Below are 112,607 nucleotides of genomic sequence, written 5' to 3' on the forward strand. Positions count from 1 at the left end.
GCTGCCCGAGCTGACGGACCGCGAGGCGGAGATCCTCGGCCTGGTCGCCGCCGGCCTCAACAACCGGGCCATCGCCGAGCGGCTGGTGCTGAGCGAGAAGACCGTGCGCAACCACGTGTCGAACATCTTCGCCAAGCTGAACGTCTCCGACCGGTCGGCGGCGGTGGCCCGTGCCCGCGACGCCGGGCTCGGCGCCCGCCGGCCCTGGTGAGGCGGGGGAGGCGTCCTCAGGCCGGGGAGGCGTTCTCAGGCCGACGCGTACTCAGGCTAGGGCGCGGAAGAACGCCCGGAGATCCTCGATCATCAGGTCGGGGGTCTCCAGGGCCGCGAAGTGGCCGCCGCGCTCGAACTCCGACCAGCGCACCACGTTGTGCGCCAGGTCGGCCAGCGGGCGGACCGAGAAGTCCGTGGGGAACACCGCCACCGCGGTCGGCACCGTCCCGCGCTCCTTGGGCGCCCACATGGTGACGTCGTTGAACCGCTCGTAGTAGGTGTGCGCCGCCGAGCCCGCCGTGCCGGTGAACCACCAGATGCTCACGTCGGTGAGGATCCGGTCCCGGTCCACCGCGTCCTCGGGCAGCTCGGCGGCCGGGTCCGTCCAGTCCTTGAACTTCTCCACGATCCAGGCGAGCTGACCGGCGGGCGAGTCGTGCAGCGCGGCCGCGACCGTCTGCGGGCGCGTGCCCTGGACCTGCATGTACGCGCCCAGCTTCTCCTGCCACTCCTTCATTCCGGCCAGCCGCCCGCGCTCGGCCTCGGTCAGCGACCCCATGACCGCCGGATCGCCGTTCGGGAACGTGAGCAGGCCGTTGACGTGCACGCCGATGACGTGGTCCGGCGCGGCGCGGCCCACCAGCGGCGCGATGAACGCGCCGACGTCGCCGCCCTGCACGCCGTACCGGTCGTGGCCGAGCCGGGACATCAGCTCCGCCAGCGCCGCGGCGGTGCGGCCGTCCGTCCAGCCGGTGCCGGGCAGCGGCCCGGAGAAGCCGTACCCCGGCAGCGACGGGATCACCAGGTGGAAGGCGTCGGCGGCCGCGCCGCCGTGGGCCACGGGGTCGGTGAGCGGGCCGATGAGGTCGAGGAACTCGACGACCGAGCCGGGCCAGCCGTGCAGGAGCAGGAGCGGGGTGGCCTCGGGCTCGGGGGAGCGGACGTGCAGGAAGTGCAGCCGCGCGCCGTCCACCGTGGTGGTGAACTGCGGGTACGCGTTGAGCGCCGTCTCCTGGGCGCGCCAGTCGAAGCCGTCGGCCCAGTGGGCGGCGAGCTCCCGCAGGTATCCGGTGGGGACGCCGCGCTCCCAGCCGGTGCCCGGCACCTCGGGGGCCCAGCGGGTACGGCGCAGCCGCTCCCGGAGGTCGTCGAGGTCGGCCTGCGGGATCTCGACGCGGTACGGGTGGATCTCGGTGTTCGTCATGTGCGTCACGGTATGAGCCATTGGTGTCAGGTTCGGGCACCAATGGCGGCGACAATGGCGGGCATGGTGGAGACTTCCGCGCGGCTGCTGCGCCTGCTGTCGCTCCTGCAGGCGCGTACGGACTGGACCGGCGCCGAACTCGCCGACCGGCTGGGGGTCGGCCTGCGCACCGTGCGGCGCGACGTCGAACGGCTCCGCGAGCTCGGCTATCCGGTGGACGCCACCCCGGGTGCGGCGGGCGGGTACCGGCTCGGGGTGGGGGCCGCGCTGCCGCCGCTGCTGCTCGACGACGAGGAGGCCGTGGCCGTGGCGATCAGTCTGCGCACGGCCGCCACGGGCAGCGTCGCCGGCCTGGAGGAGGGGGCGGTGCGGGCGCTGGCCAAGCTCCAGCAGCTCCTGCCGTCACGGTTGAGGCACCGGGTGGAGGCGTTCCGCGCGGCGACCGTGGCGCTGCCCGGCGCCGCCGGTCCGGAGGTGGGCGCCGACCTGCTGGCCGCGATCGCCGCCGCGTGCCGCGACCGGCGGCGGCTGCGGCTGCGCTACCGGGGGCGGGACGGCGTGACCCCGCGCGAGGTCGAGCCGCACCGGCTGGTGCACACGCCGCGCCGGTGGTACCTGGTGGCCTGGGACGTGGCCAAGGACGACTGGCGCACCTTCCGGGTGGACCGGATCGAGGAGCCGCTCGGGCCGCCGGGGGCGCGCTTCACGCCGCGGATGCCGTCCGGGGAGGACGCCGCCGCCCGCGTCTCGCACGCCATCACCTCGGCGCCGTACAGGTACCAGGCCCGGGTCCTCTTCCACGCCCCGCTGGAGGCGGTGGCGCCGAGCACGTCGCCCGCCGCGGGACGGCTGGAGGCCGTGGACGCGCGTACCTGCCTGTTCACGGCCGGCTCCGACTCGCTGCGCGAGCTGGCGGCGCACGTGGCGGTGAAGGGGTTCGACTTCGAGGTGCTGGACCCGCCGGAGCTGGTCCCGGTCCTGCGGGAGGTCCGCGACCGTCTCGACCGCGCCGCGACCGCGTCTGACCGGGATTCCGGCTGACCTACGTGCGCGGCAGGACGAGCGCGGCGGCGGCCATCACGCCCGCGGCGGCGAACAGGGACGCCCGCGCGCCGGCCCACGTCGCGACCAGCCCGCCGAGGAGGATGAACAGCGGCTGGGTGACCGTCGTGGCGAACGACCACAGGGCGGCCACCCGGGCCATCAGGTGGTCGGGGGTCTGCGACTGGCGATAGCTCGTCATGGTCGAGTTCGCCGCCCCGGCGAACAGGAGCACCATGCCGAACCCGAACCCGCACATCAGCAGGCCGAGCGGCCCCGGCACGGCAGCGGGGATCAGGAAGTACCAGGGGCCGCGCAGCATGCTCGCCCACCACAGGGCGCGCACCGCGCCCAGCCGGGCCACCAGCCGCGGCGCCAGCCTGGCGCCGGCGAAGCCTCCCAGCGAGGGCACTCCCATGAGCAGCCCGTACTGCCAGGCCTCGAAGCGCAGGTCGCGCAGGTAGAACACGGCGGAGACGGACGCCCCCATCGAGCTGGCGCCCGCGAAGGCCACCCAGCTCACCAGGATCAGCCGGATGACCGGATGCTCCCGGGCGAACCGCCAGCCCGCTGTGCCGTAGCCGGAATCACCGGCAAGTCGGACGATCCAGGACGTTGACACCGTATCCCCCGCACCAGGAAACTCTCCTGCAACAGTCGACGCCCAAGCTGTAAACGTTTACGGGAGATGCCCATGCCCAGGTGGAGCGGCGCCGGGATCCTGGCCGCCCTCGCGTTGGTCGTCCTGCTGGCCGTGCCCGGCGAGGCCGATGTGAGGGCGCCGAAGGGCGGGACCCTCACCACGGGGTCCGCGCCGTCCAAGGCCCTGGGCGAGGACATCGCCTTCAACCTCTACCTGCCGTACGGCTACGACACCGGCCACGAGCGCCACCCCGTCCTCTACCTGCTCCACGGCCGGGGCGACACCATGCAGGCGTGGACCCGGGTCAAGGACACCCTCGACCAGATGATCCGGACCAGGCGGATACCACCCGTCATCGCCGTCATGCCCGACGCGCCGTGGAGCGAGCGCGGAAGCTGGTACGTCGACAGCCAGTACACCGGCTCCGACCTGCCGGGACGCCCGGTGGAGACGGCCCTGGCGCGCGACCTGGTCGCGTACGTGGACGCGACCTACCGCACGGCGCCCATCCGCGAGGCCCGCCTGGTCGGCGGCTACTCGATGGGCGGCGCCGGGGCGCTGCGCCTCGCCCTGGCCCACCAGGACGTGTTCGGCTCGGCCATGGTGCTCAGCCCCGCCGTCTACACGCCGCTGCCGCCGTCCGACTCCTCCGCGCGTGACTACGGCGCGTTCGGGAGGGGTGGCGAGAAGTTCGCCGACGAGGTGTACCAGGGCCTCAACTACCCGGCCCTGCTGCCCAAGCTCGACCCCGACCGGCCCGTACGGCTCTTCGTTGCCGTCGGCGACGACGAGTACGCCAACCCGGCGGCGGCCGACGCGCACCACGACCTGGACTTCGAGTCGGCCGCCCTCTACAACGCCGCCCGCAGGTCACCGGCGGTCTCCGCGCAGTTGCGCGTCCTCGACGGCGGCCACGACTGGACCGTCTGGTCACCCGCCTTCGAGCAGGCCATGGCCGAGCTGGGCCCGGCGTTGAGCGTCACGCCCCCGGCCGGGCTCCCCGGCCCGCTGCTCGGCACGGCCGCCGCCGACTGGGCCGGCGGCGTCGCGGCCCACGCCGACGGCACGGTCACCACCGGGTTCGCGGCCGGCGGGCCGGTGGCCGGTCAGCCGTACGGCGGCCGGCTCGACGCGGTGATCACCAGCACGGGGGCGCGGAGCTGGACGCGGCAGCTCGGGACCGCCGCCGACGAGCGCCTGTACGGCGTGGCGGCGCTGCCCGACGGCGGCGTGCTCGCCGCCGGGTACACCAAGGGCGACCTGGACGGCCGCCACCCCGGCAACGCCGCCGACGACGCGTTCGTGGCCCGGCTCGGCGCGGACGGGACCGTCCGGTGGATCACCCAGTTCGGCGACCCGGCCGTGGCCGACCGGCTCTACGGCCTGACCGCCGCGCCCGACGGCGGCGCGTACGTGGCCGGCTACACCAAGGGCGCGCTCGACGGCCCGAACAGCGGCGACAAGGACGCCCTGCTCGCCCGCCTCGCCGCCGACGGCCGGCTCTCCTGGGTCCACCAGTACGGCGGCGCGGGCGAGGACAAGGCGTACGGCGTGGCCGCGGACGTCTCCGGCGTCTACGTCACCGGCAGCACCACCGCCGCCCTGCCCGGCACGAGCGCGCTGGGCGGCCTCGACGGCTGGATCGCCGGGTACGCGCCCGACGGCGCCAGGCGGTGGGCCACGAGCGCGGGCGGCCCAGGCGACGACCGGCTGAACGCCGTGGCCGTCACGACCGCGGGCCTCGCGGTCGCCACCGGCGCCAGCGGCGGCGACCTGGTCGCCATCGCCTACACCGGCACGGGCCGGCAGCGCTGGACCGCCGCCGTCGCCACCCCCGCCGCCGACGAGGGGGCCGCCGTGGCGCCCCTGCCGGGCGGCGAGGTCGAGGTCGTCGGCCACACCAGGGGCCGGGTGGGCGTGATGGCGGGCGGCGCCGACGTCCTGACCGTCCGCCTGGACGGCAGGGGGCAGCGGAAGGCCGCCGCGCAGTTCGGCACCGCGCGGGACGACGCCGTCGACCCGTTCTCCGAGCCCAACCTGTACGCCGCGGCCACCCCCTCGGGGAAGGTGGCCGTCTCGGGCCTGACCTACGGCGCCCCGGCCGACGGCGCCGCGCCGGGCAACGGCGACGTCTTCGTGGCCGTGGTCGAGCCGTCCACCGGCCTGCCCGCCTCCTGACCCGGGGTCAGATCCGGGCGCCTTCGGTGGGGGGACCGCCGAAGGCGCCCTCGCGGCGGATGGTGTGCCAGCGCAGCCGTACGCCCAGGACCGCCGTCGCCACCGACTGGATCACCACCAGGTACATGAGCTGCCGGTAGACGAACTGCTGCAACGGCAGCACCCACAGCGCGGAGACCCGCTCGCCGTCGAGACGCAGCGCGTACCAGCCGGTCAGCGCCTGCGCCACCACGAACGCCGCCCACACCGCCACCACCGGCAGCGGGTCGCCCAGAACGGTCTGGTAGACCGCCATGAGGTCGACGACGGGGGCCAGCAGCGGCAGCACCACCTGGAACATCGTCAGGTAGCCGAGGCAGCGCCGGCCGAACGGCCCGCGCTCCAGCACCGCGCGCCGGTGCTTCCACATGGCCTGGAGCGTTCCGTAGCACCAGCGGTAGCGCTGCTTCCAGAGCTGGCCGAGCGACGTGGGCGCCTCGGTCCAGGCCAGCGCCCGCTCCTCGTAGACCACGCGCCACCCGAACCGGCACAGCGCCATGGTCAGGTCGGTGTCCTCGGCCAGCGTGTCGGTGCTGACGCCGCCGAGCGCCACCAGCGCCGAACGGCGGAACGCGCCGATCGCGCCGGGCACCGTCGCCATGCAGTCGAGCAGCTCGAAGGCCCGCCGGTCGAGGTTGAACCCGATGACGTACTCCATGTGCTGCCAGCGCCCGATCATGCCGCGCCGGTTGCCCACCTTGGTGTTGCCGCTGACCGCGCCGACCGACGGGTCGGCGAGCTGGCGGATCAGCCGGCCGATGGTGGCGGGCTCGAAGACGGTGTCGCCGTCCACCATGATGATCAGCTCGTGCCGGGCCTGCGTGATGCCGGTGTTGAGCGCGGCCGGCTTGCCGCCGTTGGGCCGCCGGATGACCCGCACGTCGGCGTACCCGGGCGCGGCGGCCAGGGCGGCGGTGTCGTCGGTGGAGCCGTCGTCGACGACCAGCACCTCCACCTCGCCCTCGTAGTCGGTCTCCACCAGCGAGCGCACCGTCGCCTGGATGCCGGCCGCCTCGTTGTAGGCGGGCACGATCACGGTGACGGGCGGCGGCGCGGACCAGATGGGGGCGCGTCCCTTCCGCCGCTTGCCGCCGCGCGTGCGGCGGGCGTGCAACTACGCCAGGACGGCGAAGAACGTCAGCCGCGCCAGCGTCAGCGCGCCGGCGGCGAACAGCACCCACGACAGCGCCCCGGTGAAGGCCGCGGCGGCGCGCTGGGCGGCGTTGAGCACGGTGCCGGCGAACCGGTCCATGCCGTCGGCCCGCCGGTGGGCGGACGGCATGCCGAGCGCGCCCGTCACCGTGACCGCCCGGTAGCCCTTGCCGGACAGCTCGGTCAGGACCCGGTCGAGGCCCTCGACGGTCTGCCGCCGGTCACCGCCCGAGTCGTGCATCATGACGATCGCCCCGCGTCCCCGTGAGGGCAGCGCCGATGCGGCGATCCGGTCCGTTCCCGGCCGGGCCCAGTCGCGGGTGTCGAGGTCGGTCAGCGCGACGAGGTACCCCTCGGCGGCCAGCGACCGCATGCCCTCCCACTGCGGGACGGTGATCGCGGCGGGCGTCGAGGAGTACGGCGGGCGGGCCAGCGTCGTGTGCAGGCCGGTGGCGCCCGCGAGCGCTTTCTGCGTCAGCGACAGCTCCAGCCTGAGCCGCCAGCCGGGCACGGAGGCGAGGTCGGCGTGGGTGTAGGTGTGGTTGCCCAGCTCGTGGCCCTCGGCGACGATGCGCCGGGCCAGCTCCGGGTACTGGGCGACCTTCGAGCCGACGGTGAAGAACGTCGCCTTGGCGCCGTGCTTCTTGAGCACGTCCAGGACGCGCGGGGTCCAGGCGGGGTCGGGGCCGTCGTCGAAGGTGAGCGCGATCGTCCGGCCGGCCGGGTGGGCGCTGGAGGGGGCGCCGGCGGTCAGGTTCAGCACGGGGCCGCCGCGCCGGGCCCTGGCCAGCTCGGCGGAGGGATGGTCGGCGGCGGGCGGCGCGGCGTGGGTCTCGCCGGTGACGCCGGTCACGTACCCGTCGAGGGTGAGCGCGGCGGCGACGAGCAGCAGGCCGACGGCGAGCATGAACCAGTGGCCGCGCGGGTCCGCGGGACGCCTGGCGGCGGGTTCGGGGAGGACGGCGGGCTGGGGGAGGGTGGCGGCCGGTGGTTCGGGACGCCGGCCCGCGGCGGGGTCCTGCCAGGCGGGGACGGGCGGAGGGGGCCGGACGCGGACGTCCTGGGCTGTCACTTCTTGGGGCCCTTGGTCCGGTCCGGGTCGAGACCCGGCGGGATCCGCCTGGTGGGCGTCGGGTCGGCCGTCGTCTCGCCGGGCGTGGGCGCCGGCTCGGCGGTGGGCTCCTCGGACGGCTCCGGCCGCTCGGTCGGCTCCTGCCGGGGTGTGGGCCGCCGCGTCGCGCTCTGCTTGGGCGTGGGCCGCCGGGACGGCGTGGCGGTCCTCGTGGGGGTGGGGGTGGGCCGCGCCTGGACGGGGGAGGGCGTCGGGCGCCTGGTCGAGCTGGTGCGGGGAGTCGGCGAGCGGTGGGGCGAGGCGGCGACGCCTTCCGGCTGGTCGCCCGGCCATCCGCTGACCGACAGTGTCGTACGGGAGAACGCGCCGCCGATCACGACGGCCAGCACCCCGATGGCCAGCACGCTCGACACGATCCCGACCACCATGACCAGCCGTCGGCGACGGCCGCTCTGGTCGACGAAGACGGCTGTGGTGGAGTGCTGCTCAGGTGACACGCTGAGTGATGGTAGTGGTCGCTGACAACTTGTGGGGAAATTTGGGCTTTAACGACGAGCGATCGTCATCTGACGGAGAGCCGCCGACGGCGCCCGATCTTGTCCTGTTGGACGGGTGGATGTCCTGCTATGCGGCTCTATGGCGGTTATGACGCTCCGTGTCGTCGCCCGCCCCGAACCGACGGCCCGCGTCCGGCCGTGCGCGGAGAAGTGTCGGTGGGGTCTGCCACGATGCCGTCGAGACTCCCGAACCAGGGCGCTGGTGGCCGCGCCGCTCGGCATGGCCATGTCCGGGCCGTTGGCGGCGGCGTGGGGCGGTGACACGGTGCTCGCGCTGAGCGCGGGGCTGGACGTCGTCTTCACGGTCGCGACGCTGCTGGTCCCGGCAGTGTGGCGGGTACGCGACGATCTCCCGGACGCGACGCCGCCCGAGCTTGCCGATGGCCCCGAGGAGGCGGAACGCGACGGGGCCGGGACCGCGGTCTCCCGTTGAGCTGTCATTCCTCGGTATGTCAGCCCACGGTCTGATGCGCGCCCCGGCGAAATGCGCGAGAGTGTCACCGCCGTACCTGAGGCGACTTGAGCCGCATGTCCAGTCGCGGGAGTCGAAGTGGAGGAGACCGGAGTGCACGCCCCACGCAAGAGGTCGCGCGAGAGATCGCGCAGGATGTGGGCACGGGCCGCCGCCGCCCTGGCGACGCTGCTCGCCGCCGCCGTGGCCGGAGTCGCCGCGGCCTACCCCTCCGTCGCGGCGACCACCTGTCCCGGCTGCTACGGCCTCACCGAGCTGGAACCCGGCGTGTACGCGGAGAAGAGCCTGTCCGGCGAGCAGCGGCAGCGGATCCACCGCACCGTGGCGGCCGCCCGCGACCGGATCGAGGGCTTCTACGGCACACCGGTCAGCTCGCCCCGCCTGCTGGTCTGCGTGACCGACGCCTGCTATGCCCGCATCGGCGGCAAGAAGGAGCGCGGCATCGCGATCCTCAACCGGTCCGTCATGCTGTCGCCCCGAGGGCTGGACACGGTGATCGCGTCCCACGAGATGTCCCACGTCGAGCTGCACGCCCGCCTCGCCGGCGGTGTGGAGGTGCCGCAGTGGTTCGACGAAGGACTGGCGGTGGTGGTCTCCGACGACCCTCGCTACCTGCGTCCCGAGGCCGCGGGTGACCGCTGCACGACTCCGCCGACCGGTCCGCTGCCCGTGACGCTGGAGCAATGGCTGGCGGCGGCCGGCAAGGACGCCACCACGTACGCCAAGTCGGCGTGCCAGGTGCACCGCTGGCTGCGGTCCCACGACGACCGCCAGGGCCTCTTGACCTTGATCCAACGACTGAACGCGGGCGGGTCCTTCGCGTCGGAGGTGAGCACGGCCCCCATCCCTCCGACCGAGTGACCCGTGCCAGGCCACGGCACTGTCGAAACAGCCCAGCGGTGATCGGCCAGCCCAGCGGTGATCGACCAGCCCAGCGGTGATCGACCAGCCCAGCGGTGATCGAGCGGCCGGCGCCGCCCGCGCCCAACCGCGGCTGGCCGGCTCAGCCGTGGCTGACGAGTCGTGGCATGGCCGCCAGTTCCGGCGTGACTGACGACGCCTCCCGGGAAAACCGGTCGACAGACTGGTTCCCGACGCCATGTGATGGCCCCGACTGCCCGTCGCACGCTGATCACAGGAGCTGCTCATGGCCACCGCGAGAACCACGGACACCAGTCCCTCGATCAGCGACGAGCTGGCCAGGCGCCTGGTAGATGAGCAGTTCCCGCAGTGGGCCGGGTTGCCCCTCAAGCTGGTCGACCCCGCCGGCTCCGACCATGTGATCTACCGGCTGGGCGAGGAGCTGTCCGTCCGGTTGCCGCGTCATCCAGGCGCCATCCGACAGGCCAGGAAGGAGGCCGAGTGGCTGCCTCGGCTCGCCCCGCGGTTGCCCTTGGCCGTCCCGGCGCCCGTGGCAGTGGGTGAGCCCGGCTGCGGCTATCCGTGGCAGTGGGCGGTGAACCGGTGGCTGGAGGGCGAGGTGGCGACCGTCGAGGCGCTGTCCGGCTCATCCGCGGCCGCCGTCCAACTGGCGGAGTTCCTGACCGCCCTCCGGCGATGCGCGTCGGAGGACGTCTCACCCGGGAATCTCGACGACGCGCTCATGGCCCGGCCGTTGGCCGACCGGGACCGCGCGACACGGGCCGCCATCGCGCGGGTCGACGGCGCGTTCGACGGTGCCGCCCTGACCGAGTTGTGGGACGCCGCGCTGAACGCGCCCGGATGGGACGGCGCTCCGGTCTGGGTCCACGGCGATCTCCATACCGGCAACCTGCTGACCGTCGACGGCCGCCTCAGCGCGGTCATCGACTTCGGCGAGCTCGGCATCGGCGATCCGGCCTGCGACCTGACCATCGCGTTCACCCTGATGTCGGCCGGGAGCCGGGCCGCCTTCCGTGCCGCGCTCGGCGTGGACGAGGCCACCTGGACCCGAGGCCGCGGATGGGCTCTGGCGACCGGCCTGAACGCCTACACCTTCTACGCCGCCGCCAACCTCCGCGTCGCCGCGCAGACCACCCGTCAGATCACCGAGGCCCTCATCGGCTAGGTGCACGGCTCCCCGGCTCAGCGTTGCAGGGGTGGGCGATCGAGGGCCGGCCGCCCAGCACCGCGAACGCACCCGTGTCCGCGGCTGGAGAGTCGCTCGTGTCCGTGCCAGGAGATCCGTCCGCACCCGTGGCCGTGACCCACCCGCACCCGTGGCCGGTGATCCAGCCGCTTCGAACGTCGGCTGATCTTGACCGCCACGGCCTGACGGCCGCACCAGCCGCCGCCGCCCGTGATGCGCCACCAAGCGCTCGTGGTTGCGACCTCTCACAGCTCGCGACGCCCCTGCGGGAGGGACGCCCCTGTGGGAGGGACGCTCCCTGAGGGTGGGACGCTCCCTGAGGGTGGGACGCCCCCTGAGGGAGGGACGCCCCTAAGGGAGGATCGCGTCGACGTAGCCGCCGTCGACGCGGATCGCTCCCCCCGTCGTGGCCGAGGCGTACGGCGAGCTGAGGTACACGACCATGTTGGCGATCTCCTCGGGCTCGATCAGCCGCTGGAGCAGCGACTGCGGCCGGTGCAGCCGCATGAACTCGCGCTGGGCCTCCGGCCAGGGCAGGTCACGGTCCACGAGTTCGTACACGAAGTCCTCCACGCCGCCGGTGTGGGTGGGACCGGCGATGACGGAGTTGACGGTGACGCCGCTACCGGCAGCCTCCTTCGCGAAGCCGCGCGACACGGCCAGCAGCGCGGTCTTCGTCATGCCGTAGTGGATCATCTCGACCGGGGTGACGATCGCGGAGTCGCTGGCGACGTACTGCACGCGCCCCCACGACCGGGCCTTCATCCCCGGCAGGTAGGCGCGGGTGAGACGGACGGCGGCCAGCACGTTGACCTCGAAGTAGCGCCGCCACTCCGCATCGGTGATCTCCAGCGCCGGCCGGGATCCGAAGACGCCGAGGTTGTTGACCAGGATGTCCAGGTCGGGAAGGACCTCGGTGACGTGGGCGGCGCCGTCCTCGGTGGCCACGTCGGCCGCCAGCGGCACCACGTCGGCCTGCGGCGCTTCGCTCCGGATCCGCTCGGCGGCCTCCTCGACGGTCGAGGCCGTCCGGCCGTTGACGGCCACCCGGGCGCCGGCCCTGGCCAGGCCGGTCGCGATGGCCGCTCCGATGCCCTGGGTCGAGCCGGTGACCAGCGCTGTCTTGCCGGTGAGATCGATGAGCATGAAGGGCTCCTGCCCGTTACCGGGGGGAGCATCCGTGCAGGACCACTAGCGGCTGTGGCCACGCTCGTCAGGAGCCCGCGATTCCTGGCCGACGACTCACGGGCGCGTCCCCGAAGCGCCCCTCTACAAAGTCGTGGTCACTGCCCGCCATGACGTCGCGGGCGCGATCAGCGTCAGGTGCCGCTCACCGAGGCCCCGCTACCAGGGCAGGGCGGCCGCGAGGTCGGCCGGTGCGCGGAAGTGGACGCCGGTCATGCCGAGCGACCTGGCGCCCTCCACGTTCTCCAGCCGGTCGTCCACGAACAGGCATCGTTCGGGCGCGGCCCCGGCCAGTTCCGCCGCGAGCTCGTAGATGCGGCGGTCCGGCTTGGCCACCCCGACCCGCGCGCTGCTGATCACGGCGTCGGCGAAGTAGGTCAGCCCCAGCCGGTCGAGGTGCTCCTCCACGGTGTCCATGGCGTTCGTGACCAGCACCACCGGCACGTGCTCCTGCGCCTTCGCCAGCAGCGCCCTGACCTCCTCGTCCACCCAGAACGGCACCTCCATGAACTCGGCCACCGCCTGCCGGGCACGCTCGTCGTCGCCCAGCGCCACGGCGATCGCGTCGGCCCACTCCTGTTCGGTCGTCTCGCCGAGGATGGCCGGCTTGATGAGGGCGGGGTCGAAGGCCGTGCGCATCAGGGGCAGGCCGTAACGGGCCTCGATGTCGGCCTGCACGGCGTGGTCGAACTGGCGAAGCACGCCGTCGAGATCACAGAGCACTGCGTCGAAGGGGGTCACAGCGGCCATTGTGCCGTGCGCGATCCGTTGGCATCGCCGCGCCCGTGCGTGTCAGCGCTTGGGTTCGAGGTGGAGCATCGCGATGCCGCAGTCGAACGGCTGCGCGTCCACCAGGCGCAGCCGCCGGTACGCCCCGCCGGGGAAGACGGGCATGCCGGAGCCGATCGCGGTCGGGTTGACGAACAGGTGCAGGTCGTCGAGCAGATCGGCGGCGATCAGGCTCGACACGAGCGTGCCGCCCCCGTAGACGATCATGTCGCCGCCCGGCTGGGCCTTGAGCTTGGCGACGGTCTCGACGAGGTCGCCGCCCGCGACGACGGTGTTCTCCCAGGGCGACTCGGCGAGGCTGTCGGAGATCACGACCTTGGGCGTGTCGTTCATCCAGTCGATGGCCTCCTGGCTCTCGCCCGCCGGTTGCGAGGCCCAGTGCGGGATGAAGCCCTCGGCGAGCCTGCGGCCCAGAACGATGCAGTCGACCGGCCGGGTGAGGCCGGTGATGTAGGTCTGGATGTCGTCGGTCCAGGGGAAGGTCAGCCAGTCCATCTCGCCGTCCGGGCCGGCCATGTAGCCGTCGGCGGTGGTCTGGACCTGGAGGATGAGCCTGCGCATGGGGTGTTTCCTTCCGGTTTCGGGTGTCGGCGGTGTTCGCTTCCGATGGCTCCACAGTGGCGGAGGGCTCTTACGGTTTCCTTCCTCGGTGCTTACGGCGTCTGGTCGCGTTGACTTTGTCGCAAGTTATGACGCATGATATTGAGACAATAGTTGCGACATAAGGAGGAGGGCATGGCAAGTGCATCGTCGCCGGGCGCCAGCCCGGCCGAGCTGCGGCGGGCCGGCAGTTGGCTGACCAGTCACGGTCTGCCCGACGCCGCGCCGACGCCGCTGCTGGCCATGCGGCTGGCGGTACGACGGCGGGCACGGCTGGCCGATCAGGTCGCCGTCGCCGCGCTCATCATGGGGGCCGCGCTCGCGCAGGCGTACGGCCGGCTCACCACCGGCGCTTCCGGCGGGTTCCCGGCGCACCGGTCCGCGTCGTTGCTGATCCTGGCGGCGGCGATGGCGGGGCTGCTCCTCGTCCGGTCGCTGCTCGACTGGTGGGTGCGGCGCGTCGACCGGCGTGCCGGAGCGGCACTGTCGCGCCGGGCGGCCCACCCCGTCCAGCCCGGCTGGCGTGCCGTGCTCGGCCGGCCCTTCGCGGCCTTCGCGCTCGCCACCTTCGCCGGCGCGCTGGTGCTGGCGGTGAGCGCCCTGACGGTCCAGGACGAGACCGTGCGCCACGCGGCCCTCGTCCTGCTGATCGGCCTGGCCGGGGTGGGCGCCGGCGTCGTCCTGCACCTGCGTGACCTGCTGGCGCGTCCGGTCGTGGCCGAGGACGAGGTCTCGCTGACGGCAGACGTCATCATGCGGGTCGAGGACGCGCGCGAGATCGCCGCCCCGACCGTGCTGTGGGCGCTGCCCGTGGTGCTGTTGTTCGGGGCCGCGCCCGGATGGTGGAACGTCGCCTCGCTCCTGTTCATGTTCGTGGGCCTGGCCGCGTGCGTCGCGATCCGGGCCAGAACGCCGTCGAGCACGACGGTGGCCCGGAGGGTGATGGGCGTCCGATGATCGTCATCGACTCGGGCTCGCCCGTTCCGCCGTTCGAGCAGCTCCGGGCCCAGCTCGCCCGGCAGATCCAGGCCGGCGCGCTGCCCGTGGGGTCCCGGCTGCCGACGATCCGGCACCTGGCGGCCGATCTCGGCCTGGCCGTCAACACGGTCGGCCGGGCGTACCGGGAGCTGGAGGAGGCGGGGCTGATCGAGACGCGCGGACGGGCGGGCTCGTTCGTGTCGGCGGCGGGGGAGGAGGGCCGCGAACGGGCCCGGCGGGCCGCCGCCGAGTACGCGGCCGTGATCGCCAGCGTCGGCATCGACGCGAGCGAGGCGGTCCGCATCGTGCAGGCGGCGCTGGGGTTCTCACCGGCCACGCGGTCGCCCGCGCCGACCGCCGGACCCGGATGAGCCGCCGGTCGGACCCGGATGAGCCGCCGGCCGAGCCCGGATGAGCCGCCGGCCGGACCCGGATGAGCCGTCGGCCCGCGGCCCGCATCGGGGTTCCGTAGCGGCCGATCCGCGCCTCGTCCGCTACGGAACCGCGGTCATGCGCCCTCGTCCGGCGCCTGGAAGCCGCCGATCCTCTCCTCCAGCAGTTCGGCCAGCCGCAGCGGGGTGCGGTCCTCGAACATCGGACCGATGATCTGCACTCCGACCGGCAGGCCCTCGGGGGAGCGGCCCGCGGGTACGGCGGTGGCGGGCAGGCCGGGCATGGTGGCCAGGCCGGCCCAGACGAGCTGGTCGAAGTACGGGTACTCGACGCCGTCGATGTCGATGCGCCGTTCCAACGGATTGGGATTGTGGTCGTGCGGGAACGCGGGCGTCGGCGTGATCGGGCACACCACGGCGTCGAACTCGGCGAACAGCTGCCGCCAGCCGTGACGGTGGAGCTCGCGGCGGAAGTCCGCCTCCAGCCAGTCGCGGTGGCTGAACATCATGGCGCGCAGCCGCGTCGCGCTGAGACTCTGGTCGTCCGCGCTGAGCCCGGCGACGCGGGTCCGCAGCTCCTCGTACGAGTCCATGGGAAAACGCGCGACGGAGCCAGAGATCAGCAACTGCGTGTAGAGGATCCCGGATTCCGCCAGATCGGGCAGCAGCGGACTGTGCCGTTCGACGCGGGCGCCGCCGTCGAGGAGCGCGTCGGCCACCCGGTTCACGCTCGCCCGCACGGCGGACCCGGTCGGGATGAGCGGATGCTCGTCCAGGACCAGGACCCGGAAGTCGCGGAGCCGATCGTGGCGGGCGGGCGGCAGCCTCAGGTCGTAGGCCACGCCGTACGTCAGCGGGTCGGGTCCGGCCATGACGTCGAGCAGGAGCATGAGGTCGCGGGCGGTGCGCGCCATCGGGCCGGCCACGGCGAGGTCGAGGTCGACCGGCAACGCCGGCCCGGGCGGCGGGACCATGCCGCGGTTCGCCACCAGCCCGAGTGTCGGCTTGTGTCCGTAGACACCGCAGAAGTGCGCGGGGGTGCGCAGCGAGCCGGCGATGTCGGAGCCGATGGACAGCGCGCCGAACCCGCACGCCAGGGCCGCCGCCGACCCGCCGGAGGAGCCACCCGACGTGCGCGTGCGATCCCACGGGTTGTTGGTGGTGCCGTAGATGTCGTTGAAGCTCTGGATGTCCTGGAGCCCCAACGGCACATTGGTCTTGCCGAGCACCACCGCGCCCGCGGCCTTGAGTCGCGACACCTGTACCGCGTCCTCGGCCGGCACGTGGTTCCGGTGCGGCGGCATGCCCCAGGTCGTGGGCAGCCCGGCCATGTCGTAGGACTCCTTGACCGTCACCGGGATGCCGAGCAGGGGCCGGTCCTCGCCGCGGGCGCGGGCCTGGTCGGCGTCGCGCGCGGCGGCCCGCGCCCGGTCGAAGTCCGGCACGCAGATCGCGTTGATCGCCTTGTCGTCCCGCTCGATCCGGGCGATCGCCTCGTCGGTCAGTTCCACCGAGGTGACTTCACCGGCACGCAACGCGGCCATGAGTTCTTCTGCCGTTCGATAACTCCATTCCATTCGTCCGACTCTAACGGCCTTTCTTGGGGACTCGCTTCCACGCGGGTGGCCCGTAATAACCAAAGATGGAAACGATCATCTTCGATCGGCTGAGCCACACATTCTTTCTGTTGTCAAAAAGTTGCTTCATGCCAGTTCAGCGGGGCTTTGGCGGGTGAATGCCGCTTGTGCGGGGCATGGTTTTCCGCTTCGCGCAACGAGATGGATGTCTCAATGCGTTCAGCGCGTTTCTCGTCGGACGCCGCTATTCGCCCGACCGTAGGCCATAACGCGCGGGGATTGTCCAGTGGACCGGCCGAAGTATTTCGCACCCGTTCTACGCGGGCGCGGGCCGCCGTCTCCGGCCTGGCCCGCCTGGACCAGGGCCGGCTGCGGCAGGCCATGGGGCGCCTCGCGGACGACCTGGCCGCCGGCCGCCGGCACGAGCGCCATCGGGACCTGCTGGACGCCGACGCCCTCGACGTGGGCTACCGCCTCGTGGCGGCCGGGTGAGCCCGGGCCCGGCACTCGCGAGGGCAATCCTGGATGTGTACTATCCAGGATATGCAGATGGGTGAGGGCGTGGAGTGGGCGCTGCACAGCTGCCTCAACCTGGCCTGGGCCGAGCCCGGCGAGGCGGTGCCGGCGGCCAGGCTGGCGGCCTTCTACGACCTTCCCGCGGCGTACCTGAACAAGCAGTTGCAGGCGCTGGCGCGGGCCGGGATCGTGACGTCGGTCTCGGGGCCGCGCGGCGGGTTCCGGCTGGCACGGGCTCCGGAGGAGGTCACGGTCCTGGACGTGGTGACGGCCATCGAGGGGCCGCAGGAGGCGTTCCGGTGCCAGGAGATCCTGCGGCGCGGGCCGGGCGGCAGCGAGACGATCGACTACCGCAAGGCGTGTGTGGTGTCGCAGACGATGCGCGGCGCGGAGCTGGCCTGGCGCAAGGAGCTGGCGGGTCAGACGCTGGCCGATCTCCAGGCGCGGGTGGAGAGCAGGGTGCCGCGCACTCCGGCCGTGACCCGGCAGCGGCTCCGCGAGCTGTAGGGCGGTAGGGAACGTCGTGCGCGAGGGCCGCGCCTACGTGTGAGCGAATTCTGGTTATTGCATATCCAAGTAGAGGAGAAGAGAGAGATGCAGGCTCGGATGCCGAACGTGTACAAGCTCGCCTCCGGCGGTTACCAGGCCCTGAAGGCGCTGGAGGCGTCCCTGGCGGAAAGCGGCGTCCCGCGCGAGACGCTGGACCTGGTCCGGCTGTGGGTCAGCCAGATCAACGGCTGCGCCCTGTGCGTCGACATGCACGCGCGCGAGGGCCGCGAGGCCGGGATCACGGACGAGCGGCTGTGGGCGGTCGCCGCCTGGAGGGAGGCCCCGTTCTACACGGACGCCGAACGCGCGGCGCTCGCCCTGGCCGAGGCGGTCACCCGCATCGCCGACCGGCCGGAGGGCGTGGAGGACGCGGTGTGGGAGGAGGCGGCGGCGCAGTTCGACGACGCGGCGCTGGCGGCGCTGGTGATGGCCATCGCCTCGATCAACGCCTGGAACCGGATCAACGTCGCCACCCGCCAGATCGCCGGCTCCTTCCGGTGATCCCGCTCTTCAGGCCCGCTCTTCAGGTGACCCCGCCGTCCGGTGACCCCGCCGTCCGGTGACTCCGGCCGTCTGGTGACTCCGGCCGTCTGGTGACTCCGGCCGTCTGGTGACTCCGGCCTTCCGGCGACCCGCCTTCTGGTGATCCCGCCTTGTGGTGATCCCCGCCTCCGGCTCGCCTTCTTGGGCTCGCGCCTTCCGCGGTGTGTCGGCGGCTCCTTCTGGGGGTCCGCGTCCTGGAGGGCCGGCGACGCTCCTCGGCTCGCCCTCTCCGCCTGAGAGGCGAACGAGTCCCAGGCGGCAGTCCGGATGTTCGGTGGAATATCCGGGTCGGAGGCGCGGCTGCCCTGTGGCATGAGCGAGATTCTCGTGATCGGCGCGACCGGCAACGTCGGCCGCCATGTCGTCGCCCGGCTCCTGGACGCCGGGGCTTCAGTACGGGCCCTGGTGCGGGACCCGGGCGGGGCCCGGCTTCCCGAAGGCGTCGAGGCGGCTCGGGGCGACCTGGCCGAGCCGGGCACGCTGGAGCCGGCGCTGGCCGGGGTGGACGTGGTGTTCCTGATCTGGCCGTTCCTCACCGCCGAGGGCGCCCCGCCCGTCCTCGACGTGCTGGCACGGCACGTCCGGCGGGTCGTCTACCTCTCGTCGTCCGGCGTGGACGACCAGGCCGAGCGGCAGACGGACCCGATCAACCAGCTCCACGCCGACATGGAGGCCCTGATCGCCGGGTCCGGCCTGGAGTGGACCGTGTTGCGGGCCGACACGATCGCCTCCAACGCGCGCGGCTGGGCCGCCCAGGTCCGGGCCGCGGGTGTCGTGCGCGGTCCCGAGTTCGCCTCCACGGCGGTGGTGGACCCGCGTGACGTCGCGGACGTGGCGGCGCGGGTCCTCGCCGGGGACGGGCACGCGGGTGCGGCGTACGTGCTGACCGGGCCCGAGGTGATCGGCCGGGCCGATCAGGTGCGGGCCATCGGGGAGGCGATCGGGCGGCCGGTGCGTTTCGAGAGCGTGCCCGTGGAGGAGGCGCGGGCCCGCATGCTCGCCGACGGCCGCCCGCCCGCGCTGGTGGAGGCGCTGCTGGCCGCCGCCGGGACCCGTCCGCGCTCCGGCCTGGTGACCTCCACGATCCAGGAGCTCACGGGCGCCCCGGCGCGCACCTTCGGTCAGTGGGCCGCCGACCACGCCGACGACTTCCGGTGAAGCGTCAGCCGGGTGGGGAGGCGTGGCGGCGCGGCCGGTGGGCCGGTCAGCTCTGTGCGGTCGTGACCCGGACGTCGTGGGCCCGGCCCGCCGCGGCGAAGCGCAGGAGGCGCTCCCCCTCCTCCACCAGCTCCGCCGCCGTCGCCCCGTCCGTCACCGGCTCGAACAGCTCCACCGCCAGCACCGCCGTGTCCCGGTCCTTCGCGATCTTCCAGGTGCCGCGGACGAAACCGTCCACGAGCACCGTGGGGGCGACCATGGAGCCGACGCAGACCCGCCTGCGGTGCTCGTCCGTCATGATCCGCGTACGGTCGGCATAGGCGACCACGAGGTTGTCGAACGCGGGCAGGAACCGCACCGGGACCGGCGTCCCCGGGTCGGGCAGCTCGGCCTCCGGCAGGTCGAACAGCTCGGCGCCCGTCTCGTCGCGGTAGACCCGCAGCCGGGGCCGCAGCCGCTCCAGGTCGGCCTCCAGCCCGCGCAGTCCCGACCACATCTGGAGATCCCGCACGCCGGCCGGCCCGAACGCCGCCAGGTAACGCGGCACCAGGTCGTCCACGCGCGGTTCGGCGGCCATCGCGACGCCGAGCCACTCCTCGGCCAGCGTGAACGGCGTCGCCCCGCCCTTGCCCCACGTGCCGCTGGGCGGCCGGTGGATCACCGGTACGAGCGTCTGCACCGACCAGGCCAGCGCCTCGGCGTCGCGGTCCGGCCAGCGCTCGGCCAGCAGGTCGCGCAGCCGGGGCCGGGTGAGCGTGCGGCCCCGGAGCAGGTCGCGTCCGGCGGCGGCCAGCTCGTCGAGGTCCATGCCGGCCGTGGCCCGCCCGAACGCGGCCTGCCGGGCCCGGCCCAGCGGGCCCCGCATGAGCGGGCGCAGCCAGGGGAAGTCGGCCGCGGTGACGATGTGCTGGGTGCCGCGCAGCACCGACGACCGCACGACGCTCCTGTCGTACAGCAGCCCGGTCAGGTCGTCGTGGGTGAAGCCGGACAGCCGCGTCCAGAGGCCGAGGTACGGCGGGTCGGCGGCCTGCGCCTGTAACCCGACGAGGTGCCTGACCATGTCGAGGGCGGGCAGGTCCGCCCGCGCCGTCAATGACTGCCGCGCCAGCGCGGCCCGGTTGAGCGTCCGCCGACTCACTCTGTCGTCCATGCCGCGAGCATGGCAGCTATAGCGGAAAGGTTCGTTCCGTGATGGCGACGCGACTGGTGAGGTCTGAAAGCCGCCGGTGCCCGTCCCGGCGCCACTGCTTGGCTGAACACCCAAGCCAAGCCCTCGAACGGAAATCCATGTCCACGACACTCCAGCCCCGCACGCGCCCGCCGGTCACCGCCTGGCTCGCGGTCGCCTCGATCACCCTCGGCATCTTCGCGATCGTGACCAGCGAGATCCTGCCCATCGGCCTGCTGACCACCATCGGCGCGGACTTCCGCGTGTCCGACGGCACCGCGGGCCTGACCATGACGCTGCCCGGCGCCGTCGCCGCCGTCGCCGCCCCCGTCGTCACCCTGGCCACCGCGCGCCTGGACCGCCGGGTGATGCTGGGCGTCCTCATGGGGGTCCTCGCGCTGGCCGACGTGCTCGCGGCGGTCGCCACCGCCTACGAGGTCATGCTGGTCTCGCGGGTGCTGGTGGGGCTCACGATCGGCGGGTTCTGGTCGATCGGGGCCGGGCTCGCCGCCCGCCTGGTGCCGCCGGCGGCGGTCGGCACGGCCACGGCCCTGATCTTCTCGGCGGTGCCGCTCGGATCGGTGCTCGGCGTGCCGGCCGGCACGTTCGTCGGCGACGTCGCGGGGTGGCGGACGGCCTTCGTGGCGCTGGCCGTCCTGTCGGCGGTCGTGCTGGCCGCGCTGCTCGCGGTGGTGCCGCCGCTGCCCGCCCGGCAGGTCACCAGTGCCCGGGTGCTGCGCGACCTGCTGCGCGGCCGGGACACGAAGGTGGCGCTGCTGGCCACGGCCCTCATCGTGCTGGCCCACTTCGGCACCTACACCTACGTGACGCCGTTCCTGCGGCACGTCACGGGGCTCGGCCCCGCGGCCGTCAGCGCCGCGCTCCTCGCGTACGGGGTGGCGGGCATCGCGGGCAACTTCCTGGCCGGCCGGACCGTCGCGGCGGCCCCGCGCGCGACGTTCGCCGCCGCCGGCTGCCTGATCGCCGCCGCGACGCTGCTGCTGCCCGTGCTCGGCACGGGGGCCGGTGGGGCGTTCGCCCTGCTCGTGGTGTGGGGGCTGGCGTACGGGGCCGTGCCGGTCTGCTCCCAGGCGTGGTTCGCCCGGGCGGCGCCGCACGCGCCGGAGGCGGCCACGGTGGTGTTCACCTCGTCGTTCCAGGCCACCTTCGCGCTCGGGGCGCTGCTCGGCGGGGTCGTCGTGGACGCGGTCTCCGTCTCGGCGGTCATGGTCTGCGGAGGGATCGCCGCGCTGCTCATGGCGGCGTCGCTGGCCCGCCTCGGCCGCTCCCCGTCGAGCCCATGACGTCCCGCCGACTGGTCCGGGAGCTGCAGCCGTCGAAGTGGACGGCCATCACCTCCCGGTGCTCAACCGCGGATCAGTGACACCGCCCGGACAGGAGAGACGCGCGATGTCCCAGCCGGCGCGCCGGGCTCCGGCCTGGTAGGCGCTGTCGTAGAAGGCGAGGACGGCGGCGCGCGGGTCGGGCTCGGCTCGGGCGTCAGCGTGGCGCAGCACGGCCAGATGGCTGTCTCGTTGCGTGATCCACCGCGCGGCCTCGGGTTTCAGGGGTTCGCTGTCGAGCCCGTCGGGCTCGGGAGCGGTGTAGGAGTAGAAGGCCGGCTCGGGAAAGGCGTCGTCGCCGAACCAGAAGCCCGAGCTGATCACCTCGTGGGAGTAGGCTTCCCGCGTCACGGGGTCGGCCTCGGGCGGCTGCTCGATCAGGCGGTCGGAGAAGCGGGTGCAGGCGATGTCGAAGGTGTGCCAGAAGTGGTGCACCGGGCTGACCTTGCCCGAGTAGTCCGCCGCGAACTCCTCCAGCAGCAGGTTCACCTGGCTGAGGACCTGCCAGTAGCGGGTGACCGCGACGGGGTCGTAGGCGGCGTGCTCGGTGTCGTCAGCGAACGGCCGGTCGGAGTCGGGCAGGTCGAACGGCCGCGGTACGGTCATGTCCACTCGCACGTCCAGGGCCGCCAGGGCTTCCATGGTGCTGTTGTAGAAGGACGCCACCGACTGGCCGTAGAGCGTGAAAGAGACCGCCCGGCCGTCCACCGTGGTGACGACCAGCCGATGGCTGACGAAGTCGAAGTCGATCGTGAAGATCGGGTTGCCGTCGGACTGTCCCATCGGACGGGTGGTGATCCCCCGCCCGGTGACATGGAACGGTACGTTCCACCAGTGGTTGCGCCGGACCGCCGAGGCGAGCCGAATCTTGCCCACCACCTGGCAGAACCGGTGCACCGTTGCTTTGGTGTCCCGCCACTCGGCCAGTGGCGGAACGGCGAGCAGCTCCATGACACCACCGTTCCCTCACAGATCCGGCGCTACCCACACGAGGCGGGAACTCGACTCAGAAGGCCGGCTGCACGATGAGCATGGGGACCGTCTGGCCACCGGGTTCGTCGGCCCGGAGCTGATCGAGCGGGGGAGATCAAAGCACAACAGATCATACTGTTAGCCGCTCCAAGTGACTGTGGCTGTGATCGGCCAGGCCCCGCGGTCCAGCAGGTCGAGGACGAGTGCCGCGATGTTCCACGCGTCGTCCTCGCCGCGGTGATGGCGTCCTTCGAGCGGAAGTCCGGCGATCTGTAGAGCCTGGTGCATTCCGGGTTTCTTCCGCAGCCCGTACGCCGCGGTGAACACGGCCTTGGCGTTGGTGTGGGTGCGTTCCGTGGGATGGCCGAACGGGTAGGCCACCCCGTCGGCTCGGCTCTGCCGGGCGAACTGCCGACGGTCGTACTCGCCCCAGCTCGCCCAGGGGCGTTCCCCGGCCTCGAATTCCTCGACGAGGAGCCGGCAGGCCTCGGCGAAGGTGACGCCCCGATCCACCTCGGCCTGCGTCAGCCCGGTCAGTTCCGTGCAGAAGCCGCTCACCGCCGATCGGACCGGGCGGACCAGGACACGGTGCCGGGACACGCGGCGCCGTGCCGATACGTCCACGACGGTGAGTCCGATCTCGATGATCTCGCTGACCGAGCCGGGCGGCGGCTGTCCGTCCCAGCAGGTGGCTTCCACATCGATGACGTTCAGCAAGCGCATGGGCCCAAGGTAAGGCACGAGATCAGGACGTCCCGGCCGCTCCCGCCGCGGCCGGGACGCGCTCGGCGCGTACGCGCAGCAGGCGGAGCATCGCGAAGATGCCCGCCAGCGGCCCCACCGCGAGCACCGCGAACGCCCAGGTCCACCCCACGGCCTGCTCGGCGGCGGGCACCAGCCAGATCGTCGCCCCGGTCAGCAGGAACCCGAACGCCATCTGCAGGGTCAGCGCCGTGCCCACGTAGCTCTGGTCGGCCAGCTCCGTGACCAGCGCCGAGAACTGCACCGAGTCGCCCACGACCGCGTACCCCCACACCAGGCTGACCAGTATGAGCAGCCAGAGGGGCGCCCCCATGAGCAGCCCGATGAACGCGGCGCAGGCGGCCGAGGCGCCCATCATGACGATCGCGGTGCGCTCGCGTCCGAAGCGGTCGCCGAGCACCCCGCCGGTGTAGTTGGCCACGCCGCCGATGACGAAGACGGCGAAGGTGACGTACACCCCGAGCAGCGAGCCCTCCATGCCGTGGAGGCGCAGCGCCGCCGAGAAGAACAGCAGGAACCACGTCCACATGGCGTACAGCTCCCACATGTGGCACAGGTAGCCGATCATGGCCAGCCGGGTGCCGCGGTCGCGCAGGATGCGCCGGGCCTGGCGCGGGTCGAGCACCGCGGCGGGGAACGGGTACGGCCCCTCCTTGACCACGGTCAGCGTGACCAGCCCGCCGGCCAGGGTGAGCACCGAGGTGGCCACGATGACGGTGCGCCAGTTCAGCCCGCCGAGCCCGTTGATCAGGTGCGGGACGCCGGAGCTCACGGTCAGCGCCCCGACCAGCAGCCCCATGGCCGCCCCGCGGCCGTCGCGGTACCAGGTGGAGATGAGCTTCAGCGACGGCGGGTAGACGCCGGCGATGAACAGGCCGGTGGCGAAGCGGGCCAGGCTGCCGGTGAGCGCGTCGTGGGTCAGCAGCAGCGCCAGGTTGGCGACGGCGGCGCCGATCGAGCTCAGGAAGATCAGCCGGATCGGCGACAGCGCGTCGGACACGACGAACACCGCCGACAGCACGGCCCCCGCCACGAACCCCCACTGCACGGAGATGGTGAGCCAGGCCGCGAGGTCGGGCGTGAGGTGCCACTCCTGCCGCACCTGCGGGATCACCGCGGTCGCGGAGAACCAGGTCGACTTCAGCAGCAGCAGTGTCCCCGCGAGGATGAGCAGGTTGCGGCGGGCGTCCGGACGGGTCACGGGACCGGTCCCTTCTACGGCGAGGCGTCCTGCGTGGACGGCGGCGTTTGCGGGTCAGGCGGGGGCCGACGCCCGGCGTGCCCGGTAGGCGGCGACCGTGTTGCGGTTGAGGCAGGTCTTGGAGCAGTAGCGGCGGCGCGGGCCGCGCGAGACGTCGGCGTAGACGCGCTCGCACGCGGCGTCGAGGCAGACGCCGAGCCGGGAGGCGCCGTGGTCGCAGATGACGAACGCCAGCCCGACCGCGGTGTTGGCCCGGACACGGTCGACGAGCACGGCGCCGGGCGGGCCGTAGTGCAGGTGGGGGCCCTCGCCGTGGTCGGAGACGTGCGGGTGCATGGGCACCTCGGCCATCACGCCGTTGAGCAGGTCGATGGCCCGCGCCTCGTCGGTCTCGGCGAAGACGGGCCGCAGCCGCCGCGCCCACCGGCGCAGGGCCTCGGCCTCGTCGTCGCTCACGGGGCCGTCGACCTTGAAGTTGTACGAGGCCAGCAGCGCGCCCAGGGCCTCGGGGGAGGGGTCACCGGCGTCGGCCGTGACCGCGTTGACCAGGGCCACGGCCGTGCCCACGCCGTCGTTGCGGTAGCCGGTCACCTCGGTGGGGCTGGTTCTCGCCATGAATCCATCGTAATCTAAATACAGCGGGAATGACATTACGCCCTTCTGCGAAGGTGGGGTCATGGACCTGAAGGCGTGCGAAGTCTGCGGCTCGGCGGCGGAGCAGGAGATCCTGTCCGGCCATTCGACCTCGCTCGGACGGGTCATCTACGTCCGGTGCGGGTGCGGCGGCATGGGCGTGCAGTTGATCACGTACGACGCCGCGGCGGCCATCGTGGAGCTGGCCGGGCCGGCGGGTCAGGGCTGACCCGCCGGCCCGGTGGGCGACCGGGTGTCAGGGGAGGGGGAGCGTGACGGTCTTCGTCACGCTCATCTCCCTGATGGCGTAGCGGACGCCCTCCCGGCCGAGCCCGCTCGCCTTGACGCCGCCGAACGGGATATGCGGCGAGTCGAACTGCGGCCCCGCGTTCAGGTTGACGGCCCCGACGCGCAGGCCCGCCGCGATCCGCATGAAGGCCGTCACGTCCGAGGTCACCACGCCGGACTGCAGCCCGTACGCGGTGCCGTTGGCCACCGCGATCGCCTCGTCCACGTCGCCGACCCGGATCACCGGGGCGACGGGGCCGAAGGTCTCCTCCACCACCAGCTCCACGCCGGGCGGCACGTGGTCGAGGACGGCCGGCGTGAGCAGCGCGCCCTTCCGCTCACCGCCGCACAGCGGCTTGGCGCCCGCGGCGACCGCGTCGTGGAGGCGCCGCTCGACCTCGGCCGCCGCCTCCTCGCTGATGAGCGGCCCGACCTGGGTGGCCGGGTCGAGCGGGTCGCCGGTCCGCCGGTCCCGGGCGGCCTGCGCCAGCCGCGACACCAGCGGGTCGGCGATCTCGCCGACCGCGATCACCCGTTTGACGCCGCGGCACGACTGGCCGGCCGTGGCGAAGGCGCCGTCGGCCGCGAGCCGCGCCGCCAGGTCGAGGTCGGCGTCCGGCAGCACGATCAGCGGGTCGTTGCCGCCCAGCTCCAGCAGCAGCTTCCGGCCCGCCGCGGCCGCCGCCACGGCCCGCCCCGTGCGCACCGAGCCGGTGAACGTCACCATGTCCACCTCGGGGTGACCGGCCAGCGCCGGGCCGATCTCGCCCGGCGCCCCCGTCGTCACCACCAGCAGCTCGGGCGGCAGCCCGGCCTCGACCAGCAGGGCGGCGAAGGCCAGGGCCGTCAGCGGCGTCCGCTCCGACGGCTTGAGCACGACCGCGCAGCCGGCCGCCACGGCCGGCGCCACCTTGACGACGACCTGGTTCAGCGGCCGGTTGAACGGGGTGAGCGCCGCGACGATCCCGGCGGGTTCGAGCAGGGTCACCGCCAGCCGGTCCCGCGCGGGCAGGGGGATGCTCTCCCCGCGCAGCCGCTCCGCCTCCTCGGCCGCCACGGTCAGGTTGGCGGCGGCCCGTTCGACCTCCTTGCGGGTCTCGGCCACGCACACGCCCGACTCGCGGGTGATCAGCGTGGCGGTCTCGGCGGCGCGGTCCGCGAGCAGCGCGGCGGCGCGGCGCAGCACCGCCGACCGGTCCCCTGGCGGCATCGGCCGCCAGGCCGCCCGGACGCGGCGGATCGCGTCGTCCAGCTCCCGGGGCGTGTCGGCGGGCACGGTGCCGACCGTCTCGCCGTCCCAGGGGCTGCGCACCTCGATCCGCCGGTCCGCGGGCCGGAGGGCGCCGTCACGAAACACGGCCGTCGTCCTCCTTGACCACGAAGCGCGCCTCCAGCTCGGAGATCTTGGAGTAGCCGAACACCTCGAACAGCTCGTCGAAGGTCATCTGGAGGTCGGCCCGCTTCCAGAAGTCCTGGGTGGTGCCCTCGTCGCGGAGCGCGGCGAAGACCTTGCGCAGGATCGCGGTGGCGGCGTACCAGCCGGACAGCGGGTAGATGGCGAGGTTGTAGCCGAGGGCCTCCAGCTCCTGCGTGGTCATCCACGGGGTCTTGCCGCCCTCGACCATGTTGGCCAGCAGCGGCGCGTCGATCTCGTCCCGGACCCGCTTCATCTCGTCGGCGTTGAGCATGGCCTCCAGGAAGATGCAGTCGGCGCCGGCCTGGACGTACTCCTTCGACCTGCGGATCGCCTCGTCCAGACCGAGCTTCTCGCGGGCGTCGGTCCGCGCGATGAGCACCCAGTCGGGGTCGGTGCGCGCCTCGACGGCCGCCTCGATCTTGCCGACCATCTCGCGGGTCGAGATGAGCCGCTTGCCCTCCAGGTGCCCGCAGCGCTTGGGCACGACCTGGTCCTCCAGGTGTCCGCCGACGATGCCGGCCCGCTCGAACTCGCGCACGCACCGCCAGGTGTTCATCGCGTTGCCGTACCCGGCGTCGATGTCCATGATCACCGGCAGGTCGACCGCCAGGCAGATGTTCTTGGCGTTCCACGCCATCTCGGTGATGGTGGTGAACCCGAGGTCGGGCATGCCCAGCATGGAGGCGGAGGTGCCCGAGCCGGTCATGTGGACGGCGGGGAAGCCGGCCTGCTCGATCACCTTGGCGCTCAGGGCGTCGTAGGCGCTGGGCACGACCAGGATCTCGGGGGCGAGCATCAGGTCCTTGAACTGCTTGGCGCGTGACATGCCGCTGCTCCTTCGTGGGTGGTTTCCTGAACGGGATCGGTGGCTTCCTGAACGGGATCGGTGGCTTCCTGAACGGGATCGTCCGTGAGGGTCTCGGCCAGCCGGATGAGCTGGTTGTACTTGGCGATGCGGTCACCCCTGCGGGGGCCGCCGATCTTGATCCACTCCGCGCCGACCGCCACCGCGAGGTCGCACATGGCGGTGTCCTCGGTCTCGCCGGAGCGGTGCGACACGACCAGGCGCAGGCCGAGCGCGCGGGCGGCCGCGGCGGCCTCCAGCGTGGCGGTGACCGTCCCGGCCTGGCTCGGCTTGAGCAGGACCGCGTCGGCCAGCCCGGGCACGACCCGGCCGGCGTCGGAGGCGAACAGGTCGTCGCCGACCACGGTCACCCCCGCCTCCCGCGCCGCGGGCAGGAACGCCCGCCAGGTCCCGGTGTCGGCGGGGTCGAACGGGTCCTCCAGGTACGCGATGCCGTGGGTGACGGCCAGGTCGAGCAGGAGCGCCGCGAAGGCGGCCGAGGCGTGCTCGCGGCCCTCGTACCGGTATCGGCCGGGGCCCGCGAGCAGGTGCTCGGCCGCCACGTCCGCGCCCAGGCCGGCCCGGTGCCCCTCGCACGCCGCGCGCAGCTCCTCCAGCCGACGCGCGCAGCTCCAGCCGGGGGCCAGCAGGCCGCTGGAGGCCGAGATCGCCACCGCGCCGCCGCCGGAACGCCGCCGCCCGTCCGCGCCGGAAGGTCCCGCGTCGGACAGCCGCCGCTCCAGCGCGCCGTAGATCTCCAGGGCGGCCCGCACGTCGCCGGTCAGGGTCCCGGTGTCCGGGACGGCCATGATCTGCTGGAACGAGTCGGGCGCCCCGTCGTGGTGGATGCCGCCGGAGAAGGCGTTCACCAGCAGCCGCGGCATGCGCGGCGGGTGCGGGAACAGCCCGGACATCCACCCGCGCAGCGACACCCCGGACCCGGCGGCCAGCGCCCTGGCGTGGGCCAGCGACACCGCCAGCGTGACGTCGGCGCCGAGCCCGTGCCGGTCGTCCAGCTCGCGCAGCCGCCGGTCGAGGTCGCCCTGCCCGGTCAGCGGGACGCCGGTCAGCCCGTCGCGGAGCAGGCGGACGACCGGCCCGTCCCCGAGGTCGCCCAGCTCGCCGGTGCGCAGCCCCCGGCGGCGTTCCAGGCGACCCGGCGCGATGGCCACCGGGCAGGAGCCGCGCCCCCACGCGTCCCCGGCGCGCACGTCGGCCTCCACGGTGGGCCGGCCGCGCGAGTCGAGGATGCCGCGCAGCCGCAGCCCGGTCACGGCGCTCATGGCTCGGGTCATGCCGGGCCCCGCAGGCTCCGCAGCCACGGCATCAGCTCGCTGGCGCGCTTGATCGGCAGGTCGCCGCGGGCCGCCGCGGCCTCGCCGAACGACGTGACCCCGTCGGGCGTGATCCCGGGCCCGGCCACCGCGAGCGGCACCTTGTCGTCGGTGTGGATGCCGGCCTCGCACGGGGTGGCGTGGTCGCAGGTGACGACGAGGGTGTCGGACGGCCCGATCGCCGCCCGCAGCGGCCCCGCGAGGTGGGCGTCGATGTCGGCGACGGCGCGGGTCTTCTCCTCGGGCTGGTTGTCGTGGCCCGGCTCGTCCGGCCCCTTGATGTGCGCGAACACCACGTCGGCCGGGTCGGCGAGCAGCCTGGGCAGCAGCCGGGCGTAGAAGTCGGGCTCGGGCTGGCCGGGCGCGGGCTTGGCCGTGGTGAACTCGGCCCCGATGAGCCGGGCCAGGCCCCGCTCGGCCGGCACCTGGCCGTACATGGAGACCCGGCCCCTGACCGGCGGCAGGTCGGGCAGCCGGTGCCCGCCGTCGCGGACCAGCAGCACGTTGGCCGGCTTGCGGCCGGCCGCGGCGCGCCGCCGGTTGACCTCGCTGGCCCGCAGGACCCGCGCGCTCGCCGCGACGAAGGAGTTGACCAGCTCGGCGACCAGGTGCGCGGCCGGGTCGTCCACCAGCGCCCGGGCGGGCAGCGGCCGGTCGGGATGGTCGGCGACCGGCACGCCGAACGCCCCCTCCTTGACGAACCCGGGGTCGGTGTTGGACACCTCGCCCGACAGCCGCCTGTTCCTGCTGCTGAAGGCGAGGATGCCGCGGTGCCGGCCCCACCCGGTGAGGTGCACGCCGATGTCCGGGGCGGGCCGCACCTGCTCCAGGATCTCCGCGACGAGCAGCTCCATCTCCTCGTCGGTCAGGTCGCGGGACGTGCGCCGGTCGAGGCGGCCCGTCTCCTCGTTCAGGCTGGCGAAGTTGATGCGGAACGCCACGGAGTGCCCGTCGGGGTCCCAGTAGCGGTTGCCGTATCCCTCCAGCGGGCCGCGCCCGGTGTAGTAGACGGCCGGGTCGTACCCGAGCAGCGCCATCGCGCCGGAGTCGGACTCCGGCGGCACGCCGTCGGCGATGACCTCCAGCAGCCCGTTGCGGCCCTCGGTGGCCAGCCGGTCCAGGTGGGGGGTGGGCGCGGCCTCGAACGGCGTGCGCCCGCCCAGCGCCTCGCTCGGCCGGTCAGCTCCCCCGCACAGCGCGATCAGATAGAGCTTCCCGGATGCGCTCATCGAGCCTCCTCTCCTCGATCACCGCGGCGACCGCGGGCGGCACCAGGGAGCGCCAGTCGCCGCCGTCCGCGATGGCCCGCCTGACCCGGCTCCCGCTGATCGGCTTGTCCGCGCGCCGCCACATGACCTCGGTCCGCAGCCCGAGGGCGCCGAACCTGGCCACCTTGGTCTCGCCCCACTCGTCGTAGACGGTCAGGTAGTACGTGGCCTCGACCGGCGCGTAGTGGCGCAGCCGCTCGGGGAAGCCGTGCGGGAACGGCACGATCCGCAGCCGCTCCGCGGCGACGCCCGCCTCGCGCAGCGCCCCCTCGACCATCAGGTACCGGTCGTAGAAGGTGCACGGGTTGGCCTCGGGCGAGCCCCGCTCCGGGTCGGTGGCCTCGAAGGCGGTCTGCTCGGGGTCGGGGTTGGTGATGCCGACGACGAGCACGTCGCAGCGCTCCGCCCCGGCCAGCAGATACTCCAGGTGGCCGAGGTGCAGCGGCTGGAACCGGCCGTGGATCACGCCGACGGGGGCGCGGGTTCTCTCGCTCACTGGTCGCCTCCCGTGACGAAGGCGCGGAAGCGCCGCGCCACCTCCGACGGGTGGACGCGCGGCCGGCCGAGCCGGGCCGGGGAGCCCGGCCTGATCCGCAGCCGGACGAACGCGGGACCGTCACCGGCCTGCGCGTCCTTGAGCGCGTCCACGAACCCGGGCAGGTCGCCGCAGTCGTGCACGCGGGCGTACCCGCAGGCGGCGGCGACGCCGGGGAAGTCCACCTGGGCGGCGAGACTGCGCTGGCCGCCCGTGGAGTCGTGCACGCCGTTGTCCAGCAGCACGTGGACCAGCCGCCGAGCGGGATGGGCGGCGACCGTGGCGAGGGTGCCGAGCCGCATGAGCGCGGCGCCGTCCCCGTCCACGACCACCACCGGCCGGTCGGTGTGCCGGGCCACGCCCAGCCCCACCGCGGGGGCCGAGCCCATCGCGCCGACGAGGTAGAAGTGCTGCGGCCGGTCGGCGAGCGTGTACAGCTCGCGGCTCGTCTTGCCGGTCGTCGAGACCACCGCGGCCGCGCCGGGCAGGACGCCGAGCAGGTGCTCCAGCGCCTCGGTCCGCGTCGGGGGCCGCCCGCCCGCGCCGTGCCGGACGACCTCCGGGATCGCGGGGGCGTCCGGCTCGCGCTCCTCCAGCGGCTCGGGCGAGACGACGCCCTCGCGCAGCACGAAGGCGTACGGCAGCGACTCCCGCTCCATCGCGGCCCAGCCCGCGTCCAGGCAGGCGCCGAGCGCGCCCGGCTCGGACGGCAGCACGGCGTGCCCGACCCGCATGACCTCCAGCAGCGTCGGCGTGATGGCGCCCATCAGCTCGTGCTGCGGCTCGTCCGGCCGGCCCGGCTCGCCCCGCCAGGTGACGATCACCGGGACCGGGATGCGGCTCGGGTGGTTGAGCGAGGTGAGCGGGTTGACCATGTTGCCCAGGCCGGAGTTCTGGGCGATGACGGCCGCCGGCGCCCCCGCCAGCCAGCAGCCCGCCGCCACGGCGACGGCCTCGCCCTCGTGGGTGGCGCGCACGTACCCCACGCCCGGGTCCGAGGCCACCCGGTTGATCAGCGGCGTGAGGTACGAGCACGGCACCCCCGTGACGTCGGCGACGCCACGGGAGGCCAGCTCGTCCAGCAGGGCGCGAGCCTCGATCATGCCCGGCTCTCCGGGGGAGCGGCGTACCGCTTCTCGTCGTCGGCGAGGTCCTGGTAGCGCATCAGGCTGAACACCTCGTCGAGCGAGGCGATGGTCGGCTCCAGCGAGACCGGCCCCTCCTCGCGCAGCGACTCGCAGGCGTGCTTCATCGCGGCGACCGCGGCGCGCATGCTCTGGTTCGCCCAGATCACCCCGGACAGCCCCAGGCGGGCGAACTCCTCCAGCGGCGTCGCGTGGTACGTGGTCGGCGCGATGAGCAGCGGCAGCCGCCCGTCCCACGCGCGGGCGAACTCGGCGATCTCGGCGACGGTCGGCTTGCGCGAGTGGATGAAGATGGCGTCGGCCCCGGCCGCGCAGTACGCCTCGGCCCGGTGCAGCGCCTCGTGCAGCCCGGCGCCCGCGATCAGCGCCTCGGTGCGCGCCACGATCACGAAGCCTGGGTCGCGCAGCGCGTCCCGGCAGGCGGCGATCTTCCCGCAGAACTCGTCCACCGGCGCGAGCACGTGCCCGTCGCCCACGAACGAGTTCATCTTCGGGAAGACCTTGTCCTCCAGGCAGACGCCCGCGGCGCCGATCCGCTCGGCCTGGGTGGCGAAGCGCCGGGCGGTGTTGAAGTTGCCGTAACCGGTGTCGCCGTCCACCAGAACGGGCAGGCCGGCCGCCTCCACCACCCTGGCGACCAGGCCCAGCAAATCGGTCCACGACGCCTCGTCGCTGTCGCGCACCCCGAGCGCGGTGGACATGCACAGGCCCGAGGCCCACAGCGCGGGGAAACCGGCCTCGGCGGCGATGCGCGCGCTCAACCCGTCGTGGGCGCCCATCACGAGCGTCGGCTCCGGCAGGGCGAGCAGCGCGCGGAGCTGCTCGCCCGGGCTGTCCGCCGGCACGCTCAGCCGTGGGCGCCGGTTCTGGGAAGTGGTCATTGTCATGATGTCGTCCGGTCTCTCTTGGAGGAGGAGTCGTGCAGCGCCGCGGCGACGCCCTGGGCGACGCGCCGCCGGACACTGCGTTCGGATTCGGCGGACAGGAAGGCCCGGTGCGCCGACACGACCACGTCGTCGCGTTCGAGCAGCTTGCGGGCCACCGGGTCGTCGTTGGGGTCCTCGGGGGAGAACACGTCGGAGGCGAAGCCGCCCAGGCGCCCCCGCTCCAGGCCGTCGAGCACGGCCGCGACGTCCACCAGGCGGCCCCTGGCGGTGTTGACGAGCAGGGTCCCCGGCCGGGCGTGCGCGAGCGCGTCCGCGCCGATCAGCCGGTCGCTCTCCGCGGTGAGCGCCGCGTGGACCACGACGGCGTCGGCCGCGCCGAACAGCTCCGCCAGGTCGTCCGCGCGGGCCACGCCGTGCGCGGCCATCAGGTCGGCCGGCACGTACGGGTCGTAGGCGACGACCCGGTCGTAGAAGGCGCGCAGCTTGCGGGCGGTGGCCCGGCCGATGCGGCCGAAGCCGACGATGCCGGCGGTGCGGACGGCCAGCCGGCGCGGCAGGCCGCCCGCGTGGACGCTCCACCGGTCGCCCTTGACGAGGCGGTCCTGGGTGCAGACGTTGCGCTCCAGCGCCAGCAGGAGCGCCAGGGTGTGGGTGCTGACCTCGTCGCCGCAGTAGTCGGGGATGTTGAAGCCGGCGATGCCGGCCTGTTCGAGCAGCGGAGCGTTGAGGTTGTCCACGCCGACGCCGCTGCGGGCGATCACCTTCAGGCTCGGCCCGACGGCGTCCAGCAGCTCCCGGGTGACCTGGCAGCGGTAGATCACCAGCGCGGACGCGCCCCGCACGTGCCGGTGGAACTCGGGGCCGTCCAGCAGGAAGCGGCCGTCGTGGAGCCCGAAGTCGAGCTCGACGTCCGGGCCGAACACCTCGCGCTCGATGACGGCCCGGGACGGGTCCACCTGGCCGTTGTCGTCCAGCGACCAGGCGGCGTCGGTGTAGACGACGCGCATGCGGTTCCTCCTCACGAGTCGTAGCCCCAGCCACGGCCGTCGCGGCGGGCGCGGCGCAGGGTGGCGGCGGCGGAGTAGGTGTTGGTCAGCTCGTACAGGTCGAGGTAGCTGAGGTGACGCCCGGAGCCGAGCTTGATCAGCGCGCCGTCGCCGGTCCACCGGTGCGCCACGAACGGCGCGACCCACGCGGTGCCGTCCGCGCCCAGCCGGGCCGAGGCGGCGCTCCCGTCGGCGGCGGTCCAGTGCAGCGTCACCTCGCCGCCGGTCACCAGGTAGTGCGTCTCGGCGAGCTCGCGCAGGTCCTCGCCGGCGTCGCCGTCCACCCGCAGGTAGAGGCCGGTGAGGTCGGGCAGGTGCGGGGCGCAGGCCAGCGACGTGGCCCGGTAGCCGCGGAAGCGCCGCGCGTCGCGCCGGCACTCCGCCACGTCCCGGTACGTCTTGCCCACGCTGTCGTGCCTGCGCTCGGGCCGCAGCAGCAGCCGGTGGTCGAAGCCGAGCACCGAGGCCAGCTCGCGCAGCACGCCGTCGGAGCCCTCCTCCAGCGCGGCGGCCAGCTTCCCGGCGCTCATGCCGAGCGCGGCGGCGGCCGAGTCGGTCGTGTGTCCCCGCCGCGCCAGCAGCTCCACGGCCAGCCGGTACGGGGTCAGGCCGTCCTCGCCGCCCTCGCCGAGCCATTCGACCAGCTCCTGCGCGGGCCGCTCCGCCCAGTCGTTGACGTCCTCGACCAGCGACGCCAGGTTGGAGTGGCCGGTGTAGGACACGATCCGGGCGGGGGCGTCGGAGGCCAGCGAGTAGCTGTGCGGGCAGAACGACGGCTCAACGTAGGAGTCGCCGACGATCCAGGTGTCGTCGTCGCGGTTGGCGCGCATCACCTGCCAGGTGGCCCCGGTCAGCTCCTCGCCCCAGCGGCCGTGGATGTCGCCGGGGCCGAGGTTCACGGTGATGGCCGGTTCCATGTGCCCGTTGTTGAGCGCGGGGACCCGGTCGGCGGGGCACAGGATGTCGAGGATGACCGGCGCGACCGCGCCCGGCGGCGCGGCCATCGTGTAGTAGTTGTAGAAGTGGATGCCGTCCCGCTGGATGGGGCGGCGCGTGTCGTGCAGCTCCCGCGCGGTGCGGGTGATCACCGTGAGGTCGCGCCGGCCGCTGGCGGCCAGCTTCTCCGGCTCGATCACCAGGGTCCGTGCGACGGCGGCGGCCATCGAGTCGGGCCACTCGTCGTCGCCGGCGCCGCTCAGGGAGGCCGCGAAACGCTCCGGTTCGACGCCGGACGCCTCGGCGACCTGCGCGGCCGTCACCTTCCGCACGTTCATCCAGTGCATGACCTTGTACGTGTCAACGCGCATGTCCGCCTCCACGGAGTCGATCGGAGCAGGGCAGGGTGGTGAGGAGCCGCGCCAGGGCCGGGGCGTCGACGTGGCGCGGGTTGCTCGCGGCGCGGTCGTAGCCGAGCGCCTCGGCGGCGATCCGGTCCGCGTCGTCGCGGATGCCGGTGACGGGCGGCAGGTCCGACACGGCGAGGAACGCCTCCACCCGGAGGGCCAGGTCGTCCGGATCGGCCGCGCCCGCGGCGCGGACCACGCCGGCGACGGCCGCGCGCACCCGCTCCGGCCCGCGCGGGTCGGCGCAGTCGGCCTCGGTGACGGCCGCGTTGTGCCGCAGGACGGGCGCCAGGGTGAGCCCGCACGCGTGGCCGTGGCGCACGCCGTGGCGCAGGGTGAGGGGGTAGGAGAGGGCGTGGCAGATCGTGGTCCCCGCGATGGCGATGGCCCGTCCGGCGTAGTGGCCGGCCAGCAGGACGGCACGGCGTTCGACGGGGCCGAGCGGGCGCGGCCGGTCGAGGAGCGTGGCCAGCTCGGCCCACGCGGCCGCGCCCAGCGCCTCGGACCGCTCGTCCGCCCGGGTGGACCAGGCCGCCTCCACGCCTTGGGCGAGCGTGTCGAGCAGGCTCGCGGCGAGCTGGTCGCCGGGCAGTCCGGCCAGCAGGGCGGGGTCGAGGACGGCGACGGCGGGCCGGACGGCCTCGCCGCGCAGGGAGAGCTTGCGGCGCCGCTCGACGTCCCAGATCGTGGCGAACGGGGTGGCCTCGGCGCCGGTGCCGGGCGTGGTGGGCACTGCGACCACCGGCAGGCCGGCGCCGGAGACGCCGTCCGCGCACGCCTGGACCACCTGCTCGGAGGTGAGCGCCGCCCCGGCGGACAGAGGCCTCGCGGACAGAGGCCTCGCGGACAGAGGCCCCGCGGCCGGGGGCGCAGCGGACAGGGGCGCAGCGGACAGGGCCGCCACGACCTTGGCCGCGTCCATGACGCTTCCGCCGCCCACCGCCACGACGACGTCGGCGCGGTGCGCGCGGGCCTCGCCGGCCAGCCGCGCGACGCATTCCGGTGTCGGCATGCCCGGCTGGACGGCCACGCGGACCGCCGCCGGGCGCAGCGCGGCGAGCACCCGCTCCCGCCACGGCCGACGGGCGAACCCGCCGCCGACCACGAGCAGCACGCGCGGCGGACGGGCCGTTCCGCTCACCGCCGATCTGACGGCCCCCGCCAGGTCGGTGACCCCGCCCGGCCCCATGAGCACGTGAGGGGGACCGGCGATCAGGGCGTCGTTCGATAACCGCGAAATGGACATTCGACGTCAACCTTGATGGTCCGGAGAAAGGACAGGCGTGCGGCTGAAGGCTCCCCCTGTTCCGGATGACACGTGAACACATGAGCGGAATGCTCGGCAACAGCGACGGGGTAGCAGGCGGTGCACCCACCGTAAGAGGAATTGATCGTTACCGGAGGTCGCCCGAGGTTAACTGATGATTTATCGGAGATGACCAAAGAATGGACGTCCAGGTAACGGTTAGATAACGGACGTTTCTTTCTGTTTTTCCCGGCAGTCTTCACCGAGCCCATGACCAGCGGTTTCGCCGCCGTGATCACCGTGTGTGGACCGATGGAACGCCAGGTGAGGCAGCATGCCGACCCCGGCCATGTGTCCGGAATTGAGCGGGTTGACCCGTTTTTCCGGGCGTTCCTAGGGTGATGGAACCGGTTGCGGCTACCGGTTTCATCCCCCGGCTCCATCCTCGTCCGGGAAGGAGGACGATCGCGTTGTGGCGAAGACGGACCACCGGCCTGCTGCTCGCGCCCGGTCTGGCGGTGCTCGCCCTGGTCTTCCTCTACCCGGTCGCGGTCACGCTGGTGGCCGCCCCCGCGGGCGTGGACGACGGCGGCCTGGCCGACCGGCTCGGCGCGCTGGCCGCCGACGAGCACATCTGGCGGGCCGCGGCCCGCACGGTGCGCGTCGCCGCCCTGGTCACGGCCCTCTGCCTGCTCCTCGGCCTGCCCGTCGGGTTCCTCATCTCGCGCAGCCCGCCGCGCCGGCGGGCCGTGCTGCTCGCGCTGGCCGTCTTCCCGCTCCTGCTCAGCACCGTCGTGCGCACCTACTCCTGGCTGGTGATCCTGGGCCGCACCGGGCTGCTGAGCAGGGCCCTGACCGGGCTCGGCCTGACCGAGCGGCCGACGCAGCTCCTCTACACCGAGACCGCCGTGGTCATCGGCCTGACGCAGCTCTTCACCCCGCTGGTGATCATCACGGCGTACGGGGCGTTCGCGCACGTCCACCCCGACCTGGAGGCCGCGGCCCGAGGGCTCGGCGCGTCCGCCGGCTCCGCGTTCCGCCGCGTCGCGCTGCCCCTGGCCCTGCCCGGGGTGCTCGTCGGCGCGACCCTGGTCTTCGCCGGGGCGGTCACCGCGTTCACCACGCCGCTGCTGCTCGGCGGCACCCGCACGCCGACACTGGCCACGCTGCTCTACGACTACGCCAACGTCACCGTCGACTGGTCGTCGGCCGCCGCGGTGGCCCTCGTCATGACCGTCGTCGTGCTGGCCGCGGGCGCGCTGGCGGCGCGCGTGCCGGCGAAGGCGGCCCCGTCATGACCGGCCGCCATCCGCTCGTCGGCGCGCTCTCGGCCGTCGCGCTGACGTTCCTGCTCGGCCCGATCCTGCTGGTCGTGGGGGTCGCGTTCACGGCGGGCGACACGATCGAGTTCCCGCCGCGCGGCCTCTCGCTGCGCTGGTTCGCCCAGGCCCTCTCGTACGGGCCGTTCCTGGAAGCGCTGCGCACGAGCCTGCTGGTGGCGATGGCCGGCACGGTCCTCGCGCTGGCCCTCGGCCTGCCGGTGGCGCTGGCCCTGGGCCGCGGCGGCGCCCGGTCGCGCGGTGCGATCGGCACGCTGTTCACGCTGCCGGTCGTCGTGCCGGAACTCGTCCTCGGCTACGCGCTCTTCCAGATCCTCATGGTGACCTTCCGGGTGAGCGCGTTCGGCGCGCTGCTGGCCGGGCACACCGTGCTGCTCCTGCCGTACGCCGTGCGGGTGACGGGATCGTCGCTGGCCCAGGCGGACCGGTCGCTGGAGGAGGCGGCGCGCGGCCTCGGGGCGGGCGGCTGGGCGACGTTCACGCGCGTCACGCTGCCGGTGATCGCCCCGGGCGTGGCGGCGGCCTGCGTGCTGTCGCTGGTGACCTCGTTCAACAACGTGCCGCTGTCGCTCCTGCTCAACGGGCCCGGCACGACCACGCTGCCCGTCGCGATGCTGCACCACGTCGAGTTCGCCTTCGACCCGCTGGTCGCCGCGGTCTGCACGCTGCTGCTGGTCCTGGCCGTGGCGGTGATGCTGGTCACCGAGCGGCTCGCGGGCTTCACCGACGTCTTCGCCCGGCAGGAGGCCGACCGATGGCGGCCGTAGTGCGGCTCGACCGCGTGCGCCACACGTTCCCCGGCGTCGTCGCCCTCGACGACGTCGAGCTGACCGCGCCGCCCGGCCGGCTCACGGCGCTGCTCGGGCCGAGCGGCTGCGGCAAGACCACGCTCCTGCGCGTCGTCGCCGGTCACCTCCGCCCGGCGGCCGGCCGGGTGCTCATCGACGGCAGGGACGCCACCGCGCTGCCTCCCGAGCGCCGCGACATCGGGATGGTCTTCCAGTCGTACGCCCTCTTCCCGCACCTGACGGTCGCCGGCAACGTCGCGTTCGGCCTGCGGATGCGCCGCCTGCCCCGCGAGACCGTGCGCCGCCGCGTCGGGGAGGCCCTCGACCTGGTGGGGCTGGCCGACCAGGCGAGCCGCCGCCCGCACGAGCTGTCGGGCGGGCAGCGGCAGCGCGTCGCCCTGGCCAGGGCGGTGACGATCCGCCCCGCGGTGCTCCTGCTCGACGAGCCGCTGTCCAGCCTGGACGCCCGGCTGGCCGTGCAGATGCGCGGCGAGCTGCGGCGCGTCCAGCGCGAGACGGGCCTGACCGCGATCCTGGTCACCCACGACCAGGAGGAGGCCCTCGAACTGGCCGACGAGATCGCGATCCTCGACAGGGGGCGGGTGGTGCAGCATGGCGCGCCGCAGGAGGTCTTCAGGGCGCCGGCGACGCGATGGGTCGCCGGCTTCCTCGGCTACGAGAACGTCCTCGACCTCCCGGGCAAGGGCCCGGTCGCGGTGCGCCCCGAGCACCTCGGCGTGCTGCGCCCCGGCGACGAGGCGCCCGGCGACGCGCACGTCGTCGAGGGCACCGTGGCGGACGTCCGCTTCCGCGGCACCGGCTACACGATCACCTTCCGCACCGCGGAGGGTCGCACGCTCGTCGCCGTCAGCCCCGACGACGGCCTCGCGCCCGGCGCGCCGGCGCGGCTCTACGTGCCGCTGTCCCGGGCGGTCGGCCTCGACGGGCGGCCCACGTGACTCCCCGGCGCCGGATCCTCCTGATCGTCCTGGCCCTGCTCGCGCCGGTCGCGGCCGCCTGCGGGGGAGGGGCCGCGCGGGAGCCGGGCAAGCTGGTCGTCAGCGTCTTCGGGTACGCCTCCGACCGGGTCGAGCGGGCCGTGGTCGAGCCGTTCGAGCGGATGACCGGCGTCGACGTGGTCGTGGAGACGGGCGCCAACGCCGACCGGCTGAGCAAGCTGCGCGTCAACAGGAACGCCCCCACCGTGGACGTCGTGCTGATGTCCGACTTCTACGCCGCCATGGGCGAGAAGGAAGGACTGTTCGACAAGGTGGACGAGGCCCGCCTGCCCCACCTGGCCGAGGCCCACCCGTTCGCCCGCAACCCCGGCGGCTACGGCCCCGCCTACACGTACGCGCTGCTCGGCATGACCTACCGCACGGACCGCTTCACCGCGCCGCCCGGCCTGGAGCGGCTCGGCGAGCCGGCGTACCGGGGGCAGGTCGCCGTCCCCGACCTCGCCATCACCGCCGGGGTGCCGTTCCTGACCACCCTCGCCCGCGCGTACGGCAGCGGGCCGGCCGACGCCGACGCGGCGTTCCGGGCGCTGGCCCGGCTGAAGCCGGACGTCCTCACCTTCTACAACCGCAGCACCGAGCTGGCCAGCCTGCTCGACCGGGGCGAGGTCGTGATGGCGCCCTCGCTCGACATCTTCGCCGTCGATCTCGTCGCGCGGGGCCGTCCCGTGGCGTGGGCGCCGCTGGACGCCGGCCGCGTCATCGTCACCAACCGGGCCGAGCTGGTCAGAGGCAGCGCGCACCGGGCCGACGCCGAGCGGTTCATCGACTACCTCCTCTCGCGCGAGACGCAGGAACGGGCGGCGGCGTCGTTCAACGACAAACCCGTCAACCGCGCCGCGAAGCTGCCCCCGGTGCTGGCCAGGGTGACGGGGGAGGCCGCCGCCGACCCCATCCGGGCGGGCTTCCGCCCGCTGGACCTCGACCTCGTCATGCGGAACCTCACCACCTGGAGCCGGCGCTTCGCCCGGGAGATCGCCGGCTAGCCGATCCCGCCGCCGTGGCCGGTGCGTCACCGCCATGCGGCTTCCCGTCCGCGAGGGCGGGCGCCGCGAGAGCGCCCGCCGTGACCGAAAGTGCGAAACCATGCCACTGCCCCACCGATGCGACCTTCTCATCCGTGGCGCCCGCGTCGTCTCCGTGCACACCGGGGAGGCGCGCCCCGCCGACGTGATGATCACCGGTGAGTTCGTCCGCGCGCTGGCCCGTCCCGGCGCCGCCGTCGAGGCCGGACAGGTGATCGACGGGACCGGGCTGCTCGTCGCCCCCGGCTACGTCGACGCGCACATGCACGTCGAGAGCTCGCTGCTGGCCCCCGCCGAGTTCGCCCGGGTCACGCTGCCCCGGGGCACCACGACCGTGCTCGCCGACCCCCACGAGATCGTGAACGTCGTGGGCCGGGCCGGCATGGCCTGGATGATCGAGCAGGGCCGCGCCACCGCCCAGACCATGCTGTGGGCGGTGCCCTCGTGCGTGCCGTCGCTGGACGGCTTCGAGACCACCGGTTTCCGCCTCACCACCGAGGACATCGCCGAGATGCTCACCTGGGACGACGTGCTCACGCTCGGCGAGGTCATGGACTACCGGGGGGTGGTGGGCGGCGACCCGCGCACGATGGGGATCGTCCGCGAGGCGCGCCGGTCCGGCGTCCGGCTCGACGGCCACTGCCCCAACCTGTCCGGCGACGACCTCAACGAGTACCTGTGGGCCGGCATCGACTCCGACCACACCAAGAACAGCGCCGCGGTCGCCGTGGAGAAGGCGGGCCTCGGCATGACGCTGATGCTCCAGGAGAAGAGCCTGAGCCCCGAGCTGGTGCGCGTGCTCCAGGAGCTGCCGGTCCTGCCCGACTTCTGCCTGGTGACCGACGACATCGCCGCCGACGTGATCATGGACAGGGGGCATCTCGACCACATCGCGCGCGTCGCGCTGGAGGCCGGCATGGCGCCGCTGACCGTGCTGCGCTCCCTCAGCCTCCACCCGGCCCGCCGGCTCGGGCTGGACGACCGCGGGGTCGTCGCCCCGGGCAAGCGCGCCGACCTGGTGCTGCTGCGGAGCATGACCGACTTCACCCCGGTGGCGGTGGTGTGCGGCGGCAAGGTGGTCGGTCCGGCGGACGCGCCGCCGCGCGCGGCCGCCGCCAACCCGTTCGGGGCGTCGGTCAACCTCGCACCCCTCACGGAGGCGGACCTGGCCTGGCGGGTGGACCTGCCCGACGGCCGGTACGTCTTCCGCTGCATCCAGGTGAACCCGGAGGACACCTACACGCTGCCGGGCACCGTCACGCTGGCCGTACGGGACGGGGTGGTGCAGTGGGAGGGCGTCACGGCGCTGCTGGCCGTCTACGAGCGGCACCGGCGCAGCGGGCGGCGCGCGATGGTGCCGGTGACGGGGTTCGAGCTGGGCCGGGGCGCGGTCGCCACCAGCTACGCCCACGACAGCCACAACATCACGGTCGTCGGCACCGGCGCGCGGCTGATGTGCGACACGGCGAACTGGGTCATCGGCGCGCACGGCGGCATGTGCGTGCAGCTCGCCGGGCGCGAGCCGGCCCGGCTGCGGCTGCCGGTGGCCGGGGTGATGTCGGACCGGGGCGCGGAGGAGGTCGCGGACGGGGTGCGCGGCGTGCGGGAGGCGCTGCACGCGTGGGGCTGGCGCCACCGCAACGCGCTCATGAGCGTGGCCACGCTGCCGCTGCCGGTCTCGCCGCAGATCAAGCTGACCGATCTCGGCCTGGTACGGGTCTCGGACCGTACGTGGGAGCCGGCGGTGGTCTCCCCGGCGCCACCGGAGGCCGGTGACGCCGTGGGGCGGCCGGGCGCGTGAACGAGCGCGAGCTGGTCGCCCTGCGCAGGGACCTGCACGCCCACCCCGAGCCGGCCTTCCTGGAGATCCGGACCGCCGCCCTGGTGCTGCGGCGGCTGGCGGGCGTGTGCGACACGCTGCTGACCGGGCGCGAGGCGATGCGCGCCGACGTCGTCGCCGACTACCCCGGCCGGGCCGCCCGCGAACGCGCCGCCGCTGCGGCCGTCGCCGCCGGGGCGGACCCGGGCGCCGCCGCCCGGCTGGCCCGTGAGGGCACGGCGATCGTGGCCGACCTGGCCGGGCACCGGCCCGGTCCGGTCTGGGGCCTGCGCTTCGACATGGACGCCCTGCCCGTCGCCGAGTCGGCCGAGCCCGGCCATCCGCCGGCCGCGCACGGGTTCCGCTCGGCCGACGGGGCGATGCACGCCTGCGCCCACGACGCCCACACGGCGATCGGGGTCGCGCTCGCGCACCGCCTGGCCGACCGGCGCTTCCCCGGCCGGGTCCGGCTGCTGTTCCAGCCGGCGGAGGAGGGCGCGCGGGGGGCCGCGGCGATGATCGCGGCGGGCGCGGCCGAGGGCGTCGAGCGGCTCGTGGGCCTGCACCTGGGCAACGACCTGCCCACCGGCGTCGTCGTGGGCGGAGCGCTGGGCCTGCTGGCGACCGTGAAGCTGCGCGCCGCGTTCCACGGCGTCGCCGCGCACGCCGGCTCGGCGCCGCACCTGGGCCGTGACGCGCTGGCCGCCGCGGCGGTCGCGACGCTGCGCCTGCTCGCGCTGCCGTCCTTCCCCGGGTCGCGGACCCGGGTCAACGTCGGCACATTGCGCGCCGGCGAGGCGGCCAACGTGGTGCCCGCCGAGGCGGAGCTCACCTGCGAGGTGCGGGCGGACGACGAGGACGTCGCGGCCGAGCTGGAACGGCGGGCCCGCGTCGCGGTGGCGGGCGCGGCGGCCATGTACGAGGTGGAGGCCGAGGTCGTGCGCACCGGGCGCTCCTGCGCCATGACCCCCGACGACGCGCTGGTGGACGCCGTCGTGCGGGCGGCCCTGCGCCGGTGCGGCCCGGGCCGGGTGCGGCGGCACCACACGCTCTCGGCCAGCGACGACGTGAGCGTGTGGGCCCGCGAGGTGCGGGGGAGAGGCGGCCTGGCGACGTTCGTCCTGGTGGGCGGGGGCAACCGGGCCCCGCACCACCATCCCCGCTTCGACGTCGACGAGGACGCGATGACCGTCGCCGTGGACGTGCTGGAGGAGCTGGTCAGGGGCTGACATTCCGGTGCTACCGGTTGCCGGGGTATCACCGTCCGGTCGATCATTCAGACGTCCGAATCACGAGAAATGGCGCCGGGGCCGAGAAAAGCGCGAGGGCGAATGGAATGGGTCACCATAAAAAGGGACAATCGGTAAGTATTTCCGATGTCGCGCGGGTCGCGGGCGTCGCCAAGTCCACCGTGTCCCGCGCGTTCATCCATCCCACGCTCGTCGCCGCGCCCACCCGCGAGCGCATCCGGCGCATCGCCGACGAGATGGGCTTCCGGCCCAGCCGGGTGGCGCGGGCGCTGAGCACCGGGCGCACCGGCCTGGTCGGCCTGGTCGTCCCCACCCTGTCCAACCCGTTCTTCGGCCCGCTCGTCGCCGCCATGCAGCAGGCGGCCGAGGAGGAGGACCGGCAGATCGTGCTGATGATCTCCGAGCTGTCCGCCGAGCGCGAGACGCGGATCGTCGAGCGGCTCTCCCGCGAGGTGGACGGACTGATCGTGGCGACGTCCCTGTGCGAGGAGGCGTTCCTGCGCAAGGTGGCCAAGGAGATCCCGCTCGTCCTGGTGGACCGCAAGGTCGGCCGGCTGGCCTCGGTGCTGATCGACACGCCGAGCGGCGTGGCCGCCATCGCCGACCACCTCATCGGCATGGGGCACCGGCGGCTGTGCTACGTCAGCGGTCCGCCGGGGTCGTGGGCCGACGCGCCGCGGATCGCCGCCCTGCGCACCCGGGCGGAGCAGAGCGGCGCCGAGATCGTCGTGGCCGGGCCCATCCCGCCCACGGTGGACGCCGGGATCGAGATCGCGGAGACGGTCGCGGCCGCCGGGGTCACGGCGGTCATCGGCTACAACAGCGCGACCGTCCTCGGGCTCCTCCACGGTCTCGGCACCCGGGGCGTGCGGGTGCCGGAGGACGTCAGCGTGGCCAGCGCCGACGACTTCATCCTGCTCCAGTCGACGAAGCCGGCGGTGACCGTGCTGCACCTGCCGCTGGAGGAGGCGGGGCAGGCGGCCGTGCGCATGCTGGAGCGCCTGCTGCGGGGCGAGCGGCCGGGCCGGCCGGTCGTGATCGGCCCCCGGCTGGTCATCCGCGAGTCCACCCTGCGGGCCCGGCCCCCTGGTCAACAGGCGGGTCAGTCGTAGCGGACGGCGACTCACCCCACCGTCGGCAGGCTTCGGTCGAGGCCGGTGATGCGCAGGAGCCTCGACATGCCCGGGCGAGGAGCGGTCAGGGCGAGGGTGATTCCCCGCTCCTGGGCGCGGTGCTGGACGCCGACGAGGACGGACAGTCCGGAGGCGTCGCAGAACGTCACCCCCGACAGGTCGAGAACGAGCAGGCTCGTGCTGTAGCGCAGCGTGCTCAGCAGCTGCCGGCGGAGCGCCTCGCCGCTGAAGATGTCGATGTCGCCGGACAGGCGGACGGTGGTCGGAGCCGACGGGCCGGCCACGCCGAGCGTGGCGATGTCGATGACGGTCATGAGATCTCCCGATCGGAGAAGAAGACAGGAATGAGACTGGCACCTGCCGGCCGGAGAGCGGCCAGCCGCCGGAGGGGCGGTGTCAGCACCGCTCGATCCAGCCGGCAGGCGGCGCGTGGTCACACCGGAGCGGTCGTGCCCCCGGTGGAGCGGGTGGCTGCGAGGCCGGTCGTGCTCCCACCCTCGTTCTCCCAGCCGGCAGCGCCGTCCTCCTCCATGGCGTGGCCGTCCGGGGCGTCGGGAAGGCCGGCGACGGCGCGAACGCCGGACGGGAGGAAGCCGGTGTCCTGGTCGACGAGTCTGAGCACGGCCTCCGCCTGAGCGTTCGAGGTCTCCGGCGGTATGACCAGCAAGGCGATCCGCTCGCCACCGGCGAGGACCAAGGTGATCACTCGCGGGTCACTGCTGCGGAACCAGCCGACCCTGACCTGGCGCCCTCGGGCCGGGATACGGCGCGGGATGTGGTCCCACGCGTCCCGGTACACGCCGACCCGCAAGGTGACCCGGTCGAGCCGCTGGTCGACGGCTGCGATGAGGCCGGGCATCTCGGTGGCGGCGTCACGGGAATAGGGCCACCACGCTCCGTCCACGGTGGCTCGCCGGTCCAGGGCTGGATCGAGGCTGAGCCGGACGGCGGAGGCGATGACGGGAACCGCGGAAGCGACGGCGCCGAACGGCTTGAGATGGGAAAGAATGGTTGGCGTCATGGCTGCCTGGCCTGTCGGGCCCCACAAGGAGCCGAGCGGTGTACCGCCGCGGGCGACGCCGACCTGAATGCCAACGCACGAAAAGTCCTCGGTGCCTTAATCCTACCTCCTCTGGTCTGAAAAGGAGCTTCTCGCTGCTGATTCGTACGGACCCGGCCGCCTGAAGCCTTCATCCAGGGGCAGCAGGTGATGTGTGCGCATCACTACCAGAGGTGCCGACCTGAAACGCGACAACCCGGCTGGGGAGCGTTTCTCGACGCTTGTGCCCACCACGCTGGCGAGGATGGCCGCGTGGAGCGCGTGCCTGATCCTCATCGGCATCGTGGCCGACCACGTGCTGGGCTTCGTGGCGACGATGCGCATCGTCGCCCTGCCGGTCGCGGTCGCGTTGCTGCTGACCGCACTGCTGTTCCCGCTCACCAGGCGGCTGCGCGCGGCGGGGCTGCGAGCGATCAACGCCACCTGGGCCACCATGCTCATCGCCTTCGCCCTGCTGGGCGGGACCGGCTGGATCATCGGGGTGCGGGCCGTCGCCGAGTTCCCGGGCCTGGTCAAGCAGGTGCAGCAGACGGCCAAGACGGTCGAGGGCTGGCTCTACACCGGTCCGCTGAACCTGGAGCCCAACCAGATCAGCAGGTGGGTCGACGACATCGCCACCATGGTCACCCAACGGCAGGAGCAGATCACCACGACGGTGCTCGCGGGCACCGTCGTGGTCCTGGAGGTCCTCGCGTCGATCGTCTTGCTGCTCTTCGTCACGTTCTTCCTGCTCAAGGACGGAGACCGGATCTGGACGTGGTTCCTGCAGGCGTTCGGCAAGGCCGCGCCGCGAGTCGACCGAGCCGGCCGGACCGCCTGGGTCACGCTCTCCCACTACGTCCAGGGCACCGTGGCCGTGGCCGCGGTGCACGGCGTCGTCATCGGCATCGTGCTGGCCGTCATGGGTGTCCCGCTCTGGGCGGCGCTCGCCGTGCTGATCTTCCTGGCCAGCTTCATCCCCATCGTGGGCATCTTCTTCGCCGGCGCCGTGGCGACGCTCGTCACGCTGGGGGCGAAGGGCCCGATCTACGCGCTGGTCTTCCTCGGCATCCTCCTCATCGAGCAACAACTGGAGAACCATGTCCTGCAGCCGCTGATCGTGGGCCGAGTGCTTCACTTCCACCCGCTGGCGATCGTCATCGTGCTCGCCGTCGGCGGGATCCTCGCCGGCATCGCCGGCGCGGTCGTGGCCGTGCCGATCACCGCCATCCTCTACCGGGCGATACCCGAACTCTTCAAGGAGGAGCCGCCCGCCCTGCCGCGCGCGCCGGCCGAACCCGCCCGGAAGGACCGCAAGCCGCCCGCGGAACCCGTGAGCGGCGCGCCTGCGGCCCCTCCCGGGGGCTGACCTCGCTCCGGGTCAACGCCGGTGGTGCGAGCGTCACCGTATCCCGGGCACCCCTCCCAGGGGACCTCGGCGCCCGCGGCAGGCGGGTCATCCGCTGCGCAGTCCTCACACCATGGTCTCGAAGGCGTCGTCCCAGTGGCGGCGTGCCTCGTCGGCGTCGCCGAGCGCGCCGCGCAGGTGGAGGCTGCACAGCCCGTGCGCGAGGGCGTCGAGCCTGACGGCGAGGTCGGCGGGGTCAGCCGGTGCGAAGGCGCCCTCCCGCACGCGGCGCCGCCGGTCCGACGCGTGCGCGCCACCCTGGGGCGGGCCTCCGACTATTACGGGCCTGGCGGCGTCAACACCGTCATCGGTCCGACCGTCTTCGCCGCCGCCCTGGCCGGCAAGACCGCCCGCTGGGTCGGTGACCTCGACCAGCCGCACACCGTCGCCTATCTTCCCGACATCGCCGCCGCGCTCGTCACCCTCGGCGAACGCGCCGAGGCCGACGGGCGCGCCTGGCACCTGCCCGCCGCCGGGCCCGCCGCCGGGCCCGTCACCGGGCGCCGGTTCCTCGACCTCGTACGGGGAGTATCGGGGGCACACCGAAGACCGCCGGACCGGGTAGGGGAGCGCAGCGCCTCATCGGCCTGTTCAACCCGACCGTGCGCGCAACTCGGCGAGACCTGGTACCAGCGCGACCGCCCGTTCATCTCGGACGATTCGGCCTTCCGGAACGCGTTCGGGCCGGTCAAAGTCACCCCGCGCGACGAGGGTGTCGCCGCGACCCGCGACTGGTACCGGCACAATGCCGCCTGAAAGGGGCGGGTACCGCGCCTCCGGTCGGCCGCGCGATTTCCTGGCATGGGGGGTGCGCGCTCGCGGCCCGACGTCCTGACCTCGGTCTTCCACGGGGTCAGACGTCCAGGACCATGCCGTCCTCGGCGAGGTCGAGACCCAGCTCGGCCCGCCGCGCCAGGACCTGCGGCCCGGCGTGGGTGAGCAGGAGCCGGCGGCAGCTCAGCCGGTCGAGCCGGGCGAGCAGCTCCGGCACGTGCAGGTGGTAGCGCACGGCCCGCTCGTACGTGTAGCCCTCGCAGAGGAACAGGTCGGCCCCGTCGGCGACGTCGATCAGCGTGTCGGTCCAGGCGGTGTCGCCGCTGTAGGCGATCGTGCGCCCGGCCACCCGGACCCGCAGCGCCAGCGCGGGCGCCCCGGCCGCGTGGTCGGCCTCGAACGCCCGCACCCCGACGCCCTCCACCTGAGCGGACGACCCGGGCGCCAGCTCGTGGACCCGCACCTCGAACCGCCTGCTCACCGAGGACGAGCCCGGGAAGAGCACCTCCATCGCCCGGCCCAGCCGTTCCTCGAGGCCGGGCGGCCCGACCAGGTGCAACGGCCTGACCCGCCGCGTGAACTGGCCGTCCAGGATCAGGAACGGCAACCCGCCGAAGTGGTCGCCGTGCAGGTGCGACACCGCCACGACCGAGACGTCGCCCGGCTCCAGGCCGAGCCGCTTGAGCCCGGTCAGCGCGGTGGCGCCGCAGTCGACGAGCAGCGCGCCGTCGCCGCCCGCCGCCTGGACGTGCACGCAGGTCTGCAGCATGCCCCCGTCGCCGAAGGCGTTGCCCGCTCCCGCCATCGTCACCCGCACAGGCGCGTCCATGGTCACGAGTCTAGACGCGGGGTCGATCTCCGGCGGCTTCCTCGGCCACCCGCTCCAGCCGGTTGCGGTACTCCTCCCACCACGTCTCGTCCGCCGACGGGATGTTGCTCGCCTCGGCGCGCAGGCCCGCGGCGCCGTCGATCAGCTCCCGGACGATGTCGGCGTGACCGGCGTGCCGGTTGGTCTCGGCGATCACGTGGACGAGCAGCAGGTGCAGCGTGGCCTCGGCCCGCTCCTCCGGCCACCACGGCACGCGGCCCGTCGCGTCGAGGTCGAGCGCGTCGATCGTGGCGTCCGCGTGGGCCCACGCACGGCGGTAGAGCCCCACGATGTCCTCGCGGGACTCGTCGGCGGTGGCCCACATGTCGGCGTTGTCCTCGGCGCCCTCCTCGAACCACGGCTGCGGCTCGTCCGACGGGCGGCCGAACGTCTCGCCGAAGTAGCCGAGCTCGACGCCCGCCAGGTGCTTGACCAGGCCCAGCAGGTTGGTGCCGGTGGGGGTCAGGGGGCGGCGGACGTCGTACTCGGAGAGCCCGTCGAGCTTCCACAGCATGGCGTCGCGGGCGGTCTGGAGGTAGCGGCGAAGGAACGTCTTGGGGTCGGGTCCGGTCATGTCGGGCATTGTGTCAGCCGGCGGTGACACTTGCGGTGACGTGATCGGCGGAGCCGCGCCCGCAGTGGCGGCAGGCGGGCCGCCTGCGCAGGTGGTAGGCCAGGGCGGCGGCGGCCAGGGCGGCGCCCCACACCGGCCAGAAGCACTCGGGCAGCCACGCGCCCCACTCCGCCATCGAGAAGCGGCCCGCGACGGTCGCCCGCACGTACGTCAGGCCCGCCACCACGATGATGATCGCCACGAACGTCGCCGGGACGATGGCCAGCGGTGGCGGCACCCTCCTGCCTCGCAGGCCGGGGATCCAGCGCGGGAACACCTCGCCCCAACGCTGGACCAGCCCCAGCGTCAGCAGGCCGCCGAGCGCGCCGAACGTGGCCAGGTACGCGCCCGCCAGCCAGATGCCGGGGGTGTCGCGCGCGCCCTCCTCCAGGAACTCCCTGCTCACTCCGAGCGGGATGCCGAGCACCCACGCCCACCGGGTCAGGCAGTACACCAGGGGCGTGGCGACGGCCACGGCGACCGCGCGGCGTCCCCAGCGGGCCGCCGCCTCCCGCGAGGTCCATCCGCTCTCCTCCTCGCCCCGGCCGCAGGCGGCGCAGGCGGCGCGGGCACGCCGCCGATGGACCACGGCCGCCCGGGCCAGCAGGAGCCCGCCGAGCACGCACAGCAACTGGTTGAGCACCGGCCACGGCCAGGCGTCCCCCAGCCCGACCTGGCCGAAGGGCCCGTCGAGGAAGCCCGAGAACATCAGGAGCGGCGTGTACGCGACGCCCATCATGACCCGTGAGTCGGGGATCGCCAGCACCAGGGCCGCGGCCATCACCCAGGCGGCCGCCACCGCGACCCGCCCGGCCCGCCCGTCCCGCCGCGGAGTCCGGGTGAGGGCGAGGGCGACGGCCAGCGCGAGCGCGGCGAAGGCGGCGACCCACCAGGCGTCGGGGCCGGGGTCGAGCCCGGCGAGCAGCGACAGCGCGCCGTCCAGGTCCGGGTCGCCGGCTCCCCACGGGAAGCCCGGCACGCCCAGGGCCCAGGCGGTGCCCAGCACGAGGTACACGACCGACCAGACGGCCGCGGCCAGAGCCGGCGCGCGCGAGGCCGCCGCCATGCGGCCGATCATCGTCACTTTGCGGCCGGTCGCCGTCGTGCCGCCGGTCATCGTCGTTCTGCGGCCGTTCGTTGTCATGCGGCCAGTCTCGAAGCGGCGCCCGGGCGGCCACGAGATGCCGATCGGCAGGTCGTGGCCGCTCGCGCGGGCCGTGACCGTGCCGTTCGGCAGGGGTGCCGCGCCTCCGGGTGTGCGTATCGTCGGGGACGTGGGAGTGGGAGAGCGCATGCGGTGGTGCGGGATCGGCGCCGTGGTCGTGGCGGCGGCCTGCGGTGTGCCGCGGTACGGGGTGGCCGCGATGGCGCCGCTGGCCGCGGCCGTGGCCGCCCTGGCCTGGGCGGCCGCCTCGCGACCCGGTGGCGCGAGGCCGCCGCGGGCGGGCGGCGCGACCGGAACCGCGGGGACCGTGCGCCAGGGCGGCCTGCGGCTGTCGATGCGTGAGGACGCGGGGCCGGCGGTGGTGACGGCGGGCGCGGCGGTGGTCTCCCTCGCGGCCACGCTCGTTCAGCTCACCGGCAGGGGAGCGGGCAGCGGGGCGGACGTCTGGGGGATGGCCGAGGGTCTGGCGTTCATCGCCCTGGCCGGCCTGCTCGCCCGCCGGTCACCGGCACGGCAGGCGGTGGCCGCCGGCGTCCCGGCCGGGATCGCCGCCTCCACCTGGATGTTCCGCTTCTACTCGCCCGTCTCGGCACTGGAGGCGGTGGGCATCTGCGCGTTCTGGTCCGCCGGTGTCCTGTGCGCCGCCGGAGTCGGCCTCTACCTGCGGGCGCTGGACGAGCGCCGCGCCGCCGCGGTGACCGCGGCCCGGGAGACGCAGCGCCGGAGACTGGCCCGCGACCTGCACGACTTCGTCGCCCACGACGTCAGCGAGATGCTGGCCCAGGCGCAGGCGGGACAGGTGGCCGGAGCCGCCGACCCCGCCCAGGCCATGCTGGCGCTGCGCCGGGTGGAGGAGGCGGGGCAGCGCGCCCTGGCGACCCTCGACCGCACCGTCCTGCACCTGAACGACGAGGAGGACGACGGCGACGAGGATCTGGACGACGGGCAGGAGGCGCTCGCCGCGCGCCTGTCCGACATGGCGACGCGCTACTCCTCCGCCGGGCCGGCCCGCGTCCACCTGAGCGTGGACGAGAGCCTCGACGTGCCGGGCCGGGTGAGCGCGGCGGCGTACCGGGTGGTGGCCGAGGCGCTGACGAACGTCCGCCGGCACGCCCCGGGCGCCGCCCGCGTCGAGATCTCCGCCACGGCCCGGGCCGGCGCCCTCCAGGTCACCGTGGAGAACGACGGCGTCACCGGCGGCGGGCCCTCCGGCGGGCGGGGCGGGTTCGGGCTGCCGGGACTGGCCGAGCACGTCGCGTCGCTCGGCGGCGACCTGAGTGCGGGCCCGGTGCCCGGGGGATGGCGCCTGTCGGCCCGGATCCCGCTGGAGCGGCGGGTGCTGGCACCATGAGCGACATGCCGATACGCATCCTGATCGCCGACGACCAGGAGGGCATCCGCGGCGCCTTCCGGCTCATCCTGGACGCGCAGCCGGACATGACCGTCGTCGCCGAGGCCGCCGACGGCCTCGCCGCCATCGAGGAGGCCCGCCGCCTGCGCCCCGACGTGGTGCTCACCGACGTCAGGATGCCGCTCGCCGACGGCATCGAGGTCGCCCGGGCGCTCGCGGACACGGACGTCCACGTCGTGGTGGTGACGACGTTCGGGCTGGAGGAGTACGTGCGGGCCGCGCTGCGGCACGGCGCGTCCGGATTCGTGCTGAAGCGGTCCGGGCCCGCGCTGCTCGTCGAGGCGGTACGGGCGGCAGTGAGCGGCGACGTGCTCATCAGCCCGCAGCTCACCGTCGGCCTGCTGCGCCGGGACGCCGCCGAGCCCGAGGAGGCCGGCGCCCCGGACCCGGGCCTGACCGCCCGCGAGGAGGAGGTGGTCCGGCTCGTCGCCCAGGCCAGGACCAACGCCGAGATCGCCGAGGAGCTGTTCCTGTCGCCCGGCACGGTCAAGAACCACATCGCGGCCGTCCAGCGCAAGCTCGGGGCGCGCAACCGGGTCGGCATCGCCGCGTGGGCCTGGAGCACCGGCCGCGCCGCCGCCTCCCCGCCGTAGCCGCCGCTCACCTCGGCGGACGTCGGGCGGCGTCGGCCCGTCGTCGGGTGTCGTTCGGCCGATGTCGGTCGATGTCGGGGGCGTCAGGCGGCGTCGTGGAAGACCAGGCCGAGGGTGTGCCGCAGGCCGTGCCGTACCGTGCTCACGCCATGCCGCACCGGGGCGGCCGACCAGCCGCGCGCCGAGGGCACCGGCCGGTCGCGGGTGGTGAACACCAGCCCGTGCCCCTGGGCAGCAGCGTCACCGTGCCGCGCGACTGGGCCCGGGGCCGCTGCTCGACCAGCAGGAACTCCCCGCCGCCGTAGTCGGCGCCCGGCTCGTCCAGGCCGATCACCACCTGCATCGGGAAGACCAGGTCGCCGTACAGGTCGCGGTGCAGGGCGTTCCAGTCGCCCTCGCGGTAGCGCAGCAGGATCTGCGTGGACTTGGTCTGGCCGGCCTCGTGGCACCTGGCCAGCCACTCGTCGAGGGTGTCGGGCCAGAGCGCGGGCCGGCCGAGCCGGGCGGCCCAGTCACGGGCGATCGGCAGCAGCCGGGGGTACAGCGCCTGGCGCAGCTCCTCGACCAGGTCGGGGAACGGCCGGTCGAAGTAGCGGTACTGGCCGCGCCCGAAGCGATGCCGTTCCATGTCGACCGTCGAGCGGAACAGCGCGACCTCGTCGTACAGGCCGGAGATCCGGCGGCACTCCTCGGCCGTCAGCAGCGGGCCGGCCGGCGCGCAGCCGTGGGCGTCCATTTCCCGGGCGATGCCTTTCCAGTCGGCCCGGGCGACGCGTTCCTGTGGTTTCAGCATGGGTGTTTCTCCTTTCTCCTCTTCCAACACCGGGCGGGCCGCCGAATGGTGGCGGTTTTCGGACGTCACGCTGCGGTCACGGCACGCTTCCGATGATGGGGCCATGGACAGAACCTTCATCCGCAAGGCATGCGCCGTCCTGCTCGGCTCGCTGAGCCTGGCCGCCACGCTCGTCGTGTCGGCGGGCCCGGCCGGCGCGCAGACCACGACCACGACGCAACCGACGATCACTGCTGCCGGTCCCCGGTGCCCGATGGGCTGGTACTGGAGCGACCGCTGGAACAGGTGCGTGCGGCGCCACTGACCGCCCCCTCCCTGAAGCCTCGGCGTCCCCGCGTCCCCGTGCGTGGGGGCGCCGAGGCGTGTCCCCGGGAATTGCAGACCGTACAGAAGAATTGCGCCGGCTTGACGTGATCGAATTCGGCCGATAAATGTGGCGCTTTCGCATTGATCTTTTCCGGGAATGGGAGGGCCGTGCGCCCGTTACGGTGGCGGGTCTCGCTGGCGCTGTGGGGAGCGGCGTTCGTCCTGGCGCTGACGCCGTGGGTCGTCTCTCTCTTCGCCACCGAGACGTACGGCGTCTTCCTGTACGAGGCGTACTCCTGTCCCGGGTTCGAGCTCAGATCCGGCCTCTCGTTCCTGACGGTGGACGTGTGGACGCCGCCCGCCCCGGCCGTGGTGGCGGTGGGGTTCGCCGCATGGGCGCTCCTCGCGCGCAAGGGGCATCTGCGCTGGGCCCGCGTGGCGGGCCGGGCGACCGCGGTGGTCCTCTCGTGGAACGCGGTGCTGGCCCTGGGAACGAAGGCGCTGGACGTCGCGGTCGGCTGCTCGACCTCGGAACCCTTCGGGGCGGAGCTCGTCCGGTCGTATCTGTACGACCTGGTCGTCGCCGCCCTGATCGTGCTCGCGGTACGGACCCGGCGAGCGGTTCGTCCGCGCTGGAGCACGTATGTCCGGGTCCTTCTGGCGCTGGTCCTCGTCCTCCTGATCCCTCGGACGGACGCGGCGCCCGGCAAGGTCACCGAGGCGTCCCCCGAGCTGTGCGAGCGGTGGGACACCATGGGCTACGGCGACGAGAAGACGCCGGACGACGCGCACCGCGAGCAGGCGTACCTCTGCGTGGTCCGGCAGGAGGGCGTTCTGCAGGCCAAGTACTTCGGCACCTCCGACGACCGGTTGCTCGCCATCGGGCGGCGCCTGTGCCGCGACCCCTCCGGAGCCTCGCAGGACGTCGCGGGGGAGTTGGGAGAGCGGCGGTTGAACGCCGCGCTCAGATACCTCTGCCCGGACCTCGCCCGGCGCCAGGACGCGGCCGAGGAGCGGGCCCGCGCCGAGAACGAGCGGTTCATCGCCACCGCGAGGCGGCGCTGCGACCGCCTGCCGCGCCACCGCCCGCGCATCCCCGCCGTCCGCGCGGCCCGGGCCGCCCTGTGGTCGGAGTCCGGCACCCTGTACGCGTCCGAGGAGGAACCGGGGGAGGACTTCCCCGCGCTCGACGACGCGTTCACCAACCACCTGGTGGGCAGCGCGCCCGGGCAGCTCGCGATCCTCACGGCCGACGAGGCGATGCACGTGTGCGTCACCGTGGAGGCGTCCCGGCGGCGCCCGCCCGTCGAGCTCAAGGGCTGGGAGCAGGTCGTGGAGGTGGGCTACCGCAGCACCACCGGCGACCTGCGCCTGATCGACGACGACGGCGGCGACGACCTGCCGGACCTGACCGCCGGCGGCAGGGGCGCGTACCGCGTGCGGGTGCACATGCGCGGATTGGACGCGGCCATGGCCGGTGACGACGCCCGGCAGGAGTTCCTGGTCATGGTCTATCCCGGGACGTCCACGCGGCAGGTCGTGCTGCGGAAGTGAGCCCGGGTCACCGGCGCAGGTCGTCCGTGGCCTCCTGGTACGCCGCCGCCGCGCGGCCGAAGTAGTCGAACAGCACGTCGAGCTGCTCCGGTGTGTATCCCCGGAGGATCTCGCCGACCCTCTCGCGGGCCGGGGTCATGACCTCGTCCAGCCGGGCCGGCTTGCCGACGATCTCCACGATGACCTTGCGCCGGTCGTCGGGCGAGGGGGAGCGGCGCACGTAGCCGGCCTGCTCCAGCCGGTCGATGAGGCGCGTGGTCGGCCCCGTCGTCAGCCCGGCGCGCTCGCCCAGCTCGCCCGGGGTCATCGCGCCGTGCAGCTCCAGGATGTTGAGCGCGTACAGGTCGGTCGCCCCGAGGTCGCAGGCCCGCGCGCTGGCCTGGCCGTGCAGCAGCACGGCGCTCAGGTAGCGCCGGTAGACCGCGCCCGCGTCGGGGCGCATCCCGCGTGTTGACATCGTCATGCCTCCCGCCTAATCTCTTCCTCAGAGAAGAGAAATCTTCAACGAAGAAACTTCTTCGGCGAAGCTACCACGGAAGAGGCATGACATGAACCACCAGCAGACCACCGAGGCCGACACCGCCGCCATCCGCACCCTGCTCCAGGAGACCGTCGAGGCGTGGGGCCGGGGCGACGGCGCCGCCTACGGCGCGCGGTTCACCGACGACGCCACCGACGTCACCTTCGTCGGCACCGTCTACCAGGGCGGCGAGGAGATCGGCCGGGCCCACCAGGCGCTGTTCGACAGCTTCCTCAAGGGCACCCGCCTGGCCATGGAGATCATCGACATCCGCTTCTACGGCCGCGACACCGCCGTGGTCGTCAGCCGCGGCGACACCTACAAGGGCAAGCCGAAGAAGCTCGGCAAGGTCCAGACGTACACCGTCGTGCGCTGCGAGGACGGCCGCTGGCGCATCGCCGCCATCCAGAAGACCAAGCGTCAGGGCCTGATGGAGGCCGTCTCCTTCATGTTCCAGCCGGCCACCAAGCCGCGCACCCGCTGACCGCCCCGACCCCCCTGAGAGCAGGACACGCACATGGCGACCATCGCCGTCATCGGCGCCACCGGCCGCACCGGACGCGCCCTCGTCGAGCGGGCACTGGAGACCGGGCACCACGTCACCGCGATCGCCCGCCGCCCCGAGGCCCTGGGCCTGCGCCACGCCCGCCTCACCCCGCGCGCGGCCGACGTGCTGCGCCCCGGCGACCTCGCCGCCGCGCTGCCCGGCCACGACGCCGTCGTCTCGGCCATCGGCTCGACCGGGCGCGGCCTCACCACCGTCTACTCGGCCGGCACGGCCGCCGTCGTCGAGGCCATGGGCGCCTGCCGCCGGCTGGTCGTCGTCTCCTCGGCCGGGCTGGAGACGCCGCCCGGCGCCGGGCCCGCGACGCGGCTCGCCGGACGGCTGCTGCACCACGTCATGCGCCACCCGTACGCCGACATGCTGCGCATGGAGCGGCTGCTGGCCGGCACGGACCTCGACTGGACCGCGGTGCGGCCCACCGGCCTGACCGACGCGCCCGCCACCGGCCGGCCGCGCGTCAGCGTCGGCGCCACCGAGCGCGTCGGCAACCGCACCTCCCGCGCCGAACTGGCGGCCTACATCCTCGATCACCTCGACGACCCGGCGACCTACCGCACGGCCGTGGCGATCTCCTCCTGAGCCGTGCGGTTCAGGAGGTCTCCCGCTGGAGGAGGCGCAGGGTGTCCTCCAGCTCGCGTTCGATGATCTGGCCCGCCCGGTCGGGATCGCCCGCGCGGACCGCCTCCACCAGCGCGGCGTGGGAGTCGTCGCCGAGCGCCGGGTCGTGGGCGCGCAGGTCCACCAGCGCCATCAGGTCGATCAGGCCCCGCCGCAGCACCGGGGCGAAGTCCGCGAACAGGCCCGTGAGCAGCGGATTGCGCCCGGCCGCCACCACCGCCGTGTGCAGCGCGATGTCGGCGTCCACGAACTCCGCGTCGCCCGCCTCCTTCGCCGCCCGACGCCGCCGCGCCAGCGCCAGGTCCATCGCCGCCAGGTCCTCGTCGGTACGGCGGGCCGCGGCGATCCGCGCCGCCCGCACCTCCACCATGGTCCGCACCTCGTACAGGTCCACCACGGCGGCGCGGCGCAGCCGGGCGGGCCAGTCCTCCACCGGCTCGGTGGCGATCACGTACACGCCCGAGCCCTGACGGGCGGCGAGCAGGCCCGCCCCGCTCAGCGCGCGGATCGCCTCGCGGACCGTGGAGCGGCCCACGCCCAGCTCCTTGGCCAGGGTCGTCTCCCCGGGGAGCCGCGTGCCGACCGGCCAGTGCCCGCCGGCGATCTGCACGCGCAGCCGCTGGGTGGCCTGGTCCACGAGGGGGCTGCGGCTCAGAGGGCCGAGCGATGTCATCCATACCTCTCAGGTTGTCTGAGGAGCTGAGGTGTGGTTAGTCTACCGCCCATGACGCTGCCCGGTCTGCTTCTCGGCCGCCGCGGCGGGGCCTGACGCGATCGGCACCCCGCCGCGGGATCCCGCGTGCCGCCGGTCGCCCGCCCAGCCACGACCCAGACCAGCACGTCAGAGAAGAGAGACCTCGCATGTCCGCTCCGTTCCCCACCCTGCGCACCCCCTCAGGGCCGATCCCCGCCGGACAGCCCCACTGGAACCCCCAGCGGCCCGGCTCGATGCCCTCCCACCGCTATCGGCCCGTCCACGAGCGGGTCGACGTCCCCGCGCACGACCGCCGGTGGCCCTCCCGCACCGTCACGGCCGCCCCGCTGTGGGTGCCGGTCGACCTGCGCGACGGCAACCAGGCCCTGGCCGACCCCATGGACCCCGACCGCAAGCGCCGCATGTTCGAGCTGTTCCTCGCCATGGGGTTCAAGGAGATCGAGGTCGGCTACCCGTCGGCCAGCCGGACCGACTTCGACTTCGTCCGGCTGCTGGCCGAGCGCGACCTGGTGCCGGACGACGTCACCCCCGTCGTCTTCACGGCCGCGCGGCCCGACCTGATCGAGCGGACGTACGCCTCGATCGAGGGGCTGCCGCGCGCCGTCGTCCACATGTACACCTCGACCGCCCCCACCTGGCGAGAGGTCGTGCTCGGGCAGGAGCGCGACGACCTGCGCGCGTTCATCACCCGGGCCGCCGGGCACGTGGCCCGGCTGGGCGAGGGCCGGCCCGGGGTGCGGTTCGAGTTCTCGCCGGAGGTGTTCAACCTCACCGAGCCCGACTACGTCCTGGAGATCTGCAACGGGCTGTCGGCGCTGTGGGACGCGAGCCCCGACCGGCCGGTGATCCACAACCTGCCGGCGACGGTCGAGGTCGCCACGCCCAACGTGTACGCCGACCAGATCGAGTACATGCACCGCCACCTCGACCGGCGCGACGGCGTCATCCTGTCGGTCCACCCGCACAACGACCGCGGCACCGGCGTGGCCTGCGCCGAACTGGCCGTGCTGGCCGGGGCGCAGCGGGTGGAGGGCTGCCTGTTCGGCAACGGCGAGCGCACCGGCAACGTGGACCTGGTCACCCTGGCCCTCAACCTGCACGCCCAGGGCGTCGACCCGATGATCGACCTCTCCGACATCGACGTCGTCCGCGCGACCGTCGAGCACTGCAACCGGATCCCGGTCCACCCCCGCCACCCGTACGGGGGCGACCTGGTCTACACGGCCTTCTCCGGCACCCACCAGGACGCCATCAAGAAGGGCTTCGCCCACCACGAGCGGCGGGCCGCGGAGCTGGGCGTGACGCCGGACCGGGCGCCGTGGGCGGTGCCGTACCTGCCGATCGACCCCCGCGACGTGGGGCGCGACTACGAGGCCGTGATCCGGGTCAACAGCCAGTCGGGCAAGGGCGGGGTGGCGTACGTGCTGGGCGTCGAGCACGGGCTGGACCTGCCGCGCGGCCTGCAGATCGACTTCTCCCGCGCGGTGCAGGACGAGGCCGAGCTGAGCGGCGGCGAGGTGACGGGGGAGCGGCTGTGGGAGCTGTTCCGGGCCGCGTACGTCGGCCGGACGGGCCCGGTGGAGCTGCTGCGCTGGAAGGTGGACGACGCGGGCGGCGAGCACGCGTTCACGGGCGACTTCGCGGTCACCGGCGCGGGTGAGAGACGCGGTGAGGGGACGGGCGTGGGGCCGCTGGCCGCGCTCACCGCGGCGCTGCGCGGGCTGGGCCACGACGTGGAGATCGTCGGCTACACCGAGCATGCCGTCCCGGCCTCCGGACGCGCCGCGGCCGGCGAGGAGAGCCTGGCGGCGGCGTACGTGGAGTGCCGGGTGGCGGGCGTGACCGCGTGGGGGGTGGGCCTGGCCGCCTCGGTCCTGACCGCCGCCGTGGACGCCGTCGTCTCCGCCGTCAACCACGCCCTCTCCCGCGACTGATCACGAGAACGCGTCCACCCCGGTGAGCTCGGCGGACAGGGCCCACAGCCGGGCCGCCTCGGCCGGGTCGACCGCCCACGGCTTGACCCCGCCGACGAGCATGTCGTCGGTCGTGGCCGGCTCGGCCACGTCGCAGTCCTGGCAGTAGACGCCGCCGAGGTCGTCGAGCAGGGGCGAGGTCGCCGCCCACGCGGCGGTGGCCGCGCCCTGCGCCGGGGTCTTGAAGCGGGCGGGCGGCGTGCCGTCCTCCGTGATCCAGCCCAGCTCGGACTGCCGCTCCAGGGGGACGTGCCGCTGCAGCGGCGTCAGGATGCTGCCGGGGTGCACGGCGTACGCGCGCACCCCGGCCGGGCCGCCCAGCCGGTCGAGGTGGACCGCGAACAGGGCGGCCGCGGTCTTGGCCTGCGCGTAGGCGAGCCAGCCGTCGTAGCCGTCGCGGAAGTGGACGTCGTCCCACCGCATGCCGGACAGGAAGTGCCCGGAGGAGGAGAGCGCCACCACCCGTGCCCCGCCGGGGGCGTACGCGGGTCGCAGGCGGTTGACCAGCGCGTGATGGCCGAGGTGGAGCGCGAGATGCGCCTCCCACCCGGGACCGACGCGCGTCTCGGGGCAGGCCATGACCCCCGCGTTGGCGACGACCACGTCGATCGCCGCGCCGTCCGCCACGACCCGCTCGGAGAAGCGGCGCACGTCCGCCTGGTCCGTCAGGTCGAGCGGGCGCACCTCCACGCGGGGGACCTCGCGCAGGGCCGCGCGGGCCGCGTCCGGGCGGCGGGCCGGGACGAGCACCCGCGCGCCGGCCCCGGCGAACGCCCGGACCAGCTCCAGGCCCAGCCCCGAGTAGCCGCCAGTGACCACGGCGGTCCGCCCCGTCAGGTCGATGCCGGCCAGCACCTCCTCCGCCGTGCTCCACGCCCCGAACCCGCTGCCGATCTTGTGTTGCCTGTTCGTCATGAGTCCGACCGTAGAATCTAGACTTCGCTCTAGGTCAAACTCGGCGGAGGTGCGGGATGGCGGCGAGTCTGTCCATCGGCGACGTGGCGGCGGCCACCGGCCTCAGCGTGCACGCGCTGCGCTTCTTCGAGCGGGAGGACCTGTTCCTGCGCGACATCCCGCGCTCGGCCGGCGGCCACCGGCTCTACGACGCGGCGGACGTGGAGTGGCTGCTGCTGTGCAACCGGCTGCGCGAGTCGGGCATGCCGATCGCGACGCTGCGGAGGTTCGCCGCCCTGGTGCGCTCCGGCCCCGGCAACGAGCCCGACCGGCTGGAGCTGCTGCGCGAGCACGAGCGGAGCGTCCGCGCCCGGATCGCCGAGCTGACCGCCTGCCTGGAGGTCATCCACGGCAAGGTGGCCGTCTACGAGCGTCACGTCGAGGACGGCACCGCCGCCGGCCTCTGGGCCCCGGTCCCCTCCTCCTGAGCGCCGCGCGGCCTCCCGTCCCACCGCCAGCCGATACGGCGCCTGCCGATCGAGAAGGTGGGGGAGCGGAGCGGCCTCGGCACCGCCGACAACCCGCGCCACCACTTCCTCAGGCAGGTCGGTCGGCTCCAGGAGGCTCTGCGCCCGTCAGCGCAGGCGGAGCGTGATCGTGCAGGAGCCGCCGAGCCGGTCGGCGAGGCGGCCGAAGCGGGCCGTGAGCGCCGGGCCCGTCGTGGCGCCGGACAGCAGCGGGTGACCGTCGGCAAGGCCCGCCACCGGCCGGTGCCAGGTGACGGTCAGCTCGTCCAGGTCGCAGCGCGGATCGGCGACGGTGAGCGTCGCCGTGCCGTCCGGCAGCTCCCGGACGAGGACCGCGCAGGGAGCGGAGGCGGTGAGGAGGCCGGTCGTGCCGGGGTTCCAGAAGTTGACGGCGGTCAGCCCGAGCGACGGGACGTGGACGCCCTGCTGATGCCGGGTGTTGGCGAGGACGCGGGCCCAGCCGGGGTCGGCGGCGCGGGCCCGGGTGCGCTCCTCGGTGGCGCCGGGCAGGAGCAGGTAGACGTAGGCGGCCTCGCGCGGGTCGGTGCCGTGGTCCAGCCATAACGTCCGGTAGTCACGCGCCGTGCCGTCCGGGCCGGTTCTCCGCTCCCGGAGGGTGCGCGGGGCCGGGCCGCCCGGCAGGACGTAGCCGCCGTGCCCCTCCAGGTGCGCCCACGTCGCCTCGACCGTGAGCGGCGCGCCGGTGCGCCGGTTGTCGACGACGGTCTCGACCGGGACGCCGTCGCGGGAGGTGATGCCCGCCCCCAGGCACACGACGGCGTCGTCCAGGAAGAACCACGACTTGAACGCCTCCATCGTGCTCTCCAGCCCGTTGAGGTGCTGCCCGACCGCCGCGTACGCGCCGTCGGTCGCGCCCCCCACCCACCGGCCGGGCGGGCACGTGTCGCCCCATCCCGGCCCGGCCCCGTCGGGCAGCCGCTTGGTGGAGACCGTGGTGCCGGGCAGCCGGTACGGGTCCACGGTCGCCCAGAAGCCATCGGAGTACTGGTCGCCGTGCCCCTCGGCCCACCAGTAGAGCATCCCGGAGCCGGTGTGCCACCCGCGCAGGTTCTCGCCGTTGCCGTGCTCGTAGTGGCCGATCCGGTACGACGCCATGCTGAGCCCCGCGCACCAGCCCGGCGCGCGGTGGACGGCGCGGGCGCTCATCGGCAGCAGCCGGTGCCCGGCCGGCTCGGGGGCCGCCGGGACGCGCGCGTCGGCCACGACCGCCGCCAGCCGGGCGTGGAAGCCGAGCTCGCCCTCGCTCTCCGCCGCGTCGAGCATCGGCCGCGCCGTGTCGCGCGCCGCCCAGCCCTTGACCATCGCCTGCCAGCGCGCCCGGTCGGCCTCCGGCGCGGTCTCGGCGAGCAGCAGGATCGACGCCGCGATCAGGCGCCCCCTCCGGTGGTCGCCGAACGGCCGGCGCACGATGCCGCGCCCGCCGGCCAGGTCCATGCAGAACCCGTCGTGGATCACCGGCGCGAACGAGCGCTCCACGCTGTCGTGCACCACCCGCCGCAGCTGCTCGGGGATCTCCCACGGAGTGCCGCGCAGGACCGTGAACAGCGCCGCGAGCCCCGCCAGGGCCACCATGCCGTACCCGCCCTGGTACGGCACGTACGTGTGCTGGATGAAGGAGCCGTCCCGGTAGAACCCGTCGCCCTCCTCGACGTACCGCAGGACGGGCGTCAGCGCGGAGGCGGCCAGCGCGGCCCGCTCGGGGTCGGCCCCGAGGATCGCGCGCAGCAGCATGACGGTGCACAGGTCCACCCGGTTGGCGCCGGTGCTGAGGCCGCCGTAGCGGTGCAGGCGCCCCGGCGGCACGAAGTGGTCCACGGCCTCGCGCAGCCCGCCCGCCTGCTCGGCCGTGAGGTGCGGGGCGACCAGCACGGCCGCGTCGAGCAGGACCTTCGGCACGCCGATCCGCCAGTTCCACCAGTTGCCCTCCGGGCGCGTCCCGGCGGCGTACACGTGGCGGCGGTAGTGGTCGAGGCCCGCGGCGACGGCCGTGGCGAGCCGCGGGTCGCCGGTCAGCCCGGTGCCGGGCAGCGCGTACGCGCGGGCCATCGCGCGCAGCCGTTCCGGGGTGGCGGTGAAGGACGGGTAGGGCAGGCCGGGCCAGAGCGACGCGCGGTCCGGGGCCATGGTGTCGCGGAGCCGGGCCGCTTCGCCGCCCAGCTCGGCGAGCCGTTCGCGGTACGGCGGGAGCGCCGCCGCCCGGGACACCGGGTCGGTGGTCAGCGCGGTCCACCGGCGGCGCAGGAGGTCGAACGCCTCGCCCCACAGCCCCGTGGCGGCCACCGGGACCATCGCCCCGGCCGCCGCCGCTCCGCCCAGCAGCAGGAGGGATCGCCGGGTGTATCCGCGCACGAGCAGATTATCGGGGAACGGGGAGGCGGGCCGAGCCGCGACGTCACCGGGCGGCCTCGCGAATGGGGGAGGGGACGGGGCCGCGGCGCGAAGGGGAGGGCAGGAGCGCCGCGGCCCCGCGGAGGGGGACGACCCAGGGGGCCGCGGTCCGCAGGAGAGGTGCGAGGACCGCGGCCCGAGGGGGAAGGGGGACCACGGGGAGGGGGACCGTGGGCTCAGGGATCACTGAGAAGTCGGGACGCCGGGGCCGTCCTTGACCCGGTGACCTGCACGGCCCCGGCGTCCCGTGGGGGATCTCAGAATGGCTTCGCGCTCATGGCGGCCAGTCCCCAGGAGTGGCCGCGTTCGGTGTGCTTGGCGGAGCCCGCGCCGTCGGGACCTTCCGGCGCGGGCTCCGGGACGGGAGCCGGCAGCTCGAACCAGACGACCTTCCCTCGTGGGGTGTGGTCGCCGCCCCAGCAGCAGGCGAGCATGTCGACCAGTTGCAGGCCGCGTCCCCGCTCGTCGTGGCGGCGGGAGAGCCGGACCTGCGGGAGTTCCGGGTCGGAGTCCTCGACCTCGACGCGCAGCAGGCCGTCCTCCTCGCTGAGGCTGACGCCGACCGGCCCGTACGCGTGCTCCATCGCGTTGCTGACCAGCTCGCTGACGAGCAGTTCGGCGATCTCGCTCTGCGCGGAGTGGCCCCAGGCGGCCAGCTTCCTGCGGACCAGGCGGCGTGCCCGGCCGACCTGGTCGGGGCGGGCCGGGAAGCGCCAGGAGGCGACCCGGCATCCCGCGGTGGCGGTGCCGCTGATGGCGGCGATCAGAGAGATCCAGGGACGCGCGTTCACGGCCTGCCTCCCTGACGGGTGTCGTCGCCGCCGTGGAGGTCCACTGACGGGCCTGCGATCCGGTGGTGACTCATGGTTGGGACCCTCGCTCTTCGCTTCCCCCGAGCGGTTTGCTCAGGTCTTAAGCGTCCCTCACGCCTTCGGCCAGAGGGACGTGAGAAATCCCGATATAGGTACCTATTTCCTGAGTAGGGGTGGTGTCTACGTAGTGGCCCCCGTCACACTCCGCTCCGCCCGGCGGGCCGTAACGGCCTGGCCACGACGGGCGAAATGTCAGCTTGTAGGGGTCATAATCCTGTCCAGCGGTGGCACACCGGGCGAGGGAGCGGGGGCAGGATGGCCGGACTGACCGGTACGGACGGCACGACCGGCGACGCGTCCGAAACCCCCGCGCACCCGACCGGCGAGGCGCCTGGGAGCCCCGGGGCGGGGACCGGCCAGGCGCCCGGGGGCCCCGCAACCGGCGAGGCCGCCGAAGTCGCCGGAGGCGTGCGCCAGGACCCGCGGGCCGTGCTCGCCCAGGCCGGGGCCGCCGTGACGGCCGCCCTCGGGCCCGTCCTGGAGATCACCGCGCTGCTGATCCTCGCGAACCTCCCGGACGCCTGGCACCCCACCCTCAGCTCCACGCCGCAGTCGGCCGCCGCCCTCACCTTCCCCGTGGTCGGGGCGTTCATGATCCATCACCGGCCGGGGCTGAAGCTGGCCTGGCTGATGTGCGTGGGCGGGTTGGCGGCCGGGATCAGCGACTTCGCGTCGGCGCTGATGTTCCGGATGGCCGCCGACGGCGACCTCGTCGCGGCCGGCCACCTGCGCATCGCCGCCGCCGTCGGCTGGGCGGTGTGCGGCGTGACCCTGACCACGCTGCTGCCCCTGTACTCGCCCGACGGCCGCCTGCCCTCGCCGCGCTGGCGCCCCGTCGTCGCGCTGGGCACCGCCGCCCTCTCCGTCGAACTGCTCAGGAACGTCTTCCGCCCGGATCCGCCGCCGGCGCGGTACCCGTACCCGGCGGTGATTCCGAACCCGCTGCAGATCCCCGACCTCGCGCCGTACAACGCCACGATCTCCGCGGTCGCCTGGACCGCCATCTACACCGCGATGGCCCTGTCGGCCCTGTCGCTGCTGGTGCGGATGCGCCGCGCGGACCCCGTCGGCAGGCGGCAGATCGGCTGGCCGTTGTTCGCCTACGCCGGGTACATCGTCTTCCTGGTCGCGGGCGCGTTCGAGCCCGGCCTGGCCTGGCTGTCGATCACCTGGGCGGCGCTGATCCCCGTCGCGGTCGCCTTCGCCGTGACGCGTTACCGGCTGTACGGGATCGACACCGTGATCAGCCGGACGTTCGTGGCGGCGGGCCTGCTGGCCGTGGTCAGCGCGGTGTACTTCGGCGCGGGCGCGCTGGCCGGGCTGGTGGTCTCCGGGTACGACCAGATCGCGGGCCTGGCCGCGGCCCTGTTCGCGGGGGCGTTCTTCCAGCCGCTGCGGCGGGCGTTGCAGCGCGCCGTGGACCGCATGCTCTACGGCGAGGTCGGCGACCCGCGGCTGCTCGCCGAGCGGCTCACCCAGGAGGTGCGCCGGGCCGACCCGGCCGAGGCGCTGCACTCGGTGGTGGGGGTGCTGCGCGACGGTCTGGCGGTCGAGGGCGCCGCGGTGGAGGTGGCCGACGGCGAGCCCCGCCACGTCGAGAGCGGCCGGGTCGGCGACCGGCCGCGCGAGGTGCCGCTCGTCTGGCACGGCGAGCGGGTCGGCCGGCTGCTCGTCGGCCCGCCCGGGCCGCGCCGCTTCCCCGCCGCCCACGACGAGCGGGTGCTGGCCACGCTCACGCCGTACGTCGCCGACGTGGCCCACGCGGTCCGCATGGCCGCCGACCTGCAACGGTCGAGGGAACGCATCCTCACCACCCGCGAGGAGGAGCGCCGCCGCCTGCGCCGGGACCTGCACGACGGCCTCGGCCAGACGCTGGGGGCCATGGCCATGACGATCAACATCGCCCGCAGCCGGCTCAAGAGCTCTCCGGACTCCGCCGACGCGCTGCTCCAGGACCTGCGCTCGGGCATGGACGCCGTCGCGGGCGACATCCGCGAGCTGGTGTACGGCCTGCGGCCCCCGGCGCTCGACGACCTCGGCCTGGCCCGCGCCGTACGGGAGCTGGCCGCCGGCCAGGTTTCGGCCGAGACGGTGATCGAGGTGGAGGCGGACGGCGACCTGAGCGGCCTGCCGGCGGCCACGGAGGTGGCCGTGTACCGGATCGTCCAGGAGGCCCTGACGAACGTGCGGCGGCACGCCGACGCCCGTCACGCCCGGGTGGTGCTGCGGCGGGAGCCGGCGGCGCTGCGGGTGCGGATCAGCGACGACGGCCGGGGGCTGCCCGACGGGCACCGGGCGGGCGTCGGCCTCGGCTCGATGCGCGAGCGCGCGGCCGAGCTCGGCGGCGTGTGCGTCGTCGGCCCCGAGCCCGGCGGCGGCACCCGCGTGGAGGCCACCCTGCCCTTGTCGGACGGGCCGGGCTCCTCCGTCGGGTGACCGATGTCACGCACGGTGACCGACGCCGCGCGCGGTGATCTGTGCCGAATCCCACTCGGTGAGATGGGCGAATCCTGTGGCACAAGCCCGGATTTTTCCTACAATCAGGCTCAAAATGATCACCCGAGAGGGGGTCGCGTGAGCGACCTGGACCGCGTGCCACCGCCCGGAGTCGACACCCGTGTCCCGAGCGTCGCCCGCATGTACGACTACTACCTCGGCGGCAAGGACAACTTCGCGGCCGACCGCGAGGCCGCCGAGAAGATGATCGAGCTGGGCCGCGCCATGGGCAACGACGCCCGCCAGATCGCCCAGGCCAACCGCGGCTTCCTCGGCCGGGCCGTACGCCTGCTCGCCGAGCGGGGGATCACCCAGTTCGTCGACATCGGCGCGGGCCTGCCGACCCAGGACAACGTCCACCAGGTCGCCCAGCGCCACGCCCCGGGAACACGCGTCGTCTACGTGGACAACGACCCCATCGTGCTGACCCACGCCCGGGCCCTGCTCGCCCGCGACCCCGACGTCCTCGCCCTCGCGGGCGACCTCAGGGACCCGGACGCGATCTTCGACGACCCCCAGGTCACCGCGCACGTCGACCTCTCGCGACCGTGCGCCGTCCTGCTCGTCGCCGTGCTGCACTTCGTCACCGACGACGCCGACGCCGCCAAGATCGTCGCGCGGATCCGCGAGCGGCTGGCCCCCGGCTCCTATCTGGTGCTGTCCCACCTGTACGAGGGCAACGCCACCGACGACCTGGCCCACGCCGGCCAGAGCGTCTACGCGGGCACCACGTCGGGCGGCCTGGCCCGGCGCGGCTACGACCAGATCGCCGCCTACTTCGAGGGCCTGGAGCCGCTCCCGCCCGGCATCGTGCCGGTGGACGCCTGGGATCCGCACGTGGAGCCCGGCCCCGACCTCGACCTCGACCGCCCGGGCATCCTGGCCGGCGTCGGCCGCGTGCCCGTGGACGACTGACCCTCCGATCGGAGACCGATGGACGACCAGAGCGCCCGCTCCGCCTGGGAGCGGGTCGACACCACCAAGCCGCACTCGGCCCGCGTGTGGGACTACCTGCTCGGCGGCAAGAACAACTACGCCGTCGACAAGGAGGCCGGCGACACCATCCTCGACCTGTTCCCGGCCTTCGCCGAGGTCGCCCGCCTCCAGCGGCGCTTCCTCAACCGCGCGGTGCGCTTCCTGGCCGGGGAGGTGGGCATCCGCCAGTTCCTGGACATCGGCACGGGCCTGCCCACGGCCAACAACACCCACGAGGTGGCCCAGTCGGTCGCCCCGGAGTCGCGCATCGTGTACGTCGACAACGACCCGCTCGTGCTGGTCCACGCGCGCGCCCTGCTCACCAGCACGCCCGAGGGCGTCACCGAGTACCTCGACGCCGACGTCCGCGACCCGGACCGGATCCTGGAGGGCGCGGCCAAGGTGCTGGACCTCAGCCGTCCGGTCGGCCTGACCATGCTGAGCATCATGGGTCAGGTGAGCGATGACGAGGACCCGAACGGCATCGTGACCCGGCTGCTCGACCGCCTGCCCTCCGGCAGCCATCTCGCGCTCAGCGACGGCGTGAACGCCAACCCGGCGCTCGTCGCGGCCGTCGAGAGCTACAACTCCCGGGCCGCCTACCCCTACCACCTGCGCGCCCCCGAGCGGATCGCCACCTTCTTCGAGGGCCTGGAGCTGGTGGAGCCCGGCGTGGTGCCGACGCCGCAGTGGCGGCCAGGACCCGAGGGCCACACCCCGTCCGGCCCGGTCAGCGCCGTCTGCGGGGTGGGCCGCAAGCCCTGACTCACTCCCGGCCCTTGTCGGTGGCCGCCGCTATGGTCCCCGATCATGAAGGTGTCAGAACCCCCCGCCGCGCCGGGCGGAGCCTGGGACGCGGTCCGCGCCGCCGTCCTGAAGGAGGATGCCGCCGCCACGGCCGCCGTGGTGAACCGGCTCACCCACGAGGAGCGGCGGCAGGTGGCCCGCGCGCTGCCCGGCCTCCTCGCCGAGCTCAGGAGCGTCGGCCACGGCAGGGCGGTGGCCCGGTCGATCTGGTCGGCCGACGAGTGCATGGGGTGGGCCGAGGCGATGCGGATCGCCGGGGCGGGCACGATCGCCGGGGCCGCCGCCGTGGCCGCGTGGCTGAACCGCCGCGACTTCCGGCGCTTCTGGCAGGAGCCCGACGACGTCCCGTACATCCTCCAGGTGGTCGCCGGACGTCCCGAGGAGTGGCGGGCCGACCTCGCCGTCCGCCTGGCTCTGCGGCTGCGCGGCACCGACGACGACTCGCCCCGGTCCGTACGGCTGGCCCTGGAGCTGCTGCGCCGCACCGGGACCGAGCCGCCCGCGCACGACCCGTTCACCCTGGCCTGGATCGCCGCCTGGCCGGCCGACCCGGGTGACGCGCCGCTGCTGGACGCCATGCTGCCGCGCGTGTTCGCGGCCGAGGGGGCGGGCCGGCTGCTGCGCGGCGACGAGGAGCGCCCGGTCCGGCTGGCCGCCCTGGCGGCGAGCGGCCGGGTCTCCCGCGCGCTCCTCCTCAACGGCTGCGTCAGCCGGTTCCTGCGCGGCGGAGCGGCCGCCGACCTGCGCTTCTTCGTCCGTCTCCACGAGGCTCTGGCCCCGTCGGCCGCCGAGGTGGCCGGACGGCGGCGCGACTACGCGGCGCTGCTGCCCGCCGCCCCCGCCAACGTCGCCGACCTCGCGCTCAAGCGGTTGCGCGCGCTCGGCGGGCTGGAGCCGGAGGAGGCCCGCGAGGCGGTGGAGGGGCTGTTGTTCCGCGCCGAGGGGAAGCTGGTGCGCGCCGGGCTGATCTGGCTGGACCGGCTCCTCCGCGACCATCCGGGCGACCTCGACGGCTACGCCCCGGCCCTGGCCACGGCGCTGATGTGCGAGACGGGTGAGGCGCGCGAGCGGGCCGCGCGGCTGGTGCTCAAGCACGCCGCCCGCTTCACCCCGGACGGGGCGGCGCCCATCCTCGACGCCGTCGCGCTGATGCCGCCGGGGGAGGGTGCCGCGCTCGCCGAGGCGTTCGGCGGCGACCCGGTGCCCGCTGCGCCGGAGAACCGGTTCACTCCGCCCCCGCTGCCGCCGGTCCCCCGGCCCGCCCCCATGCCCGCGCCGGTCGCCATGCCCGCCGAACTGCTCCGCCTGTGGCCGTTCAGAGGCGACTGGCTCCCGGCGGAGCGCTGGCTGGACGGGTTCGTCCGGCTGGCCGCGAGCGACCGGCCGGCCCTGACCGAGGCCCTGGCCGCCGTCGCCGGTCGCTTCCGCACCCGTGAGTACTGGAGGCGCCCGTGGCGCGATCCCGAACCGTGGATCCTGGCCATGGCCAAGGAGCTGTGTGACCCCGGCGTCGAGCGCAGGACCGCGAACGCCGTCCTGGCCGGTGACCGGCCGGCCACCGTCGGGGAACGGATCCCCGAGGCGGAGCACACGACCCTGAGCATCCGCATGCCGCTGCGTCGTTACGCGGAGGTGTACCAGGCGCTGACGGACGGCGCGCTCCCGCCGTACCTGCTGGCCACGCCCACCCACGTCAGCGGCCGGCTCGACGCGGCCGCGCTGGTGGAGCGCCTGGAGGGCTACGAGCGCGACGGCGTCGAGCCGCTGCCCGTGGACCTGGAGCAGGCGCTGCTGCGGCTGTCCCGCACCGCCTCCGGCGAGGTCGCCGCCCGCGCCGCCCGGCTGACCGGCGCGGCCGGCCGCGCGGTCGCCCGGCTGCTGTCCGGCGAGCGCGCCGAGCCCCGCGTCGGACTGCGGTGGGAGGAGAGCCCCCACGGCCCACGGATCATGCCCGTCCTGTCCTGGGACGGCACGGGCATCACCGTGCTGGAAGGAGAGCTGCCGGCCGCCAGATCCAAGGAGGTGCTCGGCCGGCTCCTCCCGGTGCTGGCCGCCCACCGGGACGTGGCCGCCGCGCTCACCGTCGACACCCTGCGGTACCGCGCTCCGTACAGCACGCCCGGACTCGACGTCCTGGCCGCGCTCGCGACCGCCGAGGGGCCTGCCGGGACGGGGGTGGCGTTCGTCGCGGCCGAGAGCCTGTGCTTCTACCCGGAGGAGGCGGTGCCGCACCTGCTGGAGCTGGCCGCGTCCGGCGGGCTCGGCGAGGAGACGGGCCGGCAGCTCGCGGTGGTGCTGCGTGACGACGCGACTCAGGGGAAGGACCGCCGCTACCGCCCCGCCGAGGTGCTGCGGGCGTTGGAGGAGCTGGCCCGGCGCGGCGCCCACCGGGAGGTGTGGGGGGTGATGGCGGGGCTGCTGGCCGCCTACCTGCCGGGACCCGGCGAGCGGGCCACGAGCACGCACACCCGGATGACGGCGCTGGCCGCCGACGTGGCCTGGTGGGCGAACGCGCGGGGCGCGCTGGAGCCGGTCGCCGAGCTGGCCGGCCGCGGCCGGGTGACGGGCCTGGTCCGCGAGGCCCGCCGCCTGCACGCCGTCCTCACCGCCTAGCCTGCCCGCTGGGCGAGCTCCCACGGGTCGTGGGCGGAGAAGACGTCCACCCCGTGCTCGTGGGCCAGCGTCCGCAGCCGGGCCTGGTTGGCGATCCGGAGCTCGGCGTCCACCTGCGCCAGCTGCTGGACGACGTCCATCAGCGGGTGCGCGACGGGCCGCGCTTCGAGCTCGCGGTGGTAGAAGTAGGCGTCGCCCGCGTGCAGCAGCCAGCGGTCGCCGTCCCGGACGGCCACGCCCGCGTGTCCCCGTGAGTGCCCGCCGAGCGGCACGAGCAGCACGTCGTCCAGCCCTTCCAGGGGCCGCGCGCCCTCCATGCCGAACCAGGTCTCGCCGCCCTCGCCGTAGGTGACCCAGCGCGGGCCGTGCGCCCAGTGGCCGGGCCGGTAGCGCCGGCTCGGCGCCTCGGCCGCGGCGGCCTCCAGCTCGGCCGCCATGACGTGGACGGCGGCACCGGGGAAGTCGGGCAGCCCGCCGCTGTGGTCCACGTCCAGATGGGTCAGCACGACGTGCCGCACGTCGGCGGGGTCGAACCCGAGCGCGGGGAGCTGCCGGGCGGCGGTCTCGGCGGGGGCGAGCGCGGGCATCACCTGCTCCACCCACTCGGTGTCGAGCAGCTCGCCGGGACGCGCGACGTCGTCCAGGCCGAGCCCCGCCTCGACGAGCACGAGGCCCGCGGACGGCGTCTCGACGAGCAGGGCGTGGCAGACCGCCGGGGCGGTGGGCAGGCCGGTGGTGGACTCGATCTCACGCATCGAGCCGAGGTTGAGGTGGTGAATCTTCATGCGCCTACAATGCGACTTGAACCGCGGTTCAAGTCAAGCGCGGCTCAAGGCAGCGGGAGGAGAGGCGTCATGACCGAGGAAACCGGCGAAGAACTGCTCGACATCGGCGAGGTGGCCCGGCGCTCCGGCCTGGCCCCCTCCGCGCTGCGGTTCTACGAGCGCAAGGGCCTCATCGAACCGGCCGCGCGCAACGGCCTGCGCCGCGCTTACCGGCCGGAGACGCTCGACCGGCTGGGGCTGATCGGCTGCGCCCGGGACGCGGGGTTCACGCTGGCGGAGATCGGCGCGTTCCTCGGGGCCCGGCCGTCCGACACGACGCTGCGCGAGCGCATGGCGGCCAAGGAGCGGGAGGTGGACGCGCGGGTGCGGCAGCTCACCCGGCTGCGCGACAGCTTGCGCCACGCCTCCGTCTGCGACCACGACCCGCTCGTCGAGTGCCCCGACTTCAAGCGCGCCATCCGGAACGTCAGCGTCCCGGAGGACGTCAGCGCCCCGGAGACCGCCGGCGCCCTGGAGGAGGTCAGCGCCCCGGAGGGCGCCGGCGCCCGGGAGGACGTCAGCCCGCGCTGACGTACTGCCGGGGCCGCAGCGCGTGGGCGCGCAGCGCGGCCAGCGCCGCGAAGTGGCCCACCCGCGACATGCGCACCGCCAGCTCGTCGCCGAACGCCAGCCCGAGCGCCGTGAGCCGCCCCACCAGGTCCTCCAGCGGCTTGGCGACGTCGCCCGGCCCCTTGGCGGGATGCCAGCCCTCGTCGCCGACCACCTCGGCGACGCGGCGCCGCAGCTCGGCCGGCGAGATGAGCGACCCGTCGGCCAGCAGCATGAGCGCCGCCTCGCGGGCCGCCAGCTCGAACTCCTGCTCACCCTTGGGCAGCAGCAGCCGCGTCACCGCCTCCCACATCGCCTCGGGCGACAGCAGCAGCCGCCTGCCCACGGCGGTGATGGTCAGCCGGGCCCCGTCGCGGCGCAGCGCGTTCAGCTCCCGCTCGGCCAGGTCACGCAGCCGCAGCGCCTCCGGGGAGGGCGCGAGACGCAGGGGCAGGCTCTCCTCCGAGGCCGCCAGCGACAGCAGCCCGTGGAGCGGGGGGACCGGCTGGGCCGGCACCGGCGCGTGCAGCCGGACCTCGAACGGCTGGGCCAGCTCCCTGCGGGCCGGGCCGCGGCCCAGCACCCAGCGGTTGAGCCGCTCACCGTGGACGCGGTTGAGCCAGCTGTCGCCGCCCAGGTCGGTCCGCGGCTCGGTGAGCCAGCGCCGCGTGAGGGCGACCCGGTCGAGCTCGTCCTCACCGGCGAGGATGGCCAGCTCCAGGGCCGCGGAGCAGGCCACGTGCGCGCCCAGCTCCTCCGGCCCCATGATCGTGCTCCACTGGAGCTCCGGCACGTCGGGCGGCAGCACCCCCGTGGCCTCCAGGGCCTCCTGGTAGGCGGCGGTGCCCGCGTCCTCGCCCTCGCGGGCGTACGTGCGCAGGATCTGCTGGGTCGTGGGGGAGACGCACAGCGCGGCGTAACGGCGCAGCCCGCCGAGGTGGAGCAGGCGGCCGAGCGAGCGGGCCAGCCGCTCGTGGTCGCCGCCGACCTTCAGCGGGAGCGTGTACCAGAGGAACTCGCAGACGTCGAGCTGCGTCACCGTCTCCAGCGGGTCGCCGCCGGTCAGCCACTCGACGGCGGTCCTGGCCTCCTCGGCCAGGTCCGGTTCGGAGCGCTCCAGCTCGGCGAGGAGCGCGGTGACATCTGGTGCACTCATGCCTCGAAGTTTGCCGTATCGACCCCGGGCCTGACGATGCCCGAAACCTGTGCGTATTGGGTCTTGCACGGATCTACCCTACGGAACAACTGATAAGTGGACCGCCACCGTCAGATCCACCGTTTGTCGAAGAGCATGCGGGCCTTCCATTCGGTGTAGGGGATGAGCTCGGCCGTGAGGATCGGGTGCAACCACCAGAAATTGATCAGAGCCAGCAGCGCGAACGCCCCGACCACCGCCGCGCCGATCGTGCGCCGCATCGGCAGCGCGCCGCTCTCGGTGCGTCTCGCGGGCCCGATCAGCCAGCCCGCGCACAGCGTGATCGCCAGCACCATGAACGGCACCATGGGGATCGCGTAGAACAGGAACATCGTCCGGTTGTCGGTGATGGCGAAGTAGAACCAGGGCAGCCAGCCCACCGCGTACGACAGCAGCACCGCCCCGGCCCGCCAGTCACGCGAGGCGACGTACCAGGCGATGAGGGCCACCAGCGCGAGCAGCGACCCGAACCAGATCACCGGCGTGCCCACGCCGAGCACGGCCTCCGAGCAGTCGCGCGCGCCGCAGACGTTCTGCTTGCCCTCGTAGAAGAACGCGACCGGGCGCAGCAGCAGCGGCCACTGCCACGGCTCCGACATGTACGGGTGGGAGGTCTCCAGCCCGCTGTGGAAGGTGAAGACCTGCCACTGGTACTTCACCCACGAGCGCATCGAGTCGATGACGAAGTAGAACGGCCCCGACGACGTGGCCTGCGCCCAGTTGCGGCCGTAACCCGTCGCCGTGACGAACCAGCCGGTCCAGGTCGCCATGTACGCGACGAACCACACCACGCCGTAGGCCGCCACCGCGGGCGGCACGTCCTTGGCCAGCGCCCCCGCGTACGGCCGGCGCAGCCCGACCGCCCGCCGCGCGCCGAAGTCCCACAGCACCGACATCACGGCGAACGCGGCCAGGAAGAAGATCCCCGACCACTTCACCGAGCAGGCCGCGGCCAGGCACAGCGCGGCGCCGATCCGCCAGGGCCGCAGGCCCAGCGACGGGCCCTCGGGCGACAGCGGTCCGGTCTCGTACCACTCGGCCAGCCGCCGCCGCGCCCAGTCTCGGTCGGCGACCAGGCAGGCGAACCCGGCCAGCACCCAGAACATGAGGAAGATGTCCAGCAGCGCCGTGCGCGACAGCACGAAGTGCAGGCCGTCGAGCGCGAGCAGCAGACCGGCGAAGCAGCCCAGCAGGGTCGAGCGGGTCATCCGCCGCGCCACCCGGGCGATGATCAGGATCGACAGGGTGCCGACGACCGCGGCGGCGAAGCGCCAGCCGAACGGGTTCATGCCGAAGATCCACTCGCCGACGCCGATCATCCACTTGCCGAGCGGCGGGTGGACGACGTAGGAGGCGCACTTGTCGAGCTGGTCGGGCGCGCACTTCTGCCAGATGTCGAGGTTGCCGGCCAGGATCGCCTTGTCGGCGTCCTTGATCGTGACCCGCTCCACCAGCCAGGTGATCAGCGAGTAGGCGTCCTTGGCGTAGTAGGTCTCGTCGAAGACCACGGCCCGGGGATGCGCCAGGTCGATGAAGCGCAGGATCCAGCCGAAGGCGGCCACGAGCAGCGGCCCGAGCCAGCCCCACAGCGGGTTGGCGGGCATGGGCGGGACCATCCGCTCGCGCACGGAACGTGCCCGGGGACTGCTCTCGTCGGCCTTCGGCTCACCAAAGGCGTGGTACGCGAAATCGGTCACCGCCATTCGGACATCGTACGGGCCTGAAGCCGATGTTTACCCGTGAACGCCGTCCGATCGGGAGGTCCTACCGCCGTCCTGCCACAATGGCCGCGTGAGAGAAGACGGCAGGCTGGTGCTGGCGGGGGCCCCGATAGGCCAGGCGGGGGACGTCTCACCGCGGCTTCGCGAGGTGCTGGGCAGCGCCGACGTGGTCGCCGCCGAGGACACGCGGCGGCTGCGCAGGCTGGCCGCCGACCTCGGCGTCGAGATCGGCGGCCGGATCGTCTCCTACTACGACGCCAACGAGGCCGGCCGCGCCCAGGAGCTCATCGAGACGCTCAAGGAGGGCCGCACGGTCGTCGTCATCACCGACGCCGGGATGCCGGGCGTGTCGGACCCCGGCTACCGGCTGACCCGCCTCGCGGTCGAGGAGGGCGTCACGGTCACCGCGCTGCCCGGCCCGAGCGCCGTCACCACCGCCCTGGCCGTGTCCGGGCTGCCCAGCGACCGCTTCTGCTTCGAGGGCTTCCCGCCGCGCAAGACCGGCGAGCGCGCCCGCCGTCTGTCGGCGCTGGCCGGCGAGGAGCGCACGATGGTGTTCTTCGAGGCGCCGCACCGGCTGGCCGAGTCGCTGGAGGCGATGGCGGAGGCGTTCGGCGCCGAGCGGCCCGCGGCCGTCTGCCGCGAGCTGACCAAGACCTACGAGGAGGTGCGCCGCGGCGGCCTGGCCGAGCTGGCCGCGTGGGCGGCCGGCGGGGTCAAGGGCGAGATCACCGTCGTGGTGGCGGGCCACGTCTCCGACGAGGGGCCGCCCGACCTGGAGGCGCTGGTCGCGGAGGTGGAGCGCCGGGTCGCCGCCGGCGAGCAGCGCAAGACCGCCGTCGCGGAGGTCGCCAAGGCCGCCGGGATGCCCAAGCGGGAGCTCTACGACGCCGTGCATCGGTGATCTCTCACCCTCTAGGGTGCAGTTCGTGAAGAACTGGGGGGTTTCACCGAGCAGGCTCGTGCCGCCGATGCAGGGAACTCCGCTGTGGGGCTGGCTGGCCCCGATCCTCGTCGCCGTCTTCGGCGGGATCCTGCGCTTCACCCGCCTCGGCGAGCCCCGCGCCGTCGTCTTCGACGAGACCTTCTACGTCAAGGACGCCTACTCCCTGCTCACTTTCGGCGTCGAGCGCCACACCGTCGGCGACGTCAAGAACCCGATCGCCGACCGGCGCATCCTGGCCGGCAACCTCGACATCTGGAAGCACTGCCCCGAGCCCTCCGACTGCGCCGCGTTCGTCGCGCACCCGCCGCTCGGCAAGTGGATGATCGGCGTCGGCGAATGGCTGTTCGGCATGAACCCGTTCGGCTGGCGCTTCGCCGCCGCGGTCGTCGGCACCCTGTCGATCCTGATCATCGCCCGGGTGGCGCGGCGGATGACCCGCTCGACGCTGCTCGGCTGCCTGGCCGGTCTGCTGCTCGCGCTCGACGGCCTGCATCTCGTGCTGTCGCGCACGGCGCTGCTGGACATCTTCCTCATGTTCTGGGTGCTGGCCGGGTTCGCCTGCGTCGTGGCCGACCGCGACTGGGCGCGGGGCCGGCTCGCCGCCTGGTGCGAGACCCACCCGCTCACCTCGTACGGCCCCCGGCTCGGGTTACGGCCCTGGCGCGTCGCCGCGGGCGTCTGCCTGGGCGCCGCCTGCGCGGTCAAGTGGTCCGGGATCTTCTTCCTCGTCGCGTTCGCCGTGCTCAGCTTCGCCTGGGACATGGGGGCCAGGCGCGCCGCCGGGCTGCGCGAGCCGTACAAGGGGGCCCTCGCGCTCGACCTGCCGCAGGCCGGCGCGGCGATGGCGCTCGCCCCCGCGCTCACCTTCGTCGCGTCGTGGGCGAGCTGGTTCGCCCGCGACGGCGGCTACGGGCGCGGCTGGGAGCAGGCAACCTCGTCCGGGCCGCTGTTCTTCGTCGTCGACTCGGCGCGGTCGTGGCTGAAGTACCAGGTGCAGGTGCTCGGCTACCACACCGGGCTCGACCTCTACCACCCGTACATGTCGGAGCCGTGGACGTGGCCGGTGCTGTTCCGGCCGGTCCTGTTCGCCCAGGAGAGCGGGAAGACCGGCTGCGGCGCCCGCGAGTGCACCGAGACCGTGATCGGCGCCGGCACGCCCGTCCTCTGGTTCGCCGCCTGGCTCGCCCTGCTCGGGTGCGTCGTGTGGTACTCCTCCGCCCGCGACTGGCGGGCCGGCGCGGTGCTGCTCGCCGTGGCCGGGGGCTGGCTGCCGTGGTTCTACTACGCCGTCGCCGACAACCGCACGATGTACCTGTTCTACATGATCCCCGTCGTGCCGTTCATGGTGCTCGCGGTGACGTTGGTCGCCGGGCTGGCGCTCGGGCGGCAGGACGCCCCGCCCGGCCGGCGCGCGGCCGGCGCCGCCGTCGCCGGCGCGCTCGCCCTCGTCGTGCTGATCAACTTCTGGTGGCTGTACCCCGTGCTGACCGGCGAGGCGATCACGCAGGCACAGTGGTGGGCTCGGATGCTGATGCGCTCGTGGGTCGAGGCCGCCCCCAAGTGATGCCCCGGCGCAGCATGATGCCCGCCGCGATGCAGGCCAGCGGCACCGCGGGCAGCACGTACCGGTAGTCGAACTCCGCCGTCGCCGCCGGCGCCAGCAGCAGCCCGAACGCCCCGAGCCACGGCAGCGCCACCGGCCCGCCGACCCTGCGCCAGCGCACCGCCACGCCGTACAGGCCGACCAGCATGATCCCGCCCAGCATGATGCCGCGCAGGTAGAACACGTCCTGGTAGCTGCTCATGATCCCCGCCCAGGGCGCGACGATGCGCGTCTCCGGCGGGCCCTGCTCGTAGGAGAACGCGTCGGTGTCGGTGCGCCCCTGGTAGGCCGGCCAGTTGGGCAGCCGCTTCGGCCGCCCGTTGGTGTCGAGGTCGTAGTACGGGCGGAACTCGTACATGTTGAACGTCGCCGCGTCGGGGAACTGCGGCCGGCCCCAGTTGAAGGCGCGGAAGAAGTCGCGCCCCACCACCTTCAGGTAGTCGCCCGGCTGCGACAGGATCGCCCGCGTGGCGAACGCGCTCGCCGCCTCGTTGGTGATCTCGGTGAACTTCTTGCCGGTGCCCCACCGGTGCAGCACCTCGCCGGTGCCCGTGCCGCCGCCGCCCTGGCCCCACAGGTACCACTGGGCGTAGTCCTTGCGCTGGTCGACCGGGTCGTTGATGCACAGCAGGAGAAGCTGGATCTCCTTGTACTTGTCGATGTTCATCTTCGAGCAGTCGGCGAAGATGGCCGTGCGCATGTACAGGATCAGCCCGTCGCTGTTGGTCATGGCGAACTTGCCCACGCTCGCGGCGAACCAGCCCATGTAGCTGAGGATCGGCACCGCGCAGGCCACGACGACCGCCACGACCGCCTTCCAGCTCGTCCGCTTGACCACGAGGTAGGCCACGACGAGCGCGAGGATCGGCAGCCCGATCGAGCGGGTCAGCCAGGTCAGGGCGAGCAGCAGCCCCACCACCGCCCCGATCTTCCACGACATCCGCCGGTGCCACAGCACCAGCGTGACCACACCCACGACCAGCAGCATGAACATCGAGTCGGACATGATGAGCTGTTCGAGCTGGATCTGGTAGGCGTCGAACAGCACCGGCGCCGCCGCGAGCGTCGCCCCCCACTTCGGCAGCCCGAACCTGCGCCGCAGCAGCGCGTAGATCAGCGCGGCCGTGGCCAGCCCCATCAGGTGCTGGGTGAACACCACCAGGGAGAAGCTGTGGAACGGCTTCAGGAGCAGCATCCAGAACCCGTAGCCGCTCGGCCTGATCGGGTGCGGCCGGGGGTGCAGCGCCACCGAGACGTACTCGTAGGAGTCGTTGAACCACATCGCCGGCCCGTATCCGAGCATGGTGACGAGCCGCAGCACCCCGCCCAGGGCGAAGGCCACGGCGAACACCTGATGACGGCGCAGGAAGGCCAGCGCGCGCGCCGTCCGGCCAGGGGCGGAGTGGTCCACAGGGGTAATCTCCGCGACGCTCACCATGCTGTAAAGAATGCCAGCCGTTTCTAGGACTTGCCGCGACCAAGTCTGGGCAGAGGGCATGATGGTGTGCTGGATGTGTCCTAACTGAAGGGTTGAGACGTGGAACTGACGGTGGTCATGCCCTGCCTCAACGAGGCCGAGACCGTGGAAGTCTGTGTGCGCAAGGCATTGGCGTGCATGGAGGAGCACGGCATCGAGGGCGAGGTGCTGATCGCCGACAACGGCAGCACGGACGGCTCTCAGCAGATCGCCCGCGACGCCGGTGCCCGTGTGGTCCACGTCGACGAGAAGGGCTACGGCAACGCCCTCATGGGTGGCATCAGGGCCGCCCGCGGCAAGTTCGTCATCATGGGCGACGCCGACGACTCCTACGACTTCACCGCGCTGCTGCCGTTCGTCGAGCAGTTGCGCGACGGCGCGGACCTGGTGATGGGCAACAGGTTCCGGGGCGGCATCGCGCCGGGCGCCATGCCCCCGCTCCACCGCTACCTCGGCAACCCGGTGCTGTCGTTCATCGGCCGGCTGTTCTTCCCGTCGGCCATCGGCGACTTCCACTGCGGCCTGCGCGGCTTCCGGCGCGACTCGATCCTGCGCCTGCAGCTCCAGACCGGCGGCATGGAGTTCGCCTCCGAGATGGTGGTCCGCTCCACGCTGTCCGGACTCGACGTGCGGGAGGTGCCCACCACGCTGTCGCCCGACGGCCGTTCCCGCCCGCCGCACCTGCGCTCCTGGCGCGACGGCTGGCGCCACCTGCGCTTCCTGCTGCTGTACAGCCCCAAGTGGCTGTTCTTCTACCCCGGCCTGGTCATGATGGCGATCGGCCTGGTCGCCGGCACCGCCCTGACCTTCGGCCCGGTCGAGATCGGCGAGCTGGCCTTCGACGTCGACACCCTGGTCGGCGCGTCGGCCGCGGTGGTGATCGGCTTCCAGGCGGTCCTGTTCGCGGTCTTCACCAAGGTGTACGCCGCCGAGGAGGGGTTCCTGCCGGAGTCGCCGCGCATCCGCAAGCTCATCGACATCGTCACCCTGGAGAAGGGGCTCGTGGCCGGCGGCCTGCTGGCCGTGGCCGGTCTCGTTGGCCTGGTGATGTCGCTGGTCCACTGGCAGGTCCGCAGCTTCGGCGAGCTCGACCCGCGCGAGTCGCTGCGCATCGTCGTGCCCTCCGCCACGGCGCTCGTCATGAGCTTCCAGACCATCTTCGCCGCGCTGTTCGTCAGCATCCTCGGCATCCGCCGCACCCGCGAGACGCCCGCCGACGTGGCCGCCAAGGTCGCCGAGGAGGCCGCCGAGATCGTCTCCCGCGAGCAGGCCGAGCAGACGACCGGCGAGCAGGCCGGGCAGACGCCGCGCGAGGACACCACCACCCGTTGATCCGGCGGGGCGGAAACCGGTTCGAGGTGCCCGCCCCCGCCCCGTAGGCTTGGAACCATGTCCCAGCACATCTTGACCGCCGTCGCGTGGCCGTACGCCAACGGCCCTCGCCACATCGGGCACGTCTCCGGATTCGGCGTGCCGTCCGACGTCTTCAGCCGCTACCAGCGGATGGCGGGCAACAAGGTGCTGATGGTCTCCGGCACCGACGAGCACGGCACGCCCATCCAGGTCCAGGCCGACAAGGAGGGCGTCACCGCCAAGGAGCTCGCCGACCGCTACAACCGGGTCATCGCCGAGGACCTCACCGGCCTGGGGCTGTCCTACGACCTGTTCACGCGCACCTCGACCCGCAACCACTACGCGGTCGCGCAGGAGATCTTCAAGGGCCTGTACGACAACGGCTACATCTTCCCCAAGACCACGATGGGGGCGATCTCGCCGACCACCGGGCGCACCCTGCCCGACCGCTACATCGAGGGCACCTGCCCCATCTGCGGCTACGACGGCGCGCGCGGCGACCAGTGCGACAACTGCGGCAACCAGCTCGACCCGATCCAGCTCATCAACCCCAAGAGCCGGATCAACGGCGAGACCCCGGTCTTCACCGAGACCGAGCACTTCATGCTCGACCTGCCCGCCTTCGCCGAGGTGCTCGGCTCCTACCTGCAGTCCAAGCAGGGCGACTGGCGGCCCAACGTGCTGAAGTTCGCCCTCAACCTGCTCGGCGACCTCCAGCCGCGGGCCATCAGCCGCGACCTCGACTGGGGCGTGCCCATCCCGCTCGACGGCTGGCGCGACCAGCCCAACAAGCGGCTGTACGTGTGGTTCGACGCGGTCGTCGGCTACCTGTCGGCCTCCATCGAGTGGGCCCGGCGCTCCGGCGACCCCGACGCCTGGCGCCAGTGGTGGCAGAACCCCGACGCCCGCGGCTACTACTTCATGGGCAAGGACAACATCGTCTTCCACGCCGAGATCTGGCCGGCGATGCTGTTCGGCTACAACGGCCAGGGTGCGCGCGACGGCCGGCCGGGCTCGCTGGGCAAGCTCGACGTGCCGTCCGAGGTGGTCTCCAGCGAGTTCCTGACCATGGAGGGCCGCAAGTTCTCCTCCTCGCGCCAGGTCGTCATCTACGTGCGCGACTTCCTCGCCCGCTACGACGCCGACGCCCTGCGCTACTACATCGCCGTGGCCGGCCCGGAGACCCAGGACACCGACTTCACCTGGCAGGAGTTCGTCAACCGCAACAACGGCGAGCTGGTCGCCGCCTGGGGCAACCTGGTCAACCGGTCGATCTCGATGGCCGCCAAGAACTTCGGCCAGATCCCCGAGCCCGGCGACCTCACCGACGCCGACCGGGCGCTGCTCCAGCGCTCGCGCGAGGCGTTCGGCCCGGTGGGCGCCGAGCTGGGCCGCTCCCGGTTCAAGAACGCCATCACCGAGGCCCTCGACGTGGTCCGCGACGCCAACCGCTACCTCGCCGAGCAGGAGCCGTGGAAGCTCAAGGACGACCCGGAGCGGCAGAAGTCGATCCTGCACGTCGCCCTCCAGGTCGTCGACGACGCCAAGACCATGCTCACGCCGTTCCTGCCCGGCTCGTCCAACAAGGTCCACGCCATGCTGGGCGGCGAGGGCGTGTGGTCCGGCATGCCGGAGATCCGCGAGGTCGACGAGGACGGCGGCGCCCCCTACCCGGTGATCACCGGCGACTACGACGACGGGGCCCGCTGGGAGCACCGGCCGATCCGGCCGGGCACCCCGCTCGCGCCGCCGGTGCCGCTGTTCAAGAAGCTCGACCCCAAGGTGGTCGACGAGGAGCTGGCCCGGCTGGGCGAGTGACCGTGAGCAAGCCCCCCGCCGCGCCTCCCGTCGCGCCAGAGCCGCTGCCGGCTCCGGTGTTCGACAGCCACTGCCACCTCGACGTCATGGTGGGCGACCGGCAGGCGTCCTCAGGCGACCCGGTCGCCCAGGCGGCGCAGGCCGCGTCGGCCACCGTGAGCGGCATCCTCGACGCCGCCCGCGCCGTCGGCGTCACCCGGCTCGTCACGATCGGCTACGACCTGCCGTCGTCCCGGTGGAACGCCGAGGTGGCGGCCGAGCACGCCGACATCCACGCCGGGGTGGCGATCCACCCCAACGAGGCGCACGCCGCCACCCCCGAGGCGCTGGCCGAGATCGAGGAGCTGGCCGGCCGGCCCGAGGTGCGCGCGGTGGGCGAGACCGGCCTCGACTACTTCCGCGACTGGGCGAGCCGCGACGACCAGCACGCCTCGTTCCGGGCGCACATCGAGATCGCCAAGCGCACCGGCAAGGCGCTGGTCATCCACGACCGCGACGCCCACGCCGACGTGCTCAAGGTGCTGGCCGAGGAGGGGGCGCCGCCGGTCGTGGTGTTCCACAGCTTCTCGGGCGACGCCGAGATGGCCGCCGAGTGCGCGGCGGCGGGCTACTACCTGTCGTTCTCCGGGCCCGTCACCTACAAGAACGCCGGCTACCTGCGCGAGGCGGCCCGGGTGGCGCCGGTGGAGCTCATGCTCGTCGAGACCGACGCCCCCTACCTGCCGCCGGTGCCGCACCGCGGCAAGCCCAACGCGCCCTACCTGATCCCGCTGACCCTGCGCTGCCTGGCGGAGGTCAAGGGGATCGAGCCGGGCGCGCTGTGCGAGGCGATCGACGCCAACGGGGTGGCCGTCTTCGGCGCGTGGTGACCTAGCCGCCCAGCGACATCCCGAAGTCGGAGCCGTTCGCGGGCTGCACGTCCTGCGGCTCCTCCGCGTTGCGGCCGGCCACCGCGACCTTCCCGTACGGGGCGGCGTCGGGCCGGCCCACGTACAGCTTGTTGCCGCTGAAGGCCAGGGCGTAGCCGGCGAGGCCGTCCGCGGCGGGGAGCACGCGCTCGTCGGCCGGGCTGCGGAAGGACACCACGCGCACGCCGCCGCCGTACGGAGCCCCGACGGCCAGCCTGCCGTCGGCCGAGGCGGCCAACGAGAAGCCGAACGCCTGCTTGCCGCCCTGCCGGACGGTCCTCAAAGGCGCGAGCTTGGGGTCCAGGAGCTGCACGTAGCCGGGGCCGGGCGCGCTCGCCGCGAGGCCCGCGCCGTCGGCGTACGCCACCGCGTAGCCGTACCGGTCGCCGTCGGCGTCGGTGGGGGAGTCGAGCTTGACGCCCGACAGCCTGGACGCGAGCGCGTCCTCGATGACGACCACCGACCCCGAATCGATCTTGCCGGTGCCGACCTGACGGCCCGCGCCGTCGTCGTTCTCGTACGGCACGCCCACGATGAGCTGGTTGCCCGCGCCGAAGGCCAGCGCCCAGCCGAACTGGTCGCCCACCTCGCCGTTGCCCGGCACCTCCGGCGACTCCTGGCTGATCCGGCGCGGCCGGCCCTCGCCCTTGGCCACGTACACGGCGCCCGTGTCGGCCAGCCGGGCCTCGTCCTCGTACGGTGCGCCGATCGCCACCAGGTCGCCCTTGCCGGCCACGGACCAGCCGAAGTGGGCGTCGCGCTGCGGCTCGGCGGCGGTGAGCTGCCGGGGCGGCGCCGCGCCCCCGCCGTACACGACGTAGGCGGCGCCCGCGTCCTCGCTGCCGCGCACGTCGGTGAACGGCGCGCCGACGACCAGGTCGGCGCAGGCGTCGGCGTTGACCTTGGCCAGCCGCACCGACCAGCCGAACCCGTCCCCCCGCGCCAGACCGGGCACCGGGACGGGCACGACCTTCTGCCCGGAGATCACGTGGACGGCGCCCTTGTCGCCGTCGGCGAACGGGTCACCCACGGCCACGTCGTCCACGCCGTCACCGTCGAAGTCGCTGGGGCCGGCGCAGGCCGCCTTCTCGGTTTTCGCGTGTACGGTGGCGGTCGCGGGATCGGCCATGCCCACGGCCGTCGTGGACAGCATCACCGCGGCGAGGACCGCCGCGCGCAGGATGATCACAGCCTGACCTCCACCTGTCGGCCCCCCTTGAGCAGGGTCGCCGTGAGCCGGACGGGAGTGCGGTAGAGAGGCAGGTCGAAGACGTATGCCCGGTCGAGGCGGCCACCAGGCGCGATCACGTCGGGAAGCTGGACCGGCGCGGGCTCGTGCCGGCCGCCCTGGTCGTCCACCAGCGACACGGCCGGGCTGCCGATCTCCCGCAGGGCGCCCCCCGGGTTGATCATCGACCAGCGCACGACGCAGAGCTGCCCCTGGGTCTGCCGCGTGCCCTCGTACTCCTTCAGCCCGCACGTCGGCGCGGTCGCGACCACCAGCACCGGGTCGTCGAACGACGCGCCGAGCGGGAACCGGCGACCGAGATCGGCCGGCTGCCGTTGCGCCGCCGGGGAGGCGCTGCGGGTACGGGTGGGCGAGCCGGCGTCGCGGGGAGAGGTGGTGATGAGGACCGCCGCGGTGACGGCGATGGCGAGAACGGCGGCGCCCGCGGCGATGAGCCAGCGGGTGCCGCGGGGACGCCGGGCCTGCTGGTCCTGGGGCGGGATGGTGTCGGAGGTCTCCAGGGGGCGTGAGAGGGCTGCTCGCGGCTCACCGCGGGCGGCCTCGACGCCTGCGCCCCCGGCCTGGCTCTGTGCCCGGCCCTGTGCCTGGGCCTGGGCGTCCCACTGGGCGAGCTGCTCGCGTGCGGCCAACTCCTCGCGCCGCGCCAGCTCCTCCTCGGACAAGGCGCCCGGCTTCTCCACCCGGGTGGGCCCCGAGGCGGGGCCGGCCGACACCGAGCCTCCAGGCGTCGAGGTGCGCGACGCCGAGCCTTTCGCACTAGGCCCCGAGGGGGGCGTAGAGGGGGAGACGGGACCCGAGGGGGACGTAGAGGGTGAGACAGGACCCGAGGGAGGCGTAGACGGTGAGACAGGACCCGAAGGGGACGTAGAGGGTGAGACGGGGCCCGAGGGGGATGTGGAGGGTGAGACGGGACCCGGCTGGGCGACAGACGTCGAGACGGACTTCTTCGATGGGGAACTCGGCGTCGCCAGGGTGTCGGCCGGCGGAGGGGTGGCGAAGGTCGCGGTGATGTCGGGCTCGTCCACCACGTTCTGCGGCGCCTGCCACTCGCTCATCAGCTCGGTGGCCACCAACGTCGGCGGATCCGCGGCCGGAGCCGTGGCCGCCGCCCCCGCGCCGGGGAGCCCGCCGCCGACCAGGGCGATCACGAGTTCCTGCGCCGAGGGCCGCTGGGTGGGGTCCATCGAGGTCGCCCGCCGTACGAGATCGTTGAGCGGGGCGGGAAGCGTGCCCAGCTCCGGGGCCGAGTGCAGCACCCGCGAGGCCAGCGTGATGACGTCACCCCGGCCGAACGGATGGCGCCCGTTGCCCGCGTAGGCGACCAGGCAGCCCCAGGCGAAGATGTCCACGGCCGGGGTGATCGTCTCGCCGCGTACCTGCTCGGGAGCCCACCAGCCCGGACTGCCGAGCAGCTCGCCGGACAACGTGAACCCGGTCTCCCGGTCCAGCGCCCGCGCGATGCCGAAGTCGATCACGCGCGGCCCGGACAGGGAGAGGATGACGTTGGCCGGCTTGAGGTCGCGATGGACCAGCCCCGCCACGTGGATGGCGGCCAGCGCCGCCGCGACGCCGAGCGCCACGCCGTGCAGCGGGCCGGGGTCGAGCGCGCCGTACTGGGAGATCTGGGCCGACAGGGGGGTGCCCGCGATGTACTCGGTCACCATGTACGGCCGGCCGTCGCCGGTGTTGCCGTTGTCGAGGACCTGGGCGGTGCAGAACGAGGCCACCCTGCGCGCGTTCTCCACCTCGGCGTGGAAGCGGACCGCGAACCCCTCCTGGTTGGCGAACTCCGCCTTCACCACCTTGACCGCCACGAACCGCCCCGTGGGAGCGCGGGCCAGGAACACGGTGCCCATGCCGCCCTCGCCGAGGCGGCCGAGTAACCGGTACGGCCCGATCTCCCGCAGATCCGTCGGGCGAAGGGGTGCGGCGCCCGTTGGCTCCATCAGGGACGTCCCTTCCTGTTCCACGCCATCCTCCCCTGTGGTCCCCCCGTACGCCATCGCACGTTCTTCGATGCGGGAGACTGGTTGGATGATGAGGCTGCTGGGCCCAACAGAAATACGTATTTTGGCGGACAAGCTAGATCTTCGTCCCACGAAGAGGCTGGGACAGAACTTCGTCATCGACGGGGGTACCGTCCGGCGCATCGTACGGGCAGCGGACCTGTCGCCGGAAGACGTGGTGATCGAAGTGGGGCCCGGCCTCGGATCGCTCACCCTGGCGTTGCTGCCGTCGGCGCGGCACGTGGTGGCCGTCGAGATCGATCCCGTGCTGGCGACCCAGTTGCCGCTCACGGTGGAGGAGCGCGGCCTCGGCGACAAGCTGACCGTGGTGGCGGCCGACGCCATGCGCGTCTCCCTCGCCGACCTGGGCGGCCACACGCCCACGGCGCTGGTGGCCAACCTGCCGTACAACGTGGCGGTGCCGGTGGTGCTGCACCTGCTGGAGGCGTTGCCGTCGCTGGAGAAGGGCCTGGTCATGGTCCAGTCCGAGGTGGCCGACCGGCTCGCGGCGGGGCCGGGCTCCAAGGTGTACGGGGTGCCGTCGGTGAAGGCGGCCTGGTACGCGGACGTCCGCCGGGCGGGACCGGTGGGGCGCACGGTCTTCTGGCCGGTGCCCAACGTGGACTCGGGCCTGGTCTCGCTGGTCCGCCGCGACCCGCCGGCGACGAAGGCGACGCGGAAGGAGGTGTTCGCGGTGATCGACGCCGCGTTCGCCCAGCGCCGCAAGACCCTGCGCGCGGCACTGTCGTCCTGGGCCGGCGGCCCACCGGCGGCGGAGGAGGCCCTGCGGGGGGCGGGCGTGGACCCGTCGGCCCGCGGCGAGCAACTGGACATCCACGCCTTCGCCCGCATAGCGGAACACAAGCCCCAGCCGTCAGCGTCTCCCGACCGGTGACCGGTGACCGGTGACCGGTGACCGGTGACCGGTGACTGGTGGCCGGTGACTGGTGACTGGTGACTGGTGACCGTCGCGGGGCCGAGGCGAGCGGTGCCAACCCCTCACCCCCGAGCCCCCAACGACTCCCCCCACCGACCGCCCACCCAACACCGCACCCCGACGCTCACCGCACCCCGTCGCACACAAGACCCCTGCGCATACCGGTCTCTTGTCGACTGCCGGGGCCCCAGCTGCTGCCCGGTGACTGCCGAGACCCTGCACCTACAGGGACCTTGGGCTATCTGAACCTCGGGCCTTCCTGAAACCTGGCATGGCCCGAGGCCCGCCCGCGACACTCGGTGCCGGCCCGCCCAACAACACCGAGGCGCTTTTCCACAGACGTGCCTCGGCTCCGCCACCTATCCCCAGAACCCCGCTCGGCTCCCCGCCCGCACCGACGCCCAGACGATCCTGGGGCCTCCATCCTTCACCCGCACCGGAGGCCCCCATGTCCCCCCGCCCCGTCCACGCCCTGTCCCCGCTCTGCCGCACCTCAGTGGCGATCAGCGGCGGCCTGCTCGCCGGCCTCACCGCCCTGCCAGCCCCGGCCTCCGCCACCCCCACGACCCAGCCGTGCTTCGGCACGGTCACACTCTCCAAGACGTACGCAGGGCTCCTGAACAACCGGCACCTGACCCACCTGGACACCCTGTCCAGCAGACCCCGCCACCTCAAGAGCACCGCCCGGCAGATCCTCTTCGCAGCCCGCCCAGGCGGCCTCGCCAAGGGAGAGGTACGCCTAGTGGTGACTCTCCCTCCTCAGGCGTGCAAGGGAAGCCCACCTCTGACGGCGGCCCTCGATCGAGCAGGCATCACCACCACCCCGAGGACGCCCCTCCCTCCCGCATGGTGGCCACTGTGGCCCTACCAGGCCACGCCCCAAACGGCCCTCTGGAGGACACACCCGCTGTGGCAGATCCTCCACAAAGACGCATCCGACCACCGCAACGCACCGCAAGACCCCGAAGACCTCACACACCAGCTCTCGGCCCTCCTCATACCCCCGACCTACGGCCAGCCCTTCCGAGAGCCGCAGCCCACCCAAGAGACTTTGAGCACCGGCCTGCCGAGCACCTCGACAAGCCAAGACCCGCACAGCTATGCACCCCCGCCTCACAGGCCGCCCGCAAACCCCCAAAAGGCGACACCCGACCACGAGGCCACCCAGGACCAAGACGCCACCCCGGATCAGGGCGCCACCCCCTATGAGGGCTCCACTCCCTACGAGGTCGCCATCGAAGGCCAGGGCGCCATCCCAGGCCAGACCGTCAAACCGGACCAGGCGGTCACACCCGACGAGGAAGCCACCCGCGACCAGGGATCCAAGTCAGAGCGCAAGGCCAAGTCGGAGCACAAGGGCAAGTCGGAGTGCAAGGCCAAGCCCGAGCGCAGAACGACGTCAGACCGCAAAACGACGTCAGAGCGCGGAGACGAAGCACGCTGCGGAGGCAAAACAGCCCGTGAAGACGCATCGGACCCCGAAGGCGAGTCAGGCCGCGAAGGCGAGTCAGGCCGCGAAGCGACCCGCACCAGCGGCGAAATCGCCGTAGCAGCAGCCCTCAACCAGCTCGGCACCCCCTTCTCCTGGGGCGGCGGCTCCTCCACAGGCCCGACCAGAGGCGTCGGCCGGGGCGCCGGCACCACAGGCTTCGACTGCAGCGGTCTCACTCTGTACGCCTGGTCCAAGGCAGGCGTGAAGCTGGGCCACTACACCGGCTCCCAATTCCGCCAGGGCCGCAGCGTGCCGGTGACCGCCCTGCGCAAGGGCGACCTCGTCTTCTTCGGCGGAGGCACAGGTGACCCCACCCACGTTGGCCTCTACCTCGGCGACGGCATCATGATCCACGCCCCCAAGACAGGAGACGTGGTACGCAAGACCAGCTTCCTCGACTCACCCCACTACCGCCCCCGCTACCGAGGCGCCGTCCGCCCAGGCTGACTCTGGCCCGAAAGGCACGCAGGGGACCACCACAACACAAGACCCCACAAGCAAGGTCCTCGCAACGCGGGCGCTACGCGCCTGTCGGCTCGGGCAGCCTCCCGGGGGGAACCAAGCTTCCCTGAACCCCCTTGCCGGTGGCCTCCGGCCCCCCGACGGTGAGGCGCTTCCACATGATCAATCGGTGACCATGGAAACGCATCGCCGAAAGAAGGGAAACCATCCCACGAACAACATCTCGCGCCAATCAGCCCCCAAACGCCGCCCCTGCTGCCCGGCGAATGCTGCTGCTCCGGCAAAACCAGCCGGCGCCGGGCGCAGGCCGCGATAATCGGCGCGTGCCCTTGCTTGTTCAGCCATCGCTACCCGCCGGCAGCATGGCGGTGCTCGCACAGCCCTCGTTCTCAGCCGACGGCATCCTGGTACGGCCGTGGCGGCGATCAGACCAGTCTGCCGTGCTGGCTGCCTATGACGATCCCGCCATCCAACGCTGGCACTGCCGGACCATGACCGACCAGGAGGCGCGGGATTGGATCGCCTCCTGGCCAGGGCGTTGGCGTGCGGAGACAGGCGCGGGATGGGCCGTGGTCGACGCGGGAGAGGTCGTCGGCCAGGTGAGCCTGCGCCGGCTCGACTTCCGGGATGGGACCGCCGAAGTGTCGTACTGGATTCTACCGGAGGCACGTGGCCGTCGTATCGCTCGGCGAGCTCTGTCCGCTCTGACCACATGGTCCTTCGAAACCCTGGGGCTCCACCGCATGGAGCTGAACCATTCGACGGACAACATGGCGTCGTGCCGGGTGGCGCAGGCGGCGGGGTTCGCCGTGGAGGGCATCAAGCGTCGCGAGGCTCTCCACGCCGACGGGTGGCATGACATGCACATGCACGCCCGCCTCGACACTGACGGCTAAGCGTCACATCCTTGAGCGGCCGCTGACGGCTAAGCGTCACGTCCCTGAGCGGCTGCTGACGGCTAAGCGTCACGTCCTTGGCGGGCGCAAGCCTCCACCAGCGCCTTGACCAGGGGCTCCAGGAGAGCCTGGTCCTCGGGGCGGGAAGGTTCGTACTCGGTGATGCCGAGCCCGACCACCTCGAAGCGGTCCGCCGTCGCCTGGACCATGGCGAGGAGCTGGTCCGGCTGGAGCCCGCCGGAGGCCGGGGAGCCGACGCTGGTGAAGGTCCCCGGGTCGAGCACGTCCAGGTCGATGTGGATGTACACGGCCGGGCCCGCTGCCTGGCCGTCGTGGTCGGGGAGCGCCGTGTCGTGGGTGGGAGACGGGGAGTCGTGGGTGGAGGACGGGGAGTCGTGGGTGGAGGACGGGGAGTCGTGGGTGGGAGACGGGGAGTCGTGGGTGGAGGACGGGGAGTCGTGGGTGGGAGACGGGGAGATGTGGGCGGGCGGGAGTGCGGACGCGATCGCCTCCGTCAGGGCGGCCGGGTCCGGGCCGGTGACCCGCCCGATGCCCGTGGCCTCGATGAACGCGGTCTCGCCCGGGTCCAGGTCGCGGACGGCGGCGAGCACGATCCGGCGCGGGTCCAGCGGGTCGTCCGCCACCAGCCCGGCGGGGCCGTCGCCCGTCAGCGCGCGCAGGACCATGCCGTGGAAGGCGCCCGACGGCGACGTGGCCGGTGTGTTGAGGTCTCCGTGCGCGTCGAACCAGACGACCACCAGCCGGTCGCCGTGACGCCGCATCGCCTCCGCCACGGGCTCCAGCTCGACCCCGCAGTCGCCTCCCGCCGTGACCACGAAGCCTCCGGCCGCCGACACCGCCGACCGTACCCGCGCCGCCGTCTCCGGCAGGTCGTCGTCATCGACCTCCACGCGTACGCGGTGAGCGGCGGGCACCATGTCAGCCAGCAGCTTCGCGCCCTCCCGGAGCCGCTCGGCCGTGGGCGCGCCGGAGCCGCGCCACTGCGGGACCTCCACAACCGTCACATCAGCCTTCGCCGCGATCGTCCGCGCCACCATGCCTCCCCACCAGTCCACCGAGCACACCGAGCCGGTCAAGTCCGCCGACCCCACGTGTTCACCGAGTCCGTCGAGCGCACCGAGCCGGCCGAGTCCGGCGACCCACCGGGCACGCTGACGCCGAGCCGGCCAAGTCCGCCGACCCCACGTGTTCACCGAGTCCGTCGAGCGCACCGAGCCGGCCAAGTCCATCGACCCAGTCGGCAAAACCCCAGTTCAGCACATAACCGTACAATGGCGCACACTCCCGCGGGGATCTCCCGGTCACTTCCCGCAGAACCCGCGTGACCGGGCTACGCGCCCGTATACCATCGGGTGTCCTTCCCGGCAGGCGATGAGAGTGGCAGAAGATTCATGAGTTCGGTGACCGTACGGGTGCCCGCGAAGGTCAACGTCCAGTTGTCCGTGGGGCCGCTGCGCGAGGACGGCTATCACGACCTGGTCAACGTCTTCCACGCCGTGTCCGTCTTCGACGAGGTCGTCGCCAAGGAGTCCGAGTCCATCACCGTGTCGATGGCGGGCGACTGGGCCGAGCAGGTGCCGGTCGATGACGGCAACCTCGCCATCCAGGCCGCCCGCGCCCTCGCCAAGCACGCCGGACGCACCTACGGAGCCCAGCTCGTCATCCACAAGTCCATCCCGGTCGCCGGTGGCATGGCCGGGGGCAGCGCCGACGCGGCGGGCGCGCTGGTGGCGTGCAACGAGCTGTGGGGTCTCGGCCTGCCGCTGGAGGACCTCATGGAGATCGCCGCCGACCTGGGCAGCGACGTGCCGTTCTCCCTGCTGGGAGGGACGGCGGTCGGCACCGGGCGGGGCGAGCGGCTGAGCGATGTGCCGACGGGCGGGCAGTTCCACTGGGCGTTCGCCGTGGCCCGGGAGGGTCTGTCCACCGCCAAGGTGTACGCGGAGTGCGACCGGCTGCGTGAGGTGGCGGGTGTCGAGGTGCCGTGGCCCCAGCTGAGTGAGCCGCTGCTGGCGGCCCTGCGCACCGGCGACGCCGCGGCGCTGGGCGGACAGCTCGGCAACGACCTCCAGGCCGCGGCGCTCTCCCTGCGTCCCGACCTGAGCGACACGCTGGAGGCGGGCCGCCGGGCCGGCGCCCTGGGCGCCCTCGTGTCCGGCTCCGGCCCCACCTGTGCCTTCCTCGCCACCGACGCCGACCACGCCCAGCGCCTGGCCGACACGCTGTCCCACCTGCCCACCTGCCGCACGGCCCTCGCCGCCCACGGCCCCGTCCCGGGCCCACGCCCCGCCTGAGGCCGCCCAGCATCTGAGGGCCGTCTCTCGTCCGGAGGCCGCCATGGCTCGGTTCGGGGTGCACGTCCCGCCTAAGGCCGCCCAGCATCTGAGGGCCGTCTCTCGTCCGGAGGCCGCCATGGCTCGGTTCGGGGTGCACGTCCCGCCTGAGGCCGCCTAGCATTTGAGGGTCGGCTGTCCTCCTGAGGCCGCCATGGCTCCGTTCCGGGTGCGCGCCCCGCTTGGGGCCGCCCTCGTGTGAGGGCCGCTCCTCCTGAGACGGCCACGGCGCTTTCGCTGTCCCACGCCCCGCCTGACGCCGGGGGCGCACGGACGTACGGGCGTACGGCGGGACCGGCCCCCCGAGCCACCGGCCCCGGAGCCACCGGCCCCCCGTCGCCACCGGCCCACGGGATCGCTACCCCCGTGAGGGCCGATACGCTGATGGGGCCATGAATCTGGTCAATCTCGAGTCCGTCTCCCACGCCTACGGCCCCAAGCCGCTCCTCGACGACGTCTCCCTCGGCGTCGGCGCCGGTGAGCGCATCGGCGTCGTCGGCCGCAACGGCGGTGGCAAGACCACGCTGATGTCGGTCATCGCCGGTGTCGTGAAGCCCGACAGCGGCCGCGTCACCCACACGCGCGGCCTGCGCGTGGGCCATCTCTCCCAGCGCGACGACCTCGACCCGGGCCTGCCGGTGCGCGAGATCGTGCTCGGCGATCGCGCGGAGCACGAGTGGGCCGGCGACCAGGCCGTCCGCGAGATCCTCGCCAACCTCATCGGCGACCTCGACCTGGACGCCAGGGCGGGCGAGCTGTCCGGGGGCGAGCGGCGGCGCACGGCGCTGGCCCGGCTGCTCATCGACGAGCACGACCTGATCATGCTGGACGAGCCCACCAACCACCTCGACATCGAGGCGATCGCCTGGCTGGCGGCGCACCTGTCCGGGCGCAAGAGCGCGCTGGTGGTGGTGACGCACGACCGGTGGTTCCTCGACGCCGTGTCCACCCGCACGTGGGAGGTCGTGGACGGCCGGGTCGAGCGCTACGAGGGCGGATACGCCGCGTACGTGCTGGCCAAGGCCGAGCGGGCGCGCATCGCCCAGGCCGCCGAGGAGCGCCGGCAGAACCTCATGCGCAAGGAGATCGCCTGGCTGCGGCGCGGCCCGCCCGCGCGCACGTCGAAGCCGAAGTTCCGCATCGAGGCCGCCCAGGCGCTCATCGCGAACGAGCCGCCGCCGCGCGAGAGCGTCGAGCTGGTGAAGTTCGCCACGGCGCGGCTCGGCAAGACGGTGTACGACCTGGAGGACGTCACCCTGCACGCCGGCGGTCCCGGCGCGGGGCCGCTGGTGCTCGACCGCACCACGTGGCAGTTCGGGCCGGGTGACCGCATCGGGCTGATCGGCGTGAACGGCTCCGGCAAGTCCTCGGTGCTGCGCCTGCTGGCGGGCACGGTGGAGGCCGACTCGGGCCGGGTCGTACGCGGCAGGACGGTGCGGCTGGCGCACCTGTCGCAGGAGCTGGCGGAGCTCGACCCGACGCGGCGCGTGCTGGAGACGGTCGAGGAGATCCGCAAGTACATCCAGGTCGGCAAGAAGGAGTGGACGGCCTCGCAGCTGCTCGAACGCCTCGGGTTCAAGGGCGACGCGCAGTGGAAGGTCGTCGGCGACCTGTCGGGCGGCGAGCGGCGGCGGCTGCAGCTCCTGCGGCTGCTCATGGACGACCCGAACGTGCTGCTGCTCGACGAGCCGACCAACGACCTCGACATCGAGACGCTGAACGAGCTGGAGGACCTGCTCGACGGCTGGCCGGGCACGCTGATCCTGGTCAGCCACGACCGCTACTTCCTGGAGCGTGTCACCGACCGCTCGGTGGCCCTGCTGGGCGACGGGCGGCTGTCACTGCTGCCGGGCGGGGTGGACGAGTACCTCGAACGGCGGGCGGCGGGCGCCGCGCTGACGGCCCGCACCGGCCTCGGCGCGACCACCGAGGGCGCGAAGGACGCGCTCGACGGCGACGGCCCGGCGGAAGCCCCCGCGGGGCTGTCGGCCAAGGAGGAACGGGAGCTGCGCAAGGAGCTCAACCGCCTCGAACGGCAGCTCGACAAGCTGGGCGAGCAGGAGACCAAGCTGCACGCGGCCATGGCCGAGGCGGCGGCCGACTACGAACGGCTCGGCTCCCTGGACGCCCAGCTACGTGACGTGCTGACCCAGAAGGACGAGGTCGAGGCGGCCTGGCTGGAGGTCGCCGACCGCCTCGGCGACTGACCCCCCGGACAAGGCGGTGGGTCAGGAGTCGAACGGGGCCAGGAGGGTGCGGAGCAGGCCGGCCAGCGCCCGCTGCTCCTGCGCCCCCAGCCCCGCCAGCAGCTCGTGCTCCCTGCGCAGCAGCCCGGCGAACGCGGCGTCGACCCGGTCGAGCCCGGCCGGCGTGAGCGACACGAGCACCCCGCGCCGGTCCTCGGGGTCGGGCCGGCGCACCACGAGCCCGGCCTGCGCCAGGCGGTCGATCCGGTTGGTCATCGTGCCGGAGGTGACCAGCGTGGCGCGCAGCAGCGCCCCCGGGCTCAGCTCGTACGGCTTGCCGGCCCGGCGCAGCGCCGTCAGCACGTCGAACTCCCACGGTTCGAGGCCGTGCTCGGCGAACGCGGCACGTCGTGCCCGGTCAAGGTGTTTGGCCAGCCTCGATACGCGGGAGAGCACCTGGAGGGGCTCGACGTCGAGGTCGGGCCGTTCGGCCCGCCAGGCCGTGACGAGCCGGTCCACCTCGTCCTGCGCATCCTGCGTCATGACATCGAGTGTACTGTCTTGACATCGAGATATGTGTCTCGATATCAATTATCTTTATGTCAAGAGATATCTGGGATCCCACAACCTACGCCAGGTTCGCCGACGAGCGGTCGCGCCCGTTCCACGACCTGCTCGCCCGCGTGGGCGCCGAGCAGCCCGACTACGTCGTGGACGCGGGCTGCGGCAGCGGTGAGCTCACCCTCGAACTGGCCCGCCGCTGGCCCGGCGCGACCGTCGAGGGCTTCGACTCGTCCCCGGCGATGATCGCCAAGGCGCGGGAGCTGGGCGGCGCGCCGAGGTTCGCCGTCGCGGACGTGACCATGTGGCGGCCCGACCGCCCGGTGGACGTCCTGGTGTCCAACGCCGTGCTCCAGTGGGTGCCCGAGCACCGCGACGTGCTCGAACACTGGGTGGACGCGCTCGACGAGGGCGGCTGGCTGGCCTTCCAGGTGCCGGGCAACTTCGACGCGCCCAGCTACCGGGCGATCCGCGAGGTGTGCGCCACGCCGCGCTGGGCGGAACGGCTCGGCGCCATCGACCTCGCCGGCGGGGTCGGCGACCCGGTCGAGTACCTGGACCTGCTGTCGGCGTTCGGGCTCCGGGTCGACGCCTGGGAGACCACGTACACGCACGTGCTCCAGGGCGAGGACGCCGTGCTCAACTGGATCTCCGGCACCGCCCTGCGGCCCGTCTTCGACCGGCTGGACCCGAGCGAGCACACCGCCTTCACCAACGACCTCGCGCCGCGCCTCGTCGAGGCCTATCCGGCCAAGGACTACGGCACGCCGTTCCCGTTCCGCCGGATCTTCGTGGTCGCCCACAAGGCCGCCGATCAGTAGCCGATCGGGACTCATGTGATTCTCCACCTCATAGTGGCATGATTGTTATAAATCTGGACCTTTGTGAGGTGCGGTGGGCATCGAGATCGAGGACAAGTTCGACGTACCCCCCGACTACACGATTCCGGACCTGAGCCGGGTCGGCGAGGTCGTGGGGCCGAAGACCCACACGCTCGTGGCGCTCTACTACGACACCCCCGACCTGCGCCTCGCCGCGCACGGCGTCACCCTCAGACGCCGCAGGGGCGGCGACGACGCCGGATGGCACCTCAAGCTGCCCAAGGCCAAGGGCGCCCGCCAGGAGATCCACCACCCCCTCACCCGCAGCGTCAGGGTCGTGCCGGACGAGCTGGGCGAGCTGGTCCGCGCCTACACGCGGGGAGCCCCGCTCCAGGCGGTCGCCGAGCTGGAGACCCGCCGGAGCGTCACGGTCGTCCGCCAGGGCGAGCGGCGACTGGTGGAGGTCGCCGACGATCGCGTCAAGGGCACGGTGTTCGGCGAGGCGTCGCGGATCGTCCGCTGGCGCGAGGTCGAGGCGGAGTTGCTCGACGGTGACGCGCAGGTGCTCGCCAAGGTCGGCAAGCGGCTCCGCAAGGCGGGCGCGACCCCGGCCGGCGCGTCCAGCAAGCTGCTGAGGCTCCTCGACGTGCCCGCGCCCCGCCGGGCCGCGACCGACCCGGGCAGCGCCGGCGAGGTGGTGGTCGGCTATCTGGCCTCCCAGGTCGCCGCGCTGCTCGCGCAGGATCCCCGGGTACGGCGCGCCGAGGAGGACGCCGTCCACCAGATGCGGGTCGCCTCGCGGCGCCTGCGCAGCGCGCTCAAGGCGTTCAAGAAGATCGTCGGGAGCGGCGACCACCTCCAGGACGAGCTGAAGTGGCTCGGCCTGGTCCTAGGCGAGGCCCGCGACCTGGAGGTGATCCGGGAGAGGTTCGCCGGGGAGCTGTCGGGGCTCGCGCCCGAGCTGGTCACCGGCCCGGTCCTGGCCAGGCTCGGCGACGGCCTGCGCGAGCGCGAGGCACAGGCGTACGGGCGGATCCGCGCGGCGCTCAGCGGCGACCGCTACTACCTGCTGCTCGACGCCCTGGACGAGCTGACGGCGGCGCCGGAGCTGGGCAAGCGCGCGGCCGGGCCGGCGGCGGAGGAGCTGCCCGCCGTGGCCGCCGCGAACTGGGAGCGGGTGGCGCGCCGGTACGGCGCGGCCCAGGAGATCACCGAGCCGGAGGGCCACGAGACGGCCATGCACGACGTGCGCAAGGCGGCCAAGCGCGCCCGCTACACCGCCGAGGCGCTCCAGGACGTCCTCGGCCCCGGTGCGGAGCGGCTGGGCAAGCTGGCCGAGGGCGTCCAGGACGCGCTGGGCGAGCACCAGGACGCGGTGGTCGCGCAGCAGACCCTGGCCGAGGAGGCGCGGGCCGCCCGCGAGGCGGGGGAGGACACCCTCACCTACGGCGTGCTGATCGGCCTGGAGCGCGCCCGCGCCGACCGGGCCCTGGAGGACTTCCCCGAGGTGTGGGACCGCACGACCGGCGAGGTCGGCAAGGCGCTCAAGAAGCTCGCACCCTGACCGGACGTCAGAAGGCGCGGACGTCAAAGGGCGCGGACGTCAGGTGGTGTGGCGCTCCGCCGCGACCACCCGCCCGTCCGCGCGGTGCAGCACGGCCAGCTCCCCCTTCTCCAGCTCGGCCTCCTCGCCGCCGAGCCGCCGGAGCAGCTCCGGCAGCACCTTGCCGTGGCTGCACACGGCCGCCGGCCCGCGCAGCGCGGCCACCAGCGCCGCCGTCTTCTCCCGGTCCTGGCCCTCCTCGCTCAGCAGCGGCTCCAGCCGCGCCGGGGCCCCGTACGGCTCGACCGTCTGCACGCAGCGCAGGCTCGGCGAGCTGAGCAGCTCCTCGGGCCGGTAGGCGGCCAGCACGCCGGCCAGCGCCGCCGCCTGCGCGCGGCCCCCGGCGTCCAGGGGGCGCAGGGCGTCGTCGCCGTCCCACTCCCGCCGGGACCCGGCGGTGGCGTGCCGGATGAGGACGAGGGGCGTGGTGTCGAGCGGCGCGGCCGTGAGCGCGCCCGGCAGGCCGGTGTCCCACTCGTAGGTGAGCAGCGACCGCGCCTCGGCCACCGGCACCCACCGCAGCTCGTCCACCTCGTCGCCCGGCTCGAACACCTCCTGCTCCACGACCCGGGCCGTCCAGTAGTCCACCCGCTTGACCCGGCCCCCGATCAGGTAGTGGACCGTCGGCAGGGCGCGGCCGAGCACGACCGTCAGGCAGGTCTCCTCGCGCACCTCGCGCAGGGCGGCGGCGACGGGGTGCTCGCCCGGCTTGAGCTTGCCCTTGGGGAACGTCCAGTCGTCGTAGCGGGGCCGGTGGACGACGGCGACCTCGGGCGCGGCCGGGTCGCCCCGCCAGACGACGGCCCCGGCCGCGCGCAGTCCGCCGTCAGTCGTCAACAGTCCTCCAGCGGCGCGAGGCGATGAGCTGGTTCTGCAGGTCCTCGCCGGGGTGGTGGACCCACTTGCCGTCGCCGTCGAGCCACCAGGCGTTGGTGGTCTCGGCCATGGCCCGGTCCATGAGGTCGATCAGGTACGCCTTGTGCTGCGACGAGGTCACCTTGACCAGCGCCTCGACCCGGCGGTCCAGGTTGCGGCGCATCAGGTCGGCGCTGCCGATCCACACCTCGGGCCTGCGCCCCAGCCCGAACTCGTACACGCGCGAGTGCTCCAGGAACCTGCCCAGGATCGAGCGGACCTGGATGTTCTCGGACAGGTCGGGGACGCCGGGCCGCAGGATGCACACCCCGCGTACCCACAGGTCCACCGGCACGCCCTCGCGCGAGGCCCGGTAGAGCGCGTCGATGATCGGCTCGTCCACCAGGGAGTTCGTCTTGATCCTGATGCGCGCCGGGCGGCCGGCCCGCTGGTGGGCGATCTCCCGCTCGATCCGGGCCAGCAGCCCGCCGCGCATCGAGTGCGGGGCGACCAGCAGCCGGCGGTAGGCCGAGTGGTTGGAGTAGCCGGTCAGGTGGATGAACAGGTCGGTGACGTCCTCGCCGACCAGCGGGTCGGCGGTGAGCAGCCCGAAGTCCTCGTACTGCCGGGCGGTCTTGGGGTTGTAGTTGCCGGTGCCGATGTGGCAGTAGCGGCGCAGCTCCCCGGACGGCTCCTGGCGGACGACGAGGGCGAGCTTGCAGTGGGTCTTGAGCCCGACGACGCCGTAGACGACGTGGCAGCCGGCGCGCTCCAGCTTGCGGGCCCAGGTGATGTTGGCGTGCTCGTCGAAGCGGGCCTTGATCTCGACCACGACGACGACCTGCTTGCCGGCCTCGGCCGCGTCGATGAGGGCGTCCACGATGGGGGAGTCGCCGCTGGTGCGGTAGAGGGTCTGCTTGATGGCCAGCACCCTCGGGTCGGCGGCGGCCATCTCGATGAAGCGCTGCACGCTGGTGGAGAACGAGTCGTACGGGTGGTGCAGCAGCACGTCGCGCTCGCGCAGCACGCTGAAGATGTCGTCGTCGGCGCTGATGACCTCGGCGGGCACGAACGGCCGGTAGCTGAGCTCGCCCCGGTCGAGGTCGGCGATGGCGTGCAGGCCGGTCAGGTCCAAGGGCCCGGCGATGCGGTAGATCTCGTGCGGCGCCACGCCCAGCTCGTCCACGAGCAGCTCCAGCACCTCGGGCGTGATCGTGTCCTCGACCTCCAGCCGCACGGGCGGGCCGAAGCGGCGCTTGAGCAGCTCCTTCTCCAGGGCCTGCATGAGGTTCTCGGTGACGTCCTCGTCGACGTCGAGGTCCTCGTTCCTGGTGACCCGGAAGACGTGGTGCTGGACGATCTCCATGCCCTTGAAGAGCTGCCCGAGGTGGGCCGCGATCACGTCCTCCAGCGGCACGAACCGGCTCGGCGACGCCTGCACGAACCGGGGGAGCTGCGAGGGCACCTTGACCCGGGCGAAGACGGTGTGGTCGGTCGCCGGGTTGCGCACCACGACGGCCAGGTTGAGGCTGAGGCCCGAGATGTAGGGGAACGGGTGGGCGGGGTCCACGGCCAGCGGCGTGAGGACCGGCCTGATCCGCTCCCTGAACAGCTTGCGCAGCTCGGTGCGCTCCTCGCGGCCGAGGTCCGCCCAGCGGGCGATCTCGATGCCCTCGGCCGCCAGCCGCGGGACGATCGTGTCGTGGAAGAGGGTCGCGTGCCGGCCGGCCAGGTCGCCGGCGATGGTGGAGATGCGGACCAGCTCCTCGCGCGGCTTGAGCCCGCTCTTGGTCCGCAGCAACAGGCCCGTGGCCATGCGTCGTTTCAGCCCGGCCACCCGTACCCGGAAGAACTCGTCGAGGTTGCTGGCGAAGATGGCGAGGAAGCGCACCCGTTCCAGGAGTGGGAGCGAGGAGTCCTCGGCCAGCTCCAGCACCCGCTCGTTGAACTGCAGCCAGCTCTCCTCGCGGTTGAGGAACCTCTCCTGAGGCAGGGGCAGATCGGTTTCCGGTCGCAGCGGTTCCACGGACATATGTGAAATATGCCCTATTTATCTGAACGGAACGTTAACTAATCGGCAATGACCTATTCTCGCTGGTCAAGACTGTTGGGCCGGAGCTCCTCGCCCTGCCCCAACCGGGCGGCGCGCTCGGCGAGCCGGGCCTCCCGCTGGCGCAGCTTCTCCTCGCGCTCGCGGACCTTCTCGGCCTCCTTCAGCACCCGCTCCCGCTCCTTCTCGGCCTCCTTGAGCAGCCGCTCGCGCTCCTTCAGCTCGCGGACGCGGGCCTTCTCGGCCTCGCGCAGCTCCTTCTGGCGCGCCTTCTCGGCCTCCTTGAGCTCCTTCTCGCGGGCCTTCTCCAGCTCGCGCAGCTCCTTGTCGCTGGGCCAGGGCGGCTTGGCCACGATCGGGTGCGCGCGGGTCGTCACCGTGATCGCGGGTTGCGGGTTGAGCCCGGTCAGGCCGTTCCAGGCGAGGTTGACCAGGTGCGCCGCGACCTCCTCCCGGCCGGGCTTGCGCACGTCCAGCCACCACTGGCCGGTCAGGGCGACCATGCCGACCAGCATCTGGGCGTACATGGGGGCGAGCTTCGGGTCGTAGCCGCGGGAGGAGAACTCGTCGGCGAGCACGTCCTCGACCTGGCTCGCGATCTCGCTGATCAGGCTCGCGAACGAGCCCGTGCCGGACGCGGCGTGGGAGTCGCGCACGAGGATGCGGAAGCCCTCGCTGCTCTCCTCGATGTACTGGAGCAGTGCCAGGGCGGCCCGCTCCAGCTTGATCAGCGAGTGGGAGGCGGACAGCGCCTCGGTGATCATGGAGAGCAGCTTCTGCATCTCGCGGTCCACGACGACCGCGTAGACGCCCTCCTTGCCGCCGAAGTGCTCGTACACGACGGGCTTGGAGACCTGGGCGGTCGCGGCGATCTCCTCGATGGAGGTCCCGTCGAACCCCTTCTCGGCGAACAGGGTGCGGCTGATCCGGATCAGCTGCTCGCGTCGCTCTCTTCCGGTCATACGCCTGCGAGATCGGGGTTCGGTCACGGTTTCCATAATGGCGGTGCCGGGCGCGAGACCGGTCACCATGATGTCGCTGTCAGGCAACCCTCTTCGCCGCCAGCCGCTCCGGAGTCGGCCAGCGCACGTCGTACACCCAGCCCAGGCGCTCGAAGCCGCGGATGACCTCGGCGCTCAGATCGATCTGACCCTTCAGGGCCCCGTGGCGGGCGCACGTCGGGTCGGAGTGGTGCAGGTTGTGCCAGGACTCGCCGAAGGACGGGATCGCCAGCCACCAGACGTTGCGCGACTTGTCGCGGACCTGGAACTCCTCCTCGCCGAACACGTGGCAGATCGAGTTGATCGACCAGGTCACGTGGTGCAGCAGGCCGATGCGGACCAGCGAGCCCCAGAACAGCGCGGTCAGCGCGCCCTGCCACGACCAGGTGAGCAGGCCGCCGAGCACGCCGGGCAGCAGGAGCGAGGTGAGGGCCAGCGCGCCGAACCACTTGTGCAGCTTCATGACGTCCGGGTCCTTGCACAGGTCCGGGGCGTACTTCTCGCGGTTGGTGCGCTCGGCGTCGAACATCCAGCCCATGTGGGCGTACAGCAGGCCCTTGGCCATCGAGCGGAAGCCGGGACCGAAGCGCCACGGCGAGTGCGGGTCGCCCTCCTTGTCGGAGAACTTGTGGTGCTTGCGGTGGGTGGCCACCCAGTCCAGCACGGACATCTCCAGCGACAGGCTGCCGGCGATGCCGAGGGCGATCTTCAGGGGCCGCTTGGCCTTGAAGGAGCCGTGCGTGAAGTAGCGGTGCAGCCCCACGGTGACGCCGAGCCCCGAGACGACGTAGAAGACGAACATGATCACGATGTCCGTCCAGCCGAGCCCCCATCCCCACGCGAGCGGTACGGCGGCCACGAACGCGATCAGCGGAAGGCCGACCACCAGCGCGAAGGTGACGAGCTCCGCCTTGCTCCGCGGTTCGGGTTCGGCGTCAGGCTTCGGACCCGGAGTGGGGCGTTCGGCGACAACGGTCATGGGCTACCTCTCAGTCGTGTATGAGGATGAATGTCCGAGCTACGCAACCGTAACCTACGCCATCGTAAGTAAGGAAGCCCTAAGCCTCGAATGGGGAATGGGCAACGGTTCGCCGCCGGACCTGAGTGCATTCCGTACCTTGCGGGATTTGGGCACGTCTGCTACTGGCTCGCCCTACCCGGGCGGGATGTCATCAATCCGATGCGGAGCCTGCCGCGTTGCCGATGCGGGCGCGCGACGGGGTGCGGGCTCGGTATCGTAGGTGTGTCGGATGCCACGCGTGTCTGATTAATCCCGGATCGTCTAATCGGCAGGACAAGTGGTTTTGGTCCACTTTGTAGGGGTTCGAGTCCTCTTCCGGGAGCATTGAGGCATGCCCCTGCGGGGAGAAGCGGGGGCGGGACAGGTATCCTCGCGGTGTCGGGAGGGTTGCGGTGCGGTGGCCCGCATCCGGCCCTGATCCGTCCAGCCACAGGGAGCCTCAGTCCGTGAGTGTGCCGCGCCCGGCAGCCGTCATCGTCCTCGCCGCAGGCGAGGGCACCCGGATGAAGAGCCAGACCCCCAAAGTCCTGCACGAGGTATGCGGCCGAGCCCTGCTCGACCACATGCTCGCCGCCGCCCGCGACCTCGGCCCGGAGCGGCTGATCGTCGTCATCGGCCACGCCCGCGAGCGCGTCGGCGCGCACCTCGCCGAGACCAGCCCCGACGCGCAGGTCGTCGTCCAGCGTGAGCAACGGGGCACCGGCCACGCCGTCCGCACCGTCCTCGACGAGGTCGGCGCCGTGGACGGGACCGTCCTCGTCACCTACGGCGACGTGCCGCTGCTGCGGGCCGAGACCCTCTCGGCGCTGCTGGTCCGCCACTCCGCCGACCGCAACGCCGTCACCGTCCTCGCCGCCGAGGTGCCCGACCCGACCGGTTACGGCCGCATCGTCCGCGACGCGGCCGGTGCCGTCCTCGCCATCGTCGAGGAGAAGGACGCCACCGACGAGCAGCGCGCCATCAAGGAGATGAACTCCGGCATCTACGCCTTCGACGGCGCCCTGCTGGCCGACGCCGTCAAGCGGGTGTCCACCGACAACGCCCAGGGCGAGGAGTACCTCACCGACGTGCTGTCCATCCTGCGCGAGGACGGCCACCGGGTGGGCGCCCACACCGCCGCCGACTTCGCCGAGGTCGAGGGCGTCAACGACCGGGTCCAGCTCGCCCAGGCCCGCCAGGTGCTCAACCGGCGGATCCTGGAGCGCCACATGCGCGCCGGCGTCACCGTCGTCGACCCGGCCAGCACGTGGATCGACGTGGACGTCGAGATCGGCCCCGACGCCGTCGTCCACCCCGGCACCCAGCTCCACGGCCGCACCGTCATCGAGTCCGGTGCCGAGGTCGGCCCCGCCACCACGCTGACCTCCACTCGGGTCGGCGCCGGGGCCGTCGTGCGCAACGCCGTCTGCGACTCCGCCGAGGTCGGTCCCGGCGCGAGCGTCGGACCCTACGCCTACCTGCGCCCCGGCACGGTCCTCGGCCGCGGCTCCAAGGCGGGCACGTTCGTCGAGATGAAGAACACGCAGGTCGGCGAGCGCTCCAAGGTGCCCCACCTGTCGTACGCGGGCGACGCCACGATCGGCGACGACGTCAACATCGGCGCCGCGGTCGTGTTCGTCAACTACGACGGCGTCAACAAGCACCGCAGCACCGTGCGCGACGGCGCGTTCGTCGGCTGCGACAGCATGATCGTCGCGCCGGTGACCGTCGGCGACGGCGCCTACACCGCGGCGGGCTCGGTGATCGACGGCGACGTGCCCGCGGGCGCGATCGGCGTGGCCCGCGCCCGCCAGCGCAACATCGAGGGATGGGTGCTGCGCAGGCGCGCGGGCACCAAGTCGGCCGCGGCGGCCCAGCGCGCCCTGGCCGCACAGGAGGCCGCCGACCAGCACCAGCAGGGGAGCACGACGTGACGAGCATCAAGCAGCCGGGCGAGAAGAACCTCATGCTCTTCTCCGGCCGGGCCTACCCCGAGCTGGCCGAGGAGGTCGCCGAGCACGTCGGCGTCTCGCTCACCCCGACCAAGCTGGTCGACTTCGCCAACGGCGAGATCTACGCCCGCTACCTCGAATCCGTCCGCGGCTGCGACGCCTTCGTGATCCAGAGCCACACCTCGCCCATCAACCAGTGGATCATGGAGCAGCTCATCATGGTCGACGCGCTCAAGCGGGCCTCCGCCAAGCGCATCACCGTGGTCATGCCGTTCTTCGGCTACGCGCGCCAGGACAAGAAGGGGCGCGGGCGCGAGCCCATCACCGCCCGGCTGATGGCCGACCTGTTCTACACCGCGGGCGCCGACCGGCTCATGTCGATCGACCTGCACACCTCGCAGATCCAGGGCTTCTTCGACGGCCCGGTGGACCACCTGTTCGCCATGCCGGTCCTGGAGAGCTACCTGAAGAACAAGCTCGACCTGGCCACCACCACGGTCGTCTCGCCCGACACCGGCCGCGTCCGGCTGTCGGAGCGCTGGGCCGACACGCTCGGCACGCCGCTCGCCTTCATCCACAAGCGGCGCGACCTCGACGTGGCCAACCAGGTGAAGGTCAACGAGGTCGTCGGCAAGGTGCGCGGCCGTACCTGCGTGCTCATCGACGACATGATCGACACCGCCGGCACGATCTGCAAGGCGGCCGACGCCCTGTACGAGCAGGGCGCGACCAACGTGATCGTCGCCGCCACCCACGCGGTCTTCTCCGACCCGGCCGTCGACCGGCTGAAGAACTCCCGCATCAGCGAGGTCATCGTGACCAACACGCTCCCGCTGTCGCAGGAGGCCCGCTTCGACAAGCTCACCGTGCTGTCCATCGCGCCGCTCATCGCCCGGGCCATCACCGAGGTCTTCACCGACGGCTCCGTGACGAGCTTGTTCGAGGGTGACACATAAGCTGCGACGGATCCGCAGCGTAGCGAGGACATCCGTCGCAGCACGCCGAGCGGCAGCTCGGCCGGTAAAACGCTGTAAGCTTTGTTGGTCGCGCTCGTAACGCCTTCCGCTAGGGCGGGTGAGGGTGAGCGCCACAGATCCCGTTCGCTGAGCATCCCTAGGAGATGTCGTGTCCGAAGTACGTATCGCCGCCGAGTCGCGCACCACGTTCGGCAAGGGCGCCGCCCGCAAGATCCGCCGCGCCGACAAGGTCCCGGCCGTCCTGTACGGGCACGGCATCGAGCCCAAGCATCTCACCCTGCCGGGTCACGAGGTCCTCCTCGCCCTGCGCACGCCCAACGTGCTGATCCGCCTCCAGGGCGACGGCGTCGACGAGCTGGCCCTGCCCAAGGGCGTCCAGCGCGACCCGATCAAGGGCTTCGTCGAGCACGTCGACCTGCTCCTGGTCAAGCGCGGCGAGAAGGTCACCGTCGAGATCCCGGTCACCACGGTCGGCGACGTCAACTCCGAGGGCATCCTCGACCTCCAGATGACCTCCGTCGCCGTCGAGGCCGAGGCCACCCACATCCCCACCGGCGTCGAGGTCGACGTCGAGGGCCTGGAGGTGGGCGTCGCCATCACCGCCGGCGAGCTGAAGCTGCCGCAGGGCGCCACGCTGACCGCCGACCCGGAGGCCGTCATCCTCCAGGTCAGCGCCAAGCCGACCGAGGCCCCCGCCGAGGAGGAGGGCGCCGAGGGCGAGGTCGCCGAGGCTGCCACCGAGGGCGAGAGCGCCGAGGCCGCCGAGTAGTCACCGGACCAGTCAGCGGACGACGGGGCGGCCGGCGAGGTCCGGCCGCCCCGTCCCCGCGTCCTGGCCGCTCCAGCCCGAGGAGACTTCATGGACCGCTGGCTCATCGCCGGGCTGGGCAACCCCGGCGCCGAATACGCCGGCAACCGGCACAACGTCGGCTTCATGGTGCTCGACGAACTCGCCGCGCGGGCCGGGGGCCGGTTCAAGGCGCACAAGAGCAGGGCCGAGGTGCTGGAGACGCGCGCCGCGATCCTCGCCAAGCCGCTCACGTACATGAACCTGTCGGGCGGCCCGCTCAAGGCCCTGTCCGACTTCTACAAGATCGGTCCCGACCGCCTGATCGTCGTCCACGACGAGCTGGACGTGCCCTACGGCGCGCTGCGCGCCAAGCTCGGCGGCGGCGACAACGGCCACAACGGCCTCAAGTCGATCACCAAGTCGCTGGCCACCCGCGACTACCTCCGCGTCCGCTTCGGCATCGGCCGCCCGCCGGGCCGCATGGACCCGGCCGCCTTCGTGCTGCGCGACTTCGCCACCGCCGAGCGCAAGGACCTGCCCTTCCTCGTGGACCGCGCCGCCGACGTGGTCGAGTCGCTCATGGAGCGCGGGCTCGAAGTAACCCAGAACGAGTTTCACCGGGCAGATCTCAAGATTTCCGGCCCTCCACGCTGATCCCCACATAGGTCCGTTCGCGACCACGCCAGGGTGGCTGACGCTACTATCTGGTGACTGTCGGTTACGAGCTGATCACAGGGGGCGTTGCGGTGAGCGACGGCGAGGGGCTGTTGACCGTCGTCGGTTTCGGTCCCGGCTCCTCGTGGAGCGTGCGGCCACGGCTGCCCGGCTGGGTGCGGGCCTACCGGGTGCGCGCGCTCGCGTCCGACCTGCTCGGCGCCGCCGCCGGCTCCGCCGGGGCCTTCTTCCTGCGCTTCGGCGAGCTGACGCCCTACGCCGCGCCGTACCTCCTGGTCAGCGCCCTGCTGCCGGTGGTGTGGATCGTCGCGGTCGCGCTGAACCGGGCGTACGAGCCGCGCATGATCGGCATCGGCTCCGACGAGTTCCGCCGCGTCGTGCAGTGCGGCGTCGCGCTGACCGCCGCCACCGCCATCGGCTCGTACCTCACCAAGACCGACGTCGCGCGCGGCTACGTCGTCCTCGCGCTCCCGCTGGTGACGCTCATCACGCTGCTGCTCAGGTACGCCCTGCGCCGCTCCCTGCACCGCCGGCGCGCCCGCGGCGCCTGCATGCGCAGGGTCGTCGCCGTGGGTCACGCCGCCTCGGTCGCCGAGCTGGTGCACCTCTTCCGCCGCGAGCGGTACCACGGCATGGAGATCGTCGCCGCCTGCCTGCCCGCCGAGGCCGCGGGTGGCCGGGTGGCCGGCGTGCCCGTGGGCGGCGACTTCAGCGACGTGCCCATCGTCGTCGACCAGGCCCACGCCGACACCGTGGCCGTGCTGGCCTGCCCCGAGATGGACGGCGTGGCGCTGCGCCGGCTCGCCTGGCGGCTGGAGCGCACCCACACCGAGCTGGTGGTCGCGCCCGCGCTGATGGAGGTGGCCGGGCCGCGCACCACGATCAGGCCCGCCGCCGGGCTCCCGCTGCTGCACGTCGAGCACCCCGAGCTGACCGGCGCCCGCCAGCTCGTCAAGAACGCCTTCGACCGGGTCGTGGCCGCCGCCCTGCTGGTCCTGCTGGCCCCGCTGCTGCTCACGCTGGCCGTGGCGGTGCGCGCGACCAGCCCCGGCCCGGCCCTGTTCCGGCAGACCCGCGTCGGCCGGGACGGCCGGCCGTTCACGATCCTGAAGTTCCGCACGATGCGGCGCGGCTCCGAGCACCAGAAGATCACCCTCGTCAGCGACGCCGACGGGGTGCTGTTCAAGATCCGCAACGACCCGCGGGTCACTCCGCTCGGCTCCCTCATGCGCCGCCACTCCCTCGACGAGCTGCCGCAGCTCGTCAACGTGGTGCTCGGGCACATGTCGCTCGTGGGGCCCCGCCCGCCCCTCCCCGAAGAGGTCGACCGGTACGGCGACGACGTGCGCCGCCGCCTGCTCGTACGCCCCGGCCTGACCGGCCTGTGGCAGGTCAGCGGCAGATCCGACCTGTCGTGGGAGGAATCCGTCCGCCTCGACCTGCGTTACGTGGAGAACTGGTCCCTCATGCTCGACCTGCAGATCCTGTGGAAGACTTGGTCGGCCGTCGCCCGCGGGCAAGGAGCTTACTGATGACGATTCGCGACGACCACGCTCTCGCGGCCGACCTGGCCACAGAGGCGGGCGAGCGGCTGCTCGCGCTCCGCGCCCGCGAGGGCTTCGCCGACCCGGCCGGGCTGCGCGCCCTCGGCGACCGGGCCTCCCACGTGTTCCTCATGGAGTCGCTGTCGCGCCTGCGGCCGAGCGACTGCGTGCTGTCGGAGGAGTCCAGCCGCGAGGACCGGCTCGACCCGCGCCGGCTGAGCGCTCCCCGCGTGTGGATCGTGGACCCGCTCGACGGCACCCGGGAGTTCGCCGAGGAGGGCAGGTCCGACTGGGCCGTCCACGTCGCGCTGTGGGAGGGCGACCGGCTCACCGCCGGGGCCGTGGCGCTGCCCGCCCAGGGGCGCACGCTCAGCACCGGCGAGCCGCCCAAGCTGCCGGCCCACCGGGGCAGGTTCCGCATCGCGGTCAGCCGCACCCGCCCGCCGGAGTTCGTCCAGAAGCTCGCCTACCTCGTCGGCGCCGACCTCGTGCCCATCGGCTCGGCCGGGGCGAAGATCTCCGCGGTGCTCACCGGCGACGTCGAGGCGTACGTCCACGCCGGCGGCCAGTACGAGTGGGACTCCGCCGCGCCGGTGGCCGTCGCACAGGCCGCGGGAGCCCACACCAGCCGCATCGACGGCACGTCACTCACCTACAACAGACCGGATCCCTCGCTACCGGATATCCTTGTTTCCCTACCGGACTTGGCGTCATCCCTGCTCGCCGGGATCCGGGACCTGCACCGCTAACCGCCGGAGGAAGCTCCCATGCTCCAGCGCGACTACACGACGTCGCAGCTCGACGTGCTCGAGGCCGAAGCCATTCACATCATGCGCGAAGTCGCGGCGGAGTTCGAGCGTCCCTGTCTGCTTTTCTCCGGCGGCAAGGACTCCATCGTCATGCTGCGCATCGCCGAGAAGGCGTTCTGGCCGGCGGCCATGCCCTTCCCGCTCATGCACGTCGACACCGGCCACAACTTCGACGAGGTCATCGAGTTCCGCGACCGCCGCTCCCAGGAGCTCGGCGCGCGGCTCATCGTGGCCAGCGTCCAGGACTCGATCGACCAGGGCCGCGTGGTCGAGGACACCGGCCGGCGCGCCTCGCGCAACCGCCTGCAGACCACCACGCTGCTCGACGCCATCGAGGAGCACGAGTTCGACGCGGTCTTCGGCGGCGCCCGGCGCGACGAGGAGAAGGCCCGGGCCAAGGAGCGGGTGTTCTCCTTCCGCGACGACTTCGGCCAGTGGGACCCGAAGAACCAGCGCCCGGAGCTGTGGAACCTCTACAACTCCCGCATCCGCAAGGGCGAGCACATCCGGGTCTTCCCGCTGTCCAACTGGACCGAGCTCGACGTCTGGGACTACATCCGGCGCGAGGGCATCGAGATCCCGTCGATCTACTTCGCCCACACCCGCAAGGTGTTCGAGCGCGACGGCATGCTGCTGCCCGACGCCGAGGTCGTCCAGCGCGGCGACGACGAGCCGCTGTTCGAGGCCGTGGTGCGCTACCGCACCGTCGGCGACATGACCTGCACCGGTGCGGTGCAGTCCACGGCCGCCACGGTCGAGGAGATCATCGAGGAGATCGCGGCCACCCGGATCACCGAGCGCGGGGCCACCAGGGCCGACGACCGCGCCTCGGAGGCCGCCATGGAGGACCGCAAGCGGGAAGGTTACTTCTAGAACCGATGGACATTCTGCGTTTCGCCACGGCGGGAAGCGTCGACGACGGCAAGTCCACCCTGATCGGGCGCCTGCTCTTCGACTCCAAGGCCATCTTCGAGGACCAGCTGGAGGCCGTCGAGCGCACCTCGCGGGACCGCGGCACCGAGTACACCGACCTGTCGCTGCTCACCGACGGCCTGCGGGCCGAGCGGGAGCAGGGCATCACGATCGACGTGGCCTACCGGTACTTCGCCACGCCACGCCGCAAGTTCATCATCGCCGACACCCCCGGGCACATCCAGTACACCCGGAACATGGTCACCGGCGCCTCCACCGCCGACCTGGCGATCATCCTCATCGACGCCCGCAAGGGCGTGCTGGAGCAGTCGCGCCGCCACGCGTTCCTGACCTCGCTGCTGCGGGTGCCGCACCTGGTGCTCGCCGTCAACAAGATGGACCTGGTCGACTACTCCCAGGAGCGCTTCGAGGAGATCCGCGAGGAGTTCACGGCGTTCGCCTCCAAGCTCAACGTGGGCGACCTGACGTTCATCCCGATCTCCGCGCTCAACGGCGACAACGTCGTCTCCCGGTCGGAGAACATGCCCTGGTACAACGGCTCGTCGCTGCTGCACCACCTGGAGAACGTGCACATCGCCTCCGACCGCAACCTGGTCGACGTGCGCTTCCCCGTCCAGTACGTCATCCGCCCGCAGAAGGCCAACGACCACGCCTTCCACGACTACCGCGGCTACGCCGGGCAGGTCGCGGGCGGCGTGCTCAAGCCGGGCGACGAGGTCGTCCACCTGCCCTCGGGCCTGACCACCCGGATCGCCTCCATCGACACCTTCGACGGCCCCGTCGAGGAGGCGTTCCCCCCGATGTCGGTCACCCTCCGCTTCGAGGACGACCTCGACATCTCCCGCGGCGACATGATCGCCCGCCCCAACAACCGGCCGCACGTGGCCCAGGACCTCGAAGCCATGGTCTGCTGGATGGCCGACGGCGCCAAGCTGGCGCCGCGGACCAAGCTCACCATCAAGCACACCACCCGTACGGCGCGGGCGCTCGTGCGCGACCTGCACTACCGGCTCGACGTCAACACGCTGCACCGCGACGAGGAGGCCACCTCGCTCGGCCTCAACGAGATCGGGCGCGTGTCGCTGCGGGTCACCCAGCCGCTCTTCGTGGACGACTACGCGCGCAACCGGCTCACGGGCGGCTTCATCCTGGTGGACGAGGCCACCAACGGCACGGTCGCGGCGGGCATGATCCTCGAAGCCCGCTGACCCTCCTGTGGGCGGGGGCCACGCCGCCTCCGTCCCCCTGGGGACGCCAGCCCGCGTCATCACCGGCCTCCGTCCCGCCCGGGACGGAGGCCGCGTCGCCACCGGGCCCACCCCTCGGAGACGCCAGCCCGTATCGCCGCCGACCTCTGTCCCGTCCGGGGCGGGGCTGCGTCGCTACCGGCCCTCTTCAGTGACGGCAGCCCGCGTCGCCGCCGGTCTCCCTCTCCTCCGGGGCGTGGGTCGCGTCGTCACCGACCCCACCCCTCAAAGACGCGAGGCCGCGTCGCCGCCCGCCCTTCTCCTCTCCAGGACAGAGACCGGTCGGCTTTTCGGTTAGATCTTTTGGGGTTTCACTGACGCTCTCATTACGCTGCGCGCTAGTCTCGTCACGTTCCGTGTAACGACTAGCACAGGAAAGCCCATTCCCCCGTGACTCACCCTTCGACAGCCACCCGGGTGGTCTTCCTGGGCGGCCTCGGCCGTAGCGGTACCACGCTGCTGGAGAGGCTGCTGGGGGAGCTGCCCGGCGTGGCGCCCCTCGGTGAGGTCGTACACCTCTGGGCCCGCGGCGTCCTGGCCGGTGAGCCGTGCGGCTGCGGCCGGCCGTTCGGCGCG

The 112,607-nt window shown here is 73.1% G+C and carries 104 protein-coding genes, 1 tRNA gene and 1 pseudogene (2 of these 106 cut by a window edge); 58 read left to right on the top strand and 48 right to left on the bottom strand.

Annotation, left to right across the window (positions count from 1 at the left end):
- Positions 1 to 211 carry the final stretch of a response regulator transcription factor gene (locus HD595_RS21700; RefSeq protein WP_253771775.1) on the top strand. 437 nt of this gene lie to the left of the window's left edge, so only the last 211 of its 648 coding nucleotides appear in the window; its start codon lies beyond the left edge, outside the window; its stop codon occupies positions 209 to 211.
- Positions 212 to 262: 51 nt separating this feature from the next.
- Here the strand turns inward: HD595_RS21700 and HD595_RS21705 are convergent, their stop codons facing one another.
- Complete coding sequence (locus tag HD595_RS21705) at positions 263 to 1,417, bottom strand: epoxide hydrolase family protein (RefSeq protein ID WP_253771777.1); 1,155 nt, start codon at positions 1,415 to 1,417, stop codon at positions 263 to 265.
- Between the two features lie 63 nt (positions 1,418 to 1,480).
- Here HD595_RS21705 and HD595_RS21710 point away from each other — a divergent pair, with 63 nt between their 5' ends.
- Entirely contained in the window at positions 1,481 to 2,458 is a 978-nt protein-coding gene (locus HD595_RS21710) for a helix-turn-helix transcriptional regulator (RefSeq protein WP_253771779.1), read from the top strand.
- Between the two features lies 1 nt (position 2,459).
- Here the strand turns inward: HD595_RS21710 and HD595_RS21715 are convergent, their stop codons facing one another.
- Positions 2,460 to 3,080, bottom strand: coding sequence for an MFS transporter (locus HD595_RS21715; RefSeq protein ID WP_253771781.1), 621 nt, complete (start codon positions 3,078 to 3,080; stop codon positions 2,460 to 2,462).
- Between the two features lie 72 nt (positions 3,081 to 3,152).
- Here HD595_RS21715 and HD595_RS45965 point away from each other — a divergent pair, with 72 nt between their 5' ends.
- The gene (locus tag HD595_RS45965) at positions 3,153 to 5,279 is read left to right on the top strand and encodes an alpha/beta hydrolase-fold protein (protein ID WP_301309556.1); all 2,127 of its coding nucleotides are present in this window, start codon (positions 3,153 to 3,155) and stop codon (positions 5,277 to 5,279) included.
- A 7-nt stretch (positions 5,280 to 5,286) separates the two neighbouring features.
- Here HD595_RS45965 and HD595_RS21725 read toward each other — a convergent pair whose 3' ends face one another.
- The 3 genes from HD595_RS21725 to HD595_RS21735 are packed head-to-tail and all read right to left on the bottom strand — an operon-like array spanning position 5,287 to position 8,039.
- Complete coding sequence (locus HD595_RS21725) at positions 5,287 to 6,432, bottom strand: glycosyltransferase family 2 protein (protein WP_253771783.1); 1,146 nt, start codon at positions 6,430 to 6,432, stop codon at positions 5,287 to 5,289.
- Complete coding sequence (locus tag HD595_RS21730) at positions 6,433 to 7,542, bottom strand: polysaccharide deacetylase family protein (RefSeq protein ID WP_253771785.1); 1,110 nt, start codon at positions 7,540 to 7,542, stop codon at positions 6,433 to 6,435. It lies immediately after the preceding gene.
- Entirely contained in the window at positions 7,539 to 8,039 is a 501-nt protein-coding gene (locus tag HD595_RS21735) for a hypothetical protein (protein ID WP_253771787.1), read from the bottom strand. Before HD595_RS21735 ends, HD595_RS21730 begins: the two co-directional genes overlap by 4 nt.
- A 286-nt stretch (positions 8,040 to 8,325) precedes the next feature.
- Between HD595_RS21735 and HD595_RS21740 the strand changes: the two genes are divergently transcribed.
- From HD595_RS21740 to HD595_RS21750, 3 genes are all read left to right on the top strand, one after another.
- Complete coding sequence (locus HD595_RS21740; RefSeq protein ID WP_253771789.1) at positions 8,326 to 8,532, top strand: hypothetical protein; 207 nt, start codon at positions 8,326 to 8,328, stop codon at positions 8,530 to 8,532.
- A 174-nt stretch (positions 8,533 to 8,706) separates the two neighbouring features.
- Positions 8,707 to 9,432: a P-loop NTPase family protein gene (locus HD595_RS21745; protein WP_253771791.1), complete on the top strand. Its 726-nt coding sequence runs from the start codon at positions 8,707 to 8,709 to the stop codon at positions 9,430 to 9,432.
- Positions 9,433 to 9,718: 286 nt separating this feature from the next.
- Positions 9,719 to 10,618 (top strand): aminoglycoside phosphotransferase family protein, encoded by a 900-nt coding sequence (locus HD595_RS21750; RefSeq protein ID WP_253771793.1) that lies wholly within the window; start codon positions 9,719 to 9,721, stop codon positions 10,616 to 10,618.
- 372 nt (positions 10,619 to 10,990) lie between these two features.
- On the opposite strand, the gene HD595_RS21755 is transcribed toward HD595_RS21750, so the two are convergent.
- The 3 genes from HD595_RS21755 to HD595_RS21765 all read right to left on the bottom strand — a co-directional run bounded on the left by HD595_RS21755 (position 10,991) and on the right by HD595_RS21765 (position 13,174).
- Positions 10,991 to 11,785, bottom strand: coding sequence for an SDR family NAD(P)-dependent oxidoreductase (locus HD595_RS21755; RefSeq protein WP_253771795.1), 795 nt, complete (start codon positions 11,783 to 11,785; stop codon positions 10,991 to 10,993).
- 198 nt (positions 11,786 to 11,983) lie between these two features.
- On the bottom strand, positions 11,984 to 12,565 hold the full coding sequence (locus HD595_RS21760) for an HAD family hydrolase (RefSeq protein WP_253771797.1): 582 nt from the start codon (positions 12,563 to 12,565) through the stop codon (positions 11,984 to 11,986).
- Between the two features lie 51 nt (positions 12,566 to 12,616).
- On the bottom strand, positions 12,617 to 13,174 hold the full coding sequence (locus tag HD595_RS21765) for a dihydrofolate reductase family protein (RefSeq protein WP_253771799.1): 558 nt from the start codon (positions 13,172 to 13,174) through the stop codon (positions 12,617 to 12,619).
- Between the two features lie 174 nt (positions 13,175 to 13,348).
- Between HD595_RS21765 and HD595_RS21770 the strand changes: the two genes are divergently transcribed.
- Entirely contained in the window at positions 13,349 to 14,170 is an 822-nt protein-coding gene (locus HD595_RS21770) for a hypothetical protein (RefSeq protein ID WP_253771801.1), read from the top strand.
- The gene (locus tag HD595_RS21775; protein WP_253771803.1) at positions 14,167 to 14,562 is read left to right on the top strand and encodes a GntR family transcriptional regulator; all 396 of its coding nucleotides are present in this window, start codon (positions 14,167 to 14,169) and stop codon (positions 14,560 to 14,562) included. The genes HD595_RS21770 and HD595_RS21775 overlap by 4 nt, the downstream gene beginning before the upstream one ends.
- 137 nt (positions 14,563 to 14,699) lie before the next feature.
- Here HD595_RS21775 and HD595_RS21780 read toward each other — a convergent pair whose 3' ends face one another.
- The gene (locus HD595_RS21780; RefSeq protein ID WP_301309557.1) at positions 14,700 to 16,160 is read right to left on the bottom strand and encodes an amidase; all 1,461 of its coding nucleotides are present in this window, start codon (positions 16,158 to 16,160) and stop codon (positions 14,700 to 14,702) included.
- A 279-nt stretch (positions 16,161 to 16,439) separates the two neighbouring features.
- Here HD595_RS21780 and HD595_RS21785 point away from each other — a divergent pair, with 279 nt between their 5' ends.
- From HD595_RS21785 to HD595_RS21800, 4 genes are all read left to right on the top strand, one after another.
- Complete coding sequence (locus tag HD595_RS21785) at positions 16,440 to 16,652, top strand: hypothetical protein (protein WP_253771807.1); 213 nt, start codon at positions 16,440 to 16,442, stop codon at positions 16,650 to 16,652.
- 51 nt (positions 16,653 to 16,703) lie between these two features.
- Entirely contained in the window at positions 16,704 to 17,183 is a 480-nt protein-coding gene (locus HD595_RS21790) for an RrF2 family transcriptional regulator (RefSeq protein WP_253771809.1), read from the top strand.
- An 87-nt stretch (positions 17,184 to 17,270) separates the two neighbouring features.
- The gene (locus tag HD595_RS21795) at positions 17,271 to 17,726 is read left to right on the top strand and encodes a carboxymuconolactone decarboxylase family protein (protein WP_253771811.1); all 456 of its coding nucleotides are present in this window, start codon (positions 17,271 to 17,273) and stop codon (positions 17,724 to 17,726) included.
- Positions 17,727 to 18,080: 354 nt separating this feature from the next.
- Entirely contained in the window at positions 18,081 to 18,926 is an 846-nt protein-coding gene (locus tag HD595_RS21800; RefSeq protein WP_253771813.1) for an NAD(P)H-binding protein, read from the top strand.
- 46 nt (positions 18,927 to 18,972) lie between these two features.
- Here HD595_RS21800 and HD595_RS21805 read toward each other — a convergent pair whose 3' ends face one another.
- Positions 18,973 to 20,076, bottom strand: coding sequence for a winged helix DNA-binding domain-containing protein (locus HD595_RS21805; protein WP_253771815.1), 1,104 nt, complete (start codon positions 20,074 to 20,076; stop codon positions 18,973 to 18,975).
- Positions 20,077 to 20,213: 137 nt separating this feature from the next.
- On the opposite strand from HD595_RS21805, the gene HD595_RS21810 reads away from it, so the two are divergent.
- A complete protein-coding gene (locus HD595_RS21810; protein ID WP_253771817.1) occupies positions 20,214 to 21,398 on the top strand; it encodes an MFS transporter in 1,185 nt (394 codons plus the stop codon).
- 48 nt (positions 21,399 to 21,446) lie between these two features.
- On the opposite strand, the gene HD595_RS21815 is transcribed toward HD595_RS21810, so the two are convergent.
- From HD595_RS21815 to HD595_RS21830, 4 genes are all read right to left on the bottom strand, one after another.
- Positions 21,447 to 22,388, bottom strand: a complete 942-nt coding sequence (locus HD595_RS21815; protein ID WP_253771819.1) for a DUF5996 family protein — start codon at positions 22,386 to 22,388, stop codon at positions 21,447 to 21,449.
- 159 nt (positions 22,389 to 22,547) lie between these two features.
- Positions 22,548 to 23,132, bottom strand: coding sequence for a 3'-5' exonuclease (locus HD595_RS21820; RefSeq protein WP_253771821.1), 585 nt, complete (start codon positions 23,130 to 23,132; stop codon positions 22,548 to 22,550).
- Between the two features lie 22 nt (positions 23,133 to 23,154).
- Entirely contained in the window at positions 23,155 to 24,372 is a 1,218-nt protein-coding gene (locus HD595_RS21825; protein ID WP_253771823.1) for an MFS transporter, read from the bottom strand.
- A 54-nt stretch (positions 24,373 to 24,426) separates the two neighbouring features.
- Positions 24,427 to 24,987: a CGNR zinc finger domain-containing protein gene (locus tag HD595_RS21830; protein WP_253771825.1), complete on the bottom strand. Its 561-nt coding sequence runs from the start codon at positions 24,985 to 24,987 to the stop codon at positions 24,427 to 24,429.
- Between the two features lie 61 nt (positions 24,988 to 25,048).
- Between HD595_RS21830 and HD595_RS21835 the strand changes: the two genes are divergently transcribed.
- A complete protein-coding gene (locus tag HD595_RS21835) occupies positions 25,049 to 25,234 on the top strand; it encodes a hypothetical protein (RefSeq protein ID WP_253771827.1) in 186 nt (61 codons plus the stop codon).
- A 27-nt stretch (positions 25,235 to 25,261) separates the two neighbouring features.
- Here HD595_RS21835 and HD595_RS21840 read toward each other — a convergent pair whose 3' ends face one another.
- Genes HD595_RS21840 through HD595_RS21885 form a run of 10 tightly spaced genes read right to left on the bottom strand, consistent with a single transcriptional unit; the run spans position 25,262 to position 36,358 of the window.
- Positions 25,262 to 26,650 carry an aldehyde dehydrogenase family protein gene (locus HD595_RS21840; RefSeq protein WP_253771828.1) on the bottom strand — a complete coding sequence of 463 codons (1,389 nt, stop codon included), beginning with the start codon at positions 26,648 to 26,650 and terminating at the stop codon, positions 25,262 to 25,264.
- Positions 26,640 to 27,536 carry a carboxyvinyl-carboxyphosphonate phosphorylmutase gene (gene bcpA / locus HD595_RS21845; RefSeq protein ID WP_175592891.1) on the bottom strand — a complete coding sequence of 299 codons (897 nt, stop codon included), beginning with the start codon at positions 27,534 to 27,536 and terminating at the stop codon, positions 26,640 to 26,642. The genes HD595_RS21840 and bcpA overlap by 11 nt, the downstream gene beginning before the upstream one ends.
- Complete coding sequence (locus HD595_RS21850; protein ID WP_253771830.1) at positions 27,506 to 28,837, bottom strand: enolase-like domain-containing protein; 1,332 nt, start codon at positions 28,835 to 28,837, stop codon at positions 27,506 to 27,508. Before HD595_RS21850 ends, bcpA begins: the two co-directional genes overlap by 31 nt.
- A gap of 8 nt (positions 28,838 to 28,845) precedes the next feature.
- Positions 28,846 to 30,117: a CMP-5'-phosphonoformate--3-phosphoglycerate phosphonoformyl transferase gene (locus HD595_RS21855; protein WP_253771832.1), complete on the bottom strand. Its 1,272-nt coding sequence runs from the start codon at positions 30,115 to 30,117 to the stop codon at positions 28,846 to 28,848.
- Positions 30,068 to 30,652 carry an adenylyltransferase/cytidyltransferase family protein gene (locus HD595_RS21860; RefSeq protein ID WP_253771834.1) on the bottom strand — a complete coding sequence of 195 codons (585 nt, stop codon included), beginning with the start codon at positions 30,650 to 30,652 and terminating at the stop codon, positions 30,068 to 30,070. The genes HD595_RS21855 and HD595_RS21860 overlap by 50 nt, the downstream gene beginning before the upstream one ends.
- Positions 30,649 to 31,794 carry a phosphonopyruvate decarboxylase gene (gene aepY, locus HD595_RS21865; RefSeq protein WP_253771836.1) on the bottom strand — a complete coding sequence of 382 codons (1,146 nt, stop codon included), beginning with the start codon at positions 31,792 to 31,794 and terminating at the stop codon, positions 30,649 to 30,651. The genes HD595_RS21860 and aepY overlap by 4 nt, the downstream gene beginning before the upstream one ends.
- Positions 31,791 to 32,717 (bottom strand): phosphoenolpyruvate mutase, encoded by a 927-nt coding sequence (gene aepX, locus HD595_RS21870; protein WP_253771838.1) that lies wholly within the window; start codon positions 32,715 to 32,717, stop codon positions 31,791 to 31,793. The genes aepY and aepX overlap by 4 nt, the downstream gene beginning before the upstream one ends.
- Positions 32,718 to 32,719: 2 nt before the next feature.
- Positions 32,720 to 33,730 (bottom strand): NAD(P)-dependent oxidoreductase, encoded by a 1,011-nt coding sequence (locus HD595_RS21875; RefSeq protein WP_253771840.1) that lies wholly within the window; start codon positions 33,728 to 33,730, stop codon positions 32,720 to 32,722.
- Positions 33,731 to 33,741: 11 nt separating this feature from the next.
- Positions 33,742 to 35,076 carry a cupin domain-containing protein gene (locus HD595_RS21880; protein ID WP_253771842.1) on the bottom strand — a complete coding sequence of 445 codons (1,335 nt, stop codon included), beginning with the start codon at positions 35,074 to 35,076 and terminating at the stop codon, positions 33,742 to 33,744.
- Positions 35,066 to 36,358, bottom strand: a complete 1,293-nt coding sequence (locus HD595_RS21885) for an iron-containing alcohol dehydrogenase (RefSeq protein ID WP_253771844.1) — start codon at positions 36,356 to 36,358, stop codon at positions 35,066 to 35,068. The genes HD595_RS21880 and HD595_RS21885 overlap by 11 nt, the downstream gene beginning before the upstream one ends.
- Before the next feature lie 470 nt (positions 36,359 to 36,828).
- On the opposite strand from HD595_RS21885, the gene HD595_RS21890 reads away from it, so the two are divergent.
- From HD595_RS21890 to HD595_RS21920, 7 genes are all read left to right on the top strand, one after another.
- Positions 36,829 to 37,656, top strand: coding sequence for an ABC transporter permease (locus HD595_RS21890; RefSeq protein WP_253771846.1), 828 nt, complete (start codon positions 36,829 to 36,831; stop codon positions 37,654 to 37,656).
- The gene (locus HD595_RS21895) at positions 37,653 to 38,465 is read left to right on the top strand and encodes an ABC transporter permease (RefSeq protein WP_253771848.1); all 813 of its coding nucleotides are present in this window, start codon (positions 37,653 to 37,655) and stop codon (positions 38,463 to 38,465) included. Before HD595_RS21890 ends, HD595_RS21895 begins: the two co-directional genes overlap by 4 nt.
- Complete coding sequence (locus HD595_RS21900) at positions 38,453 to 39,445, top strand: ABC transporter ATP-binding protein (RefSeq protein ID WP_253771849.1); 993 nt, start codon at positions 38,453 to 38,455, stop codon at positions 39,443 to 39,445. Before HD595_RS21895 ends, HD595_RS21900 begins: the two co-directional genes overlap by 13 nt.
- Positions 39,442 to 40,488 carry an ABC transporter substrate-binding protein gene (locus HD595_RS21905; RefSeq protein WP_253771851.1) on the top strand — a complete coding sequence of 349 codons (1,047 nt, stop codon included), beginning with the start codon at positions 39,442 to 39,444 and terminating at the stop codon, positions 40,486 to 40,488. Before HD595_RS21900 ends, HD595_RS21905 begins: the two co-directional genes overlap by 4 nt.
- 100 nt (positions 40,489 to 40,588) lie before the next feature.
- Complete coding sequence (locus HD595_RS21910; protein ID WP_253771860.1) at positions 40,589 to 42,328, top strand: adenine deaminase; 1,740 nt, start codon at positions 40,589 to 40,591, stop codon at positions 42,326 to 42,328.
- Entirely contained in the window at positions 42,325 to 43,575 is a 1,251-nt protein-coding gene (locus HD595_RS21915) for an amidohydrolase (protein WP_253771862.1), read from the top strand. Before HD595_RS21910 ends, HD595_RS21915 begins: the two co-directional genes overlap by 4 nt.
- Before the next feature lie 107 nt (positions 43,576 to 43,682).
- Positions 43,683 to 44,708: a LacI family DNA-binding transcriptional regulator gene (locus HD595_RS21920; RefSeq protein ID WP_253771864.1), complete on the top strand. Its 1,026-nt coding sequence runs from the start codon at positions 43,683 to 43,685 to the stop codon at positions 44,706 to 44,708.
- A gap of 11 nt (positions 44,709 to 44,719) precedes the next feature.
- Here HD595_RS21920 and HD595_RS21925 read toward each other — a convergent pair whose 3' ends face one another.
- Positions 44,720 to 45,043 carry an STAS domain-containing protein gene (locus tag HD595_RS21925; protein ID WP_253771866.1) on the bottom strand — a complete coding sequence of 108 codons (324 nt, stop codon included), beginning with the start codon at positions 45,041 to 45,043 and terminating at the stop codon, positions 44,720 to 44,722.
- Positions 45,044 to 45,162: 119 nt separating this feature from the next.
- The gene (locus HD595_RS21930) at positions 45,163 to 45,750 is read right to left on the bottom strand and encodes a DUF5994 family protein (protein ID WP_253771868.1); all 588 of its coding nucleotides are present in this window, start codon (positions 45,748 to 45,750) and stop codon (positions 45,163 to 45,165) included.
- Positions 45,751 to 46,033: 283 nt separating this feature from the next.
- Between HD595_RS21930 and HD595_RS21935 the strand changes: the two genes are divergently transcribed.
- Positions 46,034 to 47,137, top strand: coding sequence for an AI-2E family transporter (locus HD595_RS21935; protein ID WP_253771870.1), 1,104 nt, complete (start codon positions 46,034 to 46,036; stop codon positions 47,135 to 47,137).
- Positions 47,138 to 47,242: 105 nt separating this feature from the next.
- Here the strand turns inward: HD595_RS21935 and HD595_RS21940 are convergent, their stop codons facing one another.
- Positions 47,243 to 47,401 carry a hypothetical protein gene (locus HD595_RS21940; RefSeq protein WP_253771872.1) on the bottom strand — a complete coding sequence of 53 codons (159 nt, stop codon included), beginning with the start codon at positions 47,399 to 47,401 and terminating at the stop codon, positions 47,243 to 47,245.
- 21 nt (positions 47,402 to 47,422) lie between these two features.
- On the opposite strand from HD595_RS21940, the gene HD595_RS21945 reads away from it, so the two are divergent.
- Positions 47,423 to 47,932, top strand: a complete 510-nt coding sequence (locus HD595_RS21945; RefSeq protein ID WP_253771874.1) for a Rossmann-fold NAD(P)-binding domain-containing protein — start codon at positions 47,423 to 47,425, stop codon at positions 47,930 to 47,932.
- Positions 47,933 to 48,029: 97 nt separating this feature from the next.
- On the opposite strand, the gene HD595_RS21950 is transcribed toward HD595_RS21945, so the two are convergent.
- Genes HD595_RS21950 through HD595_RS21960 form a run of 3 tightly spaced genes read right to left on the bottom strand, consistent with a single transcriptional unit; the run spans position 48,030 to position 50,575 of the window.
- Positions 48,030 to 48,779 carry an MBL fold metallo-hydrolase gene (locus HD595_RS21950; protein WP_253771876.1) on the bottom strand — a complete coding sequence of 250 codons (750 nt, stop codon included), beginning with the start codon at positions 48,777 to 48,779 and terminating at the stop codon, positions 48,030 to 48,032.
- Between the two features lie 10 nt (positions 48,780 to 48,789).
- Entirely contained in the window at positions 48,790 to 49,392 is a 603-nt protein-coding gene (locus HD595_RS21955) for a DinB family protein (RefSeq protein WP_253771878.1), read from the bottom strand.
- A gap of 13 nt (positions 49,393 to 49,405) precedes the next feature.
- Positions 49,406 to 50,575 (bottom strand): hypothetical protein, encoded by a 1,170-nt coding sequence (locus tag HD595_RS21960; protein WP_253771880.1) that lies wholly within the window; start codon positions 50,573 to 50,575, stop codon positions 49,406 to 49,408.
- Between the two features lie 130 nt (positions 50,576 to 50,705).
- Between HD595_RS21960 and HD595_RS46825 the strand changes: the two genes are divergently transcribed.
- On the top strand, positions 50,706 to 51,947 hold the full coding sequence (locus HD595_RS46825) for a sensor histidine kinase (protein ID WP_308211206.1): 1,242 nt from the start codon (positions 50,706 to 50,708) through the stop codon (positions 51,945 to 51,947).
- 5 nt (positions 51,948 to 51,952) lie between these two features.
- The gene (locus tag HD595_RS21970) at positions 51,953 to 52,600 is read left to right on the top strand and encodes a response regulator (RefSeq protein ID WP_253771882.1); all 648 of its coding nucleotides are present in this window, start codon (positions 51,953 to 51,955) and stop codon (positions 52,598 to 52,600) included.
- Positions 52,601 to 52,683: 83 nt separating this feature from the next.
- Here the strand turns inward: HD595_RS21970 and HD595_RS21975 are convergent.
- Positions 52,684 to 53,513, bottom strand: a pseudogene (locus HD595_RS21975) (2OG-Fe(II) oxygenase).
- Between HD595_RS21975 and HD595_RS21980 the strand changes: the two are divergent.
- A complete protein-coding gene (locus HD595_RS21980) occupies positions 53,497 to 53,697 on the top strand; it encodes a hypothetical protein (protein ID WP_253771886.1) in 201 nt (66 codons plus the stop codon). The pseudogene HD595_RS21975 and the gene HD595_RS21980 sit on opposite strands and share 17 nt — an antisense overlap.
- Positions 53,698 to 53,867: 170 nt before the next feature.
- The gene (locus HD595_RS21985) at positions 53,868 to 55,253 is read left to right on the top strand and encodes a hypothetical protein (protein WP_253771888.1); all 1,386 of its coding nucleotides are present in this window, start codon (positions 53,868 to 53,870) and stop codon (positions 55,251 to 55,253) included.
- 7 nt (positions 55,254 to 55,260) lie between these two features.
- On the opposite strand, the gene HD595_RS21990 is transcribed toward HD595_RS21985, so the two are convergent.
- Positions 55,261 to 55,716, bottom strand: a complete 456-nt coding sequence (locus HD595_RS21990; RefSeq protein WP_253771890.1) for a MarR family winged helix-turn-helix transcriptional regulator — start codon at positions 55,714 to 55,716, stop codon at positions 55,261 to 55,263.
- 85 nt (positions 55,717 to 55,801) lie between these two features.
- Here HD595_RS21990 and HD595_RS21995 point away from each other — a divergent pair, with 85 nt between their 5' ends.
- Complete coding sequence (locus HD595_RS21995; protein WP_253771892.1) at positions 55,802 to 56,257, top strand: SgcJ/EcaC family oxidoreductase; 456 nt, start codon at positions 55,802 to 55,804, stop codon at positions 56,255 to 56,257.
- Between the two features lie 33 nt (positions 56,258 to 56,290).
- Positions 56,291 to 56,917, top strand: coding sequence for an NAD(P)-dependent oxidoreductase (locus HD595_RS22000; protein ID WP_253771894.1), 627 nt, complete (start codon positions 56,291 to 56,293; stop codon positions 56,915 to 56,917).
- A 10-nt stretch (positions 56,918 to 56,927) separates the two neighbouring features.
- Here the strand turns inward: HD595_RS22000 and HD595_RS22005 are convergent, their stop codons facing one another.
- On the bottom strand, positions 56,928 to 57,629 hold the full coding sequence (locus HD595_RS22005; protein ID WP_253771896.1) for a FadR/GntR family transcriptional regulator: 702 nt from the start codon (positions 57,627 to 57,629) through the stop codon (positions 56,928 to 56,930).
- A 275-nt stretch (positions 57,630 to 57,904) separates the two neighbouring features.
- Between HD595_RS22005 and leuA the strand changes: the two genes are divergently transcribed.
- A complete protein-coding gene (gene leuA, locus HD595_RS22010) occupies positions 57,905 to 59,605 on the top strand; it encodes a 2-isopropylmalate synthase (RefSeq protein WP_253781268.1) in 1,701 nt (566 codons plus the stop codon).
- Here the strand turns inward: leuA and HD595_RS22015 are convergent, their stop codons facing one another.
- Positions 59,606 to 60,559 carry an oxidoreductase gene (locus HD595_RS22015; protein WP_253771898.1) on the bottom strand — a complete coding sequence of 318 codons (954 nt, stop codon included), beginning with the start codon at positions 60,557 to 60,559 and terminating at the stop codon, positions 59,606 to 59,608.
- Positions 60,560 to 60,615: 56 nt separating this feature from the next.
- Here HD595_RS22015 and HD595_RS22020 point away from each other — a divergent pair, with 56 nt between their 5' ends.
- Positions 60,616 to 61,026 (top strand): MerR family transcriptional regulator, encoded by a 411-nt coding sequence (locus tag HD595_RS22020; protein WP_253771900.1) that lies wholly within the window; start codon positions 60,616 to 60,618, stop codon positions 61,024 to 61,026.
- Between the two features lie 147 nt (positions 61,027 to 61,173).
- Here HD595_RS22020 and HD595_RS22025 read toward each other — a convergent pair whose 3' ends face one another.
- Positions 61,174 to 63,435: a polysaccharide lyase 8 family protein gene (locus HD595_RS22025; RefSeq protein WP_253771901.1), complete on the bottom strand. Its 2,262-nt coding sequence runs from the start codon at positions 63,433 to 63,435 to the stop codon at positions 61,174 to 61,176.
- Between the two features lie 296 nt (positions 63,436 to 63,731).
- Positions 63,732 to 64,265, bottom strand: a complete 534-nt coding sequence (locus tag HD595_RS22030; protein ID WP_253771903.1) for an ATP-binding protein — start codon at positions 64,263 to 64,265, stop codon at positions 63,732 to 63,734.
- Positions 64,266 to 64,601: 336 nt separating this feature from the next.
- On the opposite strand from HD595_RS22030, the gene HD595_RS22035 reads away from it, so the two are divergent.
- The 4 genes from HD595_RS22035 to HD595_RS22050 all read left to right on the top strand — a co-directional run bounded on the left by HD595_RS22035 (position 64,602) and on the right by HD595_RS22050 (position 71,237).
- Entirely contained in the window at positions 64,602 to 66,782 is a 2,181-nt protein-coding gene (locus tag HD595_RS22035; protein WP_253771905.1) for a sensor histidine kinase, read from the top strand.
- Between the two features lie 138 nt (positions 66,783 to 66,920).
- Positions 66,921 to 67,757: an SAM-dependent methyltransferase gene (locus tag HD595_RS22040; protein WP_253771907.1), complete on the top strand. Its 837-nt coding sequence runs from the start codon at positions 66,921 to 66,923 to the stop codon at positions 67,755 to 67,757.
- A gap of 18 nt (positions 67,758 to 67,775) precedes the next feature.
- Positions 67,776 to 68,582 (top strand): SAM-dependent methyltransferase, encoded by an 807-nt coding sequence (locus tag HD595_RS22045; protein ID WP_253771909.1) that lies wholly within the window; start codon positions 67,776 to 67,778, stop codon positions 68,580 to 68,582.
- Between the two features lie 45 nt (positions 68,583 to 68,627).
- Entirely contained in the window at positions 68,628 to 71,237 is a 2,610-nt protein-coding gene (locus HD595_RS22050; RefSeq protein WP_253771911.1) for a DUF7824 domain-containing protein, read from the top strand.
- On the opposite strand, the gene HD595_RS22055 is transcribed toward HD595_RS22050, so the two are convergent.
- The gene (locus tag HD595_RS22055; protein WP_253771913.1) at positions 71,234 to 72,022 is read right to left on the bottom strand and encodes an MBL fold metallo-hydrolase; all 789 of its coding nucleotides are present in this window, start codon (positions 72,020 to 72,022) and stop codon (positions 71,234 to 71,236) included. The two genes, HD595_RS22050 and HD595_RS22055, sit on opposite strands and share 4 nt — an antisense overlap.
- Positions 72,023 to 72,091: 69 nt before the next feature.
- On the opposite strand from HD595_RS22055, the gene HD595_RS22060 reads away from it, so the two are divergent.
- On the top strand, positions 72,092 to 72,592 hold the full coding sequence (locus tag HD595_RS22060; RefSeq protein WP_253771915.1) for a MerR family transcriptional regulator: 501 nt from the start codon (positions 72,092 to 72,094) through the stop codon (positions 72,590 to 72,592).
- On the opposite strand, the gene HD595_RS22065 is transcribed toward HD595_RS22060, so the two are convergent.
- A complete protein-coding gene (locus HD595_RS22065; protein WP_253771917.1) occupies positions 72,579 to 73,766 on the bottom strand; it encodes a hypothetical protein in 1,188 nt (395 codons plus the stop codon). The genes HD595_RS22060 and HD595_RS22065 overlap by 14 nt on opposite strands.
- Before the next feature lie 110 nt (positions 73,767 to 73,876).
- A complete protein-coding gene (locus tag HD595_RS22070) occupies positions 73,877 to 75,508 on the bottom strand; it encodes a dolichyl-phosphate-mannose--protein mannosyltransferase (protein ID WP_253771934.1) in 1,632 nt (543 codons plus the stop codon).
- Between the two features lie 88 nt (positions 75,509 to 75,596).
- Here HD595_RS22070 and rsmI point away from each other — a divergent pair, with 88 nt between their 5' ends.
- On the top strand, positions 75,597 to 76,430 hold the full coding sequence (gene rsmI, locus HD595_RS22075) for a 16S rRNA (cytidine(1402)-2'-O)-methyltransferase (protein WP_253771936.1): 834 nt from the start codon (positions 75,597 to 75,599) through the stop codon (positions 76,428 to 76,430).
- Between the two features lie 25 nt (positions 76,431 to 76,455).
- Entirely contained in the window at positions 76,456 to 78,036 is a 1,581-nt protein-coding gene (locus tag HD595_RS22080; protein WP_253771938.1) for a dolichyl-phosphate-mannose--protein mannosyltransferase, read from the top strand.
- Here the strand turns inward: HD595_RS22080 and HD595_RS22085 are convergent.
- Complete coding sequence (locus tag HD595_RS22085; RefSeq protein WP_253771940.1) at positions 77,972 to 79,513, bottom strand: hypothetical protein; 1,542 nt, start codon at positions 79,511 to 79,513, stop codon at positions 77,972 to 77,974. The two genes, HD595_RS22080 and HD595_RS22085, sit on opposite strands and share 65 nt — an antisense overlap.
- Positions 79,514 to 79,612: 99 nt before the next feature.
- On the opposite strand from HD595_RS22085, the gene HD595_RS22090 reads away from it, so the two are divergent.
- Genes HD595_RS22090 through HD595_RS22100 form a run of 3 tightly spaced genes read left to right on the top strand, consistent with a single transcriptional unit; the run spans position 79,613 to position 83,592 of the window.
- Positions 79,613 to 80,884: a glycosyltransferase family 2 protein gene (locus HD595_RS22090; RefSeq protein ID WP_253771942.1), complete on the top strand. Its 1,272-nt coding sequence runs from the start codon at positions 79,613 to 79,615 to the stop codon at positions 80,882 to 80,884.
- 57 nt (positions 80,885 to 80,941) lie between these two features.
- Complete coding sequence (metG, locus tag HD595_RS22095; protein ID WP_253771944.1) at positions 80,942 to 82,723, top strand: methionine--tRNA ligase; 1,782 nt, start codon at positions 80,942 to 80,944, stop codon at positions 82,721 to 82,723.
- A gap of 2 nt (positions 82,724 to 82,725) precedes the next feature.
- Positions 82,726 to 83,592, top strand: a complete 867-nt coding sequence (locus HD595_RS22100; protein WP_253771946.1) for a TatD family hydrolase — start codon at positions 82,726 to 82,728, stop codon at positions 83,590 to 83,592.
- Position 83,593: 1 nt separating this feature from the next.
- Here HD595_RS22100 and HD595_RS22105 read toward each other — a convergent pair whose 3' ends face one another.
- Entirely contained in the window at positions 83,594 to 84,820 is a 1,227-nt protein-coding gene (locus HD595_RS22105) for an FG-GAP repeat protein (protein ID WP_253771948.1), read from the bottom strand.
- Positions 84,817 to 86,826 carry a serine/threonine-protein kinase gene (locus HD595_RS22110; protein WP_253771950.1) on the bottom strand — a complete coding sequence of 670 codons (2,010 nt, stop codon included), beginning with the start codon at positions 86,824 to 86,826 and terminating at the stop codon, positions 84,817 to 84,819. Before HD595_RS22110 ends, HD595_RS22105 begins: the two co-directional genes overlap by 4 nt.
- 70 nt (positions 86,827 to 86,896) lie before the next feature.
- Here HD595_RS22110 and rsmA point away from each other — a divergent pair, with 70 nt between their 5' ends.
- The 3 genes from rsmA to HD595_RS22125 all read left to right on the top strand — a co-directional run bounded on the left by rsmA (position 86,897) and on the right by HD595_RS22125 (position 90,673).
- Positions 86,897 to 87,781: a 16S rRNA (adenine(1518)-N(6)/adenine(1519)-N(6))-dimethyltransferase RsmA gene (gene rsmA, locus HD595_RS22115; RefSeq protein ID WP_253771952.1), complete on the top strand. Its 885-nt coding sequence runs from the start codon at positions 86,897 to 86,899 to the stop codon at positions 87,779 to 87,781.
- Between the two features lie 1,093 nt (positions 87,782 to 88,874).
- Positions 88,875 to 89,762, top strand: coding sequence for a C40 family peptidase (locus HD595_RS22120; RefSeq protein ID WP_253771954.1), 888 nt, complete (start codon positions 88,875 to 88,877; stop codon positions 89,760 to 89,762).
- A gap of 338 nt (positions 89,763 to 90,100) precedes the next feature.
- On the top strand, positions 90,101 to 90,673 hold the full coding sequence (locus tag HD595_RS22125; RefSeq protein ID WP_253771956.1) for a GNAT family N-acetyltransferase: 573 nt from the start codon (positions 90,101 to 90,103) through the stop codon (positions 90,671 to 90,673).
- A 62-nt stretch (positions 90,674 to 90,735) separates the two neighbouring features.
- Here the strand turns inward: HD595_RS22125 and HD595_RS22130 are convergent, their stop codons facing one another.
- Complete coding sequence (locus tag HD595_RS22130) at positions 90,736 to 91,698, bottom strand: arginase family protein (protein WP_253771958.1); 963 nt, start codon at positions 91,696 to 91,698, stop codon at positions 90,736 to 90,738.
- A gap of 387 nt (positions 91,699 to 92,085) precedes the next feature.
- Between HD595_RS22130 and HD595_RS22135 the strand changes: the two genes are divergently transcribed.
- Positions 92,086 to 92,988, top strand: a complete 903-nt coding sequence (locus HD595_RS22135; protein WP_253771960.1) for a 4-(cytidine 5'-diphospho)-2-C-methyl-D-erythritol kinase — start codon at positions 92,086 to 92,088, stop codon at positions 92,986 to 92,988.
- 431 nt (positions 92,989 to 93,419) lie between these two features.
- Positions 93,420 to 95,234, top strand: coding sequence for an ABC-F family ATP-binding cassette domain-containing protein (locus tag HD595_RS22140; protein WP_253771962.1), 1,815 nt, complete (start codon positions 93,420 to 93,422; stop codon positions 95,232 to 95,234).
- A gap of 21 nt (positions 95,235 to 95,255) precedes the next feature.
- On the opposite strand, the gene HD595_RS22145 is transcribed toward HD595_RS22140, so the two are convergent.
- Positions 95,256 to 95,756: a MarR family winged helix-turn-helix transcriptional regulator gene (locus HD595_RS22145; RefSeq protein WP_253771964.1), complete on the bottom strand. Its 501-nt coding sequence runs from the start codon at positions 95,754 to 95,756 to the stop codon at positions 95,256 to 95,258.
- Positions 95,757 to 95,812: 56 nt separating this feature from the next.
- Between HD595_RS22145 and HD595_RS22150 the strand changes: the two genes are divergently transcribed.
- Positions 95,813 to 96,595 carry a trans-aconitate 2-methyltransferase gene (locus HD595_RS22150; protein ID WP_253771966.1) on the top strand — a complete coding sequence of 261 codons (783 nt, stop codon included), beginning with the start codon at positions 95,813 to 95,815 and terminating at the stop codon, positions 96,593 to 96,595.
- A 73-nt stretch (positions 96,596 to 96,668) separates the two neighbouring features.
- On the top strand, positions 96,669 to 98,159 hold the full coding sequence (locus HD595_RS46830; protein ID WP_253771968.1) for a CYTH and CHAD domain-containing protein: 1,491 nt from the start codon (positions 96,669 to 96,671) through the stop codon (positions 98,157 to 98,159).
- Positions 98,160 to 98,198: 39 nt separating this feature from the next.
- Here HD595_RS46830 and HD595_RS22160 read toward each other — a convergent pair whose 3' ends face one another.
- From HD595_RS22160 to HD595_RS22175, 4 genes are all read right to left on the bottom strand, one after another.
- Entirely contained in the window at positions 98,199 to 99,035 is an 837-nt protein-coding gene (locus HD595_RS22160; RefSeq protein ID WP_253771969.1) for an NUDIX hydrolase, read from the bottom strand.
- Positions 99,025 to 101,085, bottom strand: coding sequence for an RNA degradosome polyphosphate kinase (locus HD595_RS22165; protein WP_253771971.1), 2,061 nt, complete (start codon positions 101,083 to 101,085; stop codon positions 99,025 to 99,027). Before HD595_RS22165 ends, HD595_RS22160 begins: the two co-directional genes overlap by 11 nt.
- 53 nt (positions 101,086 to 101,138) lie before the next feature.
- Entirely contained in the window at positions 101,139 to 102,065 is a 927-nt protein-coding gene (locus tag HD595_RS22170) for a TetR/AcrR family transcriptional regulator (protein WP_253771973.1), read from the bottom strand.
- A 79-nt stretch (positions 102,066 to 102,144) separates the two neighbouring features.
- Complete coding sequence (locus HD595_RS22175) at positions 102,145 to 103,083, bottom strand: acyl-CoA desaturase (protein WP_253771975.1); 939 nt, start codon at positions 103,081 to 103,083, stop codon at positions 102,145 to 102,147.
- Between the two features lie 292 nt (positions 103,084 to 103,375).
- Here HD595_RS22175 and HD595_RS22180 point away from each other — a divergent pair.
- The 10 genes from HD595_RS22180 to HD595_RS22225 form a co-directional block, all read left to right on the top strand.
- A tRNA-Gln gene (locus HD595_RS22180) sits at positions 103,376 to 103,447 on the top strand.
- Positions 103,448 to 103,571: 124 nt separating this feature from the next.
- The gene (gene glmU / locus HD595_RS22185) at positions 103,572 to 105,038 is read left to right on the top strand and encodes a bifunctional UDP-N-acetylglucosamine diphosphorylase/glucosamine-1-phosphate N-acetyltransferase GlmU (protein WP_253771977.1); all 1,467 of its coding nucleotides are present in this window, start codon (positions 103,572 to 103,574) and stop codon (positions 105,036 to 105,038) included.
- On the top strand, positions 105,035 to 106,012 hold the full coding sequence (locus tag HD595_RS22190) for a ribose-phosphate diphosphokinase (protein WP_308211208.1): 978 nt from the start codon (positions 105,035 to 105,037) through the stop codon (positions 106,010 to 106,012). The genes glmU and HD595_RS22190 overlap by 4 nt, the downstream gene beginning before the upstream one ends.
- A 169-nt stretch (positions 106,013 to 106,181) precedes the next feature.
- Positions 106,182 to 106,802, top strand: coding sequence for a 50S ribosomal protein L25/general stress protein Ctc (locus HD595_RS22195; RefSeq protein ID WP_253771979.1), 621 nt, complete (start codon positions 106,182 to 106,184; stop codon positions 106,800 to 106,802).
- A 90-nt stretch (positions 106,803 to 106,892) separates the two neighbouring features.
- Positions 106,893 to 107,477, top strand: coding sequence for an aminoacyl-tRNA hydrolase (gene pth, locus HD595_RS22200; protein WP_253771981.1), 585 nt, complete (start codon positions 106,893 to 106,895; stop codon positions 107,475 to 107,477).
- A gap of 92 nt (positions 107,478 to 107,569) precedes the next feature.
- Positions 107,570 to 109,030 (top strand): sugar transferase, encoded by a 1,461-nt coding sequence (locus HD595_RS22205; protein WP_420540714.1) that lies wholly within the window; start codon positions 107,570 to 107,572, stop codon positions 109,028 to 109,030.
- Positions 109,030 to 109,791 carry a 3'(2'),5'-bisphosphate nucleotidase CysQ gene (locus tag HD595_RS22210; protein WP_253771983.1) on the top strand — a complete coding sequence of 254 codons (762 nt, stop codon included), beginning with the start codon at positions 109,030 to 109,032 and terminating at the stop codon, positions 109,789 to 109,791. The genes HD595_RS22205 and HD595_RS22210 overlap by 1 nt, the downstream gene beginning before the upstream one ends.
- A gap of 18 nt (positions 109,792 to 109,809) precedes the next feature.
- Positions 109,810 to 110,724: a sulfate adenylyltransferase subunit CysD gene (gene cysD, locus HD595_RS22215; RefSeq protein WP_253771985.1), complete on the top strand. Its 915-nt coding sequence runs from the start codon at positions 109,810 to 109,812 to the stop codon at positions 110,722 to 110,724.
- Between the two features lie 5 nt (positions 110,725 to 110,729).
- Positions 110,730 to 111,992, top strand: coding sequence for a sulfate adenylyltransferase subunit CysN (gene cysN / locus HD595_RS22220; RefSeq protein ID WP_253771987.1), 1,263 nt, complete (start codon positions 110,730 to 110,732; stop codon positions 111,990 to 111,992).
- Between the two features lie 429 nt (positions 111,993 to 112,421).
- A protein-coding gene (locus HD595_RS22225) for a sulfotransferase family protein (RefSeq protein ID WP_253771989.1) crosses the window boundary here: on the top strand, positions 112,422 to 112,607 show its 5' end (the start). The gene runs 732 nt beyond the window's last position; 186 of the gene's 918 nt are visible here — the first part of the coding sequence; it begins with the start codon at positions 112,422 to 112,424; the stop codon falls past the right edge of the window.

It is taken from the genome of Nonomuraea roseoviolacea subsp. carminata, from assembly GCF_024172185.1.
GTDB classification, from domain to species: Bacteria; Actinomycetota; Actinomycetes; order Streptosporangiales; family Streptosporangiaceae; genus Nonomuraea; species Nonomuraea roseoviolacea.

Excerpts from the sequence above, each read along its gene's own strand:
- HD595_RS21930 (WP_253771868.1), bottom strand. The coding sequence starts at position 45,750 with ATGACGCCAACCATTCTTTCCCATCTCAAGCCGTTCGGCGCCGTCGCT.
- HD595_RS21805 (WP_253771815.1), bottom strand. The coding sequence starts at position 20,076 with ATGGACGACAGAGTGAGTCGGCGGACGCTCAACCGGGCCGCGCTGGCG.
- HD595_RS21920 (WP_253771864.1), top strand. The coding sequence starts at position 43,683 with ATGGGTCACCATAAAAAGGGACAATCGGTAAGTATTTCCGATGTCGCG.
- HD595_RS21880 (WP_253771842.1), bottom strand. The coding sequence starts at position 35,076 with ATGCGCGTTGACACGTACAAGGTCATGCACTGGATGAACGTGCGGAAG.
- HD595_RS21910 (WP_253771860.1), top strand. The coding sequence starts at position 40,589 with ATGCCACTGCCCCACCGATGCGACCTTCTCATCCGTGGCGCCCGCGTC.
- HD595_RS22140 (WP_253771962.1), top strand. The coding sequence starts at position 93,420 with ATGAATCTGGTCAATCTCGAGTCCGTCTCCCACGCCTACGGCCCCAAG.
- aepX (WP_253771838.1), bottom strand. The coding sequence starts at position 32,717 with ATGACCACTTCCCAGAACCGGCGCCCACGGCTGAGCGTGCCGGCGGAC.
- HD595_RS21745 (WP_253771791.1), top strand. The coding sequence starts at position 8,707 with ATGTGGGCACGGGCCGCCGCCGCCCTGGCGACGCTGCTCGCCGCCGCC.
- leuA (WP_253781268.1), top strand. The coding sequence starts at position 57,905 with ATGCCCTCCCACCGCTATCGGCCCGTCCACGAGCGGGTCGACGTCCCC.
- HD595_RS45965 (WP_301309556.1), top strand. The coding sequence starts at position 3,153 with ATGCCCAGGTGGAGCGGCGCCGGGATCCTGGCCGCCCTCGCGTTGGTC.
- HD595_RS21960 (WP_253771880.1), bottom strand. The coding sequence starts at position 50,575 with ATGACAACGAACGGCCGCAGAACGACGATGACCGGCGGCACGACGGCG.
- HD595_RS22065 (WP_253771917.1), bottom strand. The coding sequence starts at position 73,766 with ATGAGTGCACCAGATGTCACCGCGCTCCTCGCCGAGCTGGAGCGCTCC.
- HD595_RS21790 (WP_253771809.1), top strand. The coding sequence starts at position 16,704 with ATGCAGATGGGTGAGGGCGTGGAGTGGGCGCTGCACAGCTGCCTCAAC.
- HD595_RS21950 (WP_253771876.1), bottom strand. The coding sequence starts at position 48,779 with ATGGACGCGCCTGTGCGGGTGACGATGGCGGGAGCGGGCAACGCCTTC.
- HD595_RS22085 (WP_253771940.1), bottom strand. The coding sequence starts at position 79,513 with ATGGTGAGCGTCGCGGAGATTACCCCTGTGGACCACTCCGCCCCTGGC.
- HD595_RS22070 (WP_253771934.1), bottom strand. The coding sequence starts at position 75,508 with ATGGCGGTGACCGATTTCGCGTACCACGCCTTTGGTGAGCCGAAGGCC.
- HD595_RS22110 (WP_253771950.1), bottom strand. The coding sequence starts at position 86,826 with ATGGAGCCAACGGGCGCCGCACCCCTTCGCCCGACGGATCTGCGGGAG.
- HD595_RS21935 (WP_253771870.1), top strand. The coding sequence starts at position 46,034 with ATGGCCGCGTGGAGCGCGTGCCTGATCCTCATCGGCATCGTGGCCGAC.
- HD595_RS21900 (WP_253771849.1), top strand. The coding sequence starts at position 38,453 with ATGGCGGCCGTAGTGCGGCTCGACCGCGTGCGCCACACGTTCCCCGGC.
- HD595_RS21970 (WP_253771882.1), top strand. The coding sequence starts at position 51,953 with ATGCCGATACGCATCCTGATCGCCGACGACCAGGAGGGCATCCGCGGC.
- HD595_RS22165 (WP_253771971.1), bottom strand. The coding sequence starts at position 101,085 with ATGTCCGTGGAACCGCTGCGACCGGAAACCGATCTGCCCCTGCCTCAG.
- HD595_RS21705 (WP_253771777.1), bottom strand. The coding sequence starts at position 1,417 with ATGACGAACACCGAGATCCACCCGTACCGCGTCGAGATCCCGCAGGCC.
- HD595_RS22045 (WP_253771909.1), top strand. The coding sequence starts at position 67,776 with ATGGACGACCAGAGCGCCCGCTCCGCCTGGGAGCGGGTCGACACCACC.
- HD595_RS22000 (WP_253771894.1), top strand. The coding sequence starts at position 56,291 with ATGGCGACCATCGCCGTCATCGGCGCCACCGGCCGCACCGGACGCGCC.
- HD595_RS21885 (WP_253771844.1), bottom strand. The coding sequence starts at position 36,358 with ATGTCCATTTCGCGGTTATCGAACGACGCCCTGATCGCCGGTCCCCCT.
- HD595_RS21740 (WP_253771789.1), top strand. The coding sequence starts at position 8,326 with ATGTCCGGGCCGTTGGCGGCGGCGTGGGGCGGTGACACGGTGCTCGCG.
- rsmA (WP_253771952.1), top strand. The coding sequence starts at position 86,897 with ATGCGGGAGACTGGTTGGATGATGAGGCTGCTGGGCCCAACAGAAATA.
- HD595_RS21855 (WP_253771832.1), bottom strand. The coding sequence starts at position 30,117 with ATGAGCGCATCCGGGAAGCTCTATCTGATCGCGCTGTGCGGGGGAGCT.
- HD595_RS21830 (WP_253771825.1), bottom strand. The coding sequence starts at position 24,987 with ATGGCGAGAACCAGCCCCACCGAGGTGACCGGCTACCGCAACGACGGC.
- HD595_RS21755 (WP_253771795.1), bottom strand. The coding sequence starts at position 11,785 with ATGCTCATCGATCTCACCGGCAAGACAGCGCTGGTCACCGGCTCGACC.
- HD595_RS22170 (WP_253771973.1), bottom strand. The coding sequence starts at position 102,065 with ATGACCGGAAGAGAGCGACGCGAGCAGCTGATCCGGATCAGCCGCACC.
- HD595_RS22005 (WP_253771896.1), bottom strand. The coding sequence starts at position 57,629 with ATGACATCGCTCGGCCCTCTGAGCCGCAGCCCCCTCGTGGACCAGGCC.
- cysD (WP_253771985.1), top strand. The coding sequence starts at position 109,810 with ATGCTCCAGCGCGACTACACGACGTCGCAGCTCGACGTGCTCGAGGCC.
- HD595_RS21850 (WP_253771830.1), bottom strand. The coding sequence starts at position 28,837 with ATGAGCGCCGTGACCGGGCTGCGGCTGCGCGGCATCCTCGACTCGCGC.
- HD595_RS21875 (WP_253771840.1), bottom strand. The coding sequence starts at position 33,730 with ATGCGCGTCGTCTACACCGACGCCGCCTGGTCGCTGGACGACAACGGC.
- HD595_RS21815 (WP_253771819.1), bottom strand. The coding sequence starts at position 22,388 with ATGGAGCTGCTCGCCGTTCCGCCACTGGCCGAGTGGCGGGACACCAAA.
- HD595_RS21820 (WP_253771821.1), bottom strand. The coding sequence starts at position 23,132 with ATGCGCTTGCTGAACGTCATCGATGTGGAAGCCACCTGCTGGGACGGA.
- HD595_RS22020 (WP_253771900.1), top strand. The coding sequence starts at position 60,616 with ATGGCGGCGAGTCTGTCCATCGGCGACGTGGCGGCGGCCACCGGCCTC.
- HD595_RS21770 (WP_253771801.1), top strand. The coding sequence starts at position 13,349 with ATGGCAAGTGCATCGTCGCCGGGCGCCAGCCCGGCCGAGCTGCGGCGG.
- metG (WP_253771944.1), top strand. The coding sequence starts at position 80,942 with ATGTCCCAGCACATCTTGACCGCCGTCGCGTGGCCGTACGCCAACGGC.
- HD595_RS22135 (WP_253771960.1), top strand. The coding sequence starts at position 92,086 with ATGAGTTCGGTGACCGTACGGGTGCCCGCGAAGGTCAACGTCCAGTTG.
- HD595_RS22050 (WP_253771911.1), top strand. The coding sequence starts at position 68,628 with ATGAAGGTGTCAGAACCCCCCGCCGCGCCGGGCGGAGCCTGGGACGCG.
- HD595_RS21750 (WP_253771793.1), top strand. The coding sequence starts at position 9,719 with ATGGCCACCGCGAGAACCACGGACACCAGTCCCTCGATCAGCGACGAG.
- cysN (WP_253771987.1), top strand. The coding sequence starts at position 110,730 with ATGGACATTCTGCGTTTCGCCACGGCGGGAAGCGTCGACGACGGCAAG.
- HD595_RS22055 (WP_253771913.1), bottom strand. The coding sequence starts at position 72,022 with ATGAAGATTCACCACCTCAACCTCGGCTCGATGCGTGAGATCGAGTCC.
- HD595_RS21955 (WP_253771878.1), bottom strand. The coding sequence starts at position 49,392 with ATGACCGGACCCGACCCCAAGACGTTCCTTCGCCGCTACCTCCAGACC.
- HD595_RS22145 (WP_253771964.1), bottom strand. The coding sequence starts at position 95,756 with ATGACGCAGGATGCGCAGGACGAGGTGGACCGGCTCGTCACGGCCTGG.
- HD595_RS22035 (WP_253771905.1), top strand. The coding sequence starts at position 64,602 with ATGGCCGGACTGACCGGTACGGACGGCACGACCGGCGACGCGTCCGAA.
- HD595_RS21775 (WP_253771803.1), top strand. The coding sequence starts at position 14,167 with ATGATCGTCATCGACTCGGGCTCGCCCGTTCCGCCGTTCGAGCAGCTC.
- aepY (WP_253771836.1), bottom strand. The coding sequence starts at position 31,794 with ATGATCGAGGCTCGCGCCCTGCTGGACGAGCTGGCCTCCCGTGGCGTC.
- HD595_RS21710 (WP_253771779.1), top strand. The coding sequence starts at position 1,481 with ATGGTGGAGACTTCCGCGCGGCTGCTGCGCCTGCTGTCGCTCCTGCAG.
- HD595_RS22015 (WP_253771898.1), bottom strand. The coding sequence starts at position 60,559 with ATGACGAACAGGCAACACAAGATCGGCAGCGGGTTCGGGGCGTGGAGC.
- HD595_RS22060 (WP_253771915.1), top strand. The coding sequence starts at position 72,092 with ATGACCGAGGAAACCGGCGAAGAACTGCTCGACATCGGCGAGGTGGCC.
- HD595_RS21780 (WP_301309557.1), bottom strand. The coding sequence starts at position 16,160 with ATGGAATGGAGTTATCGAACGGCAGAAGAACTCATGGCCGCGTTGCGT.
- HD595_RS21990 (WP_253771890.1), bottom strand. The coding sequence starts at position 55,716 with ATGACGATGTCAACACGCGGGATGCGCCCCGACGCGGGCGCGGTCTAC.
- HD595_RS21795 (WP_253771811.1), top strand. The coding sequence starts at position 17,271 with ATGCAGGCTCGGATGCCGAACGTGTACAAGCTCGCCTCCGGCGGTTAC.
- HD595_RS21810 (WP_253771817.1), top strand. The coding sequence starts at position 20,214 with ATGTCCACGACACTCCAGCCCCGCACGCGCCCGCCGGTCACCGCCTGG.
- HD595_RS21925 (WP_253771866.1), bottom strand. The coding sequence starts at position 45,043 with ATGACCGTCATCGACATCGCCACGCTCGGCGTGGCCGGCCCGTCGGCT.
- HD595_RS21765 (WP_253771799.1), bottom strand. The coding sequence starts at position 13,174 with ATGCGCAGGCTCATCCTCCAGGTCCAGACCACCGCCGACGGCTACATG.
- HD595_RS21980 (WP_253771886.1), top strand. The coding sequence starts at position 53,497 with ATGGACAGAACCTTCATCCGCAAGGCATGCGCCGTCCTGCTCGGCTCG.
- HD595_RS21835 (WP_253771827.1), top strand. The coding sequence starts at position 25,049 with ATGGACCTGAAGGCGTGCGAAGTCTGCGGCTCGGCGGCGGAGCAGGAG.
- HD595_RS21895 (WP_253771848.1), top strand. The coding sequence starts at position 37,653 with ATGACCGGCCGCCATCCGCTCGTCGGCGCGCTCTCGGCCGTCGCGCTG.
- HD595_RS21800 (WP_253771813.1), top strand. The coding sequence starts at position 18,081 with ATGAGCGAGATTCTCGTGATCGGCGCGACCGGCAACGTCGGCCGCCAT.
- HD595_RS22150 (WP_253771966.1), top strand. The coding sequence starts at position 95,813 with ATGTCAAGAGATATCTGGGATCCCACAACCTACGCCAGGTTCGCCGAC.
- HD595_RS22210 (WP_253771983.1), top strand. The coding sequence starts at position 109,030 with ATGACGATTCGCGACGACCACGCTCTCGCGGCCGACCTGGCCACAGAG.
- pth (WP_253771981.1), top strand. The coding sequence starts at position 106,893 with ATGGACCGCTGGCTCATCGCCGGGCTGGGCAACCCCGGCGCCGAATAC.
- bcpA (WP_175592891.1), bottom strand. The coding sequence starts at position 27,536 with ATGTCACGCGCCAAGCAGTTCAAGGACCTGATGCTCGCCCCCGAGATC.
- HD595_RS21995 (WP_253771892.1), top strand. The coding sequence starts at position 55,802 with ATGAACCACCAGCAGACCACCGAGGCCGACACCGCCGCCATCCGCACC.
- HD595_RS22175 (WP_253771975.1), bottom strand. The coding sequence starts at position 103,083 with ATGACCGTTGTCGCCGAACGCCCCACTCCGGGTCCGAAGCCTGACGCC.